This window comes from Psychrobacter sp. CX16 (assembly GCF_057396245.1).
The window spans coordinates 57,672-173,014 of the sequence record NZ_JBXYJF010000002.1 but is presented as its reverse complement, the minus strand read 5'-3'; the positions used below and the strand labels follow the sequence as shown (position 1 = coordinate 173,014).

General features: G+C 42.7%; 98 protein-coding genes, 3 tRNA genes and 1 other RNA gene (2 of these 102 cut by a window edge). 61 read left to right on the top strand and 41 right to left on the bottom strand.

Annotation, left to right across the window (positions count from 1 at the left end; genetic code table 11):
• The 3 genes from AC2SLM_RS01535 to AC2SLM_RS01525 form a co-directional block, all read left to right on the top strand.
• Nucleotides 1-305: the 3' portion of a DUF1285 domain-containing protein gene (locus AC2SLM_RS01535; protein WP_486551550.1), read on the top strand. 304 nt of this gene lie to the left of the window's left edge; only the last 305 of its 609 coding nucleotides appear in the window; its start codon lies beyond the left edge, outside the window; it ends in the stop codon at nucleotides 303-305.
• Nucleotides 306-534: 229 nt separating this feature from the next.
• Complete coding sequence (gene murI / locus AC2SLM_RS01530) at nucleotides 535-1,557, top strand: glutamate racemase (protein WP_486551548.1); 1,023 nt, start codon at nucleotides 535-537, stop codon at nucleotides 1,555-1,557.
• A 203-nt stretch (nucleotides 1,558-1,760) separates the two neighbouring features.
• Nucleotides 1,761-2,060 (top strand): hypothetical protein, encoded by a 300-nt coding sequence (locus AC2SLM_RS01525; RefSeq protein ID WP_486541561.1) that lies wholly within the window; start codon nucleotides 1,761-1,763, stop codon nucleotides 2,058-2,060.
• A 242-nt stretch (nucleotides 2,061-2,302) separates the two neighbouring features.
• Here the strand turns inward: AC2SLM_RS01525 and AC2SLM_RS01520 are convergent, their stop codons facing one another.
• From AC2SLM_RS01520 to msrA, 4 genes are all read right to left on the bottom strand, one after another.
• Entirely contained in the window at nucleotides 2,303-3,715 is a 1,413-nt protein-coding gene (locus AC2SLM_RS01520; RefSeq protein ID WP_486551546.1) for a lytic murein transglycosylase, read from the bottom strand.
• Between the two features lie 240 nt (nucleotides 3,716-3,955).
• On the bottom strand, nucleotides 3,956-4,909 hold the full coding sequence (locus tag AC2SLM_RS01515) for a D-hexose-6-phosphate mutarotase (protein ID WP_486551545.1): 954 nt from the start codon (nucleotides 4,907-4,909) through the stop codon (nucleotides 3,956-3,958).
• Nucleotides 4,910-4,960: 51 nt separating this feature from the next.
• Nucleotides 4,961-5,653, bottom strand: a complete 693-nt coding sequence (locus AC2SLM_RS01510) for a class I SAM-dependent methyltransferase (protein WP_486551543.1) — start codon at nucleotides 5,651-5,653, stop codon at nucleotides 4,961-4,963.
• 165 nt (nucleotides 5,654-5,818) lie between these two features.
• Nucleotides 5,819-6,343: a peptide-methionine (S)-S-oxide reductase MsrA gene (gene msrA, locus AC2SLM_RS01505; RefSeq protein ID WP_486551541.1), complete on the bottom strand. Its 525-nt coding sequence runs from the start codon at nucleotides 6,341-6,343 to the stop codon at nucleotides 5,819-5,821.
• A 145-nt stretch (nucleotides 6,344-6,488) separates the two neighbouring features.
• Between msrA and cmoA the strand changes: the two genes are divergently transcribed.
• Together cmoA and AC2SLM_RS01495 are read left to right on the top strand one after the other, a co-directional pair.
• On the top strand, nucleotides 6,489-7,280 hold the full coding sequence (gene cmoA, locus AC2SLM_RS01500; RefSeq protein WP_486551540.1) for a carboxy-S-adenosyl-L-methionine synthase CmoA: 792 nt from the start codon (nucleotides 6,489-6,491) through the stop codon (nucleotides 7,278-7,280).
• Nucleotides 7,277-7,843: a bifunctional adenosylcobinamide kinase/adenosylcobinamide-phosphate guanylyltransferase gene (locus AC2SLM_RS01495; RefSeq protein ID WP_486551538.1), complete on the top strand. Its 567-nt coding sequence runs from the start codon at nucleotides 7,277-7,279 to the stop codon at nucleotides 7,841-7,843. The genes cmoA and AC2SLM_RS01495 overlap by 4 nt, the downstream gene beginning before the upstream one ends.
• Before the next feature lie 85 nt (nucleotides 7,844-7,928).
• Here AC2SLM_RS01495 and AC2SLM_RS01490 read toward each other — a convergent pair whose 3' ends face one another.
• Nucleotides 7,929-8,159 carry a hypothetical protein gene (locus AC2SLM_RS01490; protein WP_486551537.1) on the bottom strand — a complete coding sequence of 77 codons (231 nt, stop codon included), beginning with the start codon at nucleotides 8,157-8,159 and terminating at the stop codon, nucleotides 7,929-7,931.
• 106 nt (nucleotides 8,160-8,265) lie between these two features.
• Here AC2SLM_RS01490 and AC2SLM_RS01485 point away from each other — a divergent pair, with 106 nt between their 5' ends.
• On the top strand, nucleotides 8,266-8,826 hold the full coding sequence (locus tag AC2SLM_RS01485) for a hypothetical protein (RefSeq protein ID WP_486541577.1): 561 nt from the start codon (nucleotides 8,266-8,268) through the stop codon (nucleotides 8,824-8,826).
• A gap of 141 nt (nucleotides 8,827-8,967) precedes the next feature.
• Nucleotides 8,968-10,029, top strand: a complete 1,062-nt coding sequence (gene cmoB / locus AC2SLM_RS01480; protein WP_486551536.1) for a tRNA 5-methoxyuridine(34)/uridine 5-oxyacetic acid(34) synthase CmoB — start codon at nucleotides 8,968-8,970, stop codon at nucleotides 10,027-10,029.
• Nucleotides 10,030-10,086: 57 nt separating this feature from the next.
• On the opposite strand, the gene AC2SLM_RS01475 is transcribed toward cmoB, so the two are convergent.
• Nucleotides 10,087-10,317 carry a DUF2788 domain-containing protein gene (locus tag AC2SLM_RS01475; RefSeq protein ID WP_486541581.1) on the bottom strand — a complete coding sequence of 77 codons (231 nt, stop codon included), beginning with the start codon at nucleotides 10,315-10,317 and terminating at the stop codon, nucleotides 10,087-10,089.
• A gap of 359 nt (nucleotides 10,318-10,676) precedes the next feature.
• Here AC2SLM_RS01475 and argS point away from each other — a divergent pair, with 359 nt between their 5' ends.
• From argS to AC2SLM_RS01460, 3 genes are all read left to right on the top strand, one after another.
• Complete coding sequence (gene argS / locus AC2SLM_RS01470; protein ID WP_486551535.1) at nucleotides 10,677-12,506, top strand: arginine--tRNA ligase; 1,830 nt, start codon at nucleotides 10,677-10,679, stop codon at nucleotides 12,504-12,506.
• A 153-nt stretch (nucleotides 12,507-12,659) separates the two neighbouring features.
• Nucleotides 12,660-13,517: an SPOR domain-containing protein gene (locus AC2SLM_RS01465; protein WP_486551533.1), complete on the top strand. Its 858-nt coding sequence runs from the start codon at nucleotides 12,660-12,662 to the stop codon at nucleotides 13,515-13,517.
• 84 nt (nucleotides 13,518-13,601) lie between these two features.
• Nucleotides 13,602-14,360 (top strand): IclR family transcriptional regulator, encoded by a 759-nt coding sequence (locus tag AC2SLM_RS01460; protein ID WP_486541587.1) that lies wholly within the window; start codon nucleotides 13,602-13,604, stop codon nucleotides 14,358-14,360.
• Nucleotides 14,361-14,443: 83 nt separating this feature from the next.
• Here AC2SLM_RS01460 and mmsB read toward each other — a convergent pair whose 3' ends face one another.
• The 13 genes from mmsB to rdgB all read right to left on the bottom strand — a co-directional run bounded on the left by mmsB (nucleotide 14,444) and on the right by rdgB (nucleotide 32,662).
• Entirely contained in the window at nucleotides 14,444-15,388 is a 945-nt protein-coding gene (gene mmsB, locus AC2SLM_RS01455; protein ID WP_486551532.1) for a 3-hydroxyisobutyrate dehydrogenase, read from the bottom strand.
• Between the two features lie 71 nt (nucleotides 15,389-15,459).
• A complete protein-coding gene (locus tag AC2SLM_RS01450; RefSeq protein WP_486551530.1) occupies nucleotides 15,460-16,683 on the bottom strand; it encodes an enoyl-CoA hydratase/isomerase family protein in 1,224 nt (407 codons plus the stop codon).
• 126 nt (nucleotides 16,684-16,809) lie between these two features.
• Nucleotides 16,810-17,592 carry an enoyl-CoA hydratase gene (locus AC2SLM_RS01445; RefSeq protein ID WP_486541593.1) on the bottom strand — a complete coding sequence of 261 codons (783 nt, stop codon included), beginning with the start codon at nucleotides 17,590-17,592 and terminating at the stop codon, nucleotides 16,810-16,812.
• Nucleotides 17,593-17,794: 202 nt separating this feature from the next.
• A complete protein-coding gene (locus AC2SLM_RS01440) occupies nucleotides 17,795-18,961 on the bottom strand; it encodes an acyl-CoA dehydrogenase family protein (RefSeq protein ID WP_486551528.1) in 1,167 nt (388 codons plus the stop codon).
• A gap of 199 nt (nucleotides 18,962-19,160) precedes the next feature.
• Nucleotides 19,161-20,648 (bottom strand): CoA-acylating methylmalonate-semialdehyde dehydrogenase, encoded by a 1,488-nt coding sequence (locus AC2SLM_RS01435; protein ID WP_486551527.1) that lies wholly within the window; start codon nucleotides 20,646-20,648, stop codon nucleotides 19,161-19,163.
• A 165-nt stretch (nucleotides 20,649-20,813) separates the two neighbouring features.
• Entirely contained in the window at nucleotides 20,814-22,202 is a 1,389-nt protein-coding gene (locus AC2SLM_RS01430) for a GntP family permease (protein ID WP_486551526.1), read from the bottom strand.
• A gap of 97 nt (nucleotides 22,203-22,299) precedes the next feature.
• Nucleotides 22,300-24,330 (bottom strand): propionate--CoA ligase, encoded by a 2,031-nt coding sequence (locus AC2SLM_RS01425; protein ID WP_486551525.1) that lies wholly within the window; start codon nucleotides 24,328-24,330, stop codon nucleotides 22,300-22,302.
• Nucleotides 24,331-24,755: 425 nt separating this feature from the next.
• Complete coding sequence (locus AC2SLM_RS01420; RefSeq protein ID WP_486541601.1) at nucleotides 24,756-25,970, bottom strand: MFS transporter; 1,215 nt, start codon at nucleotides 25,968-25,970, stop codon at nucleotides 24,756-24,758.
• Nucleotides 25,971-26,278: 308 nt separating this feature from the next.
• Nucleotides 26,279-27,208 (bottom strand): SDR family NAD(P)-dependent oxidoreductase, encoded by a 930-nt coding sequence (locus tag AC2SLM_RS01415; RefSeq protein ID WP_486551565.1) that lies wholly within the window; start codon nucleotides 27,206-27,208, stop codon nucleotides 26,279-26,281.
• Between the two features lie 487 nt (nucleotides 27,209-27,695).
• Entirely contained in the window at nucleotides 27,696-28,973 is a 1,278-nt protein-coding gene (gene clpX / locus AC2SLM_RS01410; protein ID WP_486551523.1) for an ATP-dependent protease ATP-binding subunit ClpX, read from the bottom strand.
• Between the two features lie 134 nt (nucleotides 28,974-29,107).
• Nucleotides 29,108-29,734 (bottom strand): ATP-dependent Clp endopeptidase proteolytic subunit ClpP, encoded by a 627-nt coding sequence (gene clpP, locus AC2SLM_RS01405; RefSeq protein WP_486541644.1) that lies wholly within the window; start codon nucleotides 29,732-29,734, stop codon nucleotides 29,108-29,110.
• 526 nt (nucleotides 29,735-30,260) lie between these two features.
• Nucleotides 30,261-31,598 (bottom strand): trigger factor, encoded by a 1,338-nt coding sequence (gene tig / locus AC2SLM_RS01400; RefSeq protein ID WP_486541605.1) that lies wholly within the window; start codon nucleotides 31,596-31,598, stop codon nucleotides 30,261-30,263.
• Nucleotides 31,599-32,002: 404 nt separating this feature from the next.
• On the bottom strand, nucleotides 32,003-32,662 hold the full coding sequence (gene rdgB / locus AC2SLM_RS01395; protein ID WP_486551522.1) for an RdgB/HAM1 family non-canonical purine NTP pyrophosphatase: 660 nt from the start codon (nucleotides 32,660-32,662) through the stop codon (nucleotides 32,003-32,005).
• A 646-nt stretch (nucleotides 32,663-33,308) separates the two neighbouring features.
• On the opposite strand from rdgB, the gene AC2SLM_RS01390 reads away from it, so the two are divergent.
• The 6 genes from AC2SLM_RS01390 (at nucleotide 33,309) to AC2SLM_RS01365 (ending at nucleotide 37,399) form a co-directional block, all read left to right on the top strand.
• Nucleotides 33,309-33,938, top strand: coding sequence for a superoxide dismutase (locus AC2SLM_RS01390; RefSeq protein ID WP_486541609.1), 630 nt, complete (start codon nucleotides 33,309-33,311; stop codon nucleotides 33,936-33,938).
• 324 nt (nucleotides 33,939-34,262) lie between these two features.
• Nucleotides 34,263-34,514: a hypothetical protein gene (locus AC2SLM_RS01385; protein ID WP_486551520.1), complete on the top strand. Its 252-nt coding sequence runs from the start codon at nucleotides 34,263-34,265 to the stop codon at nucleotides 34,512-34,514.
• Between the two features lie 39 nt (nucleotides 34,515-34,553).
• Nucleotides 34,554-35,042 (top strand): superoxide dismutase, Ni, encoded by a 489-nt coding sequence (gene sodN, locus AC2SLM_RS01380; protein ID WP_486551518.1) that lies wholly within the window; start codon nucleotides 34,554-34,556, stop codon nucleotides 35,040-35,042.
• Nucleotides 35,043-35,121: 79 nt separating this feature from the next.
• Nucleotides 35,122-35,541, top strand: a complete 420-nt coding sequence (locus tag AC2SLM_RS01375; RefSeq protein ID WP_486551516.1) for a S26 family signal peptidase — start codon at nucleotides 35,122-35,124, stop codon at nucleotides 35,539-35,541.
• A 323-nt stretch (nucleotides 35,542-35,864) separates the two neighbouring features.
• Entirely contained in the window at nucleotides 35,865-37,034 is a 1,170-nt protein-coding gene (locus AC2SLM_RS01370) for a Na/Pi symporter (protein WP_486551515.1), read from the top strand.
• Between the two features lie 83 nt (nucleotides 37,035-37,117).
• Nucleotides 37,118-37,399, top strand: coding sequence for a hypothetical protein (locus AC2SLM_RS01365; RefSeq protein ID WP_486551513.1), 282 nt, complete (start codon nucleotides 37,118-37,120; stop codon nucleotides 37,397-37,399).
• 122 nt (nucleotides 37,400-37,521) lie between these two features.
• On the opposite strand, the gene AC2SLM_RS01360 is transcribed toward AC2SLM_RS01365, so the two are convergent.
• Entirely contained in the window at nucleotides 37,522-38,370 is an 849-nt protein-coding gene (locus AC2SLM_RS01360; protein ID WP_486551511.1) for a DUF72 domain-containing protein, read from the bottom strand.
• Between the two features lie 314 nt (nucleotides 38,371-38,684).
• On the opposite strand from AC2SLM_RS01360, the gene hemA reads away from it, so the two are divergent.
• The gene (gene hemA, locus AC2SLM_RS01355) at nucleotides 38,685-40,025 is read left to right on the top strand and encodes a glutamyl-tRNA reductase (RefSeq protein WP_486541622.1); all 1,341 of its coding nucleotides are present in this window, start codon (nucleotides 38,685-38,687) and stop codon (nucleotides 40,023-40,025) included.
• A gap of 96 nt (nucleotides 40,026-40,121) precedes the next feature.
• On the opposite strand, the gene AC2SLM_RS01350 is transcribed toward hemA, so the two are convergent.
• Nucleotides 40,122-40,742 carry a rhomboid family intramembrane serine protease gene (locus AC2SLM_RS01350; RefSeq protein ID WP_486551510.1) on the bottom strand — a complete coding sequence of 207 codons (621 nt, stop codon included), beginning with the start codon at nucleotides 40,740-40,742 and terminating at the stop codon, nucleotides 40,122-40,124.
• A 480-nt stretch (nucleotides 40,743-41,222) separates the two neighbouring features.
• Here AC2SLM_RS01350 and AC2SLM_RS01345 point away from each other — a divergent pair, with 480 nt between their 5' ends.
• Nucleotides 41,223-43,034, top strand: coding sequence for an OmpA family protein (locus AC2SLM_RS01345; RefSeq protein WP_486551508.1), 1,812 nt, complete (start codon nucleotides 41,223-41,225; stop codon nucleotides 43,032-43,034).
• Between the two features lie 189 nt (nucleotides 43,035-43,223).
• On the opposite strand, the gene nagZ is transcribed toward AC2SLM_RS01345, so the two are convergent.
• Nucleotides 43,224-44,294, bottom strand: coding sequence for a beta-N-acetylhexosaminidase (gene nagZ / locus AC2SLM_RS01340; protein WP_486541628.1), 1,071 nt, complete (start codon nucleotides 44,292-44,294; stop codon nucleotides 43,224-43,226).
• Nucleotides 44,295-44,618: 324 nt separating this feature from the next.
• Here nagZ and AC2SLM_RS01335 point away from each other — a divergent pair, with 324 nt between their 5' ends.
• Nucleotides 44,619-46,826, top strand: a complete 2,208-nt coding sequence (locus AC2SLM_RS01335; RefSeq protein WP_486551506.1) for a carboxy terminal-processing peptidase — start codon at nucleotides 44,619-44,621, stop codon at nucleotides 46,824-46,826.
• 1,822 nt (nucleotides 46,827-48,648) lie between these two features.
• Here AC2SLM_RS01335 and ygfZ read toward each other — a convergent pair.
• Nucleotides 48,649-49,389 carry a CAF17-like 4Fe-4S cluster assembly/insertion protein YgfZ gene (gene ygfZ / locus AC2SLM_RS01330; RefSeq protein ID WP_486551504.1) on the bottom strand — a complete coding sequence of 247 codons (741 nt, stop codon included), beginning with the start codon at nucleotides 49,387-49,389 and terminating at the stop codon, nucleotides 48,649-48,651.
• Between the two features lie 456 nt (nucleotides 49,390-49,845).
• On the opposite strand from ygfZ, the gene AC2SLM_RS01325 reads away from it, so the two are divergent.
• Nucleotides 49,846-50,199 carry a zinc ribbon domain-containing protein YjdM gene (locus AC2SLM_RS01325; protein WP_486541634.1) on the top strand — a complete coding sequence of 118 codons (354 nt, stop codon included), beginning with the start codon at nucleotides 49,846-49,848 and terminating at the stop codon, nucleotides 50,197-50,199.
• A gap of 219 nt (nucleotides 50,200-50,418) precedes the next feature.
• Here the strand turns inward: AC2SLM_RS01325 and AC2SLM_RS01320 are convergent, their stop codons facing one another.
• The gene (locus AC2SLM_RS01320; protein WP_486543887.1) at nucleotides 50,419-51,303 is read right to left on the bottom strand and encodes a DegV family protein; all 885 of its coding nucleotides are present in this window, start codon (nucleotides 51,301-51,303) and stop codon (nucleotides 50,419-50,421) included.
• A gap of 434 nt (nucleotides 51,304-51,737) precedes the next feature.
• Here AC2SLM_RS01320 and ppk2 point away from each other — a divergent pair, with 434 nt between their 5' ends.
• Nucleotides 51,738-52,850: a polyphosphate kinase 2 gene (gene ppk2 / locus AC2SLM_RS01315; protein ID WP_486543886.1), complete on the top strand. Its 1,113-nt coding sequence runs from the start codon at nucleotides 51,738-51,740 to the stop codon at nucleotides 52,848-52,850.
• Between the two features lie 119 nt (nucleotides 52,851-52,969).
• Here the strand turns inward: ppk2 and AC2SLM_RS01310 are convergent, their stop codons facing one another.
• Nucleotides 52,970-54,721, bottom strand: a complete 1,752-nt coding sequence (locus AC2SLM_RS01310) for an amino acid ABC transporter ATP-binding/permease protein (protein ID WP_486551503.1) — start codon at nucleotides 54,719-54,721, stop codon at nucleotides 52,970-52,972.
• A complete protein-coding gene (cydD, locus tag AC2SLM_RS01305; protein WP_486551502.1) occupies nucleotides 54,718-56,595 on the bottom strand; it encodes a thiol reductant ABC exporter subunit CydD in 1,878 nt (625 codons plus the stop codon). The genes AC2SLM_RS01310 and cydD overlap by 4 nt, the downstream gene beginning before the upstream one ends.
• 667 nt (nucleotides 56,596-57,262) lie before the next feature.
• On the opposite strand from cydD, the gene AC2SLM_RS01300 reads away from it, so the two are divergent.
• The 16 genes from AC2SLM_RS01300 (at nucleotide 57,263) to nemA (ending at nucleotide 75,195) form a co-directional block, all read left to right on the top strand.
• Nucleotides 57,263-58,861, top strand: a complete 1,599-nt coding sequence (locus tag AC2SLM_RS01300) for a cytochrome ubiquinol oxidase subunit I (protein ID WP_486551501.1) — start codon at nucleotides 57,263-57,265, stop codon at nucleotides 58,859-58,861.
• Entirely contained in the window at nucleotides 58,854-59,990 is a 1,137-nt protein-coding gene (cydB, locus tag AC2SLM_RS01295) for a cytochrome d ubiquinol oxidase subunit II (RefSeq protein WP_486551563.1), read from the top strand. Before AC2SLM_RS01300 ends, cydB begins: the two co-directional genes overlap by 8 nt.
• Before the next feature lie 27 nt (nucleotides 59,991-60,017).
• A complete protein-coding gene (gene cydX, locus AC2SLM_RS01290) occupies nucleotides 60,018-60,173 on the top strand; it encodes a cytochrome bd-I oxidase subunit CydX (RefSeq protein WP_486543717.1) in 156 nt (51 codons plus the stop codon).
• 176 nt (nucleotides 60,174-60,349) lie between these two features.
• Nucleotides 60,350-61,651, top strand: coding sequence for a glutamate-1-semialdehyde 2,1-aminomutase (gene hemL, locus AC2SLM_RS01285; protein ID WP_486551500.1), 1,302 nt, complete (start codon nucleotides 60,350-60,352; stop codon nucleotides 61,649-61,651).
• 513 nt (nucleotides 61,652-62,164) lie between these two features.
• Nucleotides 62,165-63,685 carry an exopolyphosphatase gene (gene ppx, locus AC2SLM_RS01280; protein ID WP_486551498.1) on the top strand — a complete coding sequence of 507 codons (1,521 nt, stop codon included), beginning with the start codon at nucleotides 62,165-62,167 and terminating at the stop codon, nucleotides 63,683-63,685.
• A gap of 68 nt (nucleotides 63,686-63,753) precedes the next feature.
• Entirely contained in the window at nucleotides 63,754-64,563 is an 810-nt protein-coding gene (locus AC2SLM_RS01275) for an acetyl-CoA carboxylase carboxyltransferase subunit alpha (protein WP_486551496.1), read from the top strand.
• Nucleotides 64,564-64,757: 194 nt separating this feature from the next.
• Complete coding sequence (locus tag AC2SLM_RS01270) at nucleotides 64,758-67,079, top strand: FdhF/YdeP family oxidoreductase (RefSeq protein WP_486551495.1); 2,322 nt, start codon at nucleotides 64,758-64,760, stop codon at nucleotides 67,077-67,079.
• Nucleotides 67,080-67,083: 4 nt separating this feature from the next.
• Nucleotides 67,084-68,070 carry a formate dehydrogenase accessory sulfurtransferase FdhD gene (gene fdhD / locus AC2SLM_RS01265; protein ID WP_486551494.1) on the top strand — a complete coding sequence of 329 codons (987 nt, stop codon included), beginning with the start codon at nucleotides 67,084-67,086 and terminating at the stop codon, nucleotides 68,068-68,070.
• A gap of 170 nt (nucleotides 68,071-68,240) precedes the next feature.
• A complete protein-coding gene (gene tilS / locus AC2SLM_RS01260; protein WP_486551493.1) occupies nucleotides 68,241-69,842 on the top strand; it encodes a tRNA lysidine(34) synthetase TilS in 1,602 nt (533 codons plus the stop codon).
• A 140-nt stretch (nucleotides 69,843-69,982) separates the two neighbouring features.
• Nucleotides 69,983-70,831 (top strand): pyrroline-5-carboxylate reductase, encoded by an 849-nt coding sequence (gene proC / locus AC2SLM_RS01255; RefSeq protein ID WP_486551491.1) that lies wholly within the window; start codon nucleotides 69,983-69,985, stop codon nucleotides 70,829-70,831.
• 216 nt (nucleotides 70,832-71,047) lie between these two features.
• Complete coding sequence (locus tag AC2SLM_RS01250; RefSeq protein ID WP_486543725.1) at nucleotides 71,048-71,569, top strand: YggT family protein; 522 nt, start codon at nucleotides 71,048-71,050, stop codon at nucleotides 71,567-71,569.
• Nucleotides 71,570-71,811: 242 nt separating this feature from the next.
• Nucleotides 71,812-71,901, top strand: a tRNA-Ser gene (locus AC2SLM_RS01245).
• A gap of 162 nt (nucleotides 71,902-72,063) precedes the next feature.
• Nucleotides 72,064-72,140 (top strand) — tRNA-Arg (locus tag AC2SLM_RS01240).
• A gap of 296 nt (nucleotides 72,141-72,436) precedes the next feature.
• Nucleotides 72,437-73,102, top strand: a complete 666-nt coding sequence (locus AC2SLM_RS01235) for an RDD family protein (protein ID WP_486543726.1) — start codon at nucleotides 72,437-72,439, stop codon at nucleotides 73,100-73,102.
• Nucleotides 73,103-73,339: 237 nt separating this feature from the next.
• On the top strand, nucleotides 73,340-73,831 hold the full coding sequence (locus AC2SLM_RS01230) for a hemerythrin domain-containing protein (protein ID WP_486551490.1): 492 nt from the start codon (nucleotides 73,340-73,342) through the stop codon (nucleotides 73,829-73,831).
• Between the two features lie 263 nt (nucleotides 73,832-74,094).
• Nucleotides 74,095-75,195, top strand: a complete 1,101-nt coding sequence (gene nemA / locus AC2SLM_RS01225; protein WP_486551489.1) for an N-ethylmaleimide reductase — start codon at nucleotides 74,095-74,097, stop codon at nucleotides 75,193-75,195.
• A 126-nt stretch (nucleotides 75,196-75,321) separates the two neighbouring features.
• Here nemA and AC2SLM_RS01220 read toward each other — a convergent pair whose 3' ends face one another.
• The 5 genes from AC2SLM_RS01220 to AC2SLM_RS01200 all read right to left on the bottom strand — a co-directional run bounded on the left by AC2SLM_RS01220 (nucleotide 75,322) and on the right by AC2SLM_RS01200 (nucleotide 81,313).
• Entirely contained in the window at nucleotides 75,322-76,056 is a 735-nt protein-coding gene (locus tag AC2SLM_RS01220; RefSeq protein ID WP_486551487.1) for a pantothenate kinase, read from the bottom strand.
• A 202-nt stretch (nucleotides 76,057-76,258) separates the two neighbouring features.
• The gene (rsfS, locus tag AC2SLM_RS01215; protein WP_486551562.1) at nucleotides 76,259-76,633 is read right to left on the bottom strand and encodes a ribosome silencing factor; all 375 of its coding nucleotides are present in this window, start codon (nucleotides 76,631-76,633) and stop codon (nucleotides 76,259-76,261) included.
• 225 nt (nucleotides 76,634-76,858) lie between these two features.
• On the bottom strand, nucleotides 76,859-77,710 hold the full coding sequence (nadD, locus tag AC2SLM_RS01210; protein ID WP_486551486.1) for a nicotinate (nicotinamide) nucleotide adenylyltransferase: 852 nt from the start codon (nucleotides 77,708-77,710) through the stop codon (nucleotides 76,859-76,861).
• 91 nt (nucleotides 77,711-77,801) lie between these two features.
• Nucleotides 77,802-79,949, bottom strand: coding sequence for a phosphate acetyltransferase (gene pta, locus AC2SLM_RS01205; RefSeq protein ID WP_486551484.1), 2,148 nt, complete (start codon nucleotides 79,947-79,949; stop codon nucleotides 77,802-77,804).
• 161 nt (nucleotides 79,950-80,110) lie between these two features.
• Nucleotides 80,111-81,313 carry an acetate/propionate family kinase gene (locus AC2SLM_RS01200; protein WP_486551483.1) on the bottom strand — a complete coding sequence of 401 codons (1,203 nt, stop codon included), beginning with the start codon at nucleotides 81,311-81,313 and terminating at the stop codon, nucleotides 80,111-80,113.
• Nucleotides 81,314-81,649: 336 nt separating this feature from the next.
• On the opposite strand from AC2SLM_RS01200, the gene lptM reads away from it, so the two are divergent.
• The 4 genes from lptM (at nucleotide 81,650) to AC2SLM_RS01180 (ending at nucleotide 85,614) form a co-directional block, all read left to right on the top strand.
• Nucleotides 81,650-81,922, top strand: coding sequence for an LPS translocon maturation chaperone LptM (gene lptM, locus AC2SLM_RS01195; RefSeq protein ID WP_486551481.1), 273 nt, complete (start codon nucleotides 81,650-81,652; stop codon nucleotides 81,920-81,922).
• A gap of 51 nt (nucleotides 81,923-81,973) precedes the next feature.
• The gene (gene lysA, locus AC2SLM_RS01190) at nucleotides 81,974-83,314 is read left to right on the top strand and encodes a diaminopimelate decarboxylase (RefSeq protein WP_486543745.1); all 1,341 of its coding nucleotides are present in this window, start codon (nucleotides 81,974-81,976) and stop codon (nucleotides 83,312-83,314) included.
• Between the two features lie 380 nt (nucleotides 83,315-83,694).
• Entirely contained in the window at nucleotides 83,695-84,585 is an 891-nt protein-coding gene (dapF, locus tag AC2SLM_RS01185; RefSeq protein ID WP_486543734.1) for a diaminopimelate epimerase, read from the top strand.
• Nucleotides 84,586-84,597: 12 nt separating this feature from the next.
• Nucleotides 84,598-85,614 carry a tyrosine recombinase XerC gene (locus AC2SLM_RS01180; protein WP_486551480.1) on the top strand — a complete coding sequence of 339 codons (1,017 nt, stop codon included), beginning with the start codon at nucleotides 84,598-84,600 and terminating at the stop codon, nucleotides 85,612-85,614.
• 82 nt (nucleotides 85,615-85,696) lie between these two features.
• On the opposite strand, the gene AC2SLM_RS01175 is transcribed toward AC2SLM_RS01180, so the two are convergent.
• Nucleotides 85,697-86,602, bottom strand: a complete 906-nt coding sequence (locus AC2SLM_RS01175) for a nitrilase-related carbon-nitrogen hydrolase (protein ID WP_486551478.1) — start codon at nucleotides 86,600-86,602, stop codon at nucleotides 85,697-85,699.
• A 469-nt stretch (nucleotides 86,603-87,071) separates the two neighbouring features.
• On the opposite strand from AC2SLM_RS01175, the gene AC2SLM_RS01170 reads away from it, so the two are divergent.
• Both AC2SLM_RS01170 and hpf read left to right on the top strand, forming a co-directional pair.
• Nucleotides 87,072-88,811: an RNA polymerase factor sigma-54 gene (locus AC2SLM_RS01170; protein WP_486551477.1), complete on the top strand. Its 1,740-nt coding sequence runs from the start codon at nucleotides 87,072-87,074 to the stop codon at nucleotides 88,809-88,811.
• Nucleotides 88,812-89,233: 422 nt separating this feature from the next.
• Entirely contained in the window at nucleotides 89,234-89,632 is a 399-nt protein-coding gene (gene hpf, locus AC2SLM_RS01165) for a ribosome hibernation-promoting factor, HPF/YfiA family (RefSeq protein ID WP_486551475.1), read from the top strand.
• 134 nt (nucleotides 89,633-89,766) lie between these two features.
• Here the strand turns inward: hpf and thiS are convergent, their stop codons facing one another.
• The 4 genes from thiS to AC2SLM_RS01145 form a co-directional block, all read right to left on the bottom strand.
• The gene (gene thiS, locus AC2SLM_RS01160; protein ID WP_486551473.1) at nucleotides 89,767-89,967 is read right to left on the bottom strand and encodes a sulfur carrier protein ThiS; all 201 of its coding nucleotides are present in this window, start codon (nucleotides 89,965-89,967) and stop codon (nucleotides 89,767-89,769) included.
• A gap of 46 nt (nucleotides 89,968-90,013) precedes the next feature.
• Nucleotides 90,014-90,376: a DUF423 domain-containing protein gene (locus AC2SLM_RS01155; protein WP_486543739.1), complete on the bottom strand. Its 363-nt coding sequence runs from the start codon at nucleotides 90,374-90,376 to the stop codon at nucleotides 90,014-90,016.
• A 38-nt stretch (nucleotides 90,377-90,414) separates the two neighbouring features.
• A complete protein-coding gene (gene rpoH, locus AC2SLM_RS01150; protein WP_486543747.1) occupies nucleotides 90,415-91,281 on the bottom strand; it encodes an RNA polymerase sigma factor RpoH in 867 nt (288 codons plus the stop codon).
• 266 nt (nucleotides 91,282-91,547) lie between these two features.
• On the bottom strand, nucleotides 91,548-91,925 hold the full coding sequence (locus tag AC2SLM_RS01145) for a sulfurtransferase TusA family protein (protein WP_486551471.1): 378 nt from the start codon (nucleotides 91,923-91,925) through the stop codon (nucleotides 91,548-91,550).
• A 369-nt stretch (nucleotides 91,926-92,294) separates the two neighbouring features.
• On the opposite strand from AC2SLM_RS01145, the gene AC2SLM_RS01140 reads away from it, so the two are divergent.
• Complete coding sequence (locus tag AC2SLM_RS01140) at nucleotides 92,295-94,076, top strand: M48 family metalloprotease (protein ID WP_486551470.1); 1,782 nt, start codon at nucleotides 92,295-92,297, stop codon at nucleotides 94,074-94,076.
• 78 nt (nucleotides 94,077-94,154) lie between these two features.
• On the opposite strand, the gene AC2SLM_RS01135 is transcribed toward AC2SLM_RS01140, so the two are convergent.
• Nucleotides 94,155-94,604, bottom strand: coding sequence for a GatB/YqeY domain-containing protein (locus AC2SLM_RS01135; protein ID WP_486551469.1), 450 nt, complete (start codon nucleotides 94,602-94,604; stop codon nucleotides 94,155-94,157).
• Between the two features lie 280 nt (nucleotides 94,605-94,884).
• Nucleotides 94,885-95,100 (bottom strand): 30S ribosomal protein S21, encoded by a 216-nt coding sequence (gene rpsU, locus AC2SLM_RS01130; protein WP_007394316.1) that lies wholly within the window; start codon nucleotides 95,098-95,100, stop codon nucleotides 94,885-94,887.
• Nucleotides 95,101-95,759: 659 nt separating this feature from the next.
• On the opposite strand from rpsU, the gene AC2SLM_RS01125 reads away from it, so the two are divergent.
• The 4 genes from AC2SLM_RS01125 (at nucleotide 95,760) to crcB (ending at nucleotide 98,620) form a co-directional block, all read left to right on the top strand.
• On the top strand, nucleotides 95,760-96,161 hold the full coding sequence (locus tag AC2SLM_RS01125) for a hypothetical protein (protein ID WP_486551467.1): 402 nt from the start codon (nucleotides 95,760-95,762) through the stop codon (nucleotides 96,159-96,161).
• Nucleotides 96,162-96,353: 192 nt separating this feature from the next.
• Nucleotides 96,354-96,935 carry a c-type cytochrome gene (locus AC2SLM_RS01120; protein WP_486551465.1) on the top strand — a complete coding sequence of 194 codons (582 nt, stop codon included), beginning with the start codon at nucleotides 96,354-96,356 and terminating at the stop codon, nucleotides 96,933-96,935.
• Nucleotides 96,936-97,121: 186 nt separating this feature from the next.
• Nucleotides 97,122-98,162 carry a tRNA (adenosine(37)-N6)-threonylcarbamoyltransferase complex transferase subunit TsaD gene (gene tsaD, locus AC2SLM_RS01115; RefSeq protein WP_486551463.1) on the top strand — a complete coding sequence of 347 codons (1,041 nt, stop codon included), beginning with the start codon at nucleotides 97,122-97,124 and terminating at the stop codon, nucleotides 98,160-98,162.
• Nucleotides 98,163-98,245: 83 nt separating this feature from the next.
• On the top strand, nucleotides 98,246-98,620 hold the full coding sequence (crcB, locus tag AC2SLM_RS01110; protein WP_486541663.1) for a fluoride efflux transporter CrcB: 375 nt from the start codon (nucleotides 98,246-98,248) through the stop codon (nucleotides 98,618-98,620).
• A 75-nt stretch (nucleotides 98,621-98,695) separates the two neighbouring features.
• Here crcB and AC2SLM_RS01105 read toward each other — a convergent pair whose 3' ends face one another.
• Nucleotides 98,696-99,634, bottom strand: a complete 939-nt coding sequence (locus AC2SLM_RS01105; protein ID WP_486541665.1) for a LysR family transcriptional regulator — start codon at nucleotides 99,632-99,634, stop codon at nucleotides 98,696-98,698.
• Between the two features lie 571 nt (nucleotides 99,635-100,205).
• Between AC2SLM_RS01105 and AC2SLM_RS01100 the strand changes: the two genes are divergently transcribed.
• Nucleotides 100,206-101,579, top strand: a complete 1,374-nt coding sequence (locus tag AC2SLM_RS01100) for a dicarboxylate/amino acid:cation symporter (protein WP_486551462.1) — start codon at nucleotides 100,206-100,208, stop codon at nucleotides 101,577-101,579.
• Between the two features lie 125 nt (nucleotides 101,580-101,704).
• Here the strand turns inward: AC2SLM_RS01100 and AC2SLM_RS01095 are convergent, their stop codons facing one another.
• Nucleotides 101,705-102,460: a TSUP family transporter gene (locus tag AC2SLM_RS01095; RefSeq protein WP_486551460.1), complete on the bottom strand. Its 756-nt coding sequence runs from the start codon at nucleotides 102,458-102,460 to the stop codon at nucleotides 101,705-101,707.
• A 405-nt stretch (nucleotides 102,461-102,865) separates the two neighbouring features.
• On the opposite strand from AC2SLM_RS01095, the gene nhaA reads away from it, so the two are divergent.
• From nhaA to pdxJ, 11 genes are all read left to right on the top strand, one after another.
• Nucleotides 102,866-104,065 carry a Na+/H+ antiporter NhaA gene (gene nhaA / locus AC2SLM_RS01090; RefSeq protein ID WP_486551458.1) on the top strand — a complete coding sequence of 400 codons (1,200 nt, stop codon included), beginning with the start codon at nucleotides 102,866-102,868 and terminating at the stop codon, nucleotides 104,063-104,065.
• A gap of 57 nt (nucleotides 104,066-104,122) precedes the next feature.
• A complete protein-coding gene (locus AC2SLM_RS01085; RefSeq protein ID WP_486551456.1) occupies nucleotides 104,123-104,689 on the top strand; it encodes a DUF2799 domain-containing protein in 567 nt (188 codons plus the stop codon).
• A 372-nt stretch (nucleotides 104,690-105,061) separates the two neighbouring features.
• Nucleotides 105,062-105,460 (top strand): MliC family protein, encoded by a 399-nt coding sequence (locus tag AC2SLM_RS01080; RefSeq protein WP_486551454.1) that lies wholly within the window; start codon nucleotides 105,062-105,064, stop codon nucleotides 105,458-105,460.
• Nucleotides 105,461-105,622: 162 nt separating this feature from the next.
• Nucleotides 105,623-105,996: RNase P RNA component class A (rnpB, locus tag AC2SLM_RS01075), an RNA gene on the top strand.
• A gap of 137 nt (nucleotides 105,997-106,133) precedes the next feature.
• A tRNA-Met gene (locus tag AC2SLM_RS01070) sits at nucleotides 106,134-106,210 on the top strand.
• A 290-nt stretch (nucleotides 106,211-106,500) separates the two neighbouring features.
• Complete coding sequence (gene lepA, locus AC2SLM_RS01065; RefSeq protein ID WP_486541677.1) at nucleotides 106,501-108,303, top strand: translation elongation factor 4; 1,803 nt, start codon at nucleotides 106,501-106,503, stop codon at nucleotides 108,301-108,303.
• A gap of 156 nt (nucleotides 108,304-108,459) precedes the next feature.
• Nucleotides 108,460-109,584: a signal peptidase I gene (gene lepB / locus AC2SLM_RS01060; protein WP_486541679.1), complete on the top strand. Its 1,125-nt coding sequence runs from the start codon at nucleotides 108,460-108,462 to the stop codon at nucleotides 109,582-109,584.
• Nucleotides 109,585-109,797: 213 nt separating this feature from the next.
• Nucleotides 109,798-110,619 (top strand): ribonuclease III, encoded by an 822-nt coding sequence (gene rnc, locus AC2SLM_RS01055; RefSeq protein ID WP_486541681.1) that lies wholly within the window; start codon nucleotides 109,798-109,800, stop codon nucleotides 110,617-110,619.
• 136 nt (nucleotides 110,620-110,755) lie between these two features.
• On the top strand, nucleotides 110,756-111,796 hold the full coding sequence (gene era / locus AC2SLM_RS01050; protein ID WP_486551453.1) for a GTPase Era: 1,041 nt from the start codon (nucleotides 110,756-110,758) through the stop codon (nucleotides 111,794-111,796).
• A 105-nt stretch (nucleotides 111,797-111,901) separates the two neighbouring features.
• Nucleotides 111,902-112,657, top strand: coding sequence for a DNA repair protein RecO (gene recO, locus AC2SLM_RS01045; protein WP_486551451.1), 756 nt, complete (start codon nucleotides 111,902-111,904; stop codon nucleotides 112,655-112,657).
• Nucleotides 112,658-112,789: 132 nt separating this feature from the next.
• On the top strand, nucleotides 112,790-113,539 hold the full coding sequence (gene pdxJ / locus AC2SLM_RS01040; protein WP_486541687.1) for a pyridoxine 5'-phosphate synthase: 750 nt from the start codon (nucleotides 112,790-112,792) through the stop codon (nucleotides 113,537-113,539).
• 16 nt (nucleotides 113,540-113,555) lie between these two features.
• Here the strand turns inward: pdxJ and AC2SLM_RS01035 are convergent, their stop codons facing one another.
• Complete coding sequence (locus tag AC2SLM_RS01035) at nucleotides 113,556-114,128, bottom strand: pilus assembly FimT family protein (protein WP_486551449.1); 573 nt, start codon at nucleotides 114,126-114,128, stop codon at nucleotides 113,556-113,558.
• Between the two features lie 535 nt (nucleotides 114,129-114,663).
• Between AC2SLM_RS01035 and AC2SLM_RS01030 the strand changes: the two genes are divergently transcribed.
• Nucleotides 114,664-115,343: the 5' portion of an OmpA family protein gene (locus tag AC2SLM_RS01030; RefSeq protein WP_486551447.1), read on the top strand. It continues 487 nt past the right edge of the window; only the first 680 of its 1,167 coding nucleotides appear in the window; it begins with the start codon at nucleotides 114,664-114,666; its stop codon lies beyond the right edge, outside the window.

Here is a 115,343-nt window from a genome sequence, read left to right as displayed (position 1 = left end):
TTGAGGATGTGCCGTTTTTTATCACTGAGGTGAATGTTGTCGAAAAAGACACTGGTCCTGTGCTTGAGTTTTTGACCAGTACGGGCGATGTGGTCGATTTAGATGATGAGCATCCCTTACAGATGGGCGTTTATAATGGTGAGGAGCGACCTTATATCGAAGTGCGCTTTGGTATGAAAGGGCTTATCTCACGTAATGTATTAATGCATTTGATTAATTTAGGGCAATTAACCGAGAAGGATGGACAGACCTTATTGACCTTAAACAGTGGCGGTAAAGCATATGCGTTATCGGTGGCTAACTAATTAGGATTAAATAGTTAAGTGAGCGTTTAGAAGAAGCTTTAGCTATCGGTGAATCCCCAACAGTCGTTTAACTGTCGAGTGTTTATCGTATCGTTTTTAAGCGTCTGGGTTTAAAATAGTCTGACAACAGCATCACAGCTGCTAAATTAAAAGACGATGATGTTCAAAATTGATCAGCTTTGAGAGGACACTCTATATAAGGCTCATCTTCAAAAGGTAATAGATCTGTATGACCGCTATGCCAATACCTGACTCCATGTTATCGACTGACGCTCAGTTAGATGATTTCACCGATTTAGACTTTCCTACACAATTAGATGCCGCTGCACCCATTGGCTTATTTGACTCTGGGGTTGGCGGCTTATCTGTGTATCAGCATCTAAAACAGGTACTTCCAAATGAGCGCTTTGTGTATTATGCGGATACGCTTAATGTACCTTACGGGCCGCGCTCGAGTGAAGAGATCAAACAGTTAAGCTTAGCTGCCGTCGATTGGTTAGCGGCGGCCGGTTGTAAATTAATCGTCATTGCTTGCAATAGTGCCTCTGCTCATGCGCTGAAGGTGGCTCGTGAACAGTATCCTCATCTGCCTATCGTAGGGCTAGTCCCCGCGTTAAAACCGGCAGTGCTTAATAGTCAAAACAAAAAAGTAGCCGTACTTGCGACCAAAGCGACGTTAGATGGTACGCTTTTAAATCAAGTCATTGATGATTATGCCTATCCTGCCGGTGTTGAGGTTGTTAAATGGTTTGACCCAGATTTGGTGCCTTGGGTCGAGGCGGGCATGCCACTTGAAAGTAAGACAGCCATTCAGCTAAAGAAGCAGTTGCAAGCCTTTGCCAAACAGCAAGTCGATTATTTGGTGCTTGGTTGCACACATTACCCATTTTTTCGCCAATTTATTAGCGATGAGATAGCCGCTCAGGGTTTAGATATTCAAGTACTTGATTCGGGGGCTGCGATTGCCTCTCGGGTGAAAGAGGTATTAAGAGCAGAGAATAAGCTGGCGAATGGATTGGCCCAAATTGACGCTCATATTGAAATCAACAACTCAAGCATCAATATCAACGTAATTAAGTCAATATTGTCTTCAGAGACACAGTTGTCTAAAGTAGCCGATTCAGATATTACTGATACGCCGCAACTTGGCATAGAGAATCTTATTGGCACAGAGCCACTGACCTTTTATGTGACTGACCCTGAAGCAAATTTGGACGAGGTGGCTTCTTTGGTACACCGCCTATTGACCTAATCAGCTGTTTTTAGGTTATTCTTAACAAATGGCAGGCTAAGTTAACTATATTTTAATATAAAGCATACGTATTATGGTTGTACTGGCCTCAGGGTTACAGTAAAATTCATTGAAAATTTGCAGGACAGTAGGCTCGCTGTGTATTATGGAAAGTGAGTTAACTTTTTTGATTTTAGCGACCGACATGGTCTAAGGATAGAGATATGAGCAGCCCAGAAAGTGAAAGACTAAAAAAAGAATTAGATGAGCTTGAACAAAAAATGCATAGCGCAGAATCTCAGCACACGCTAGATGAGCATGTGGCAGATATGAAGCGCCGTGGTATTGACCCTAGTGAAACCTATCAAAAATGGGACGATGACGAAGAAGAGGAGGACTGGGGCAATGAAGCATGGAAGAAAAATGGTGAGTGGAAAAAGAAAACCCCTTGCGATTTAGATGAGAAAGCACGTGAAAGTTGGGACGGCGATAGCGGCAAACCGAATCCACCACCGTTCGTATAAGCTCTGTATTCAAAAGACAAATAGGTTCTTAACGAGCTAGATTCTATTGGGTAAATAAAAAAGACCACGCATATTGCGTGGTCTTTTTTGTATTCATGACTGTTACTAGGAATGTACTAGCAACAGTATAATTAGTGAACTACTGAATGGTTACCGCTTTAGCCTCGCTAAGCCTCTACATTTGTAGTACTTGCGCTCGGTTGCCGTGTCACCCTTTTAGACTTCTCTGACTATATTTGAATCTATTTGCCTGTATCGGTACGAATTAGGCGAATGGTACCGTCAGCATTAACAACGCGGCGATAACCTTCTTGCTTATCAATGAGCTGAGAAATGCTGTCATTGGTGGCGCTTGGCTGTCTTTGCGGCTGAGCATACGTTGGCTGATAGCTGCCACGATTTGGCTGGCTACTCTGACCTTGGCTACCCATGATGAGATGATAGAACTTCTGACCTGCACGTCCATCGGCTGGATAAACGCCTTTACTGGTTTGATACTGTCTGATAGCGGTACGGGTATTGTCACCGATAATGCCGTCAACTTCGCCAATGTCGTAGCCTGCATCAAGTAGCGCTTGCTGAATTTCTCGAGATTGACGGCGGCTAATACCGGGGTCATCGGTTGGCCAAGCAGTGATAAAGTCTGTACGACTGCTGTCTTCTTTCTCAATCAAATCTGATAAATGAGCAATGGCCAGTGCATAATTCTCAGACGCATTATAAGAATAGAAAGTATCGAAGTTTTTACCCACTAAAAAAGCAGGGCCATCCAAACCTGCGGGTAATAACAAGCCCGCACTGCTTAAATCGTAAGGAAGCGGGCGACCATCGGCTAAAGTAAAGCCCTTATCACGCCAGTAGCTTAATGATTTTTTATTCTTGCGATCACTTGAACCCCAAAATCCTGCTGGAATCTTAACTTCATAACCCCAAGGCTCACCACTGCGGTAGCCGCGTTTTTTCAGGAAGTTTGCCGTTGACGCTAGTGCATCTGGTTTGCTGTTTACCAAATCACGGCGACCGTCCCCATCAAAATCAACCGCTAAGTCTAAGAAGGTACCCGGCATAAACTGAGTTTGACCAAACGCACCTGCCCATGAGCCTTTCATGTCACTTGGCGCAATATCACCACGTTGAACAATTTTTAATGCATTGGCATATTCACCACGGAAGTAAGATTGGCGACGGTCAAAGCAAGATAGGGTAGCAAGCGACTGAAATAAGTCTTTTTTACCCAAAGTTTGCCCGAAATTTGACTCAACACCCCACACACCTAGAACATGCTCCGCTTTAACACCATACTGGGATTCAATACGGCGCAAGGTATCTGCCATTTCATGCTTAGCTCGGATACCATCTTCAACACGCTCTTTATCAACGAGTGATGATAGGTAATCCCAGACATCTTTTTGGAACTCTGGCTGATAGTTTAACGATTGAATCACGCTAGGATCAGGCTCGCTAGGGCGATAGTTGTTAAAGGTATAGCTGTCTACACCGCGAAAGGTGCTAGAGTTCTTTAGTGTACTTAAGCACTGCTGAAATTCAGAGTTTGATAAATAGGGTGCAGGCGGCTTGGCGGCATGTGCTGAGGTGGCAGCAATGGATAGCCCAAGAGAGGTGGTGATTGCAGCGGTAATCTTGGTGTAATACATAAAGGTGTTCCTTACTAAGAGGGGCGGTGCGAAATACATGTGATAAATAGACACAAAATATAGGTTAGCTTAGGGTAACTAAATTCATCTTTAAATTAAAGGTGTTAAGGTTTTTAGTTACGATAAGATGACGTGAGAACAAGGTAGGGGTGAGGTCATTGTATCGGTTTTATATGATTAACCTATTAAAAAAGCCCCGATAATGGAGCTTTTAATAATGAGACAATTGATTACTTTGAATTAGACCTTGCTCTGCTTAGATAATCTGAGAGTCAATCTATGTGTTAGTTTGGGCACCAACTCAACCACATCCAAATGGGCATTGGCTGTCTCAATACACAACATACGCTGATAGTCGTCATTGGCAAATTGTGAGACTTGTTTTGATTTCTCAATCCAAGGATTCCACACCACCGTACTATTGCTACCGTCAGCGTGAAGATAATAGGTTTGCGTTGGCGTGTTTAAAATAATATCTGGAGCACCATGATAAATACGGTCAACTTCGCCTCCAAAAGTGATATCACCCTGTTGGGTCTTAGTTTGCCAACCCTCGGTTAGCGTATCACTGTAATGGATACCATCAAAGCCTCTAACCGTGGTTTGAGTGATGTCATCAGTTGGCAGATAGGTGTGTAAAGCCTGAGAGATCGTAACGGGGTGGTCACTATTATTCTGGGTAAGTAGCGTGATGCCAAAGCCATGAGCATCAAAGTTAAAAGCCGCTGTTAAGTCCAGATTTGGCTCGATATCAGGCGACCTTTTTAGTATTAATAGCAACTCAGCGTTGCCATTGTTATCGATATTGAAACTGTCAAAATCAAAATTCTGAGTACGCGCATAACCATGCTGCGTTAAATCAAATGGGCTGCTCTCAAAGCTTTGTTTGACCGCTTCAGGGTTGGCAGTAAATTGTCCAAATACTGGCCAACAAATGGGCACACCGCCGCGCACTGAGTCTTGCTGATTATATTCTGCAAGCTGACTGAGCCACAACCAATTATCAGTATGATAGTGTGGCGCTAGGTTTTCAAAGTCTTTATTTTCTGCATTATCTACCGTATTAGAGAAGTAAATCAGCTGCGCACCTTGTAGTAGTACGACTGCTTGATAGCGGTCACTGTCTATATGTAGCGCATCGAGCGCACCGATTTTGATAGGGTTAAGTGCAGTATATTGCGAATCAGTTGGCATAGTTATTACGTCTGTAATCGATAAATGGGAATCGGTGGTATAGACAGTCTATCAAGTCTTATTGGTCAATAGCCACGCCTGATTAATCAGAGTGTCCGCCGGACTATAATTGGCTTGAGTCAAAAACGCTACCTGATAGTCGGCTTTATAATAGTCATGCATGCGCTCATCACTGATTACAAACGGTGGTCCAGATTGGGCACGGCTTTGTAGCGTCTGTTCATCTAACGCATCGCTGTTTAACGTAAAGTTAAGCACCAACTGCGGCGCAGTATTTGTCAGCCTAATCACCTGTTGTACGTAACGGCTACGTAATGAGTTATCACCCTTATCAGGTAGGGCGACTAAGGCCGCACGATCATAAACCGCAGCAATGTCACCGATATCCTTTTGGCTTAATTCAAAAATATCACCCGCCCAAATTTGAATTGTTTGTCCGGCATATTCACCTTTATAGAGAGTTAGGTGGATATTGCGTGGATGCTCAGTAATTGTAGCTTCAATACTATTTTCATCAAAAAACTGCTGTACCGCAGACTCAATGAGTTCAACACCGACGACTTCATAACCTTGCTCGGCGAGCCATAACATATCGATACTTTTACCGCATAACGGGACAAAGACATGGCTGGCAGGCGTGATGTTTAAGGTTTTGAAATAGGAGACTAATAAGGTATTAGGCTGAGCTTGATTAAAACCTGGTTGCGGCTTTTGCCATTTTTGTTGCCAAAATTCATGATTCATAATGACTCGTTAGCTATCAAAAGAGGGTAGGTGAGATATTATTGTACAAAAAAAGCCAGAGCTATTTTTAATAACTCCAGCTTTTATTCTCTAGCTGATACTAACCATTAGCGACGGTTAAATTTTCATTGGTCATTAAACTAGTTAGTCAAGAAATCAGCTGACTTATTTTGTCATATATTCTTTGAACTCTTTACGCAGTTTGCCTAATTTTGGTGGGATGACTGCTTGGCAATAGCCTTGAGTTGGGTTTTTATTGAAGTAATCTTGATGGTGCTCTTCGGCAGCATAGAATTCATGCACAGGATGTACTTCGGTCACGATTTGTAGCCCCATATCGCTTAGTTTGCCAATCACTCGATCGATGGTTGGCTTTTGCGCCTCTTCATCGGTATAAAACACCACAGAGCGGTATTGGCTACCGATGTCATTGCCTTGACGGTCTAGACTTGTGGGATCGTGTGTGGCAAAGAAGATATCTAAAATAACTTCTAATGGCACAATAGAGTCATCAAAATCCACACGGACCACTTCGATATGACCGGTTTTGCCAGTACAGACATCTTCGTAGTTGGCTGAGGCTTCATCACCGCCCATATAGCCTGAGGTGACGTTTTGTACGCCTTTTACTGATTGGAATACTGATTCGGTGCACCAAAAGCAACCGCCGCCGAGTACTAATGTTTGCATAATTTATCCTTAAAATAAAACGTCAATTAATTGTGTTGTTGTGACTAAATTTTAGCAGGGCATTGCAGTGATATAAGTAACAAACAGTAATGATATAATACAATGTGTTCAACATTAACAACCCTAAATGAATAAGAGAATATCGATGTCAAATACTGGGAATCACCAATCGTCTGTCATTTACGACAACGTCTTCACCACACCCCTAGACAAAGCCGCTCGCTTCTCCTTTGATGAGCAAGTGGTCGCGTGCTTCCCAGATATGATTCGCCGCAGTGTACCAGGCTATGGGCAGATGTTGGCGATGCTACCGATATTTGCTAAGCGGCATTGTCAGTTTGGTCAGACCGACGATGAAGGTAAGCGCATTAGCCGTGTGTATGATTTGGGCTGTTCCCTAGGTGGTGCCACTATGGCATTGTTAAATGAAGCGGGCGGATTTACCGTAGATCAGCTACAAATCAAAGCGGTCGATATTTCACCAGCGATGACCGAAAAAGCGACGCGTGTGTTGGCGGAAAATTATCCAGACCATGACATCGAAGTCATCACTGCAGATATTCGTGGCTTTCAGCTTGAGCCGTGCGATATGGTGATTTTAAATTTAACCTTACAGTTTTTACCGCCAGAAGACCGCACCCAAGTACTGCAAACCATTTATAACGCCTTAAATGATGGTGGTATTTTGGTATTGACCGAAAAGACGCATACTGGCGACGAGCAAGATGATGCATGGCTAGTCGAGCGTTATTATGATTTTAAACGCGCCAATGGTTACAGTGAGCTTGAGATTAGCGGCAAACGCAACGCCTTAGAAAACGTGCTGATTACTGATAGCTTAGATGCCCATCACAAACGCCTAGCAGAAGTGGGCTTCCGCCGTAGCTTGACGTGGTTCCAATTCTTAAACTTTGCGTCTATGATTGCGTTTAAATGATTCACTACATAACTGGCGGTGAGCGCTCAGGTAAAAGCAGCTATGCGGAGCGCTTGGCCGAACAGCTTAGTGATACGCCTTATTATCTGGCGACCTCTCGGGTGCTTGATGATAATTTTGCTGAGCGTGTTCAGCGCCATGTTAAGGATAGGGCAGAGTCGAGCAGTCAGTGGACAACCATTGAAGCGGATTTGAATTTAGCAGAAGCGTTAAAAAGCTGCTTTAATGAGCATAAATCTGATTCAAACCAACATAACCAACCGCTTGTCATTGTTATCGACTGTGTTACCTTATGGCTAACCAATTACGTTATGGATTACGACTATGATATTGATCAGTGTTTGGGTTTAGCCAAACAAGAAGTTGATTCTCTAGTGACTTTTGCCAATCAGCATAACGCCACACTGTTTATTATCTCCAACGAAATTGGTATGAGCTTACATGCTGAATCAGTAGAGGGACGACAATTTGTGTCGTTGCAAGGTTGGGTTAATCAATATCTGGCGCAAGTAGCGGATAAAGCGACTTTGGTGGTGTCAGGATTGCCGGTTAGTTTGAAGTAAACTAAGCTATTAATAGATAACAGATGAGCCAAATCGATACGCTAAAAGTTCAGGCTTCAGCCAATTCAGCTCATCTTTATATCTCTTAATCTATTTCACTAACAGTCAGTTTTTGTTGCTGTTTATCGTACTGATACCGAAGAGGCTTAGAGTTATATCCAGTTGCTTCAGACTCATCTATCTTATTCGCTGATTGTTCAAGATGAATAAACTCCTCATCTATGAGTAAAATCTCAAGACCTTCTTCAGGCTCAAACAAAATCTTACCTTGCCAGTTTGCTATCCCAGTTCGCCCATCATCTTGTTTAAAAGCCAATAAATCTTCGATAAAGCTAGTAACGATAGCATCAGGTGCTGGCTTAATGATGGTAATAGTTTGCTAAGCAGTCTCCATTAATCGATTTAATGACTAGGAATAAGTGATGATACCATTTTCACTCGAACAAAAAATTCATCAAGTTATCACCGAAAAGTTGAGCCTAAAAGACTTTGAGCAATGGCTATATCAAGAAGACGATTTGGAGTCTGCAAATCCAGGTTTATATTTTGAGCTGATTTCTTTTGATTATAGTCGTGAGTCTAGTCTTAAAGCATTTCAGCTTAACTTTGCAAAGTATATTGGTTTTCATAAATTTGAAGCAGATTTAATAAAAGAACACTTATATTCGATTATTAATAGAGAAGGTGATTATATTCACTCTATTCGAATGTTATATGAGTTTTATTTTATAGGATATGAGTTTTTACAAAAGTTAGGCTTGAGTTACGGGCTCTGGGTTATGCATGCTCAAACCTCTGATTCAAATGGTAATGTTAAAGATATTGTTGACAGTCATTATCCCGATATTATTTACGATACTAAAAATGCATTAAATTGGTTAGAGTCTGAAAAAATTGTCTTTAAAGCAGAAAAATGTGACTTGGGCGGTTTTGAATATGATGATTTACGTAGTGAAGAAGAAAAGCAACAAGGGTCGTGCTGATTTATTAATTTAAGTGTTTTGACTCATTTTTATATTTAAAACTTCTCAAAGTTCACCCTAAGCGCATTACCCTTTATAATAGCGACCTTCATTATCAAGCCGAATACTAAACATAACGCCAAAACATACAACGAACCGTCTATGACAAATAACATCATCGAAACCGCCGAACGTGAACTGTATTTGGCATTGATTCAGCGTGCTCAATACAGACCTATTGCCACCGAATGGCTGGCTAACCTGCCACATTGGCTAAGCGATATCAAAGACAAACGACGCTATGCTCATGCCCCTGCTTATCTAGCTGCTGTCGAAAAGCTACCAAAACTCGATGTCAAAAATGTTGATTTAAACAGCGATGTATTAACCATAGACACTCAATTGACCGAGGCACAAAACAAGCAGATTACTGCCTTGATGAAACAATTGATGCCGTGGCGTAAGGGTCCGTTTCAAATTGGGTCCGGTGATAATAAGGTGTTTATAGACACCGAATGGCATAGTGACTGGAAATGGCAGCGTATTGCACCTCATATCGGTACGCTTGAGGGTCGTTATGTACTTGATGTGGGTGGGGGCTCAGGCTATCACGGATGGCGTATGGCAGGCGCCGGTGCAAAGCAGGTGGTTATTATTGACCCGTCTTGCTTGTTTTATCATCAGTTTATGGCAATTCGTCATTTTGTGGGCGGCTTTGATGCGGATACCGATGATGATAAGACAGGGGTAGGCTATCGCACTCACTATATTCCGGTAGGGTTAGAGGCGTTGCCGTCAAGCTCAGATCAGGGCAATCAGTTATTTGATACCGTATTTTGTATGGGGGTGTTGTATCACCGTCAGTCGCCGTTTGAGCATTTGTATCAACTGAGAAATCAGCTGATTAAAGGCGGGCAATTGGTATTAGAAACCTTGGTCGTCGAGGGTGATAAAAATACGGTGCTTGTGCCGCACGACAGATACGCCAAAATGAATAATGTTTATTTTCTACCGTCAGTGGCGGCATTGACCGGCTGGCTAGAAAAGGTCGGCTTTAGTGAGGTGAAATGTGTGGATATTGATATCACCTCGACTGAGGAGCAGCGGGCGACAGATTGGATGACGTATCAATCTCTGAAAGACTTTTTAGATCCGAATGACTCAACTAGGACAATTGAAGGCTACCCTGCGCCGATGCGAGCGACCTTAATAGCGACCAAATAGCCACTCTTTAGTGGCTATTTGCAGCGGGTTTAATAGCTGATCATGAGAATGAGCTAATTATAGAACCCATTTTTCAAACACAACTTCTAATAGTAGTTTTAATAAAAATCCGACAAAGCCTGCGCCTAAAGCTAAGAAAATCCAAAAGGTGCCGGCACGACCTGCGTCAGATTTTTTGGAGATATCCCACATAATAAAGAATAAAGTGGCGATAAAGATAGGCAATAAAACGTATAAGCCCCAGTTGGTAATCGTTTCAGCAGCAATAGCAAATACAGTAGCAATCATAATTTTGTCCAAGCGTTAGTATAAAAGTATTATTAGAATAAAAAGTATTAAATAAAAAGGTGCTAAATAAATATAGAGATGACCCATTATAAAGGACTCACTACCCACAATACTATGAACCATCCCAAACGCTAACAAAACAACAATATCAAAGTTGATGGAAAAAAAGGGCTAACCTTGATATATTAAAGGGTTGCTACAAAGATAATCGTGTTTGTTTTTTATTATAAATAGGCCACCGATTATTGCACCTTATATTTGGTTTTGTACCACCCAATTCATTTAGCGCCACCTTAATAATAAATATCTCGTTGACCCTTTAAACCTCATATTCACTTAACTTCAGAGTTTAATAAATTATGTCGCAAGCTCAAATTGACACTATCTTCGCACTATTAGACACCGCAGCTAATACACTGATTCAGTCGGGCGGTTTACCAAATGACTGGCAAAATAACAGTCAAATTACACGAAGTAAAAGCCCTGAGCATGGTGATTATGCCAGTAATATCGCATTAACCGCTGCAAAAGCGGCTAGGACCAATCCTCGTGCTTTGGCAGAACAGTTAATTGCCGCACTACCAGAGAATGCAGACATTGCTAAACTAGAAGTGGCAGGCCCTGGTTTTATTAATATCTTTTTAAACAGTGATGCCAAGTTTGCGGTACTCGATGCCATTTTTGATAAAAATGAGCGTTATGGCTTAACCGATGAGTTTTCGGATAAGAAGATACAAGTTGAGTTTGTATCAGCGAACCCAACCTCAAGCTTGCATGTGGGTCATGGCCGCGGCGCTGCCTTCGGTATGAGCGTGGCTAACCTGCTCGAAGCGGTGGGTTATAACGTGACACGTGAATATTATGTCAATGATGCCGGCCGTCAGATGGATATCTTGGCGACCAGTACTTATCTGCGTTATTTAGAGCTTAATGGTGAGCAGATTCACTTCCCAATCGGCGGTTATCAAGGTGATTATGTGACTGAGATTGCTGAGACGATTAAAACTCAGCAAGGTGATGCATACGTACACAGCTATGTTGATATCAGCGCTAATGCTCCAGAAGATGAAGTATCAGAGATTAATGAGGCCGGCGAAAAAGAAGTGGTTTCTGGTGATAAAAATGCGCATATTGATGTGGTTATTGCCAACAGTAAGCAAGCGCTGGGTGACAGCTACGAGATATTCTTGAATGCCGCGTTAACTGAAATCTTGGGCGATATCAAAGACGATTTAAATGATTTTGGTGTTCGTTTTGAGCGCTGGTTTAGTGAAAAGTCAATCGCTGATGAGATTGAACCGGTACTCGCTGAGCTTGATGCCAAAGGCTATTTATATGAAAAAGACGGTAACACGTGGTTTAAATCAACAGAGTTTGGTGATGAAAAAGACCGCGTGGTACGCCGTGCTAACGGCTTAACCACTTATTTTGCTTCAGACATTGCCTATCACAAAAACAAATTTGAGCGCGGCTTTGATACCGTGATTAATGTTTGGGGTGCCGACCACCACGGCTATATCGCCCGTGTTCGTGCTGCGCTAACTGCTCTAGGCATCGATGAAAAACGTTTAGAAGTTATCTTGGTGCAGTTCGTGGCATTATGGCGCGGGGATGAGAAAATCCAAATGTCATCACGTTCAGGTAAATTTGTGACCTTACGTGAACTGCGTGAAGAAGTGGGCAATGATGCAGCACGTTTTTATTATGTGGCGCGTAAGCCTGAAGTGCATATAGACTTTGATTTAGAGCTTGCCAAATCGCAAAGCAAAGACAATGCAGTGTATTATATTCAGTATGCGCACGCACGTGTGTGTAGTGTGCTTGAGAAAATTACCGAAAAAGGCTTTAGTGTTGATGACACTATCGGTGCCGCCAATCAAGAGCTGTTATCTGGGGAAGCTGAGAGCGAGCTAATTAAGCTATTGGCTGCGTATCCTGCTACGCTAAAACGTGCAGCAACTGGTTATGACCCGCATATTTTGACCAACTATCTAAAAGACTTGGCCGCATTATTTCATGGTTGGTATAACGACAATCGAATTTTACCCGTGAGTATCATTGCTGATGAAACCCCAACTGAGGAAGAGTTGGCATTAATGCAAGCCCGTCTGCGCTTATCAAAAGCAGTACGCCAAGTTATCGCTAACGGCTTGAGCTTATTGGGTCTATCAGCACCAACCAGCATGTAGGTTAAGTTGAGCAGATGTGGATTGAAGTCTGCTTGCAATGACCAAATTTAGAGTGATAAATAATTAATATATTTGCTCATGTTAGTGACTTAATGGTTGACTGATAATTTGCCAACGAGCATGGCTTGACTGATTCATAAATGGAGACACGTTATGTTAGCAAGAAAACCGAAAGGCGCAGTAGAGAAGCGCGGCAGCGGAGTATCAAGCTTGCTGTGGATGCTCGTTGGCGCTATTTTGACAGTCATGGTTGGAGTTTCCATGTATCTGTGGAATCCATTTGATCTTGGTACAGAGACTAAGGTAGAGGAGCGTACAATTGAACCTATTGATCAGCCAGCACCGCAAACCGATGACTATGAGTTCTATGACTTATTGCCTGAGCAAGAGATAACCAGTATTCCAGATGAGGCCATTGTGCGAGACGATGAGCTATATGGCGAGGATTACGAGCTTGAGCCAGATGTGGTCGTCACCGATCAGAATTCAGCAAGGAATAACCGCACAAATAACTCAGATGCTGGTAACTATGGTATCTCTGAAGACACTGTCTCGAATCCTATGGGTTCAGACAATCAGAATGTCGCAGATGACGAGATAGAAATGGTAATTGTTGAGGAAGAGGGCACTTATGACGAGCCGTCAACGAACAACAATAGCAATAATAATCAGAATAACTCAGGTCAAAATACAGGTGCCAGCCAAAACAATGGCCGTGCCAATACGGTGAATAATAGCGCGAATGCTACGGCAGCACGCGCTAATGCGCCTAAGCTAAGCTATATCTTGCAAATCAATAGCTTTAGTAATGCACAAGAAGCGGACAAACGCCGCGCTCAAGTATTAATGGCAGGTGTTGATGCGCATGTTGTAAAAAACAAGATGGCTAATGGTCAAGTGTTCTATCAAGTTGTCTCTTCTACCATGACCAACCGTCAGGGTGTTATCTCGGCACAGCAAAAGCTGCAAAATAACGGCATTGACTCTCTAATCGTTGAGCAGCGCCGCTAATTTAGCCGTGCCATATCCAAACTGTATTTGTTAAATTGCTGATAACCTGCTGTATTTGCCTTCATTTATAAGGGTCTGTTTGCTATGCCAAAAGTCTCCTCTATTACTCGAGTGCTGCAAATTATTGAGGCGGTATCGTATGCAGCAAAGCCGGTTACCCCTTTAGAGTTGTCACAAGAATTAGATATCCCTAAGCCGACCATTCATCGATTATTACAGCAATTGGTGGATGAAGGCTTTGTCAGTATTGATATTAGCGGCGGTATTATTGCTGGTCGCCGAGTAAGAAACCTAAGCGTTGAGCTGTGGCAGCAGCGTCAGTTTTATAGCGAACGTCATGTGATACTGCAGCGCTTAGTGCGTGATGTGAAAGAGACTTGCGGGATCAGTGTGCCACACAATATGGACATGATTTATACCAATCGTGCTAAGACTGATTTACCGCTGCAAATCTATTTGCCTGTTGGTGCCAAATCACCCATGTGGTGTACGGCAACGGGTAAGCTGTATTTAAGTCAACTATCTTGTGAGCGCCGCAGTAAAATGCTGCAGAACTTAAGCTTGGATAAATTTACCAAAAATACCATTACTGATATTGATCAGCTCAATATTGAGTTAGATGCTATTGCCGAGACAGGTATTGGTATCGATAACGAAGAGTTTATTTCAGAGATGGTGGCGGTGTCTGTGCCAATTTTGGATAAGCAAGACCGTTATTTGGCATCGCTATATATGCATGCGCCAACGGTTCGAATATCGCTTGATGAACTGATTGCCACGGTGCCACGTTTGCGAGAGGCCGCAGCCGATATTCAAACTTTGGTGTATGAATTGCAAAGCTAATCGAAAATTTTGGTGGTTATGATAAATAAAAAGCCCAAGTCAGTGACTTGGGCTTTTCTGTAAATGCTTAGTTGATAATAGGTCTAAATATCTTTTAATACACTGTCGTCAAAGTAGCCCATGATGCTTGAGAAGTCTTTTTCTTTATACTGCTCAATATGGCCGTCATATAAATGTGCTGCTTGGCTACCCATAGGCACTTCTACGCCCGTTTCCTCAGCTGTTTGCAGCGCTAGATGTAAGTCCTTATGCATATGCTGACTCATAAAGCCGCCCGTATAGCCGCGACTCGAGGGCACGCTGTCAGAGACACCAGGGTAAGGGTTGTATACCTCAAGCGTCCAGTTACGGCCTGAGCTTTGTAGCATAATCTCTGATAACACGCCGGCATCTAGGCCGTTTTTGACACCTAAGTTGATGGCTTCAGCAGTACCACTCATTAAGATGCCCAGTAGCATGTTGTTGCAAATCTTAGCGACCTGTCCTGCGCCATGATCCCCTGCATGAAAAATGTTTTTACCCATAGCCTGTAAGATAGGTTTTGCACGATCAAATGCAGCATCTTCACCCCCTACAATGAAGGTTAGCGTTCCTGCTTCTGCACCAGCAGTACCGCCAGATACTGGGGCGTCAATAAACTCAATACCTTGATTCTGGGCAATCGCCGCAACTACTCTGGCATCTGCTGCTGCAATGGTTGAGCTGTCAATGACTAGCGTGCCTTCTGGCAGTTCTGATAGTAAGCCATCTGAGCTTAATTCGGTCGCTTCTGCATCACCTAAATAAACGCTTTTAACATGCTTACCGGCAGGTAACATAGTAATCACGATCTTGGCATTTTTAGCGGCATCTTTGGGAGAAGTAGATGTTGAGGCACCAGCTTCAGCCAATTGCTGCTGTGCGGCATCGGATAAGTCGAACACGGTGACATCGTAGCCACTTTTGACTAGGTTCTTAGCCATCGGTCCGCCCATGTTGCCAAGTCCAATAAAAGCGATACGGGTGGTGTCTTTGTTATTGTCTGTCATATCATCACTCCTTGATGAAAAGATAAAGAGTCAGGGGGTAAAAAATTAATTCAGGCGTAATCAGCCTTCAGTCAGTTTAGGGTCTGTTGAACAGCTAGGGCATTACGACCTAACCAGTCTTCAAAAATATGCTCGCCGGCAGGGTAGGGGTTTCTAAAGTGGCTAGCAATATAGTCATCACCCGCCTTATCTAAGCAGTTCTCTAAAGAGCGAGACCAGTTTGGATTTTTGTCTTTATCAATCAATAAAGCGCGAACACCTTCTTTGAAATCTGGATTATTTGCGCAGTGTACAGCAACATTGGCTTCTAGATATAGAATCTGCTCAAGCGATAAGTCTTTAACACGGTGATACAGCTCATAAGTTAGAGCAGCAGTTACCGGACAACCGGCACGGTAAGTAGTCAAGGCACGCTGCGCCCATTTATCTTGCGCAAAATCTGGGTCAAGTTTGGCAATAGCGTCATCGTCCTGTAGCAGGGCATCGATTTCTTTCAGGCCGCCGCTGACCATAAGCGCCTCAATGGTTTGCCAGTATTCAGCCAGTTTGCTAGGGGTTAGGTCGGCAGGTGTGTTTTGCGATAACGTGGCTACACAACGACTGGTTAGATGACTGGCTTCACTGGTGAGGCCATGCTTATTTGAGTCTGTGTTCCAATCCATTTTGCTCAAAGCATCGATGACTTGTGGGTAGCTGTCACTAGTTAGAGCATACTCGGCAAGGCTGGCAAACTGGGCGTCACTGCCATTACACAGGGCACCGGTTAAGCCTAAAAACAGTCCCGTTTTAGCAGGCATACGCTGCAAGAACCAGCTACCTGAGGCATCTGGGAATAAACCAATGCTAATTTCCGGCATGGCAAATTTGGTGGTCTCAGTCACAATACGATGGCTACAAGCGGCCATTAGGCCCATACCGCCGCCCATAATAATGCCATTGCCCCATAAGATAATCGGCTTGGTGTAAAAGTGCATTTGGCGGTATAACGCGTATTCACTACCAAAAAATTGAGTCGCATAAGGGTTTGGCATCGGCGGATTATCGAGCATACTGTCGTATAGTTTACGAATATCACCGCCGGCACAAAATGCTTTATCACCCGAACCACGTAGCATCACAGCGATAACTTTGTCATCATCTTGCCACTGCTTGAGCTGCTCACTCATTAGCTGACACATATCAACACTCAACGCATTAAGTGATTTGGGTGAATTTAATGTCATCTCACCGATCATATGACCTGAGTCGGTAGCGTGTGAGGCAAATAACACCGGTTTGTCATCTGGTTGCTGCATATTAAAATCCTTTTTTGATATTACTTCTAACAATTTCTTTGTCATCTTCCCTGACATAGCGAGCGTGGTTAGTTAAACATATTGAGCGTTACTGATTAAATACATTGCATTGGAGCCTTTTACAACTTATTTGTTGGTCCACGTCGGTTTACGCTTTTCTAAAAACGCATTTACTCCTTCGGTTTGATCTGCGGTATCAAACAGTTTAACGAACGCTTCACGCTCATTGATTAAGTTGTAAGCAGGCGGTGTGTGTCTTGCTGCTTGCACCAGTTGTTTGGACAAGGTCACCGAAACAGGCGATTGGTTGGCGACTTTTTGTGCAAGCTTTAATGCTGTATTTAAGCCTTCACCTTTTTCGACCACTTCTTCGACTAGGCCAATGCGTAGTGCAGTGTCTGCATCGACACGTTCACCACATAAAATCATACGCTTAGCCCAGCCTTCACCGACTAGCCAAGGTAGATTTTGAGTACCGCCGGCACAAGGTAGCAAGCCAACAGCCGCTTCAGGCAGCGCCATAACCGCATGTGATTCGGCAATACGAATGTCGCAGGCCAGAGCAGCTTCTAGGCCACCGCCCATGGCGTAACCGTTGATGGCTGCGATGCTCACACCCCGATAGTTTGATAGTGCTTCAAAGGCTTCGCCAAACGCAATTGCCATGGAGATGGCATTGCCTTTGTCACCGTCAGCAAAGGTATTGAGGTCAGCACCGGCTGAAAAGAATTTCTCACCATCGCCATGAATGACTAATGCATAGACTGAATCGTTGTTATTTAAGTCAGTCACCAGCTTTTTTAAAGACGCTAAGCTATCAGCCGTCCAGGTATGGGCTGGTGGATTATTTAAGGTAATAGTGGCCACGTGGCCATCAATTTTAAGATCTAGGTTGGTGTAATTACTCATAATATCCCTATTTTTTATATTAATATTTTATGTTTTTACTAAGCGACTGGGGCCATTTTTTATACTTCTGGCTTTATCTTTCAGACAGTGATAATAAATAATATCCAGTCGTCATACAGCTCAGTTTACGCATATTTCGTTATGACTATGTCAGCCCATAATGCGCTAGACAGTTTATTGATCTAACTAATTATTGAGCTAACTAACGTAAGCTATCTAACGCGTCATCACTCATCATTTTGCGTGATACGATGACACGCATAATCTCGTTAGTGCCTTCTAAAATTTGATGCACACGTAAATCACGTACATGACGCTCAAGTGGGTATTCGTTTAGATAACCATAACCGCCATGCAATTGCAGCGCCTCATTAGCAACTGCAAAGCTAAGATCAGTGGATAGGCGCTTTGCCATAGCACAGTAAGTGGTGGCATCTGAATGCTTTTTATCCACTTTACTGGCGGCTAGATATAGCATCTGACGGGCAGCGATAGTTTGGGTCAGCATATCAGCGAGTTTAAACTGCACCGACTGTAATTCGCTAATTGCACTACCAAACTGCTTGCGCTCTTGCACATAGTTTAGTGCTGTCTCTAGTGCGGCTTGAGCGGTACCGACGGCACAAATACCGATATTAATACGGCCGCCATCAAGCCCTTTCATGGCAAATTTAAACCCTTCGCCTTCATTACCCAGTAGATTTTTGGCAGGGACTTTAACGTCCTTGAAATGGATAGTGCGGGTTGGCTGTGCTTTCCAGCCCATTTTGTGCTCATTTTTGCCGTAACTGATGCCATCACTGTGCGCGTCGACTACAAAAGCAGACACACCTTTAGGGCCGGCATCGCCAGTGCGCGCCATAACTACTAATATATCGGTTGAGCCTGCCCCTGAGATAAAGGTTTTTTCACCACTGAGTAGATAATAATCGTCGCTGTCTTGTTTGACTGACTTAGTGGTCAAAGAACCTGCGTCAGAGCCGGCGTTGGGTTCTGTGAGGCAGTAGCTTCCTAGCAGCTCACCACTGACCAGTCGAGGAACGATGTCAGCACGGACATCATCTTTGGCATATTCACCAATCATCCAAGTGACCATATTATGGATACTGATATAGGCAGCAACAGCGGTGTCACCCCAAGCCAGTTCTTCAAATACTATCGCTGAATCAAGACGGGGTAGGCCAAGGCCGTCGTAATCTGGGTTGGTATATAACCCTAAAAAGCCAAGTTCGCCTGTTTTTTTGATCACATCAACAGGGAAGTGGCTGTTTCTATCCCAGTCGGCAGCGTTGGGTTTCAATTCCTTTTGGGCGAATTGGCGTGCCATTCTTTGGTACGCCAATTGGTCGTCGGTCAATGCAAAGTCCATGATGCATCCTGTTTAACAATTTATAAGGTGGTGCGTATGTAGTATAACAAGCAAAATCTGTTGTGGTAGATAATATATTAATGGTCTCAAATGATAATGAGGGGTAACTCGGTTAGCGATTGAGAGACTTATGGATATAAGTTTTACCCTCTCAATCGCTATCCTAGCGTCTATTTACTGTTTCTTGTTTATGCTAAAACTACATAGAGATGGTGGTATTTACCTTACCTTTACTCGCTTCATCATCAAACCAGCGCGCGGTGACCGTCTTGGTCTGAGTATAGAACTGTACGGCTTGCTTACCATAAGGACCTAAGTCGCCAAGCTTACTAGCACGTGAGCCTGAGAATGAGAACATTGGTAGTGGTACAGGAATCGGTAAGTTGATACCTACTTGACCCACGTCAATGTCTTGCTGGAATTTATGAGCGGCAGCACCAGATTGAGTAAAGATAGCGGTACCATTACCGTTTGGATTAGCGTTAATGATTTCAATTGCTTCATCTAGCGACTCGGCGCGCATGATACACAGTACAGGACCAAAGATTTCTTGGCTATAAATCTGCATATCGGTTGTCACATTATCAAAGATAGTTGGACCAACAAAGTTGCCGTTCTCGAAACCATCAACACGAATGCCGCGACCGTCTAATAACAGCTTAGCACCTTCATCCACACCGCTTTGAATCAAACGCTCAACACGCTCTTTGGCTTGTGGGCTAATCAGCGGACCTAAGTCTTTGTCGTTTTTGCCGGCAGATACGACTAAGCTTTCGGCTTTTGCTTTAATCTCATCGATCCAGTTTTTAGCATCACCAACCAATACCACAACCGACAGTGCCATACAGCGCTGACCAGCGGCACCAAAGGCAGCACCAGCTAATTGGTTTAGGGTTTGTTCTTTGTTGGCGTCAGGTAATATTACTGCATGGTTTTTCGCGCCCATCATACACTGAACACGTTTGCCGGCTTTGCTGGCACGGTCATACACATGATGGCCAACATTGGTTGAACCAACGAATGATACCGCTTTAATATCCGGATGATCACAAATAGCGTCTACGGTTGGTTTGCCGCCATGCACCACGTTTAAGACGCCTTTTGGCACGCCAGCTTCAATAGCCAGCTCGACCAGACGCATGGTTACCATTGGATCTTGCTCTGAAGGCTTAAGTACAAAGGTGTTACCGGTAGCAATAGCCATCGGGAACATCCATAGTGGAATCATCGCAGGGAAGTTAAATGGTGTGATACCGGCACAAACCCCAAGTGGTTGCCAAATACTATATGTATCAACGCCACGAGCGACATTTTCAACAAACTCGCCCATTTGCAGGTTTGCGATACCAGCCGCATGCTCGACCACCTCCAAACCGCGGAACACGTCACCACGGGCATCAGCGATGGTTTTGCCTTGTTCTGAGGTTAATAATTCAGCAAGCTCATCCATGTGCTCACGGATTAGGGCTTGATAGGTCAAAAATATACGTGCGCGTGTGGTAATCGGTGTTTTGCGCCAAGTTTTAAACGCTTCTTTCGCAGCCGCAACTGCCTCGTTGATTTCATCATTAGTGGTTTGTGGTACTTTGGCAATGACGTCTTGAGTTGCCGGATCGGTTAAGTCAATCCATTCTTGAGTATTAGAGTCGACGAATTGTCCGTTGATGAGTTGTTTAACTTGATGCATAAGATGTCCTTATCTTTGGTTATTGAAAAGGTTAGCGGTCTTCCTAATTAGGTGCCAACCTTGTGATAATTATAAAATTAATAATGATATAAATCGTATCATTTTACAAGGATTATTTTGTCAGATATATCATTACCTTATAGGCGGTGTAGATATGGAGCATGATTAGAATGAGCCAAATAGTGTGCCTAATAGCAGAATCACTATTAAAGTAAAAATAGGAACAATGACAGCAGTCACAAAAATATCTTTATAAGATTCTTTGTGAGTCAGACCACAGATTGTCAACATGGTGATGATTGCACCATTATGAGGTAGTGAGTCGAGACCGCCTGATGCTAGAGAGGCAATACGGTGCATCAGCTCTGGATTAACATTGTACTGTTGAGCCAATTGCATGTAGCTGTCGCCCATCACCTCTAAAGCGATGCCTAAGCCGCCAGAAGCAGACCCAGTAATACCAGCAAGGACGTTAACGATAATGGCTTCTGAGATAAGTGGATTACTCGGGGCTATACCCATTAAATAATGCTGAATAATAGCGAATCCGGCTAGGCTGGCAATGACTGAGCCGTAACCTACCTCAGAGGCGGTGTTGAAAATAGGCAGTAGTGAGCCAGTGGCGCCTTTATTTAAACTATCAGCCAAGCTTTTGATACGGGTTATGTTTAGGATAATCACAAACAAACAAGCGATGGCTAGAGACAGAATAATTGCCCACAAGCCAATCACTGAGCTTAACGAGGCCTCACCAAACAAAGTATCTGCCAGATAGCTGTTGTTCCATAACGGAATAATCATTTTGGAGAAAAAATAGTTACCGGCAACCACGATGATGATGGGCAGTAATGCCAACCAAAAGCTGGGGACATTGCTGTTCAAACTCAATTCTTTTTCATTAAGGGTATGATTGCCATAACCTTCGTTATGAGCATTAGCCATACTGACTTGACGATTCATCCACCACAGGCCACCGCCAAGCATCATGACTGACGCAATGAGTCCAAGGCCAGGTGCAGCAAAAGCATCGGTCTGGAAATAGGGCATTGGAATAGCGTTATGAATAGCAGGAGATCCGGGAAGCGCTGTCATGGTCAGGGTTAAAGCACCAATACTAATTGCCCCTGGTATCAGCCGTTTGGGAATATTAACCTCTTTAAACAAAGCAGCGGCAATCGGATAAATGGCAAAGGTCACCACAAATGCTGAGACACCGCCATATGTCAAAATGGCGCAGGCCAATACCACGGCTAGTAAAGCGTGTTTGTCGCCGAGCTTTTTGACGATATTGTGTGCAATACTGTAGGCATAGCCTGAGTCTTCCATCAGCTTCCCAAAAATAGCGCCTAGTATAAATAAGGGGAAGTATTTGACTGCAAAGCCGCCCATACCTTCCATAAAGACTTGGGTATAAAACCCCATGGCTTGACTGCCTTGACCACTTAGCACAACTGCCAAGACCGACAATACCGGTGCCAATACTAAAACGCTAACGCCTCTATAAGCGAAATACATTAGCAAAGCTAAGGATAATAAAATCGCAAAAATACTCATATTTAGCTCCTTCTAAATATTATTGTGAGTCTACGATGTTGAGCACATAAAAAACGTCATCCATGGCGCTTTTTATGTATCGTAATGGGTAATCCTATTAATAATTGTCTAATGCCGCCTTAACTGCATGAATCGCAGTGGGATCATCCAAGGTCGACATATCACCGGTGGCTTGACCTTCCGCTAGAGCGCGTATAGCACGGCGTAGGATTTTGCCAGAGCGGGTTTTGGGTAGGGCATATGGGAAATAAACCGCAGCAGGGCGGGCCAGAGACCCTAAAGACTTGGCAACGATACCAAATATCTGTTGTTCTACTCTAAACCTATTTTCGGTATCCTCAATTATCGACGGGTCACGCAAGATACAAAAGGCAATGGGTAATTCGCCTTTTAAGTCATCCTTGATACCAACAACCCCAACTTCTGCCACTTCAGGATGCTCGCTAATCGCCGCTTCAATCTCCTGCGTACCTAAGCGGTGTCCTGCAACATTGATCACGTCGTCGGTACGACCTAGGATATAAAAATAGCCTTCTTCATCCGTCGTTGCATAGTCGGAACTGGAGTATTGATTGCCATCAAATAAGCTGTAATAACTTTTGATAAAGCGCTCATCATTACCCCAAACGGTGGTTAAGCAGCCCGGAGGTAGCGGTGCTGAAATCGCTAACAAGCCTTTTTCACCAGGCGAGCAAGGCTCTCCCGTTTCTTCATTAAGCACTTTGGCATCATAGCCAAACATAGGGTAACCGGGTGACCCTGCTTTATGATCTTTATGATCAAACTTAGGAACATGGCTTAAGATAGGCCAGCCTGTCTCTGTTTGCCAATAGTGATCTATAATTGGCACCCCAAGATGATTTGAGAGCCATTCACCCGTCGGTTCATCCAATGGCTCACCGGCTAAAAAGAAGGACTTCACGCTGCTGGTGTTATAACGGGTTAGCCACGATTCATCTTGTTTTTTGAGCATTCGGATGCCTGTTGGCGCAGTAAACAGAATATTAACCTTATTGGCCTCGACAATGCGCCACCAAATCCCTGGGTTTGGATAATGGGGCAGACCTTCGTACATAATACTGGTCATGCCAGCGAGCAGCGGGGCGTAAATGGTATAAGAGTGTCCGACCGCCCAGCCAATATCAGAAATGGCCCAGAATGTCTCTCCTGCCTTGCCATCATAAATGTAGTCAATCGATGTGGTTAAGGCGACGGCATGTCCTCCCGTATCACGCTGTACGCCTTTGGGTGTGCCAGTGGTACCTGAGGTATAGAGTAAGTAGCAAGGTTCGTTTGACTCAAGCCAGACTGGTTCAACGACGGCTTTTGCGTCACAACTAATGCGGCGCTCTGTAGCATAGTCGACATCGATGGGTTGCGGGGTGTATGGCATGATGCCACGATTCACCACCAATACTTTTTCTGGTTTATGCGCCGCTTGTTCAACTCCTTGATTGACTAAGTTCTTATAATTAATCACTTTGCCACCGCGCAGACCGGCATCGACTGTGACCACTAATTTTGCTTGTGCATCATCCATACGCACCGCAAGGTTATGCGCTGCAAAGCCGCCAAATACCACAGAATGAATCGCGCCGATACGGGTACAGGCTAACATGGCGTACGCCGCCTCTAGAATCATCGGCATATAAATAATAACACGGTCGCCTTTACCAACGCCTAAGCGTTGTAGCACATCTGCGAAATAATTGACTTCTTTATATAAGCGGTTATAGGTGAGGCGACGCTTAGCATAGTCGGTGTAAAACTCAACATGATTGTCCAGCTCTTTAAAGGCTTCGGCAACACCAGGGTGATTGTCTAGTAGGTCTTGATTAATCTCAGAGGATACCCAAACAAAAGCATCCTGCTCGGCGCGTTCTTCTAAATGGCGATCGACACAGTTATAGCAGACATTGGTCTCACCACCGACAAACCATTTGGCAAAAGGCAAGTTGCTGTTATCAACAATTTGCTCAGGTGCTTTATGCCAATAGATGCGTTCGGCTTGTTTGCCCCAAAATGCTTCTGGGTCATTAATTGACGTGGAATACAGCTGAGAGAATGATTCGGTAGAATTAGGCTGATAATGGGTTTGGGTTTGGGTTGTGGTTTTGGCAGTAGTCATGGCGCTATCCTTAGCTATCTATGTTATGACTGTTTGATTGGGATTTTTAATTTAGAAAGTTTTAAATAGGCACTCAGGTTTCGTAAAACGTACCTCAATGCATCCTTATGGCATCATTCGCATTCCTTGCTAATGATGTTGTTTTAAATGGGTATATTCGATACAAAATATCTCATTTTAATTAAAATTTAATTTAACAAAGATATCTATGCTCGGTCAATACAAATTATAATTTTAATTGAGATAATTCAAAGTAATGGTTCAAAAGACGCAAATTCAATTCATTAGTGAGCTTACAGACTATAGTCGTAGGCAAACTAAAGAGCGACAGCGATAACCTCACTAAGCCGACAAAATAGAACCATAGCCATAGTGCTGCTTTAAGTATAAATTAAATCAAAGGAATGCGTTTGATGTGCTACTGGTTACGAATTAAGGGGCGTTTTAATCATGCCAAATCGTGCAATTAATAGAGCCATGAGCTGCATAAACAGTAGTGCCCAAACTGTATAAGTCCACTCGCCATGGGCATAAGCCAGTCCACATACCCATGCCCCAACCGTACCGCCAGCATAGTAAAACATATAATATAAACCTGAGGCCAGAGACCGCCCTTCATGCACATTGGTGGCAATATAGCCGATCGTGGCAGACTGAGTAATAAATACCCCTGAGGACATGACGCTGATACCGATAATAATCAACCATAAAGGGGCAGATAAGGTCATCAATACGCCCAACATCGACATAATAACGGCCACAACAATGGTTCGTGCTGCCCCAAAGCGTTGAAGTAACTTAGTTGATAACGGTGTGATAATGACTCCAAGTAAATACACGGTAAAAATATTAGCCAGTTGTCCCGTATCTAAATGGTAAGGCGTAGCGGCAAGGTGCAGGTTAATAAAGGTAAAGCAGCCGACCAGTGAGAAAAGCACACAAAAACCAAGTAAACCTGCCGAGAGCACATAGCGATTGGTCAGGTGACCAGCTAGCGTTGTCAGTGCGGTACGAAACTTGGGACTGGGGATAAATTTTTTGGAGGCGGGAAGGGTCTTGGCTACCCACAGTGCTCCGGCAAAGGTTAACGCCGCCATAATATAGTAAGCGATTCGCCAACCGACCCACTCATGCAGATGTCCTAAAATAAAACGCCCTGAAAAGCCGCCAAGCACGGTACCTGACACATAATATGCCATAAGCTCAGCAATCGCTCCGCCTTTGAACTCCTCTCCAAGATAGGCAATGGTCACCACCGTAATACCGGGAACAGATAGCCCTTGCAAAAAGCGCCAAAAGGTCAAGACCTCCACGCTACTGCTATGCGCAATTAAGGCGGTAGGTACCGCTAAAAATAGTAATGCCGCCACGATAATGGGCTTGCGCCCCATGGCATCAGACAACATGCCTAAAAAAGGAGACATGATAGCCACTGCCATGACAGTCGCCCCAACCGCCATACCGACTTGTACTTCACTGGCCCCAAAGTCGACCATTAATACCGGTAAGATGGATTGGATAGAGTACACCTGTAAAAAGGCGAATACCGCAATTAGCATTACCGTGGCTTTGAGTACCCAAGTTGGTGGCGGTGTCTGAGAAGAGGTTGCCGTTTCGGTTTTAGAGGTGGGTGTTTGCATAAAGTGACCAATGATATCCAAAGCAAAAACACAATCGGCTGGCATGAGCGCAGTCGATTTGATAACTGTTAACTATCGGTTTAAAAAGAACAGAACTGACGCAGAATTAGAAGCTACAGCAACTGGGGATATTTATTTACACTGTCTAATGATGGTGCCAGACATTCAATAAAAAATACCTAATTGCCTTCAAGCCTTTAAAGTCCTCTATTAAAACCCACTATTTTATAAGGCTTAACTTAAATCGGCTAGCCTATTAATGTCTCTTTTGCGCCAATAAAATGCGTTCGGTTCGTTTATTTAGCTGATTAACCCAGCTTACGCATCAGTGGATGTCTTTTTAGTTTGGAGATGGTCTTTGTTGCACGGTTCATCACTTGCCCATAATTTGAGGGGAAAGCGCGCTGCACCAAATCAAATAATTTTGCATCATCACCAATCAGACAGCGAGGTTGATTATTGGCGACGGCCATCAATATTATTTTTGCGGCCATATCAGGGTCAAACTTCAATAATCTATTGATTTTCTCTAAACCTTTCTCCCCTGTGGTCATTCCAAGAGAACTCACACTGTCATGCTCTCTGGCATTATTAGCAATATTGGTTTTAATACCGCCAGGGTGTACAGATGTCAAAGAGACGCCACACTTTTGAATATCCAGCTCTTGACGTAAGCTTTCATTAAATCCGCGAATGGCAAATTTGCTAGCGTTATACGCAGACTGAGCGGGTAGGGCGACAATACCAAACAAACTGGATATATTGATAATATGACCATGAGCTTGTTGATGAGTTTGCCGTTTAGAGTGAGCTTGTGGCTGGTTATTGGCGTCACTAACACTTTGTTTAATTAACGGTAAAAAGGCTTTGGTACCATACACCATGCCCCAGAAGTTTACACTCATGACCCATTCGATGTCCTCTATCGACTCGCCCTCGACAGTCGACGCTAAGGCTACTCCAGCATTATTAAAGATAAAGTTGACTTTGCCATGGTCTTTGAACACTTGATCTGCCCAAGCAAATACAGCCTCTTTATTTGCCACATCCAGCTGGGTTGCTGTTACCGTCACCTCATAGTCAGACAATAACTGCTCGGTTTCAGCTAGGTTATCAGAATTAATATCAGCGAGTGCTAAGTCGCACCCTGTCGCCGCTAAATTTAAAGCTAGCGCACGACCAATACCAGACCCTGCACCGGTAATGGCTGCTACATGTCCTTGATAAAAGCGGTTCATTAGCGTTTGATCGACATAAGGGGCCATGAAGGGCAGGATAGGAGAGAGTCGGTTGATAAGGGTTTTTGGGGACGTAAGCTTTGTAGTCATAATTGGACCCATTAATTAAAATAATACCTTTTCTATAATATAAACTATCCTTGTTAGGCTTAATAAACCGAGTCTCTTTATTAGGCTTTTTAAACCTAATATATGTCGCGTTTAGACTTGTCTTCCTCGATAGGTAAATTTCTAGATTTGGTATAAAGTAAGAATAATAATAAAGTTGATAAAATATTTAAGAGCTATTAGGCTGGTTAAGAAGTGTAAAGCGCTAGACATACTGACTATAATAGACCAGTTGCGAGACACCCACAATAAAAAACGCCTCTCTCATTGAGAAAGGCGTTCGTAAACTATTAAGTCCAATCGGCTAAATCAACCCGATAAAATGGAATAGAGCGGCGATGTCATTCGTACATTAGCCCCTTAGCTTGAAAACATAATACTAGGCGATTTTAGGTGTGACACCGTCATTGATAACCGTCTCATCAACCACTACAGATTTTGCATTTTCCATAGAAGGCAGTTCATACATAGTGTCTAATAACGCGTTCTCAACGATCGAACGTAAGCCACGGGCACCGGTCTTGCGCTCCATCGCTTTATGAGCGATCGCCTTTAAACCATCCTCGGTAAAGGTCAGTTCAGCATCTTCCATCTCAAACAGATACTGATACTGCTTAACAATGGCGTTTTTAGGCTCAGTCAAGATTTGCATTAACGCATCTTCATCCAGCTCTTCTAAAGTCGCAATCACAGGCAGTCGACCGATCAGCTCTGGTATCAGACCAAACTTAATCAAATCTTCTGGTTCAACTTGCTTAAACAGCTCAGACAACTGACGGCCATCGTCTTTCGCTTTCACTTCAGCGTTGAAGCCAATCCCTGTTTTTTCAGTACGTTGCTGAATCACTTTATCAAGACCTGAGAACGCACCGCCAACAATAATCAGAATATTACTGGTATCGACTTGAATCAGTTCTTGGTTTGGATGCTTACGACCACCGTGTGGCGGAATGGCGGCAACCGTACCTTCAATCAGTTTGAGTAGCGCTTGCTGTACGCCTTCACCCGATACGTCACGGGTGATTGACATATTCTCGCCTTTTTTACTGATTTTATCGATCTCATCGACATAGATGATACCTTGCTCAGCTTTCTCAACATCATAATCAGCCGCTTGTAGTAGCTTTTGTACGATGTTTTCAACGTCTTCACCCACATAACCGGCTTCGGTTAAGGTAGTTGCATCTGCCATGGCAAAAGGAACATCAAGCATACGGGCTAGCGTTTGAGCCAATAAGGTTTTGCCTGAACCTGTTGGACCAATCAACAAGATATTACTTTTTGATAGCTCAACCATAGCATCATCAGCGCCCAGCTTGGCTTGCTTAGCATCTTCTGCTAATTGAGCCGCTACTTTTAGACGTTTGTAATGGTTATATACCGCAACGGATAGCGCTTTTTTAGCGGTATCTTGACCGATGACATAACCATCTAAATGCTCACGAATCTCTTTTGGTGTTGGTAGCTTTTTGGATAACCAAGAGCTGGTTTGTTCACCGTCTCCCTCAGCACTGTCAATATCGCCATCTTCAATTAGGTCTGTGCATAGCGCCACACATTCATTACAGATATTTGCGTCATCGGCTGCAATAAGCTGTGCCACTTCATCTTTCTTTTTACCACAAAACGAACACTGTGGTGTTTTATCTTTAGCCATGCTTGGCGCTCCTTAATAATTACTCTAAAGCTATCTATATAAATTGCTCAATATGGTATCAGCAATGCCAGTAATCAGTCATTAATCGACTAATTACCGGCATCACAGCCTTCAAACATAATAGGTTTAAAGGTTTACTTTTCGTCTTCTGGACGACGCTCTAATACTTCATCAACCAAGCCGTATTCTTTGGCTTCTTGCGCGTCTAACCAGTAGTCACGCTCAACGTCTTTTTCGATTTTCTCTAATGGCTGACCGGTACGCTCCGCTAAGATACGGTTTAGACGGTCACGGATTTTTAATATTTCACGAGCATTAATCTCAATATCCGTCGCCTGACCTTGTGCACCGCCTGAAGGCTGGTGAATCATCACACGTGAGTTAGCAAGCGCATAACGTTTGCCTTTTTCACCGGCTGCCAATAGGAATGAGCCCATGCTATACGCACCGCCCATACAAATGGTTGATACGTCAGGTTTGATAAAATTCATGGTATCAAACATGGCAAGACCGGCGCTCACTGAACCGCCTGGCGAATTGATGTATAAGTGGATGTCTTTTTCTGGGTTTTCTGCTTCTAAGAACAGCATCTGTGCCACGATTAGATTGGCCATGTTGTCTTCAACTTGACCGGTCAAGAAGATAACACGCTCGCGAAGTAGGCGCGAGTAGATGTCAAAAGAGCGCTCGCCACGGGCCGATTGCTCGACAACCATAGGTACTAGTGCAGCTTGCGGTACGCTAACAGTCGCGTCACGCATATCTCTCAATACGGCATCATGGGCATCAACCAGCTTATCGAAATGAGGGTTGTTGATGATACGCTCGATATCTTGCTGGGTGTTTTGGTGATTCATAAATAATCCCTATGTTTGGTCAGTTTTACAATGTTTTAAATCGTTGTTTTTGATGTTAATGAAATTTTGGTGTTATTGAAATAAAGGCAACTAAGCTTATTTGCCGAACCCTCAATGTCTGCCTGCTTTAAGTCAATACTTAACTATCAAACGAGAAAAGGGTAGGCGGCTTACGCATACCTATATCATTGGTTTATATTTTGGGGTGTCTGGCAATAAATCAAGCGCTTAGCGCATATATCTTGCGTGATGACCCATAATTAACACATAGTTTAGCAATTTCTATAGGTCTATAGGCAAATTTCAACCTAAATAAAATCAGCAGAGACAAAAATGCCCCAACTTATCGAAGTTAGGGCACTTTTATTAAGCGTTATCCATTAGCTATTAACAGCTAAAGATTAGATGATTCATTTTATTGAAAAATGAATTACATCATACCTTGTTGTTGTGATGCTAGAAGTTCTTGATAGCTAACTTCTTTGTCAGTTACTTTGCTTTGATCAATTAGGAAGTCAACCACTTGATCTTCTAGTACGACAGATTCGATGTTAGCGCGTTGCTGTGCATCGTTGGTGTAGTATTCGATAACTTCTTGAGGATCTTCGTAGTTTTCAGCAGTTTCTTTAATGAAAGTATCCACACGTTCTTGATCTACTTTCATATCATTTTCTTCGATGATACGAGACACTAAGATGCCAAGGCGTGCAGCACGGATTGCTTGCTCTTCAAATAGCTCACGTGGCAACATATCTTTATCGATGCTGTTAGCGTTGCCGCCGAACTGCTGCGCAAAGCGCTGCATCATTAGATTACGCTGACGATCCACTTCTTGTTCAATCATAGCGCTTGGTACGTCAAATTCGTTTTTCTCAAGTAGCGCGTCAAAGGCTGCTTGCTTAACTTGGTTGCGTGCTGCGTTTTTGATTTCACGCGTCATGTTCTTACGAACGTCTGCTTTAAGCTGCTCTACGCCGCCTTCTTTTACGCCGAATAACTCAAGGAACTCTTCGTTGATTTCTGGAAGCTTAGATTCTTCAACTTTTTTCACGTTGATTTTGAACTGTGCTGCTTTACCGGCTAGGTTTTCAGCTTGATAATCTTCTGGGAAAGTGACGTCGATGGTTTTTTCATCGCCAGCGCTCATACCTTTGATGCCATCTTCAAATCCTGGAATCATTTGGCCGCTGCCTAGTACAAGTTTAAAGTCTTCAGCTGAGCCGCCTTCAAATTTCTCGCCGTCGATAGAGCCTTCAAAGTCAAAGGTTACTTGATCGCCCTCATCTGCTGCGCCTTCTTTATCAGCAAATTCTTGACGCTGTTTGCGAAGGTTTTCGATCATAGTATCAACGTCTTCATCATTGATAGTGGCGTTATGACGCTCAACTTCGATGTCGCTGATGCCTTCCACTTTGATTTCTGGGAAGATTTCAACAGTCGCTTGATATACTAAGAATTCATCTTCAAGCTTAACGTCATCGATGTTTGGCATGCCAACAGCACGGACGTCTTCTGCTTTGATAGCCTCAAACACAGTGTCACGGATTACGTCGTTAATTACTTCTTGCTGAATACCAGCGCCATACTGGGCACGGATATGTGAAACAGGCACTTTACCTTTACGGAAACCATCAATTTTGGCAGTTTTTGCCACATTGCGGATACGGCCTTCCACTTTGTTTTGAATCTGTTCAACAGGAACTTTAACAGTCAGTTGAGTTTGATTGTCGTTGACTTTGTTGGTCGTGACTTGTAGATCTTTTGCCATGGTTATTAACCCTGTATATTAATCGTTTGATTGTAATGATAAGCAATGTCCACTTTACAACGAAAATAGACTTCGACTATAAAGTAGCGGATTGCCAAGAATATAACGCTAAACTGGTTTTAATAAATATCACGCATATTATAAAGCACAGTGGCTGCCGTGCACTCTCATTTTATCGCTTAGTTATAGCGTCAATACCGCCATTAGTAAGTTAAAACAAGGATATCCAAAGATATCGGATGCCACAGACGTCTGGCTAAATAACAGCAAAATACGCACAACTTGCTCGATAGCAAAGGTGAGTTTGGCACTGCTATAAAATTATAAAAGTAGAACAGTATAGTCTATCAGCCAGTTAATGTAAAAATAAAGTAAAAATTGCGCACCTACATGGCCACAATTGGCTAAAAATCTGCTAACTGCGCCAGTAATTGCTTCATCGCACGGCCGCGGTGACTGATTTGGTTTTTGGTAGCAGGGTCAAGCTCGGCCGCACTTTTATTATAATCTGGCACATAAAACAGGGGGTCGTAACCAAAGCCGTGCTCCCCTTGAGGTGCCTTTAGTATCTCACCTTGCCACAAGCCTTGCGCAATAATGGGCAGCGGGTCATCAGCATGACGTACCAACGCTAGGACACACACAAAGTAGCCTTTAATAAGCTGGTCAGGATTTTGCTGGCGAATAGGTTGTAAGTTGTCAATTAACTTAGCATTATTCTTGGCATCATTGCCATGAACACCTGCATAACGGGCAGAGTGAATACCAGGGGCGTTACCTAACGCAGGCACACATAGACCAGAGTCATCTGCTATCGCAGGCAGTCCGCTAATACGACTGGCATGACGTGCTTTGATAATGGCATTTTCTACAAAGCTAAGACCATCTTCAATCGCATCTTCTATATTAAACTCACCTTGAGGGATAATATCGATATTAAGATTGGCCTCGTTAAACAGGCGCTTAAATTCAGCCAGCTTGCCTTTATTGTTACTGGCCAGTACCCATCGTACAGTTTGTTGTGGAGTAGGGTTGGTGTTGGGTTTATTTAATGATGAGGTCATAAAGCTATCCTATAGTATCAAAAGATATTCAAATATTGGCGAGGAGCTGTATAGGTTGTATAGAAAGGGGCCACAATTAATTCAAGCTACTGTAAGCCACTTCGAGCTATTTTGAACCACTTAGTTGTCTGGCCGTTATCTAGTCATAGATAACAAACTATGATTCTATTATTGCCATATTTAAATGAAATCCCAGTTAATGATTGATTTTATTTATCATAGTGATTAATAAATTAACGCAGTGATATAACATTCGGTAACTGAGTTTGCCGCATTGCTTTGCTATAGTATATAACAAGACTTAGTAATCAAACTTTTAACAGACACTCATGTAACTACTTAGTACAGTTAAGTGGAATAAATGATGTTTAACAAGTGTTTGAGGATAAGGATGTGGGCCTAATTGATTTATGCCAATAAAGGATTAAGTCTGCATATGTAGCAATTTAATTATCAGATATTGGCTTGTCTGTTTGAAACAGATGGCTAAGCGAATAGTTTGATAATTAACGAGTTGTACGATTTTAGGATTTTAATAACAACAAGCCACTTTAGCCTTAGTTGTTTACGACGAGTATGTCGCCTGTTCGAATATTGGCCTACTCTGAATAGTCAGTAAGGTTAAACCAGCCAAGGATAAAATAATATGTCAAATATCACATTACCAGAACTACCTTATGCAAAAGACGCACTTGAGCCACATATCAGTGCAGAAACTTTAGAATTCCACCATGATAAGCATCACGCTGCCTACGTTAACAAGCTTAATGATTTGCTTCCTGGTTCAGGTCTAGAAGGCAAAGAATTAGATGAAATCATCAAAGCAACGGCTAAAGATGACAGCAAACAAGGTATGTTTAACCAAGCTGCTCAAGTTTGGAACCATACTTTCTACTGGAACTGCATGACTCCAAACAATGGTGGCGGTGAACCTACTGGTGATCTTAAAGCTAAAATTGAAGAAGATTTTGGTTCTTACGACAAGTTCCGTGAAGAGTTTAAAAATGCAGCAACGTCTCAGTTTGGTTCAGGCTGGGCATGGTTAGTTGCTGATTCAGTGGGTGGTAAACTGTCAATCATGAAAACGGCGAACGCTGATACGCCACTGGCTCATGACAAAACAGCAGTATTAACCTGTGATGTTTGGGAACATGCATACTACATCGATTATCGTAACCGTCGTCCAGATTACGTGGATACCTTCCTTGATAAATTAGTAAACTGGGACTATGCCAATGCTAAATATAAAGGTCAAGACGCAGGTGTTGAAGAGTAATTTACAATAAAGCTTATTGTTTAAAAGACTTATTTTGTGAAATATCAGTCTTTTAATTATTAAAAAAGGATGCTTCGGCATCCTTTTTTGTTTTCTATCATTCATACAATAGTCGAATGCCATATACCCCATCTACCAGCCTATAACTCAATATTTAAATAATAATGATTTTCATTTACATTTTATAAGAATCAGGTTATGGTATTTTATGTTCCAATTAAAACTATCTTAATGACCTATGAGATACCGAAATGACTTAGCGTCATTTATGCGGTATAACCACCTAAGACTCACTATTTCAACCATTAGTATGGAATAAACCTTATGAAAGAATCAGCTGGTAGTAAAGTTTTAAATAAACCCAATGTACTCAATTCGTTTCCTACAGCAGTGATGGCTTTGTTTACTATCGTCTTCACGACGAATAGTGCAATGGCACATCCTGGCCATGATCATACTGCGAATGAATCTATGCTGATGCATGTACTTTTTTACGGCTCCATTGTTATTGCTTTAGCCGCCTGTATTTGGGTAGCCTATCGTCAGTTTACTAAGCAAAAAGACAAATGGAAATAGAACTCAAATCAACGTTTAACTATTTATAAGGAAGTTAATATGTTACATACGCTATTACAAAAAATGGATAAAGTGCGTGCTTTTCCAACCCTATCAGCACATTGTGATATTCCTTGCGGTATTTATGACACGACTCCGGCTCAAATCTTCGCGTTAAGTGTTTTACGATACTGTCATCAGATTGAGAGTCTCAGTGACAGCCGTGAAGATATGGCTAAATTTATTCGTTTAGTTGAAGATAAAGAAAAACATGCTGAATCAGTTAAGCATGAGATACGTATTATTTGGGGCGATTATTTTAAGGGTGAGCTACTTGAGAAATATCCAAATATTCATAAATTAACGCATGATATTATGCTAGCGGGCTCTGCTGCCAAACAGCACATCAGTGTTGAGAAAGCCGAGAAATTAGTTGAATTAGTTAATGAATTTGCTGAAACCTTTTGGGATTCAAAAGGGGTGGAGACGTATCGAGCGATTTGTCCTTATGAGCCTAAAGTCGAAACGGTTTATCCTAAATTAGGCTAAACGTGTTGTTTCTTTAGCGCAAGCTAAAAACTTATGAAGCTTAAGGTTATGAAGCTAAAAACTTATGAAGCTGAGAGTTATGAAAGTAACTGGAAATAGTATGCACCCGACTCTTGAGTCGGGTGCATTTGTATTGATATGGCACTCAAAATATCTTTATGAACAGCCGCACTTGATTGGCAAGGTGCCATATTTTGGTCAGCTTATATTGAATACTATGACTCTTAGGGCAGGCCATATTGTGGCTGTCAATCATCCAAAATATGGTCAGATAATTAAAAGAATAGTTCAGATTCAAGTGAAAGCAGAGCCGCCTATCGGGTCTAAGAGTCTTAATAAAAATCAACTAAGAGTTAGCCCCTATTATAGTCACTCTGTACGACTAAAACTAAGGGGTGATAACTGGGATGAAAGTGTCGGTATGGAAGCTTTGGGTTGGGTAGAAATTAAAGATGTCATTGGGAAAGTAATTTGTAAGGTAAGTCCAAAGAGCCATTGATTAAAAATCAATGACTCTTTTTTTAGATTTCATTTTAACTATCATTCAGTAATTAGCTCGATAATCGATTCTATAACACATAGTGTATAAGTCCCATATAAATGTCTACTATTGATAACTACTCTCAAGTTCTTTAAAATTATATTGTCTAAATTTAGTTAAACTATGTGATGTTTTATTTAGTTTTTATAAAAAATGTAACTATGGTGTAACAACCCTAATTTATAATCCGATTTTTAGTTTTGTTAAAATTATCTATTGACGTTATATGGTTTCAGGCTAGCCAGAGTAACTCGATAAATATTATTCATTAGGGAGTTTTTATGTCTGAAGCTATAAGCTCAATACCTAAACAGGGCGGCAATATGGCAGCTCGGTGGGTATTAGTTGCTGCATTAGTATATACGTTGATTTGTGCCGTAGGCATGATTGGTTCTGGCTTTAAAGGCGCGACGGCTGGCGAAGCAAAAGAGTTGTTTGCTTTTGCAACGAACCCATTTATGGGTCTGATAATCGGTATTGTTGCCACTGCTTTGATTCAATCATCTTCAACCGTCACCTCCATTATCGTTGGATTGGTTGCAGGTGGATTGCCTGTTGAACTGGCAGTTCCAATGGTGATGGGCGCTAATGTTGGTACATCAATTACCAATACGATTGTTTCGATGGGGCACATTACAAATAAGGAAGAGTTCAAAAGAGCTTTTGCCGCTGCTACGATACATGATTATTTCAACTTACTCTCCGTGGTCATCTTCTTACCGCTTGAGATTATGTTTGGCTTCTTAGAAAAAATAGGCACTTATTTTTCAACATTTATCGTGGGTTCAGCAGCGACAGACGGTGATGCTGTTTCCGTAGGATCATTTAACTTTATTAAAGCCGCTACTGCCCCTGTTGTTAATCTATTTAAACACCTGACAGGTGTACTCGATCAACCGTTAGCAGGTATAGCGTTAGCCCTTTTGGGTATTACACTAATATTTGTATCGATTACCTATATCGGTAAGTTATTAAAACAATTAATGGTAGGTAAAGCCAAAGATATTATGCATACCACAGTGGGCCGTGGTCCGATTAGTGGTATAGCTTCCGGCACAATCATTACTATTTTAGTTCAGTCTTCATCTACCACAACCTCATTAATGGTCCCTCTGGCAGGCTCAGGAACGTTTAGTTTAAAGCAAATTTATCCCTTTACTTTGGGCGCTAATATTGGCACGTGCATTACCGCACTCATTGCGTCATTTGCGGTTGAGGGTAATATGCAAGCAGCGGTAACCATCGCATTGATTCACTTAACCTATAATGTGATAGGCGTCGTGGTTATTTATGGTATCCCTTTCTTGCGTGATATACCTTTGAAATTAGCTGGCTGGTTGGCAAACCTTGCCTCAGAAAAGAAAGTGTATGCGTTAGCTTATATACTTGGGGTGTTCTTCGTAATTCCTCTTTTATGTGTTGGTGTTTCATATTCAGTAGGGTCAATGTAACAGAGGTAATATAGCCGATATAACTGTCGTTGATATCATGTCACACTGCACATTTATAATTTAAAGTTAATAGGATGGAAAAAATGATGGACGCAAGGGATAAAAGTACAACAGAACAAATAAGCACCTTAGATTCTATCGCAGAAAATGTCGCTATCAAATCTTCTGAGGAAATTAATCAGCTCATTAAAGAGACGGAAGAGACGCTATCAGCATTGATGAAGGAGCTTAAACGTCGTCAACAAGATAACATGCATAAAGAGATTGATCATCTTGAAGAATATATGGAAGAGGCGGACACCAGTTTTAAGAACTTAAGAAAGTTTATTGCGATGGCACTTGCTGAAATTCGTGGTGGAAAATAGTTAAAGTATTTTCCTTAAATGAGCATAGACGTATTGAAATTATGTGATTTTATCTATTATCGTATATGTATTATTAAAATAAAAAATCGCTGCGTTGTCAGCGATTTTTTTGTGTTCTTAATTTATAAAACCTTAAAATTGAGCGCCATTAAAGCCTCTCTTAGCATTGCAATGTTGTAATAGGCATGGGCATTGGTAGAGTTTTGGAAAAAGATATAAAGCTCATCAAAGTGTTGGCGTTGATTAGCGATTGCTTGCGCCCAAGCCTGCATCTCCTCTACTGAATAACGGTAATCATGGCGCTCACTGGCTGACATTGAATCCCAGCAGTTCAAATTATTACCATGCATACGCAAGTAGCCAGTGCGTTTAGCACCTTGTTGGACTGTAGAACACTGAGAGGTTTGGGTAAATAACAATCGTGATTGTGGTAATCCACTGACTTTGGGATAGTCGACACTACACCAAATAAGCCCATGCTTTTGGAAGCTGTGCTCTACTTGCGGGATATGCCAACTGGCATGGCGAAACTCTATCGCTAGGGGATAATCACTGAACCAATCGGTTAATTTAGCCAAATACAGACGATTTGAAACCGTTCTGTCAAATCCATGCGGAAACTGAATCAATAAAGGCGCCAGACAATCGGCCTCAATAATAGACTGCAAAGCTTCTATAAAGGCTGAGGCATGTTGCGCAGTTGCCGTTTGAGTATGGCTAAAATCTTGATGCAACTTTACCGCAAATTTCACTTGACCGTCAGACTTTCTAAGCATCCCCTCAAACGCTTTGTGACCTAGTGGCGCATAAAAGGTACTATTAATTTCAACGGCGCCATAATGTTTGGCGTATTCTGCTAAAAAATCTGTCTTTTTTGTACCCATGGGATACAGTGTACCGAGCATATCGGTATCGCTATATCCACCGGTACCCAAATAAACGGTAGGCGTTTGAGAAAGTGTCTTTGTCATAGGTTACCGCGTCAGAGTTATAGGCCAAAAAAGAAGATAGGTTAATATAATAATAAGCGGCCTTTAGCGTGTATTTATTAGCTCAATCACACTATTATATCGGATTGAACACAGTATCCGTGATTGCATATGCATTCGATGATATAATTCACGGTTTAATACATTAATTGTACTGGGGCGTTTTCTTATTCGTCCTTGATAATTGATGTGCACGCCTTATTACCTATTAATATAATCCATCTCGTGGACAATCATTGTCAGATTGTGCTCCTTTATTGAAACGGTTTAACGTCTATTAAATTGGTAGAGTTTACATGAACCTTGTTGTCATCGGTGTTAACCATAAAACAGCCCCCGTTGCTTTGCGCGAACGGTTGGCTTTTGTGGGCGACGACATTCAGGCCGCGCAAGCCCAATTACAGAAGATAACCGCCGGTAGTGTGATTATCTCTACCTGTAACCGTACCGAAATTTATGCGCTTGCACCCAATACCTATACCGCGAATGATCCGGCATATGTTACACAATCGGCGCAGCTAAAGACCGTATCGGCTACTGCACTTGCTGAGCAACTTATCAATTGGCTGGCTGAGTTTAAAGGCCTGCCTGCCAATGAAATACGTCCTTATTTATATGACTTTATTGATGGGCAAGCGCTAACCCATTGGCTGCGTGTAGCGGCCGGTCTGGACTCCATGATTTTGGGTGAGCCACAAATCTTCGGTCAAATTAAGCGCACCGTTAGCCAGGCCAAAGAAACTGGCTACTTGACCAATCATTTAAATTGGGTAGTAGAACAGATATTCGCAGCAGCCAAACGTGTGCGTAATGAGACGGATGTAGGTACACAGGCCATCTCTTTAGGATTTGCTGCGGCAAAATTAGTTACTCAGATATTTGATAAACCAGAAGATACGACCTTATTGGTGATTGCTGCTGGCGAGATGAATCGTCTGGTCACTCAGCATATTGCCGCGCTGGGCGTGCGCCGTATTCTGATTTGTAATCGTACCCCTGAGCGTGCTCAATTATTGGCAGAAGAGCTGCAGCGGCCGGGTTTGACTATCGAGGTGCATCCGCTTACTGTGCTAGACACGTTATTGTATCAAGCCGATATTGTGAGTAGCTGTAGTGGGAGTATGGATATGCTAATCGATAAATCCATGACCCGTAGCGCACTCAAAAAACGCCGTTATAAACCAATGCTAATGGTTGACTTAGCAGTACCAAGAGACATTGATTCAAAAGTTGGTAAGCTTGATGATGTGTATCTGTACTCTATTGATGACTTACAGCATGTGATTGCCGGTAACTTAGAGAAGCGTCGTCAAGCTGCTGTTGAAGCGGAGTTATTGGTCAGCCATTTGGTGGTTGAGATTGAGCGTCGCTATCAAGTACGTAAAGTCGGTCAAGACATTCATGATTATCGTCAGTTAGCAGAGCAAAAAGCGGAAAAAGTACTACAAGAAGCCTTGCATCAATTGAGAAATACAGACGCACCGGCAGAAGATGTGTTGACTGAATTAACCCGACGCTTAACTCAGACGCTATCTCACGCACCCTCATTGTTAATGCGCCGTGCTGCGCGCGATGGCGACGCAGAAGCACTGGATATGGTGATTTCTGGTCTAAAAGAAGCGTACCGCGCTAAATAAATCGTACACATTAAAAAGCCCGTCATTCAATTAAATGACGGGCTTTTTAATGTGTGATGTTTTAAATTATCAAAACGTCGCAAGTATCAGTGTGTTTTAGAAGCGCGGATGTAATAACGCATTTAAGAAATGAGGAATCACATTGGGCTCAAGTAATATAGTTGCTAACACGCCGAACGCGCCGCCCCATAAATGCGCAAGATGGTTCACTGATGAGCCGCCTTTATTATTGGCATACACACTATAGGCCACATAGGCAATGGCGAAGACAATCGCAGGGATAGGAACGACGGCAAATAAATACAGCATACTCCAAGGCGCCATCAAGATATAGGCGAACAAGATAGCAGAGACCCCACCTGAAGCACCTAGGCTACGGTAGCGGGGGTTATCTTTATGCTGTAAGTAGCTCGGAATCATCGCTGCAATAATCGCAATCAAATAAACGGCAATAAATCCAAAGCCGCCTAAGTATTGATTAAAGAATCGTTCGACCACACGCCCGAAAAAGTACAAGGTAAACATGTTAAATAATAGGTGTGAGCCATCGGCATGGATAAAGCCATGAGTAATGAAGCGATACCATTGTCCCTTATTAACCGCAGGCGGATAGAAAATCAGTCGACCCATCAAAGCGGTATTTTGCCATGCTAAAAAGCTAATAATGACCGTAATGGCAATAATTAGCGTCGTATGGTTACTCAATAAACTGTTCACGGTTATTCCTTAGTGCATTTATATGGGTATAAAGCAGTTCTTAATACTGTTTGTTATCGTATCTCAGGTGTATTATATAGAGTAACAACTGCGTCGACAGCCTTAAATGGTGGTGTTGTCTATATTTATCATGGTTTCAATTTATAGTTTTAGCATGAATTATTATCAGTTTGTCACCAATTCACATGTCTGTAACACGGTTTAACTGATAATTTACCTTAATATAACGGAGTTGTTTTCAAGATAGGGTAGTGTAGTACACAACTGCGGTAAAGAGGTAACTCTCTCGTATGATTTGGACGCTTTATATATTAATTATCGTGCAATTGTGTATTAATTAACGTGTAATAAGGATAAATTCAACAGTTTGTTGTGTTTAACTAATTATAAAAAGCACGGGTTATACATCGTTTATAAAAGCAAAGCGTAGGATGAGGGAAATAACTTATCGTATATTTTTAATTATTTAGGAGGATTGTTATGGATATTATTGGTCATTTAACGCGTACAGTAACGCCTGCGGTACTAGGCGACAACCGTACCCCAGAAAACGAAAACTTATTACAGCAGTTCTATGCTCTTTTTGTGAGCAGCTTAGCTGATCAAGAATCATATGGTCGTATTGGCGATCAAGAAGTTCGCGGTGATGATAGTGGTTTCTTTGATCGTTTTTGGCATGATGAGCGTAAAAGAAATAGCTTAACGCGTGAACTTTCAACAGCAAACCACGTTGATAAAACAGAAGCTCAAGCTTTAATGTCAACTGCATCACCATTAGCATTTAACGAGATTAAAAGCTTAGCGGGTACTACGCCAGTGCCTCAGTTCTTGCGTGATAACCTATCTTCTTATCGTGATCATATCCCTGCATGGGCTGCGATGAGTGGACTAGTACCAGCAGGTTTATTAGCGGCAAACAATGCTAAGAAAGAAGCACCTGCTGCTGCAACTACGACGACTACTGAAGCGCCGAAAGCAACGACAGCTGCTACCACTGCTGCTCCAGTTGCCGCTGCCGCTGCTACCTCTGAAACCGAGCCAAAACCAGGTCATCGTATCTCTGATACAACAAGTACTGAACCCCTTCATCGTAAAGAAGAAGAGGGCGGTAGCTTCTTAAAAGCATTATTACCAATTATTGGTTTAATTATTTTAGCAGCGCTAGCTTGGGCATTATTGAAAGGTTGTCAGGACAATCCAGAGCCTGTAGCAACGCCACCTCAGCAAGTAGAGCAATCTGCTGAAAATGCAGTCGTTGCTGATAATGTAGAGGTAGAGCCTGCCGTATTATCTTTATCGAGTGGTGAAGGTAATCAATTATATTCTTGCCGTATAAATGCAGGTAATGACGCTTTAAACGATACAATCATGTCTTCAATGAATGAAGTGTTTGCAGGCGAAGCGGATAAATGTCGAGCTGATATTGATGATAACTTCGCGACTGATATGCCAGCCGCAGAGTACTTAGGCGCAATTTTACCGCTTATTAAGAATACGCCTAATGCGAACGTTATTATTAAAGGTGAGGACATTATAGTTAACTCACCAGATGATGCGCAACTACAGCAGTTGGTTTCAGACTTGAAAGCAGCAGCGCCTGGTCTTAATGTTATGGCTGAAGGTCCACTTGATTTGCAAGGTGAAATTGATCGCAGTATCACCGAAGCGAATGCTGGACTTGATGCATTAGGAGACAACCCAGATCCTCGTGACGTTGCACGCGCATTAAGTCGTCAAGTGGTTAATTTCGAATTTGATGATTCTGCTATCCCAGACGTTAATAAACCTGTTCTAGACCGCGCTGTAGAAATTATGAAGAAAACGCCTGATATGGAATTATTGATCATTGGTCATACTGATGCAATAGGCACGAATGAGTATAATATTCCATTATCTCAGCGTCGAGCTCAGTCTATTAAAGACTACATGGTTTCTCAAGGTGCTGATGCTGATCGTTTAAAAATTAAAGGTATGGGTGAGTCTGATCCAATCGCGACTAATGAAACGGACCAAGGTCGTTTCCGTAACCGTCGCATCGAATATGTCGTATATGATGAGTCGATGGGTCAAGCCGATGAAAACGGTATTGTGGTAGCACCAGATTCAGAAATTCGTGAAACTGAAGTGAAAAATAAGGGTACTTCATCTCCTGAAGCTTCTGCTCCTGCGGCCACTCATGACGATGGGTTAGAGTTAGATCCTGACTTAAACCCATTAGATGATAATAATGATGATTTAATGCCAGATGGCGATGATCATTTATTGGTTCCTGAGTCTGATACTGCACAATAAATATCACCATTCCACAAACTTAGAGTAGTTTAAATAAAAATACCGTCCAAATTGGGCGGTATTTTTTTGAGAAAATTAGGGACTGTATATAACCCCTTAATATCAATATTTGGCGAGGGAGGCTAACGCTGTCCTTTTCAGTTTACCTAAGTCTTTAATGTTTGAATCGGCGTGTTTATACGGACGCTATTATTTTAAATAATTGGTCGGATCTTTATCTAAATTAGCGGTTATAGACTCCTTAAAAAAAGCCTCACTAATATTGTGCTTAGCTTGCGCCCAGTAATCAAACTGAGCACAGGTAGCCTCCAAACTTCCTTGCCACTGTGGAATGATACTACGCATGGTATGTAAACGCTGTTGATTGGGCTGTGGCAATTGCTCCGCCATCTCAATGGCTTGGATGGCGGCAGTGCGGTCATTACAAATCAGTGCCATATCACAACCTGCACTAAGCGCAGCAGTGACTCTCGCTGTGATATCCCCTGCAATATGAGCCGCTTTCATAGACAAATCATCTGAAAATAAAACACCTTCAAAGCCTAACTGCTTACGGGCGATGTCCTGTAGCCATGTTTTTGAAAATCCAGCAGGTTTATCATCTATTTGCTTAAAGATAACGTGTGCCGGCATCAAAGCATCCAGCCAAGGTAGGCATTGAATAAAAGGCTGTAAGTCAATTTGTTTGATTTCGTCTAAACTGCGTTCATCAATCGCATCAGCCACATGGGAGTCTGGAGCTATTGAGCCGTGACCTGGGAAGTGTTTGCCTGTAGTTGCCATACCGGCAGTTTTCATACCGCGCATAAATTGAGTAGATAGCGCCACGATTGCTTCGGTACGCGCATGGAAACTGCGGTCGCCAATAACTTTACTGACGCCGTTGATATCAAGTACCGGTGCGAAGCTAATATCAATCCCCACAGCTATAACCTCAGCTGCCATTAAATAGCCGCAATCATAGGCCAACGATAACGCCTTGATGGGATAGGTATTGAATAAATCACCTAATTTGCCCATGGCAGGAAGCGGGGTAAAGCCTTGACGCAAACGAGCAACGCGGCCGCCTTCTTGATCGGCACCAATGATAATATCTGGCTTTATTTGGTGAATCTCATCACACAGCGCACGGACTTGCTCAGGCGTCTCTACATTACGAGCAAACAGAATAAGCCCGCCCACCTCTGCTCGACTTAATACTAAGCGGTCCGCCTCAGTGAGCTTGGTACCTGCTACATCAATCATTAATGCCCCGTACATACGCCACCCCATCTTTTAAAGTGTTTTAAGCTAAAAGTTAATCCGTTATTATTACAGTAAATGAGCCCAATACCAACCTTATCGTGAGCATCACTATGATGCTATTAAGCATCTTGTTATTAGTGGTTGTTAGAGCAGGGAAGACGCTTGAGGTTGGTAAGTATAATTACTTGCCTGATATTAACCATGAATGCTGTGATAAATAGGCTCTAAGATATGCAAAGGTAAGAATGCATATACAGTTTTAGACAGTCAGCAGTGGTTTGTTATGCTAATATCGAGGCACCATACCTATAATGTAAAAAGAATAAGCGAGAACATTTTATGAGATTTCAACCAACACAGCTGGTGCTCGGTGCTGCCGCAATTGGTGTCGCAGGGATAGTCTTTTCACACAGTTACTCTGAAGCGGTTGCCGCAGATCATAAAAACTTCAAGGTAACACCAGAACAACAGTTAACGACTCGCCAAGTCGCTGCTTTGCTTGATAGAGCCCATTATTCTAATCAGCGTCTTGATGAAGAGATGGGTCGTAAGATCTTAGCGATGTATTTTGATCGTTTAGATGCCAATCACACGTTATTTCTGCAATCAGATATCGATGAGATGACTCGCAAATATGGGTCAAAATTTGCCTCATTATTAAAACGTGGCGACTTAAGTGCAGTGCAAGATATTTTTAATCGTTATACGCAGCGCTCAAATGAGTATTATGATTTTGCTGATAAGTTCTTGTCAAAAGAGATTGATCTGCACCGTAATGATTCGGTGGTGTTAGACCGTGAAGAAGCACCAAGATTTAAGAATGCCGCAGAACAAAAAGCCTATTGGGAACGTCAGTTAACGCTACAGGTTATCAATCTAACCTTGGGTCAAGAAGAAGATAGAGCACGTGATAATCTGTATCGTGAAAACCCTGAGCTCACCAAGGGCAATGATTTAATTTTAAATGAAGACAGAAGCCCTGCTGAAATTCTATTAAATCGTCTGCATCGTCAGCAAGAGCAGTTAGATCGTATTAAGAGTGACGAGGTCATGGAGTCAGTACTTAATAGTGCGACGCTGACCTATGATCCGCATAGTAATTATTATGCGCCGGTACAAGCGGTAGAGATGCAGGTTCAGTCTAACTTGCAGCTAGAGGGTATTGGCGTATCGATTCGTCCCTATCGCAAGAATCCAGATTATACTCAAATCGTAACACTGGTTGATGGTGGTCCTGCGGCGAAGTCGGGTCAGATTCAGCCGAATGATTTGATTATCGCGGTTGCTAAAGACGGCGAGAAGCTACAAGACGTGGTGGGCTGGTCGACACGTGAAGTGGTGTCTTTAATACGTGGTGAGCGCGGCACTGATGTGATTGTCAAAGTAAAACAGCCCAATAGCCCTGACGCAGCAGCACGTACTATCGTGATTACCCGTGATATAATCGAGCAAGAAGATGCGGGTGTCACTCATCGTGTGATTACGGTCAAACCGGAAGGTAGCGATGAAGAAAAACGTATTGGTGTGTTAGAGATTCCAAGCTTCTATCTAAACTACCGTGCGCGCCGTAGTGGTCAAAACTACCGTAGCGTGAGTATCGATACGCAAAATGAGCTGAAAAAGCTGAACAAAGAAAATATCGATGGTCTCGTGGTTGATTTACGTAATAATCCAGGTGGCTCATTAGATGAAGTCGCTAAAATGTTGGGACTGTTTATTAAAGAAGGGCCTTTAGTTCAGATTCGTGATAACCGAGGTAATGTTCAGGTTTATCAAGATGAAGACGGCGGCAAACAGCTGTATTCAGGCGATATGGTGGTGATTACCAACTTAGCATCAGCATCAGCATCAGAGATTTTCGCGGCAGCGATTCAAGACTATGGCCGCGGCTTAGTGGTGGGTAGCACCACAACCGGTAAAGGTTCAGCACAAGTTCAGTTAGATAGCTTGGCATTAGGCTCAGCAACATTGACCCAGCGTAAATTCTACCGAGTGACCGGTGGTAGTACCCAGAATAAAGGTGTTGTTCCTGATGTAGAGCTGGTAAATATCTATGATGGAGCCGAGTTTAGTGAGCGCGACCAGAAATATGCGATGGCTTGGGATACCATTCAGACCTCGCCTTATAAACCTGAAGGCAGATTCAGCAGCGATACGCTAGCGACGCTTAACCAGCAATCCAAAATCCGCCAGACGACGAATCCTCAGTTTGTCTATTTAGACACATTGAATAAAATCCGTGATATGGAAGATGATAAGAAAGCGGTCGTGCTTAATATTGACAAGCGCCGTGCGCATCAGAAGCAAGTAGAGCAAAAAACGCTGCAAGCAGAAAATGCCCGTCGTCAAGCTGAAAGTAAGAAGCCTTATCGAAGCTGGACTGAGTATCAAGCAGCGACTGAGGCCTTATTTGAAGAGCGCAGTCGTATGAAGACAGATGAACGTCCTAAGTTGCCAGAGAGTGAAGTGTTTGTCACCGAAGCAGCCAAGATTATGCTCGAGGCTAATAAGCTTAAAAGGTTCCAAGAATTACGTGACGCACGATAAGTAAGTTTGGGTTAATCCACCTTAAGCCTATCTCTTAAGCTTAGATAGTCCAGTCCCAAATGGCGTAACCCCTCAAGTTTTATTAAACTTGAGGGGTTTTTTTAGCTTATTTTTAGTTAACTATTATTTTAAGTGTTAAAAAATCACTTTATTTACCAAAATCTGAAAGATTATTTATGTAACTGTGTGTGGTTTTTTTGCCTATATTTCTGGATTATTTTTGACCAAGAATTTGTCTAATTCTATATAGAGTAAGGCTTTAAGAGGTTTTAATTCATTGATATCATTATATTTTATTTTTGAACTTTCTTAAAAATCACGCTTTTGTAAGCATATGCTTACACCACTAGACGCTATAGCGACTTACATAGTCTTACCTAATTTGCGATTATAGCTTTACGGCATCAAGGATGATGACTCAAAGGATTGAGTGCTTAACATATCAGCTTAGGTTGATAAAGAAAGTTTCCGTATTAGGGATGAATAGCTATGTATAGGTTGGATGTATTTCTAATTTTAAACCATAGCGCTTATGAGTCAACTATCTAGCTTGATAGGAGACCATAAGTAAAGTAGGGACACATGACCAGACATCAAAGACGATGTTTAGGGCGCAACACCAGAGCAGGATGCTCGCTATTATTCGCTCATCTAGGATGGAAGTGGGAATAATAAATAGTTAGGATAACAAACAATTAAAGCCGCATAGCGAAAGTTATGCGGCTTTGTTGTATCTGGAGAATTTGAAGAGGCTAGATAAACGTTCAAATCAATAGTTTTCAAAATGGATTTTGGCTGATTATTTATTTAGCTAATATTTTATTTAAATAAAAATTTAGCAGTGTTCTATCGCCAAATATAAGGTAGCTCATTACCTAGCCCTTATAGTCAAAGGTTTAAGCTAGCATAAGTTGTTAAAAACGCAATAAAAGTTTGGCCGAAATAACTCAAATGTAAGCATATGCTTACACGACTAGACGCTATAGCGACTTACATAGTCTGATGTAATTTGAGACTATAGCTCTACGGCATCAAGGATGATGACTCAAGGATTGAGTGCTTAACGTATCAGCTTAGGTTGATAAGAGAAGCTTCCGTATTATGGATAGGCCGCTATTGCTAGATTTTAATGAAAATTGGAATCGTCACGATAGCATCTATGAACAGAGTGTCTAGATTGATACTGTGTCATGGGTTAAGCAAGGATGCATGACTGTGATAACGCTGCTAGGATGGACAGGATTATCACAGTAACGGTATGAATAGAGCAGGATGCTCGCTGTTATTGGCTATACTAGGATGGTGTAGAAAACAACAGAGCTTTGGATGGCTTATGATAAAAGCTGCATAGCGAAAGTTATGCGGCTTTGTTGTGTTTGGTAGATAATAAATCTTACGATAGAAGCGACTGTTGACTTATAGGTGAAATAGGCCAATCAAGTTTGATAATCATCAGCTTAAAGTATTGGCTAGTAAGATAACCTCTACAATCAGGCCGGTAGTGCCATCTGTGCGCTTATTGGCTTTAATATGACCCTGATGCGAGCCAATCACTGCATGGCTGAAGTGTTTAGGTAATCACGAAAGGTGCTTAATTTGATAAATGGTTGGAAGATAAGCTCGGTAGGGTACTGACTATAAAATGATCTTTTGTATAAACTAAGCGTACGATATTCGGTATCCGTTATTGATATGGATAGAAAATTAACATTGAAATTAGTAATTAAAAAAAGCGACATCTTGAAAAAGATGTCGCTTTTTGCTTTATTTCAATGAGCGATGCTCTAAAAGCAGTCCGTTATTAACAGTAACAATAAACGGGTTATTCAGCGTTACGTGCCACGTCGGCCTGAAGGGCAGGCGGTAAGTCTATTACCTGTAAATCTGATTCTTCTATTTTTTCCGGACGGGCCACAACTAATGCTTCAAATCCGCCTTCGGTAGCAAGGGCATTGACCACCTGAATTTTATCCAAACTCTCACCAGCTTCTGGCACATCGCCTTCGCCTTTCACGCGGTGCAAGAACGCCTTCGGTGATGCTTTGAAGTAGATGCGCGCAATCACTTCTTGGCCTAAGTAGCAGCCTTTATTATAGTGTACGCCGTCACGTTGATGTAAACGCAGCTCTTGTGGTTGGAATTGACCTCGTGTAGCCTCTGTAATCCAGTAGTTACCGGTCGCAATACTGCGCGCCATCCACTGCTCTGGATCATTTTTATCAGCATCGAGACTAAAGCTTGGTTTTTGGGTCTCATCGCCCTTATCTAATACGCAAGGATAGATATCGACAGGTTCTGAAAGGGTCACTTTATAAAAGGCGCCATATTTTTTGAAGTGGGCTTGAAACGCTTCTTCGCAATCAGCACTAATCACGATATCAAATTGATTTTCCTCTAGTTTTTTTACCCAAAGACCGAAATCAATACGGCCTTTGATATTGGCAATGGCAGTCGGACGATAATCTGCATCTAATAGTTTAATATTAACAGTAACTTGGCCTTGCAAGAATTTGGCGGCATCTTCGCCTTGTAACGTCATTTGTTTGAATGAAACCGTTGTCATAGTGTATACCTTTTATTATCGAACAAAGATGGTTTGAGTGATTCTGTAATAGGTTATAGGAGTACTAGTATTCGCTATTTGCACAGCTTTTGAAAGGCAGCTTATTTTATTTAAATTTTAATGGCTAAACATAGAGTAAAGCAGGTAACCGGATTGATAAAGTGTCCTCTTGTTTATAGTGGATTGATTAGGGTGGTGCGCGCATATTTCAATGATGAGCGATTGACTGGATGTCTCTTAATTGAAAGTGCGGCTAATAAACTGGCTAGGTAAAGCAAAGTTGGGCGTGGTAGGGTACAATATAGGGGCATAAATGACTTACGTTTTCTATTTAATTGATGAGTATTCGGACGTGGTTTTACAGCGGTAATTGTTTCTTTGAGTCTAGATAGCCGGTAACAATAACGCGGCTCAGAGACAACCGTATAAAATGATGTCCCTACCAATGAGGATAAAATGAGCTTACCTAATTGCCCAAGTTGTGATTCTGATTTGACCTATGAAGACGGCGCTTTATTGGTGTGCCCAATGTGTGCCCATGAGTGGACCGCTGAAGAAGCCGACAATGCAGCATCAGAAGAATCAGAAGCTGTGATTCGTGATGCGGTTGGTAACGAGCTGCAAGATGGCGATGCAGTGACTGTGATTAAAGACTTGAAAGTAAAAGGGTCATCAACTCCGATTAAAGTGGGTACCAAAGTAAAAAGCATTCGCTTATTGCATGACGCGCCAGATGATCACGACATTGATTGTAAAGTCGATGGTTTTGGCCAAATGAAATTAAAATCATCGGTTGTGAAAAAAGCATAATTATTATTCCAGCGCTTTAGCTACTAATAAAAAGCCCTCGTATTTTAGATACGAGGCCTTTTTTAGTTAATAATGTATAGCAAATGATTTATAGTTGCCATCAGGTAAATGAGGTACAAGGCAACTGAGTGCAAGCACTACTGTAGTAGGCTTAGCGAGGTTAACACAGTAACGCTTTTATATGGCTGTGACTATAGATGAAGTATGACGCGCTGAATATCACATAGTCGGACACAGGTTAGCAGCGTAAGGTATATCGCCTTCAAATACACATAAACCCAGTCCACTTGGGCCATGGTTTGCCAGTGAAATTGACGATACGGGCAATACCGCAATTTTTTCAATCCCTGTTTTTTGCTTTAACATCTGCAAAAAGCGGGCGTCCAAATCAGGACGACCAGCACTTAACATATACGCAAACGAGTCTTTACGCTTTACCGTATCACTCAATTGCTCAATTACGTAATAAAAGGCCTTGTCAAGTTTGCGAATCTTGATAATCGGCAGTACTTCACCTTCATCAGATACTTTAAGTACCGGCTTAATACTAAAGAAAGTCGCAAAGAATCCTGCTGGAGCAGATACTTTTTTGTTCTTAATCAAATAAGATAAATCATCTGCCACAAATAGCATTTTGTGACTGCCACGAATCGTATCCAAACGTGCAGCGATATCTGGCATAGTATGACCTTGCTGCATTAACCGGTCAGCCTCTAGCGCTAACAAGGCCTCGCATGCATTTAAATCTTTGGTGTCATAAACGTAGACATCCATGCGGTCTTTAAAGGTCTGTGCAACGCGGCTGATAATGTTATAGCTTTCACTAACATGTGAGGAGAGCGTGGTGATAAATACCTCTTTAACACCCTGCTCATGCAATTTACTAAGCTGCATCGCGACTTCTTCTGCAGGGGCAGGCGAGGTGTGCACAGGCGAGTGGCTGACCTCGTTCATTAAGCGCTGTAGACGGGTACTATTGATGTTTCTGCCATCAGTAAATTCGACATTATTAACGTGAATACGTAAGCGAATAAGCTCGACATTATGTTTGATATCCATATCATCAAGCCCAGAGGAGGATGTACTTAAAACCTTGCGACTCATACTTGGGCACCTAGTATCTTTATGGCGGTATGCTTTTAAAACAAAGCATACTCTAATTTTTGAGCATTTTACAAATGCATTATTCACTCGATTATAGAGGGATAATTAGGCTTAGGATAGTCAAAACCGCAGTTAATTGTAGGGACAACAGTCATTTAGCACAGAATAAGAGTTTGTTTATACTTATTGGAAGGTGAAAGTGATAACTAATACCTGTTTTTAGATGCTCAACAATCAACATAAAGTCAATAAGAATATAGGAATAACACACAGATTATAGGAATACACATAACTTTTTTAAGGTGTTATTTAGTATTGATGAAAAACAATTAATGGGTCACGAATTGCCGCAGATAACTGACCTGATTATTGCTATACTTAATTTAAAGACAGCTATTTTAGTATAGTATTTTACTTAATAATGGGAGCGGAGTATGTCAAAGAAATCCAAAAAGCCTGAGCAAGTTTCGGACGAGTATGTCACTAGTGAAAAAGACATCGAGAAATACGAAACCAAAAAGAAAAAACAAGGCAGCCGTATCAAAACCAAAGAGGTAATTGATCAAGTTATCCTCAAGGATTTGGTAGAAGGTAATATTGAAGGCATCTCTGAAGACCTACAAGCACTGATTCATGATGCCGCTCCTGATGATTTGGTTAAGCTAAAAGATTTGTTTGCCAAACATGCACTGGCCAATCAAGTGAAAACGGGCAGCAAAAGAGACGATGAGCTGTCTGATAACTGGCGCGAGGGTGGCTATCCTTACAAAAATCGCTTGTCGCGCAAAACTTATGAAAAGCAAAAGTATCACTTGCAAGTAGAGCTGTTAAAGCTACAGCGCTGGGTACGTGATACCGATCAAAAAGTTGTTATCCTCTTTGAAGGTCGTGATGCGGCTGGTAAAGGGGGTTCAATTAAGCGCTTTATGGAGCACTTAAACCCACGTAGTGCGCGCGTTGTAGCACTAGAAAAGCCAACAGAGCGTGAAATGGGTCAGTGGTACTTCCAGCGTTATATTCAGCACTTACCTTCAGTCGGTGAGATGGTGTTATTTGACCGCTCTTGGTATAACCGTGCTGGCGTTGAGAGGGTAATGGGTTTTTGTACTGATGAGCAATACCAGACCTTTATGAAGCAAACGCCAGAGTTTGAAAAGCACCTGATTGACTCAGGTATTCATCTTATTAAGTTCTGGTTCTCAGTGAGCCGTGATGAGCAGCGTCGCCGTTTTAAGCAGCGTGAAGCGCATCCATTAAAGCAGTGGAAGCTGTCACCAATTGATATGGCATCACTGGATAAATGGGATGATTACACCCTAGCTAAAGAAGCGATGTTCTACAATACAGATACTGCTGAGTCGCCTTGGATTGTGATTAAATCTGACTGTAAAAAACGTGCGCGTCTAAATGCTATGCGCTATGTGTTAAACAAACTTCCCTACGATGGCAAAGACAAGAAACAAGTGGGTAATGTCGATCCATTAATCGTGGGCCGTGCTGGTGCGCTTTATGAGCTTGGAGAAAAAGAAGACCTTGCGGTTGAATAAACGCTAGTTGTCTTAGTCTACTGCTTAAACAGTCTATGATTTATATAAAAAGAAGCCTCCTAATATATTAGGAGGCTTCTTTTATGGAATCGAACAAAGGTATTATTGTTAGCGCTAGGTTAAGTTAAATGCAAAGTTTGGTGTGGCCCCATATCCCATTCATGATGGCTAACGATAATTAAAATATCATTTTGTTGGTGAGTGCGGACACTTTGCCAGACTTGCTCTCGTGTCTGAACATCAAGACCGGCAAAGGGCTCATCTAATAGTAAGACCCGATGCGACTTTAAAAGTAGCCTTGCTAGTGCAATGCGCCGTGCCTGACCACCTGAAATCGCAGTACCATATTCACCTAAAGGCGTATACAGTCCTTGCGGCTGTGCAACCAGCCAATTGCCCAAACCCACTTTATCTAACACCTCAATTAATTCTGAGTCACTGGCATCTGGCTTACCCAAGCGTAGATTAGCCGCCAAACTTTGATCGAAGATATCCAACTGCTGCCCCAAATAGCCCAATTGATCTTGCCAATCATAATCAAACCAAGATTGACCGTTTAATAACACCTCACCTGAGAGCGGGGCCAATTCACCTGATAGCATGAGTAACAGTGTCGATTTACCGCAGCCGGAAGGCCCTTTAATCAAGAGTGGTGTGCCAGAAGTGATATCAGCGTTGACATCTTGTGCGCCAACAAGCGCTGTCGGGATTTTGGCGGTGACTTGATTGAGCTGAGCATGAAGTGCGCCCTTAGGCAGAGGTAAATCATGATGTTGACGTTGACTATGAGTAGAGGCTTGGGTGGTATCAACATTTTGGTTAAGTAGCGCATTCAATCGCTCTTTTGCGGCGATGCTATTGCCAAGCGCCAGATAATGCTGCCCTAATGGTACGATAATCTCTTGAATACCTAACAATCCTAAAGTTACGGCCAAAATGAGAGGCACATTAATCTCAGCTGTGAACGAGCCCTGCGTCATATTGAGAATGGCAAATAACACGACCAACACAACAGCATAAAACAGCCACTGAATAACAAGTATATAAATAGAGCGCTGCTTTTGCGCTTGCCATTCAAGCTGTTGCAAGTGGTCGTCTTGTTTTACATAGCCTTGTGTCTGAGGATGCCACTGTCCCCATAATAATAGCTGCGTAATAATCGCTAGCGGAGAGAGTAGCTGCTGCCGGCGTGATTCAGCAACTTGGGACAAGACTTTGGCATGGCGAATACCGCGAAGCGTCGATAATAGAGGTAGTGTTAGACTTGCCGCTAATAAGCTGTAAATAATTAGCTTGGTAGCAGGGTTAACCGGCAACGCCCAACCAATAAATAGTGCTAACAGCAGTACAGACAAGCTGCCAATAAGCCAAGGCGACACCACACGTAAGATAAACTCATCGAGCTTATCAATGTCACTCACCAAACGGTGCATATATTGTGAGGTCTGCAGCGTATTACGTTGCTGAGTTAACGGCAAAGCGGCTAAGCGTTTAAAGAATCGTAAACGCAGCGCTTTTAATAAGTTGAATACCGCATGGTGGGACACCATCAGCTCGCCATAGCGCCCCGCAGTACGTGCCATGGCGAGCATACGAATAATGCCAGCCGGTAGCATATAGTTAAAGCTGTGCGAGCCCACGGCAATGAGTCCGGCTAAGGCAGCACCCGTGATAAACCAGCCCGATATCATCAGCAGCGCAATCATCGAGATAGCGGTCACCAGTCCAAGTAGCCAAGAGATGAGCCATAAATCAAATGAGGGTTTAAACATATCGCGTAAGCGGAAAGTCGGCGACTCTGGGGCAGCAGATCTAGAAGGCTCAACTACTGAGGATTTAGCTAATGGTTTATGAACCTTTGGATCCGTCATCGTTGCTCTCCTTGTACAGCGGCTTTTGGTAGAGACAGCTTAACCACCTTATCTAACCAATTTAGCTGCTCGTGAGCATGCGTTACCCAAATGACGGTCTTACCGCGGCTGACCTCTTCTAATAACTGGTGAATATGCTGCGCTGTATCGGGGTCTAGATGCTCGGTTGGCTCATCAAGCAGCCATAAGCTATCGTCTCGTAGTAATAATTGCGCAATGCCTAAGCGCTGCTGTTGCCCGCCTGATAAGCCCTTGCCACGCTCGCCAAGTTTGGTATTTAATCCCTCAGGTAACTGCTCAATCAGCGACCACAGCGATACTTGCTGTAATACGGCAATTAACTGCTCATCACTGGCATTTGGGCTGGCAAGACGTAAGTTTTCAGCGATGGTGAGCGGCATTAGCGCTACTTGCTGCGCAAGATAACCCATATGTTGACGTAATTGCGATTTGCTGATATCGAGTAGGTTAATATTACCAGTTGTTGAGTTGTTCTGGTTAGAGGGTGATGAAGCTTGGATCGTCTTTGAAGTGACTAGGTTTATCTGACCTTGATAGTCGACAAAGCGCATAATGGCTTGTAGCAAGCTTGATTTTCCACTGCCACTGTTGCCGATTAAAGCCACACGCTCGCCTGCGTTTATCTCAAAACTGATAGGCGCTAATCGAATACGCGTTAAGCTTGGCTGCGCAGGCTGATCTATAGCAGCCGGCATGTCTTCTGTATTCACCTGTATGTGTGTGGTCTCAGTACTGTCTATATTGATTACAGGCGCATCAATACGAACCTCTGAGAACTGCAAGCCAAAGGCGTGTGATAAATCTATATTGGATGTTGATTGGGGAGCTTGTTGCTCGGTGCTCAGCTGAGCGGCTTGAACAATGGGCAGCAAACTTTGTACCGCGCCTTCTGCTTGGGCTTTGGCATGGTAATCTGCGCCCAATTGACGTAGCGGCGCATAAAACTCTGGTGCTAATAATAGGATAAATAGTGCGCCGAAATACGGAACTGGCACGTGGCCTTTATCCCACGGCAAATTACCCATCAGGCCAAAACCAAGATACACCGCTACCAGAGCAATACTCAACGCGGCTAAAAGCTCTAACACTGCGCCATTCAAAAAGGCGATTTTTAATACATCCATAGTGCGGCGGCGATAATCCTCGCTACTATTGGCAAGATCACGCTCTGCAATGTGTGTCGCTTGCAAACGTTTAAGTGTCGGCATACCGCGTATCCAATCTAAGAAGCGTCCACTTAATTGCGACAACGCTTCAAATTGTGCGGCACTTTTACGTGCGGTTAGATGACCGATTAAAATCATAAAAATAGGCACCAATGGTGCAGTCATAAACATCAGCGCTGCGGCAAACTTACTTTGCCAAGCCACGGCAATCAGCAGAATAATCGGAGTGCTCACCGTAACTTTTTTTTGTACGCTAAAGCGGCTAATAAACCCATCTAGTGCATCGGTCTGATCAATAATCTGACTTGATAAACTACCGTCATTGCCAAAATAACGTAAGTTTGGCCCCAGTGTGGCCATTGTCGTCAGTAAAGACTCTCGTAATTCACCGCGAACCTTTAAACTGGCTTTTGTACCCAGTAATTCACGCCCTGTGTTAAGCACTGGACGCAGCACAAAGCAGAAAACAAGTCCCCAATACCAATTTAAAGATACCCCTGTAGATAATGGTTGCTGCTGAAAATAATTATTCAGCCAAGTGCTAAACAGACTGGCAAGTAGCCATGCTTGCCAAACAAACATCAGACAACTAATAATCGTCAATAACCAAGCCATGTTCAGTGCTCGACGTACCTTATTAATTAGCTGTTTTAAAAAGTCTTTTTCAGCATGAGAAAGTGTTGCCATAGGGTTATCTGTCTTAGGTAAGGGAAGCGAAAGTTACGAGATACAAAAGGTAAAGGAGGGGAGTAAAAATTAGGTATAAGCTTATGTAAACATTCTAAGCCTTACAGCAATGAAAAGCCAATAGCTGACAACCTCCTTATCAAAGTGGAAACACAAGCGTATGATTTAATAGTATGGCCTAGTTTGATATCACCGATAAATTAGACTAGCTATGATGGCTAAAACAATCACGTTAAGATATTATAGGGTTAATTAAACCCATAGTTATATTATGGTTTTATTAATATTCTCGCAGTCAACTATTTCTTCGAATAATATTAATTATTAGATTTTATCAATTAATAAGCTATACCTGAGTATATTATATATAATAGTATACAAATAATTTATGACTGTCTCATCTGCTAAAAAGTGGATAAGTCACAGATAAAGTCGTTTATATTTATAGGATAATTTATTTGCTGGCATCTTATGGGTTCACAAGATGTTAAAAATTATGGGTAATGTAGGATTAATCGCTCAACTGATTTAATAGTACGTAAAAGCGGATGAATAGGGATATGAGTCATAAATGTTGCCATCATTGATGACGGCTTGCTTGTTACTGCCTTGTACTATGTCAATCAAGTAATGATGTGGCTTAATCCTTCTTTTTAGGAGGTTTGGTATGATTACTGAACATCTCGTTGATATATCCCGTTTGCAATTTGCGGTGACGGCACTGTACCACTTTTTATTTGTGCCTCTGACATTAGGTATGGTCTGGATTCTGGTTATTATGGAATCAGTCTATGTCACCACAGGTAAGCAAATCTGGAAAGACATGACGAAGTACTGGGGCAAGCTCTTCGGTATTAACTTTGCTTTAGGGGTGACCACTGGGATTACGATGGAATTCCAGTTCGGTACCAACTGGGCATACTATTCACATTACGTGGGCGACATCTTTGGTGCACCGCTCGCTATTGAAGGCCTTATGGCATTCTTCTTAGAATCAACTATGGTTGGCCTTTTCTTTTTTGGTTGGGATAGATTATCACGCACTCAACATCTGATAGTCACCATGTTGATGGCACTGGGTACTAACCTTTCAGCGTTATGGATTTTGATTGCCAACGGCTGGATGCAAAGTCCGGTTGGGGCAGAGTTTAGTTACCAGACCATGCGTATGGAGATGGTAAGCTTCTCTGAAATCCTATTCAACCCAGATGCTCAAAACAAATTCGTGCATACGGTCTCTGCCGGTTATGTGACCGCTTCTGTATTTGTGCTGTCTATTTCTGCGCTTTATCTATTACGTAAGCGCGATGTTGATTTTGCCAAGCGTAGTTTCCAAGTGGCCTCAGCCTTTGGTATCGCCTCTATCTTAAGTGTGATTATATTGGGCGACGAATCTGGGTACTCAATCGGTGCGGCTCAGCAAACCAAGATGGCAACCATTGAAGCCATGTGGCATACCGAGCCTGCACCAGCAGCCTTTAACCTAATTGCAGATATCAATGAGGAAGAAGAGAAAAACGATTGGCAAATTCAAATTCCTTATGCCATGGGTATTATTGGTACCCGCTCGTTTGATAAAGAAATTCCTGGTATTCACGACATTAAAGAAGTCAACCGCGAGCGTATTCAGCACGGTATCGTCGCAGTTGGCTTGCTCGAACAGCTGCGTGAAAATCCGAATGATGACACGCTAAAAGCTCAGTTTGAAGCAGTAAAAGACGACTTGGGCTTTGGTTTATTAGTTAAAAAATATACTGAAGATGTCTCTCAAGCCACGCCTGAAATGATTCAAAAAGCAGTGGATGACACCATTCCATCAGTCAGACCTATGTTCTGGTCATTCCGCGGTATGGTGGGTCTTGGTTTCTTAATGTTGGCACTGTTTGTAGCAAGTATGTGGTATACCGTCAAGGGTACCTTCGCTGAGAAAAAATGGCTATTAAAATGGGCGGTGGTTATGCTACCTGCACCTTGGATTGCCATTGAGCTTGGTTGGTTCGTTGCTGAATATGGTCGCCAACCTTGGACTATTTATGGCGTGTTACCGACCCATTTATCAGTGACTAACTTTAGCGTAGCCAACGTATATGGCTCATTAGCAGGCTTTGTTGGTTTCTACACTATTTTACTGATTATTGAAGTTTATTTGATGGTCAAATACGTGAAGTTAGGCCCTGCAAGCTTAGGCACAGGGCGCTACGACGGCGAGACACCACGTGATGTCACACCGGTTGGCAGCAAGAAGGAGGTGGACCATGTTGTTTGATTATGAAACGCTAAAAATGATTTGGTGGTTACTGGTCGGCGTCTTATTGATTGGCTTTGCCATCATGGATGGTCATGATATGGGCGTGTGTACGCTGCTGCCTTTTGTGGGTAAAGATGACGACGAGCGCCGTGTGATTGTCAATACGATTGGTCCACACTGGGAAGGTAACCAAACTTGGTTTATCACTGCCGGCGGTGCGCTATTTGCAGCATGGCCAATGGTTTATGCGCTAGCCTTTAGTGGCTTTTATTGGGCAATGATGGCGGTGCTTTGGGCGTTGTTTTTCCGCCCAGTGGGCTTTAAATACCGTAACCTAATTAAAGATCAAAGATGGCGTAACGCTTGGGACTGGGGCCTGTTTGTTGGCTCATTTATCCCTGCCGTGGTCTTTGGCGTGGCGTTTGGTAACTTATTCTTAGGCGTGCCATTTAGCTTTGATAACACCATGCGCTCAACCTATACCGGTAGCTTCTTTGAGTTATTAAATCCATTCTCTATATTATGCGGATTGGTGAGTGCGACTATGCTTATCATGCAGGGCGGTACTTACCTTGCTCACCGTACTGAAGGTTTGATTCAATCACGTACGGTAAGATACACCATGATGGCAGCATTAGCGATGGTGGTATTATTCGTCGGTGCAGGCTTCTGGATTCAGTCAATCGATGGCTATGCTATCGTTTCTCAGATTGACCCTGCTGCACAGCCAAACCCATTAACCAAAGAAGTGGTGGTACAGCCAGGCGCTTGGATGGCGAACTTTGAAACCTATCCTTGGGCATGGGCATTCCCAATCTTGGGTGTGGTAATGCCATTATTAACCATGGCGCTGTTAAAAATCGGCAAAACATTAACGGCGTTTGTTACTTCTAGTATTGCGGTGCTGGGCGTAATTATGACAGCGGGTATTTCACTATTTCCGTTTATTATGCCATCGTCATCACATCCTGATGCCAGCTTGACCATTTGGGACAGTGTTTCGAGTCACTTAACGCTCATGATTATGTTGTACGTGGTGGTACTACTTCTGCCTATCATCGTTTTCTATACCAGCTGGGCTTATAGCGTCATGCGCGGTAAAGTAACGGTCGCTTATATCCGTGAAAACGATCACACAGCGTATTAAACGCACGACTAATTTTAGGAGAACACTATGTGGTATTTTGCATGGATATTGGGATTGGGCTTCGCCGTATTACTGGCGATTGTCAATGCGATTTGGCTTGAGTATGGGCAAGATCGTATCGATGCCTTCCATCCAAAACCTAAAGAAACCAAAGATCCAAATTTAGAGAAAACGCCTAAATAGGATTTAGCATTCCAATAGGTCTTATAAAAATAAGGCTACAAAGTGGGCTCATCAGAGCCCGCTTTTTTTTGTTAAGATAGTCATCATAAGTGCTATCCCCATTTTTTAGAGTCGTAACCTTTATAATCAAAAAAGATAACAAGGTTTTTATTCATCTGTGAAATAGAGTCATTATTATGAGTACTAAAAACGAACAACTATTCTTACAAGCCAAAAAACACATTCCAGGTGGCGTAAACTCGCCAGTACGTGCCTTTGCCGGTGTCGGTGGTACGCCTATCTTTATGCACAAAGCAGCCGGCAGCAAGATTTATGATACTGAAGACAATGAGTACATTGATTATGTGGGTTCGTGGGGCCCAATGATTTTGGGTCATGCGCATCCAAAGGTCATTGATGCGGTGAAAGCGGCTGCTGATGACGGCTTAAGCTTTGGTACGCCAACCACGTTTGAAACCTCGGTTGCTGACACCATCTGCGATATCGTACCAAGCGTTGAGATGATTCGTATGACCAGCTCTGGTACGGAAGCGACCATGAGCGCAATTCGCCTAGCACGTGGTTATACCGGCCGTGACAAGATTGTTAAGTTTGAAGGCTGCTACCATGGCCACTCAGACAGCTTATTGGTAAAAGCTGGTTCTGGTATGCTAGATATCGGTGAGCCCACGTCACAAGGCGTGCCAGCCGACTTTGCTAAGCATACCATTACGCTGCCTTATAATGATCCACAAGCAATCAAAGACTGCTTTGAGAAGTGGGGCGATGAGATTGCTTGTGTGATTGTTGAGCCAATCGCTGGTAACATGAATATGGTTGTACCAACTCAAGAATTCCATGACACCCTGCGTGAGCAGTGTACCCAAGGTGGTGCGGTGCTAATCTTTGATGAAGTGATGACAGGATTCCGTGTGGGTCTTGGCGGCGCGCAAGCTCATTTTGGGATTAAGCCAGATTTGACCTGTTTTGGTAAAATTATTGGTGCAGGTTTACCAGTAGGCGCCTTTGGTGGTAAACGTGAAATTATGGAGTGCATCGCTCCGATGGGCGGCGTGTATCAGGCCGGTACCTTGTCAGGTAATCCAATCGCCATGCGTGCTGGTATTGCCATGTTTGAAGACTTAACCGTTGATGGTTTCTACGACCAAGTCGCTGATAAAGTCACTTATTTAGTCGATGGCATTCAAGCCGCTGCAGAGAAGCACGATATTGAGCTGCGTTCAACGAAGCTTGGCGGTATGTTCGGTCTGTTCTTTGTGAAAGGTGCAGACGTGCAACTACCTCAAAACTTTGATGAAGTCACCGCTTGTGACATGGATAAATTTAATACTTTTTTCCATGGCATGTTAGAGCGCGGTATTTATCTGGCACCATCGGCTTATGAAGTTGGCTTTATGTCATCTAAGCACTCAGCAGAAGATTTAGATGCGACTATTAAAGCAGCAGCTGACGTATTTGCTGAAATGGCTGCTGCCTAGCGTTGTGTCAATAATTTACAAATAAGAGACATACGTTAAAAATGCATGATTCAGGACTTGGCTTCATACAATACTTAAACTATATTGAGCCAATTATTGATGAATGACAGTAAGCAATATCATCTAGGTTAATACGAGGTCTTTCTTATCCTAATTGGGTTTACCTAATTAGGATAAGTAGGGCCTTTTTACATTTAAATCGCTTATTCTAAACGCTGGTTAATCATAACAAAGGTTATACCAAGTGCAGCAAGCCAACATAACGATATATAAGCTCACTTGCGCCTGTTTGGCATAAGTGATTTAATGCTAATAAGCTTTTCAACTGTGTTTAGTCAGGCTATCTTTGTTAAAATAGGCGACAGATTTTTTATGGATACGCATTTGTTGAATTGTCTATACATGTCTTATTAACCTCTGAGTCATTAAAGACAGAAATGTGTATTATGGAACCCATTATATAGCCGGCATTGATGCCAGCTACTCTATTAATTTAAGGTAATAAACGCGCATATGCCTAATAACTTCCTAGCGAATAATGAGCTTATGGCAGCCATTGATATTGGCTCTAACAGTTTTCACCTTGCGATTGCCCGTCTTGACCATGGTGAGGTTCGTAAAATCGCGTCTATGTCTGAGAAAGTGCAGTTAGCAGCAGGCTTAGATAGCAATAAGATTCTTAGCGAAGAAGCACAGCAGCGAGGTCTAGATTGCCTATCACGCTTTGTGGGCAGACTTGATTCAGTATCAGCAGACAGATTACGTATTGTGGCAACCAACGCATTGCGTCAAGCAAAGAATGCCGACGAATTTATTAGACGCGCCAATGAAATCTTGCCTAAGCCGATTGAAATTATCGCTGGCCGCGAAGAAGCACGTTTGATTTATCTGGGTGTATCACATACCAATGCCTCTAGCGATAAGCGCTTAGTTATTGATATCGGTGGTGGCTCAACCGAGTTCATTATTGGTCAAGAGTTTGATCCTCTGCTTACTGAAAGTTTGCAAATGGGCTGTGTGGCGTTCACTCAGCGCTTCTTTGATTCAGGTGATATTGATGAGGATTCGTTTAATGATGCCATCGCTGCTGCCCGTAAAGAAGTGCTCGGTATTAGTGGTACCTATCAAAAGACAGGGTGGAGTAGTGTGGTCGGCTCTAGCGGGACGATCAAAGCGGTACGTAATGTGTTGGTCTCGAAAGGCTGGGCCGATGAGCAAGAGCGTATTACCTATCAAGGCGTTAAAAAGCTACAAAAAGAATTGATAGATATCGGACGCGTTGAAGATATTGAGTTAGAAGGCGTGAAAGAGCACCGTAAAGCAGTGTTCCCTGCTGGAGTTGCTGTGCTACGTGCGTCGATGAAGGTTCTGGGGATTGAAACCATCGCCTATTCGGATGGTGCGCTACGTGAAGGGGTAATGTACGATATGCTTGGGCGCTTTGCCAGTGAAGATGTGCGTGACCGCAGTGTACAAGCGCTTATCGTACGTTATTCAGTGGACAAAAAGCAGGCAGAGAGAGTCGTTAAAAGCAGTCAGCAATTGTTTGAGCAAGCACAAGAGGCGCTAGGACTAAGCAGTGAGGACAATGATTTACTGCGACGCACCGCCTATTTGCATGAGATAGGTCTTGCTATTAGTCATAGCAGCTATCATCATCACAGCGCTTATTTACTCGAATATTCAGATATTCCAGGGTTTTCGCAAGTCGATCAATTGCGTATGGCGCAGCTGGCGCGCACTCATCGCCGTAAGCTTAAAACCGAGTACCTAGAGCAAGCAAAGTCTATTGGTGGTGATTCGCTGGTGTATTTGAGTTTGCTATTGCGCTTAGCGGTACTGGTGCATCGTAGTCGCAATGAACACGATAAAAGCGTGCTAAAACTGGTCATTAACGACCCTAGCGATTGGCAGATTAATGTCGCTTCTGACAGCGAAGAGTATCCACTATTGGTCTCTGATTTAAATGACGATGTGGATCAATTCAAAAAGTGGGGCGTAAAGTTAAGCATTGTCTGTGAAGCGAGCGCTTAACACCTACCGCTACCGGATTTAATGATTACGATTATTAATATAAGAACGATAAAAACTAAGGACGTATCATGAGTGCAGTTTGGGACAGTGTTAGCTTAGCAAGACATGCCAAGCGCCCTTTATTTATGGATTATGTAGGGCAGCTATTTACTGATTTTGATGAGCTACATGGTGACCGTGCGTTTGCTGATGACAGAGCGGTCATCGGTGGTTTGGCACGCTTTAACGGTGAACCGGTACTGATTATTGGTCAACACCGTGGCCGTAGCACGCGTGAGCGTATCGCACATAACTTCGGCATGGCGTATCCAGAGGGCTATCGTAAGGCGATTCGTTTGGTCAAATTAGCTGAGCGTTTTAAATTACCGGTGATGACCTTTGTGGATACGCAAGGCGCCTATCCTGGCGTTGGTGCAGAGGAGCGCGGGCAAGCACAGGCGATCGCAGAGAGTATCGCCACCTTTAGTAGCCTCAAAACCCCCATCATTGTGACCATTATCGGTGAAGGCGGTTCAGGTGGTGCGCTTGCCATCGGGGTGGGTGATAAGGTAAATATGCTGCAAAACAGTATTTATTCGGTCATCTCACCAGAGGGCTGTGCTTCTATTTTATGGAAAACAGCGGAAAAAGCACCTGAAGCATCTGATGCGTTAAAGCTTAATGCTGATAACCTATATCAGCTTGGTCTGATTGATGCCATTGTTGATGAAGGCGTTGGTGCTCATATTGACTCAAAACTGGTCATGACTAATTTGCAGCAATTGCTGACTGAGCAGCTAAATGAGCTGAAACAGATAGATACCGAGCAATTGGTTGAGCAGCGTTATGCACGGTTAAGAAGCTTTGATTCGACAGTCAGCCTCAGTCATCCCGCTTAGCTGATCCTCTTATTTAATTTTAAAGACATGCCCTAGCGCATGTCTTTTTTGTGAGCATTGGTTTTTGTTTTTCATATTGTATGCAATTTGCTAAACAATGTACCGCATTCCCATATTTGACTTATACTGGTTATATTACTGTTTTTTAAAACTCTATATTTTTAAAATCCCATACGTTCATTTACGAGGTCGTTATGCGTAAAATACCTGTTTACAATCATCCCGCCGCTGGCTGGTCAGCTTTGCTTGACTCTAGCCGTGTTCTGATGGATTACAAAGCCTTCTTACGTGGTAGTGTCAGTGTGCTTGGGAGTAATCAGCCCAAAGGTGGTTTTGATTGTCCAGGCTGTGCATGGCCGGATCACAAGACGCATAAGACCATTGATGTGTGTGAGACAGGGATTAAGGTATTGGCCAGTGAGACCATGACCAAACGTGCCGACGCCTCGTTTTTTGCCAAGAATCCAGTTAAAGAGTTACAAAAATGGTCGGGCTATGAGCTTGAGCAAGCAGGGCGTTTAACGCAGCCGATGCGTTATGATGGCAAACAAGATCGCTACGTGCCAATAGCTTGGAGCGATGCATTTGTGCGTATTGCTGAGCAGTTAAAAAGCTTGGCATCGCCTGATGAGGCACTGTTTTATACTTCAGGCCGAGTGACCAACGAGCCGGCTTTTATGTATCAATTGTTCGTACGCTGTTTTGGTACCAATAATTTACCGGATTGCTCAAACATGTGTCATGAACCAACCTCTGTGATGTTATCAAAGCAAATCGGTGTTGGTAAAGCTACCGTGGTGCTCGAGGATTTTGAGCAAGCAAAACTGATTTTAATGTTCGGTCAAAACCCAGCGACTAACCATCCACGTATGCTTGAGATGTTAGCGCATGCGCATAGTGAGGGTTGCCGTATTATTTCTATTAACCCCATGCGTGAGCAGGGTTTACAAAAATTCAGAAACCCTCAAAAAATCACACATATGGTGGCCGGTTCAAGCGACGATATGGTTGACGAGGTTATTCAAATTCAAATTGGCGGTGATGCGGCGTTACTCACTGGCCTAGCCAAATGGCTGATTGAGAATGACAAGATTAATAAGCCATTTATTAACGAGCATACTTCAGGCTTTGATAATCTAAAAACATGGATTGAAACACAAACGTGGGATGATATCGAGCAAGGCTGTGGTATCAAACAAGCAGACATTGTTGAGCTTGCAAAACTCGTTGCTGATAGTCCAGCAACCATTTGTACGTGGGGTATGGGGATTACTCAGCACGTTCAAGGCGATGATAACGTAGCCATGGTAACCAACTTATTATTGTTAATGGGCATGATAGGAGTAGATGGTGCAGGCGCGTCGCCAGTGCGTGGGCACTCAAACGTGCAGGGCGATCGCACCATGGGTATCCATGAACGTCCAGCCAAATCTTTGCTTGATAGCTTAGAGCAAGTTTTTAATCGTCCGATGCCGCAAGAGAATGGCTATGATGTGGTGCAGGGCGCTCAGGCCCTGATTGAAGGTAAAATCAAAGCCTTTATGGGTATGGGTGGTAACTATTCGGTAGCCGCTCCTGATAGCAAGGCTATTCAACAAGCGCTTACCAATAATCAGCTCAATGTCTTTGTGGCGACCAAGCTTAATGAAACCATGTTATACCCAGGTGTGGATAATATTATCCTACCTTGCCTAAGCCGTACTGAGAAATTTATTACCGCCAAAGGCAATCAGTTCGCCACTATTGAAGATTCTATGTGTCAGATTGTACCTACAAAAGGTACCTTGTCACCCATTAGCGATCAGCTCAAATCAGAAGCACAAATCGTAGCCGGTATGGCAATCCATTTGTTTGGTTCAGACACCGATATTGATTGGCAAGCGATGAGTGAGGATTACGACCTGGTGCGTGACTATATTGCCAAGGCCATTGATGGTTTTGAGGACTTCAATACACGTATTCGTGAACATGAGCGTGGTTTCCATTTATATCATCCGGCGCGTCATCGTGAATGGAATACGCAAACGGGTAAAGCACAGTTTGAGGTCCCTCATTATCCGATTACTTATGTGGCTAAAGAGATGCAGCAAACCACAGCAGCGCATCATAATGATGGGGCAGATATAAATGACACCAGCAGTAAACGGCAAGGTGGTAAACAGCAGGCGATTTGGCAATTTACCTCAGTGCGTAGTCATGATCAGTTTAATACCACTATCTTTGGTCATGAAGACCGCTACCGTCAGACTAAGCGCCGTGATGTGTTGTTTATGCACCCAGATGAGATGAGCCGTATGGGCTGGAAGGAAGGCGATAAAATTACTGTGACGCGCAATGACAGTCACGGCAAACCGCGCCGTCTAGGGCCGTTGGTATTAGCTCAAATGGACATTGCTGCTAATGCAGTCGCTGCGTATTATCCTGAGTGTAATGACTTAATGGACTTAGACAGCCACGCGCCTGACTCCCATATTCCTTCTTACAAGTCCGTCACTGTGATGCTAGAGCGGTGTTAACTTAATGATAGCTGCTATTAAAGAAGAGCCTGTTTGTGATGAGCCGATGAGTGTTGATGCTTTAAAACAGCAGCAGACACCGTTGGCACGCACGCATGTGACTCAGCGTGACTATTATCGGCAAGATGGCTTGGCTTTAAATGATATTAATCACAATCAAAGTCCATTTGATGCGGCTTGTTTGTCAGAAACATTGGCGGTAGAAGCGGCCGTTGCTATTGTGATTAATGGCATTCATTATGCGGTATTAATGGCTAGCCCCAGTGAGCTTGAGTACCTTGCATTAGGGTTCTTGTTTAGTGAAGGGTTGATTCAACACAGCCGAGACTTGCTTGATTGGGAGATTACTCACATAACGAGTGCTTTGGATTTGCAGAAATTTAGTGGTGGCAGCGTGGAAGAGTCATCGACGCTTGAAACGCTTGAGAGGCTGCAACAGCAATTGCAGGATTATGATGCCTATGTGGTAGAGCTGACTTTAAATCAGCGCAGCCATCAACGGATTCAGGCACAGCGTCGACAGTTAGCCGGCCGCACTGGCTGCGGCATGTGTGGTATGACAGGGCTGAGTCAAGCATTGCCCGATTTAAGCGACTATAAAAATCCGATAACTAACAGGCCGTCTCTTGGGCAGCTATTGAGCATACGTCATCAAATAGATGCGGCTCAAGTTACTCATCAATTGACCGGTGCAGTGCATGCGGCGGCTACGTCGTATCAAGGTCAACTGTATCTGTTCGAGGATGTGGGTCGCCACAATGCGTTAGATAAACTAATCGGCTGGCAATTACGCCATCAGGCTGATATTGATTGTGTGGTTATGACCTCAAGGCTGTCTATTGAACTGGTGCAAAAGGCAGTACGCTGTAAGCTGCCTTGGCTGGTGGGGATGTCGGCTCCGACCAGTACTGCGGTACGTGTGGCACAGCGTTATGGGTTGGGACTCGCAGGATTCTTAAGAGACAACAGAGTGACTTATTATTCTAATTAGCTGTCTGTTAGAAACACCGTTTTTCTAGAATAATTTTGTTGGTCATGGCTAACATTTATCCTTATCCAATGCTGCTTGTGCTTTTCTCTTATTGATCTCACGATAATCTATAAGCGCACTCCTTTTTCCCTCTTTATTTTAGTCCCTTATTTATTAACGATACTCTTTATATGACCGCTACAGATGCTTTATTCCAAGCTTTGCTTAACAGTTTTCAACAGTATGCCGATCATTTAAACGGCAAGCGGATATGGCTAGCATGTAGTGGTGGACGTGATTCGCTCAGCTTAGCATTGGTTTGCCGTCAGTTGTTCGATACTGGTCAACTGCCTTTTTTGCCGCAGCTGCTTCATGTAAATCATGGCATGCAGGAGGCTAATAGTGCTTGGGCGCAGCAAGTTGAGCATTGGTCGCGACAAGCAAAGATGCCATATACAGTTTTGTCCCTGCAGTTGACTGAAAAAACAGAGCAGGCAGCACGGCAAGCACGTTATGCAGCTATGATGGATGTTATGAATGACGATGACGTATTGCTATTAGGTCATCATCAAGATGATCAGGTAGAGACCGTGCTGATGCGCTTATTTAACGGGGCAGGGGTGACAGGGCTTAGCGGTATGCAGGCATGGCGTTATAAATCTGCGACAACGAGTATGGCCAATAATAATATAGGTCATCGGTCTTGCACTACCAAAGGCGTTTATTTGTGGCGACCTTGGTTAACCGTCAGCCGCACACAGATTACAGGTTATGCTCATTTGCAGCAGTTAGACTATATCGATGACCCGACCAATGTGGGTCATGATTTAGAGCAAGCTAGTAGCATAGATGATATAAATGATGAGGCACTCAATGACAGAGCATGGCTGCGTAGCGTGTTAATGCCACGGATTTTGCAGCGTTATCCTCAGGCGAATGCGTCAATCTCTCGTAGTAGTCAATTGCTTCAAGATGCCAGCGGCATTGTTAGTAAGCAGGTACAGACAGATTTACAAGCGGTTTGTCTTACTGAAGATGATTGTCAGGGAGTGCTAGACATTGAGCGATTACACTATTTATCTAGTGCTCAGCAGTCGGCATTAATGCATGCTTGGCTGTCGCCAACCCAGACAGAGCTGCCACCATCGAAGCGTCTGGTTGATGACGTGTTAGTGTTGAGTGCGCGTAATAATACAGATCATCAAACCAGTTTGTATTGGGACAGTGGCGCATTTCAATATGAAATTCGTCGTTACCAACATAAGCTATATCGCCTACGTAGCCCGTATATTGATTGGCTGCAAGTCCCACCTGATACCCAACATATCGACCTTAATAAAAATAATATTGAAAATACCCCCAACGATATTGGTTTAAAGTCAGCTAATAGACACTTAGATATTCATTGGAGGCTGCAGGGTATTCAGCCATTAGCAGCTGCTGTATTTGAGGCTTTTAATACAGTAAGCCCTATAAATCAGCTGTCACCATCAACTATTCAAAAAGTGACACTAAAGTTTGAGCCATTGCCCCGCAATTTAAAGGTATCGCTGGCAGGACGGTCAGGGCGTAAATCCGGTAAGAAGCTACTTCAGGCTTTAAATCAGCCTAGCTTTATGCGTCAATCCGTCGCATTATGCTCGCTTAATTTAGTTGCAAATGATGGCACTACTTCTATAGTAGACATGCCTTTATTTATTGTTACTGCTGATGCGATTACCCTTTTAGAGAGTCCTTTGGTAAATCCATTAAAGGATATAACTACCAATCATCTACTGAGCGTCACTCGATAAATGCGCTGATTGCAGCAACATAACCGGCAAAGTGTTGTGATACACTAACCCTCATGACCACAAAAGGCTGACTATTCAGCAGCCTAGTCTCACTTAAAATAATAAACGACTGTATTCGTATTCATTAAAAGGAGTGGAAGATGTCACAACTTAAAGGTAAAAAAATTAGCTTTATTGGCGGCGGCAACATGGCTCAGGCACTGATTAGTGGTCTAATCGGCCGTGGTATTAAGCCAAATGATATTACGGTTGCTGATCCATCAGCAGATATTCGCGATAACTTAAAAAGCCAGAGTATTAACACCGTAGACCCGACTGGCAATACAGAAACGGACAATTCACAGATAGCGGTTCAGACCGCTGATGTGGTGGTATTAGCAGTGAAACCACAAGTAATGAGTAAAGTTGTGGCAGATTTTGCTGATGTGCTTGATAACCAGTTGGTTATCTCTGTTGCTGCCGGTTTATCAACCGATAGCTTAAGCAAAATGTTAGGCGGTTATCAAAACATCGTCCGTGCTATGCCAAACACCCCAGCGATGATTCAAAAAGGCGCAACTGGTCTTTATGCCACTGACGCCATTAACGAGACTGACAAACAGCTTGCCGGTGCTGTGATGGCAGCGTCTGGTCTTATTAGTTGGGTAGATAGTGAGGAGCAGTTACACGCAGTGACCGCCGTTTCAGGATCAGCGCCTGCGTACTTCTTCTATATGATTGAGTCAATGATTAGTGCTGGTGTTGAGCTTGGTTTGGATGAAAAGCAAGCCGCTGCATTAGCGATGCAAACCGCACTGGGCGCGGCACAAATGGCCATTGCCAGTGATGAAACACCAGCTGAGCTTCGCCGTAATGTGACCTCACCAAATGGTACGACTCAAGCGGCTGTAGAATCACTGCAAAAAGATGACTTGGGTCAAATTATGAAAAAAGCGATGCAAGCATGCTACGACCGCAGTGAAGAGATTAGCAAAGAGCTCGGTCAGTAAAGTAACATCCCACATCAAACTGTTTATTTTAACAATAACCTTTTGACATCAGCTAAGCAGATAACGCCCGTTGTCTGCTTAGTGTACAATACGCCTGTATGTTTATCAGTCGATGAGATATTTGTTGATAAATCGCCCCTAAAAGTCACATGAGTAAGAGTATGTTGAATGACTAGTTCTTTAATCCCCTTATTTAATATGATAATAAGCTTTGCTATGTTGCTTATTTTCATTCGTTTTATGTTGCAGTTCGCAGGCTTTGAGCGCAACAACCCATTAGTTGAGCCTGCCTATAGAGTTACCAGCATTGTTGATGTGTTTGGGCGTATATTCCCTACTGTAGGGGATGGACGAGTAAGCTTAGCGGCAATCGTACTTTTATTTTTGTTAAAGCTGATTGATATTTCAGGAAATGCGGCATTATTAGGCTATGGCTATTCGCCTATTAAACTGTTTTTTACTGGAACCTTAGATTTGATTTTAAGCTTCTTGAGGGTGGCGCGTTATTTAATTATCGGCTCTATTATTATTAGCTGGATTGTGATGTTTACCCAAAAGATGCATCCGATGATGGCGATTATTGTCCAAATGGCCGAACCAATCTTAGCACCATTTCGCCGTATTACCCCAAATCTAGGTATGCTTGATTTGTCACCGATGATTGCTATCTTTGGTCTATTATTGATTGAAATCTTTGTGAATATTATCGCGCGTAACTTATTGCCGATGCTGGGTTAATCGATTTATTAGCCAGTTATTTATAATAATTTGCACCAGGCTATTGAATAGCAGGTTTTTGTAGAAAACGAGTATTGCTAAAGTTGAAGAATAGAGCCTAAATAAGCAGTGATTTGTACTAATTTCAATAAACTACGAAATCTGGCTTGCAAACTCATTTTAGTTTGATATAATACTCGCCCACAACATGAGGTAACTAGCTCCTAGAGTTAACTACCAAAAGTTGTGATTTTAGCAGTTACGGTGAAGTGGGTGAGTGGCTGAAACCGCACCCCTGCTAAGGGTGTATACGTTAACGCGTATCGAGGGTTCGAATCCCTCCTTCACCGCCATTTTGATTGATTAATCTCGAAGTCATTTTTAATCAGATAACTTCGTAAATAATTAAAAAAAATATTGACTACTAAAATTATATGACTATAATAGTCATCCTGTTAACGGCAACCAACATTGCTCCTTAACAGAATAAGTTAGACATTATCATCAGATAATATGCGCCTTTAGCTCAGCTGGATAGAGCACTTGGCTACGAACTAAGGGGTCGGGAGTTCGAATCTCTCAAGGCGCACCATCTAACCTATATCAAATTAATCGCCCATGAATGGCGGTTTTTTTTATGCCTGTGTGTTTTGTAAATACGTGCGGCACCTCTTATACTCTCCTTACCCTCCTGCTCGCAATCTACTCTATATTTAGTTTATCTTCTCTCGTAGTTCGCTATTCAAATATTGTTTTTATTATCTGTCTATTTTGCTTCTTCAATGATAGACAAGCTTATAACGGGTATTGTCTGTCAGTTCGGCTAAAATACGCTACAATACATCATCTTTATCATGTGTTTGCCAATATCAGGTTGTCTGTATCGTCATGTCTAAAAACAAGCTATCGCGTCGTCCCAAAGCCACTGCCAATAATACCAATCAATCATCACTGCGCCCGACTGGTATCGAAGGGGTTAGTATCTCTGGTGAGCCGGAAATTGCTAGAGCCAGTACTCGTGTTATCGCGATTGTCTATGACGGTATGCTGATTTTAGCGTTGCTGTTTTTGGTGGGTACGGTATTGACCGTACTCGGTACTATGATGACGATGGAGACGGGCGTGACCTCAGATGAGGCACAAACTCTGCCTCAGTGGTATCAAAACTTAGTATTAACGCCGGCCTTTATTTTAACTTTGATTGGTTTTTATGGTTTGTTTTGGCGCCGGGCTGGACAGACGCTAGGCATGCAGACATGGCGCTTAAAAACAGTTGATAGCAATGGCCAGTTATTAACCTGGTCAAAGACAATGCAGCGTATTTTGGCCGCCTGTGTAGTGCCGCTGCTCTGTGGTCTAATTGGCTACTTATTTCATGGCTCACGTAGCGCGATGTTGGCCAGTGCCTTTTTTGGTTTGATTTTTAATTACGTATTTTGCCTATTTAATAGCCGTGGCCTTGCAGTACATGACATGCTATCAAATACGGTCACTTTAAAAATGCCGAAGATTCATCATCAAAGCCTACTTAAATCGCTTCGCAAGAAAAAGTAGATTGAGCTAAATCTATAGCTTAAATCTCAATCACTTAACATGCTTCTCTAATCTATCGGTATAGAAAGTCGCCAACGCAAGCCATTCCCAAATAAGAATGGCTTGCGTTATTCACATGCCCACACAAAATATATGGGAAGCATGACAGTATTGGACCTTCTGTGGCCTTATAATAATCTAATAACACCGTATTGATTTAATTGAGAGTTAATTTGAGAGTTATTAGAGGAGAGAGTCATGAGTAAACAAAACGAAAATAAACAAGATAATGTGAATCTAGATGCAGATATTTTCACCGCATTAATCACCCAACACGATAAGCAGCGTGACCTATGTGATAAGCTTGAGAGCGAAAAAGATCATAAAAAATGCCAATCTATCTATGAAGAATTAAAGCTTGAGCTACAAGCACATGCTGCTGCGGAAGAACGTCATTTGTACATCCCAGTGATGCAGTATGACGACGGCCTTGATTTGTCGCGTCATGCGATTACTGAGCATCACGAAATGGATGAGTTAATGGGCACTATGGATGATGGCCGAATCAGTGAAGAGACGTGGGATACGACTTGTGAAGATTTAATTGAGAAGGTGCGTCATCACTTACAAGAAGAAGAAAATAAGTTCTTTAAAGAAGCACGCCGTATTTTAGATGATGATTTGCAGCAGCGATTGGGTGCCTTGTATCAAGTAGAGCATGATGAGTTTCTTAAGAACCATGAAGCCTAATAAGTTAGGCAATAGAAAATACAGTAAAGTATAAAATAGCGATTTAAATCTCATGTAAATTTAGCTCGCTATTTTTTTTATGATTAGCTATCAATAAAAAACCCACTGCTGTGGGTTTTTTATTGTCTGTTTATAATAAATTGTAACGACCGGTCTAATTGCACTTTGATTTTTAGAAAACTTCTTCATAATAGGGCCTGTCTAAATTCTAAATTTTGGATTTATAGCTTTTTATAGTTCCCGCAAATACAGAGGAATCAATCATGGCACACGAAAAATTATTCGAATCGATTACTGTTGGTGCAAATACCTTGAAAAATAGAATCTTTTTGGCACCGTTAACCCGTCTACGTGCTGTAGAGCCTGGCGATGTGCCAACTGCTTTAGCTGCTGAATACTACTCACAGCGTGTTGGTGCTGGTCTAATTATTGCTGAAGCGACTCAGGTGTCATTGCAAGCAAAAGGCTATGCTGGCGCACCTGGCGTGCACACACAAGACCAAATAACAGCGTGGAAAGTAGTCACTGATGCGGTACATGCCAAAGGTGGTAAAATTGTGCTACAGCTGTGGCATACTGGTCTGGTCTCGCATGACAGTGTTCAGCCAGAGGGCAAAGCACCTATTTCAGCGTCTGATGTTGAGGTGGGTGTCCGCACCACGTTACGTGATAGCAATCACAATCCGATTCGTGTTGAGGCGACCAAGCCACGTCCTGCCACTGAAGAAGAAATCAAGCAAGTCATTGCTGACTTCGCTCAGGCCACAAAAAATGCCAAAGAAGCAGGCTTTGATGGTGTAGAAATCCATGGCGCGCATGGTTATTTATTACATCAATTCTGGGCAGAACACACCAACAAGCGTACCGATAACTATGGTGGCAGCCGTGAAAACCGTGCGCGTTTGATGCTAGAGGTGATTGATGCTTGTGTTTCAGCATGGGACAAGGATCACGTCGGTATCCGTATTTCGCCACTTGGTACGTTCAATAATGTCGAAGCTGGTTACAATGAAGACGAAGCCGTTTGGTTGGTTGAGCAAATCAACAAGCATGGCCTGATGTACTTACATTTATCTGAGCCAGATTGGGCAGGTGGCACTCCTTACTCAGATGACTTTAGAGCCAAATTGCGTCAAGCCTTTACCAATACGATCATCGCTGCTGGTGGTTATACTGCAGATAAAGCAGAGCGAAACATCAGCGAAGGTTATATCGATGCCGTGGCCTTTGGTCGTGACTATATTGCCAACCCAGATTTGGCTGAGCGTATTCAAAAAGGTGCTAAGTTTAACGAGCAACGCCCTGAAAGCTTCTATGGCGGCGGTGCAGAGGGATATACCGATTATCCTTTTATGAGTGAATAAGGCTCAGTCGCTAGTAAAAATAATGACTGTCGAATTATTCTCATCCATTAAATCAAAAAAACGCCATGCTAATTAGCATGGCGTTTTTAGTTCAAACAGTATTTATTAAATAGACGGCATTAGTGGTTAGCTAGAAGGCTGCTGCTCGAAATAGCGCATCAAGCCATTTAATAATAAGTTCTCGCTAATATGAATTGGCTGAACGATATGCTGCGCTAGGATAGAGGCATCGCCACCAGTTAAGATAAACTCGTAGTTGGGATTGCAGCGAGCGATTTCATTAATAGCGCCCACAATGGATAATAAAATACCACGGTGTACTGCATCTGCGGTGGTGGTACCTTGAGTAATGCTATCAAAAGTACCTGCAACGATGCTAATTTGCTTAGTACCAGAGAATAACGCCTCACGTTGCAAATAAATACTGGGGAAAATATAGCCACCAATATGATGCGCATGATCGGTTAAGTCGATGGTCAATGCAGTACCGCAGCCGACGATACATTGATGCTTTTTGCTGTCGACTGCGCCTAATATTTGTAGCCAGCGGTCAACGCCTAATTGATTGGCATCATAGTCACTGGTGAGTAGGGGGTGCTGAGCATCAACATGCACAAACTCAAAAGGCACGCATAAAGTTGCTAATGACTCTGCCACTTGAGCATTGACCTGCTGCCCAAGTACTGAGGAGACGCCGATAAACTCAGGCGCAAGGTTGGCAAAGCGATCGGTCAAGCCAATGAGTAGCTCGGCAGGGGCCTGTAAATGCTGCTTGGCATCACAGGTAATGATTTGACCTATGTCATCGGTCAGCCAGTATTTAAGGCGGGTGTTGCCTAAATCGAGCCATAGCTTTGCCATGTATCCGCTCCCAATTGATAAGTTAAATAAATAGGCATACTGCTACTGTACCCAAAATTATGTAGTAGCGATTTTAAATTCTCCCACAACATTTTAAAGTTGCTGAACTGTAAAATGAAGTAGTCTTTCATATGACATAAAAAAGAAGACGCCTATCTGGCGTCTTCTTTTTTGGAGCGTATTTAACAGAAGCTAATCCATCTTAGCGTTCGCTTAAATCACGAGCAACCAACTTTTTAAGCTCTTCAGGTGATGACCATAGGCCTTCTAGGTCATAGAACTCACGGGCCTGACGGGTCATGATATGAACAATCACGCCGCCTAAGTCAACCAAAGTCCAATCGCTGTCTTTTTCGCCTTCACGGCCAAGTGGCATAAAGCCTTCTTTTTTAGCCGTCGCGCCTAATTGATCAGCAAGCGCATTAACATGACGCTTTGAGGTACCTTCTGCGATAACCATATATTCCATAACGTCTGTCAATTCAGAAACATCCATTACGGTAATGTTTTTGGCTTTTACTTCAGTTAGTGCTTTTTGAACCATTTCAAGACAAAACTGTAGTCGCTCGTCGCTCATTGGTGCTTTTTGTGTCATTTCTATCGTCATAATTTTCCTATAGGAAGTTGTCTTTTTGTTGTGGGCTAAGCCCGTTCATCAAAAAGGGTGTTCAAGTATTTGGGTGCGTGCCGATTTGGATAATCAGCGCCGTCATAAATTTGGCATACGACTTATTGGTTAGTGATTTAGGGGCAATATAGAGGGTTGTAGCAATGAAGTTGCGAGTCTCTGACAGTCATTAACTCAATTGGCGTCGTATAAATTATTTTTCATGATATACGAATAAACAGGGTGTGGCAAAGTAGATTTTACGATATCTGTCTGAGCCTGCGTCAATGCATCACGAATACCGCTGCTAGATATGGGTTTGACACTGTGCGCATCTATATAGATGCAGCCGTGGGTGGCATATTTCAAGTCTGTACTTGAAGACACCACAGCCGATTTTAATTTTTCAGGTAATAAGTCAGCAATCGCTTGTTTTGATTGTAATTGGTCACGAGGTATCACCCACAGGTGAGCATAATCTATTAATTTATCCGCATCACGCCATTTTGATAGGCTGGCAATATTATCTGCACCAACGATAAAGACCAGACTATCTGTGGGAGTAATTTGACGTAAATATTGCAGCGTATCAATGGTATAGGTAGGCGGTGTTTGCCAAATCTCATACTCAGATACCTTAAATGCTGAGCGGTGTTGTGGCTCAAGCTTTCTTATCAGCTGACTAATGGCAAGCTTTAGCATGTTTAATCGGTGCTGCGGTTCTGTACTTTTTGTCTTTAGAGGGGAGCGCGGCGTGGGCATAAAATACGCCTGCACATTAGTAACAGATGTCTCCGTTGCTAGTTGATAATAAACGTGGGTAAGCATAGCAATATGGCTGTTATGAATGGGGTCGAATGAGCCGCCCAGATACACCTGTATGGACGAAATGATATCAATGTTATTAACTGTGGTATCCGTTTGCACAAGTTTTTCATCTAGTGCATTTGATTGCACAGGCGGTGACAGATTTGAATTATTGACGTTCATTAATACAATTTCCAAGAATAATTGATTGATAACCGCTTTTAGAGCTTTAAACTTCAAATAAAATGGCCAACAGTAACTGCTGGCCATTTTATCCTTTATTGATTCAAGCAGGATATACCAGCTTTAAATACTGCTATTAATAAACCCGTTAGACATCAGGGCTGCTTGCTTGAATAGCAGTCAGAGCAATGGTGTATACGATATCGTCAACCAATGCACCGCGTGATAAATCGTTCACAGGTTTGTTCAAGCCTTGTAGCATTGGGCCAACACTCACTACATTTGCACTACGCTGTACGGCTTTATAGGTAGTGTTACCCGTATTTAGATCAGGGAAGATAAAGACGTTTGCTTGACCCGCGACAGGTGAGTCTGGTGCTTTTTGCTTACCCACACTTAACACAGATGCTGCGTCATATTGTAATGGACCATCAACCATTAAATTAGGCGCACGTTCACGCACAATACGTGTCGCTTCTTTCACTTTTTCAACATCGGCACCTGTACCTGATGCGCCTGTTGAGTAACTAATCATGGCCACTTTTGGCTCAATACCGAACGCTTTGGCCGAGGCGGCTGATTGAATCGCAATCTCTGCAAGCTGTTGCGCGTCTGGGTCCGGATTAATCGCACAGTCACCGTAGACCACCACTTGTTCAGGCAATAGCATAAAGAAGATAGACGAGACTAAAGAATATTGCGGTGCGGTTTTAATCAACTGGAAGGCTGGGCGAACCGTGTTTGCTGTGGTATGAATCGCACCTGATACCAAACCATCAACTTCATCTAAGTGCAACATGGTTGTACCAAGTACCACAGTATCTTGGAGCTGAGCGGCCGCTTGGTCTGTAGTGGCTTTCCCTTTACGTCTTTCGACAAAAGCTTCGATATATTTATCTAGTTTGATTTTGGCAGGATCTATGATCTCGATATCCTCTGGCAGTTCAACCCCACGGTTCTTAGCTACCAGTGCTATCTCTTCCGCGTTACCAAGCAGCACACATTGGGCGATGCCGCGGCTCTGACAAATCGCAGCAGCTTCAATTGTCCGTGGCTCTTCACCTTCTGGTAATACCACACGTCTTTTATCTTGTTGAGCTTTTTTGACCACTTGATGGCGGAAAGCGGATGGCGATAGACGCGGAGTGTAATCACGTTCAAAATAGGATTTCAACCAATCTAAATCAAGATGAGCCGCTACAAAACGAGTGACTGTTTCTGCACGTTCCAAATCGTCTTTGGGTATCTCATTGCTGATGGTGGATAAGTTTGTAACCGTTTCCAGACTGTTGGTATCCACACTCATAACCGGCAAGCCTGTCTTTAAAGCAGGTTTACACAGTTCAATTACAGTGTCATTAGGCACAATGCCTCCGGTTAATATGATACCGGCCATTGGGATGCCATTGATACTCGCCAGCGCTGTGGCTAATAATAAATCATCCCGATCGCCTGGCGTAACCACCAAAGTGCCACGAGTGAAGATTTCGCCTACCCTTGAGATGGTACGAGCAGTTAAGCTGGTTTTTAGTATTCGGCGCTGTTTAGCTTCTCCTTCATTTAGCCAAGTGGCATTTAATTCTTGTGCAATATCCCATGTACGAGGAACGGACAAGCTGTTACTAAAAGGCACCACCCCAATTAGGTGATAGTTTTCAGTAGCAAAACTAGGTGAGTGCGATTGCATGGCCTTAATGAAATTTTCATCCAACTCAAGAGTAGCTTCACCAGGTGCAACAGGTTGGGTTTCAAAGGTATTTGGCACGTTCTTAGCACGCATTAAGATACTGCCTAGAGTACGCTCACCAGTTAACCCACCGAAGATACGGGCATGGACATCTAATTTATCAGCCAACTGTTTGGGGTTATCCAGATCCGCCATACTGACAAAAATAACCTTGGCATCTAAGGCGGTCGCCAATGCAAAGTTAACTTGAGAAGCATAGCTGACTTCTTCAGTAGGGACCAACCCTTCGCAGATGACGACGTCATAATCGCCATTTAATTTATCGTATTTTTTGACCACTTCTTCCATCAAGTCATCGACATTACCCGCGTTCATCATGCGCTCTACACGCTCGCGTGGGATAGACTTTGGAGGATCGAGATCAAATGCTAAACGCACTAGATCGCTCGAACTGTCTAAAGTGTGCTGTGAATCATGCGAATCATCTTGCAAAAAAGGTTTAATGAATCCTGCCTTCATGCCCAAATAATCTAGTGCTTTAATCAGACCCAGACCTGCAGAAGTTAAACCAATACCCCGGCCAGTAGGAACTAGCAAAATAGTTTGCATAAACGAATCCTTATTAGTTCATTATATTATTTTAAGTTTTTGCAGTAGTTATTATAGAAGCCCATTGTTAGGGAGACTCATGTTATAGAAGCGCCTGCTATACAAGCGCATGTTATAGATGTTTACTTGTAAAAGACGCTAACTATTATAGAGGGTTATTTTTACAGACCTAGTACTTCCCTAGTTTCTTCAGCAATCTGGAATTCTTCATCAGTTGGGATAACCCATAGCTCATATTTGCTTGATGCGTTATGGAAGCTGTCTTCAGCACCGCCATATAAATTGGTATTCTTTTCTTGATCCACGCCCAAATCAAAGTGGCGCATGACCTCAAGAATACGCGAACGAATCGTGGCTGAGTTTTCACCAATACCGCCTGAGAAGATGATACCGGTAAGCTCAGGTAGCGCACATGATAAGGACGCTAGGTATTTGCCGGCGCGGTAGCAGAACATCTCAACCGCCAGTTTGGCATCAGCTTGATGTGGATGCTTGTCATCATTGGCAATAGATTCAACAGTGCGCATGTCATTAGAGACACCAGAAACACCGAGTAAACCACTTTCTTTGTTTAAAATTGTATCGATTTGCTCTAGGCTTAAGCCCAATGTGCGTTTTAAATGAATATGTAAGCTTGGGTCAACATCGCCAGAGCGGGTGCCCATCATCAGACCTTCAAGGGGAGTAAGTCCCATGCTGGTGTCTAGGCTTTTGCCATCATAAACAGCCGTTGCTGAGCTGCCGTTACCCAAATGAGCAATCAGCCAGCCGTGTGGGCCTTTGGCTTTGGTTAATGAGCTGGCGCGGTTTGATAAATAAGCATGCGAGGTACCGTGGAAGCCATAGCGGCGGATGAAGTCTTTTTCATACATCTCTTTTGGAATGGCATAACGGAATGCTTTTGGTGGCATAGTTTGGTGAAATGCGGTATCAAAGACCACGACTTGTGGTAGCTCTGGATGAATCGCTTGAACCGCTTCAATACCGGTGGCGTTAGCAGGGTTGTGCAGAGGTGCTAAGGCTTTTAGACGTCTAACTTCGGCGATAACATGCGGAGTTACTTTTTCTGCAGAACTAAATTCACGGCCGCCATGTACCACGCGGTGGCCTACTGCGATAGGCGATTGGTCGCCTAATAGGTCCATGATTTTGACCAAAGCGGCTTTATGGTTGGCGCCTGGGATACTGACTTCGTTTTTTTCACCGGCTAGGTTTTTGTGAACAATGCGTGCGTTATCTAACCCTAAATTTTCTGCAAGCCCTGTGATACGTTGCTGATTGTCTTCACTGATTAGGGCGTATTTGATAGAAGAAGAACCACAATTAACGACTAAAGTGGGTTTTGTGATAATCGAATTGCTCATTATGTATCCTTACAAAGAAAAGTGATAAATAGAAACAACATATAAAATATTAATCATAATGTTGCACAAGACATCTCAGCGGATGTTTAATAAGATTATTTTATTATGGGTTGTGCTTATTTAGTATAGCCCAGATTAATTTGAAAAACAGGGGTTAGACTCAAAAATACACTTGAAGATTAACTGCTTATTTCCCTAAATTATTCAAATTATTCATCAAAAATACGCACCAAACCATAAATGCCTTTAGGCAAACTTTAAGAAGTTTGTTAACATAACTGACACTTATATCTGTAGATAGATGGTCGCTATTTTTCAACACACAGGAAGCCTTGCATGCCAAACCTTCTCTATCGTTATTTATCAAAGCCTCAGGGCGGCACTCTTTTGACAGCTAAACACAGAAATCGTCCATTAATCACCGTATTAAGCGTCATTTTCGCAGGCGTGATGCTGATAGGCTGCGGACAAAAAGGTGCGTTGTATATGCCAGATGAGGCGCCGAGCAATACAGATTTTATTCTACATAAAGCCAACAAAGCTGATTCAGAGTCGTCAAAAGCACCCATCAAAGGTCCTGACATCTCTGAAGACCCACAAGACTATTAATCCCTATCTTCTTTATTCATATTTATTACTCTACTTGGATACCCCCAAATGATGAGCAACACACAAACCCCCTCTTCTGACATACAACACACTGATACCGGCCTGCGCATTGAGCCAGAAGCTTTTGTACAAAAGCTACCGTCTTTAAATTATCAGCAAGGCACACTGGCTATTGAATCGACTCCAGTAGCTACGTTGGTTGAGCACTATGGCACGCCTTTATATGTGTACTCAAAAAAGGCGATCTTAGATGCTTATAATGCCTATAGTGACAGCTTTGCCGATATTGAGCATCAAGTGTGTTTTGCGGTTAAAGCCAATTCAAACCTAGCTGTATTAGACGTATTAGCGAAAGCGGGTGCAGGCTTTGATTTGGTATCAGCAGGGGAGCTGGCTCGCGTGATGGCGGTGGGCGCAGACCCTAAAAAGGTCGTGTTCTCTGGTGTGGGTAAAAGCGTCTCCGATATCAAAGCCGGCCTAGAGGCGGGTATTGGCTGCTTTAATGTTGAGTCGATGAGCGAGCTTGATACAATTAACCGCATTGCTTTGGATATGAATGTTAAAGCGCCAATCTCTATCCGTGTAAATCCAGATGTTGATGCAAAAACCCATCCTTATATCTCAACGGGTCTTAAAGACAATAAGTTTGGTATTAGCCATGATATCGCCATCGAAGCGTATCAATACGCTAATAGTTTAGAGGGATTGAACATTGTCGGTATTGATTGTCATATTGGCTCACAATTAACCGAGATTGATCCTTTTGTTGACGCTTTAGACAAAGTGGTTGAACTGATTGAGTCATTAAAATCAGTCGCTATTGAGCTAGAACACGTCGATTTAGGCGGTGGTCTAGGTGTATTATATATCGATGAGGAAGTAGCGAAGGTTAGTGAGTTTGCTGCTGCGTTATTGCCAAAATTACAGCAATTGGGCTTAAAGGTATTCTTTGAGCCAGGCCGTAGTATTGTTGCTAATGCCGGTGTATTATTGACCTCAGTTGAGGTATTAAAACCTACCGAGCACAAAAACTTTGCCATTGTTGATGCGGCGATGAATGACTTGATTCGTCCGGCATTATATCAAGCAGAAATGGCAGTTATTCCAGCACAGTGTGCAGCAGATAGTGATAATGAAGCGAGCTGGGATATTGTGGGTGCGATTTGTGAAACCGGTGACTTCTTAGCCAAAAAACGTCTGCTATCATTAGCGGTCGGCGATGTGTTAGCGATAACCGGTGCCGGTGCGTATGGTTTTGTGATGGCGAGCAACTATAACTCGCGCCCGCGTCCTGCAGAAGTCATGGTATCCGGTGAGATACATCAACTCGTTCGTCAACGTGAAACTATTGAGCAGTTATTTGAAACAGAATCACTTTGGCAAGGTAACTAGAAAGGTGGCTTTGATAAGTGACTGAATTTCAAATGATTTGGCTTTAAATGATTCAGATTTTAACGATTAAATTTTTGAATAAGTATTACTGATTAGACCCTAATGTCTATTAAAAAATTTAAAGCCAATTATCAGTCAAAGCTGTATTGATTAATGAATAAAGAACCTGCAGTTATAGTGCAGGTTTTTTTATTGTCTAAATTACTGTCAAGCACGCTGCGCTGTTTGTGATTTAAAGGGATGTTCACAACAGTGATGCGGTTAGTCGCGTATCCTAAACGCTACCAAACCTAACTTGTTTTTTTGCAGTGATTAGGCATTATCATTGTCATAATGTGCGTGGTAAGATAGGACACAAATAAAATTTAAGGAAGAGCACGATGCTTATAGAATTTACAAAAATGCATGGTCTAGGCAATGACTTTATGGTTATTGACTTGGTCACGCAGCGTTTAGAATTAACCCCAGAGCTGATATCACTACTGGCTGACCGCAACTTAGGCGTCGGCTTTGACCAATTATTAGTGGTCGAACCACCGATGCGCCCTGATGTGGACTTTAGGTATCGTATTTTTAACTCTGATGGTAGTGAAGTTGAACAGTGCGGTAATGGTGCTCGCTGCTTTGCGCGCTTTGTGCAAGCCCGCAAGCTGTCATTTAAACAGCGTATTCGCGTAGAGACCAAGTCAGGAATTCTGACTTTATCTACTGATAATTATGGCTGGGTAGAAGTAGACATGGGTAAGCCACGTTTCGAGCCTACCGAGATTCCATTTACGCCAAAAGCGATTACCAAAATTCAAAATGCCTATCATCTAGACGTAGAAGGTACACCGGTTCAGTTGTATGTGGCCAATATGGGTAACCCGCATGCAGTGATTAAGGTCGATGATATCTTGACCGCTGATGTTGAGAAACTGGGTAAAGCCATTGAATCACATCCGGCTTTTCCAGAGCGTGTCAATGTTGGCTTTATGCAGGTGATGAATCAGCGTCATATCCGCTTGCGTGTTTATGAGCGCGGCGTTGGTGAAACGCAAGCATGTGGTACCGGTGCGTGTGCCGCTGTGGCCACTGGTATTCGTGAAGGCTGGCTTGATGAAGGTGAAGAAATTAGAGCGCAGCTTTATGGCGGTAGCTTATTAATTCGTTGGTCGCCAGGTTATTCTGTGATGATGACTGGCCCAACAGCCTTTGTTTATGAAGGCGTCTTTAGTCCAGATGGTATCATGGCGCAAGCCGGTTTTAAGCATGACGCTCAATCTCAATAACTGTTCATAGCCATGTCTACAGCCAAAGTAGTGGTCAATGAAGAGGTCAATGACGTTGACGAGCAACAGGCCATCTCGCCTGAGTTAGAAGCACTGCTTGCGCCTGTTGAGCAGTGGCTTGGTGAGCTTACGGTTCGTCAGTTATCTGAGCATACGATTGATGCTTATTATGCAGGGCTATATCAGCTTGCCTGTTTTTTGGAAAAATCGAAGCTGACATGGACCCGCTGTGACAAACGCCAGTTATCTAAATATATTGGTAAACGCCTTGACGTTGATGCGCTTGCGATATCGAGTGTACAGCAGGAGCTGTCTGCAATTCGTCACTTTTATGGCTGGATGATTGAACAAGGCCATGCGCGCATTAACCCGACTACTGGCTATCAATTAAAGCGTGCACCCAGACCGCTGCCCAGTATTGCCGATGGCGATTTGATTGCTCAGCTTCTTGAGCAGCCGATGCCAGAGGGAGCAGAACAGGCACGGCTTTGGATACGTGACAAAGCTATGTTTGAGCTGCTTTATAGCAGTGGACTACGGGTTGGAGAATTGGTTGGGCTAAATGTAGCAGATTTGCGTATTGATACCAGCGGTGAGCGTGGTGAAGTACGGGTTACGGGTAAGGGTAATAAAACGCGCTTGGTGCCTGTAGGGCGCGAAGCGTTAAAGGCCATTACCACTTATATGCCGCATCGCTATTTGTGGGAGGAGCAGGGCGATACGGCGTTGTTTATTAGCGAGAAGCTAGGCACACGGCTGACCACAAGAGCGGTACAACAACGCTTAAAGGTGGCGGCCAAACGTGCCGGTATTGCACAAAATATGTACCCGCATTTATTACGTCACTGTTTTGCTTCTCACATGCTATCTGGCAGTGGTGATTTGCGTGCAGTACAAGAGATGCTTGGGCACAGCGATATCAGCACTACCCAGATTTACACTCATGTTGACTTTGCCAAACTGACCCAAGTCTATGATAAGGCACATCCTAGAGCGGTACACGCAAGAATCAAAAAAGACAGCAAGTAACTTACTTACTGTCTTTTTTTATTTTGTAGGTATAAAAATAAACCAAACTCTACTCTTTAAATTAGTTTGATTTAATACTACCCTAAGCCAATCTATGGCAATGGTTAGTTGGCATATCGCTGCGCCATGTGTTTTGTTGTTTTTGATCAAAAGGCGTGGTGATAAGTTTAAATCCGTTGCCTTCTTCAAGAGTGCTTACACCGGTATCTATCACAAGCTCGCCATTGGCGTTGCTTATGCTGCTATGCCCCCACGTCTCACGCTGCCCATCTGGCAATTGATGTGTGCCGCCCTGTGCTGAGCCGACTACCAGACATTGAGAGTCTAATCCGCGTGCTTTTAGCAGTAGCTCCCAATGCGCTTTACCGGTCTGATAGGTAAATGCAGAAGGTGCAGTCAAGATATCAGCGCCTGCTTGACGTAGACGCTGAGCTAGAGTCGGGAAGCGCAGGTCAAAGCAAACCATCATCCCAATGTTAAGCAGACCCTGTTTTGCATTCGGCGTGTCAGTGTAAGAATTAGCGCCTATCAAGTTGCCCATATCACACTGAGCGACAACTGTGGTATCACCGGGCTCAAACGTCTGTGATTCGTCATAGCTGCCAGTGTCATCAGCAACATCTGCTCTAAACAAATGAATCTTGTCATAACGAGCCACACGCTTGCCATCAGGTGCAAATAATTGACTCACTTGTCTGACACGACCTGCTGGAACAGGCGCCCCATCAGGGCGATACGGACAAGGTATGGTACCAGAAACGATAAACATCTGATGTTTATAGGCAAGATTAGCGTACCAGTCTGATATCTCATCAAACCGCTGACTGAGCTCACGTTGTCCGCCCATACGGCATGCATTCTCCGGCAATACAAGCAAATGTACGCCTGCGGCTTTTGCAGCATTAGTAGACTGCTGAATCACCGCTAAGTTCGCATCAATATCAAACTGACTGTTTAACTGCACATTTCCAATAAGAGGTTGTGTCATAATCATTTTACCCAGTGATAGTAGGTTATTTACAAAGTGATGCTTTTTTATGATTTTATTTATAGTCAGAGAAATCTGGAAGGGTTCCAACGAAACCGAGCGTAATTACTACAAATGTAGGCTTAGCGAGGTTAACACAGTAACTGTTTAGTCGTTCGCTGACTATAGATAGCCCTAGTGTATCAATTATCTATGGCGGTATCTAATACTCATCGTTACCAAATAGGCCGATTAAAAAATACGCTTAAACAGTCTGTTTATCAAAATATATTTACTAAATGACTGTGTTAGCGTATTTTTTATAGGCGGTCATGGCAAACTTTGTCAGCACTTATCGGTAGGCTTTGTGCCATGATATTCGCTAAGAATATTGGTTTGACTGACATTTTTCAGCTCAACTCTTAATCGCCATTTTTACTTTACACTTAGCATTTGCAAGCTCTCAACCAACTGGAACAAAAGTATATTTATGATGAGTCCTTCATTTAATTTAGGCGTCAATCTTTCTAATTCGCAAAAGCTAACGCCGCAAATGCAGCAAGCCATTAAGCTGTTGCAACTCTCCAGCCTTGAGCTTGAGCAAGAGGTTCAGATGAAGCTTGATAGCAATCCTCTGCTTGAGCGTGTAGAGGAGGAAGATGAGGTGAGTGCTGAGGATTTTAATAGTATTGAAGAGCTGACACGGATTGAGCGAGACCAAGACAGCGATGAAGATCCTTATGATCCTTATAATGAAAACGATAGTTATGGGGATAGCTTTGCAGAAAATAGCGATGATACGGCCGATTTATTCGGCAGCAGTGATGATACCCATTATGACTCTAATGACAGTAGCTCCTATGACGAGTTCAGCAGCGATTCGTTTTCACAAAAATCTAGTTCAGAGGCGACGGTTAGCATTAATGAACAATCTGTTAATGAGCTGACCGACAGTAGCGAGCGTATGACCGATAATATGCTAGGGGAGTTGAGTATAGATACCGAATGGGAGGATGTGTATACCCATACCTCTTCCAGCTTGGCCGCGCCTGATACCCAAGGTATGACAGATTATCAAGGTGCTACCTCGGTAAGCTTGCAAGACCATATTCGTTGGCAGTTAAACTTTAGCCATCTCTCAGAGACAGATATTCTCATTGCCGATTATCTGATTGATGCGATGGATGAATCAGGGTTTATTCAGATTGATCTTGATGAATTAAAGGACAGCTTTGATGAAACCGCAAGCTTTTATCAGTGGGAGCAAAAAATAGAGCGTGAGCAAATTACGCATATCCTAAAGATTATCCAGAATTGTGAGCCACTTGGTGTTGGCGCGCGTAATCTTGCAGAGAGCTTACAAATTCAGCTAAGTAGTCTTGATAAAAACACCCCATATCGCGAGCAGGCGCTGCGTCTGCTTGATGAGCATGAGCTATTGGTCAATAACAATATTAAAGAGCTGGTACAGCGTACGGGTGTTGAAAACAGCGAGATAGGGCAGTGCCTAGAGCTTATTAGGACTCTGAATCCTGCACCGGGTTTGGCATTTAGTACGGCGCAGCCAGAGTATGGCAGCAAGCCTGAAATCTATGACATACCGGATGTGATAGTACAAATGACACACCAAGAGGGCAGTGTCGACCCTGTCTGGCGAGTGGAATTAAATCCAGAAACCTTGCCTAAGCTTAGAATCAACAAACAATATGCCAGTCTAGTGAAGCGAGGGGACGACAGTCCCGATAATGTTTATTTGCGTGATAATTTAATAGATGCGCGCCTGTTTATCAGAAGTATTGAGGAGCGCAATCAAAACTTATTGAAAGTGGCAACCTGTATCGTGCAGTTGCAGCAGCAATTTCTGTTAGACGGTCCAACCGCCATGAAACCAATGATTTTAAAAGATGTGGCAGATACGGTCGGACTGCATGAATCAACCGTGTCGCGCCTGACTACCAGCAAAAGTATGTTAACCCCGCAAGGGCTATTTTCGTTAAAGCACTTCTTCTCATCTCATGTTTCAAGCGACAAGGGCGATATCTCATCAACCGCCATTAGCGCCATGATTCAAGCGTTGATTAACAAAGAAGATCCTAAGAAGCCGTTATCTGATAGTGCGATTAAGCAGTATTTAGAGGCTCAAGGTATCGATATTGCACGGCGTACCGTCGCCAAATACCGAGAAGCATTAAATATCGCTTCGTCCACACAGCGTAAGGTGAAGTTTTAAGCCTTCTGTTTTAGAAGTCATTCTCTAATTTTAATGATAAGACACGCTCTATTTATAGAGGGTTAGGGAGGTTTCTGTATTGTATTCTCTGGGTTAAAAATAATAAAAAATTTCAGATTATAAATGGTTTTATTACGTTTGGCTGACATATTTATATTTAGTTACAATTTAAGCGCTTGCGCATTGTCTTATTTCGTGTCAAATTAAAGATGTCCCAATAAATGCTTAACTCACAAATGGTTAAATCAGACATTGTTAGCAGGGATGCCTAATAGGGATATTAGGGTTCAAACTTAAATCATACCGAGATTTCGTTTAGGAAAATACTAAGGAAAATAAAGGTATGTTCACTGGCTTAGTATAACTGACAAGTCACTTTGAGTAAGCCCAGCTTCTCAAACTTAAAGAAGGATGTATGTATTATGAACATTTCAATCAATGGCCATCACATTACTGTTACCGACGCGATGAAAGACATGGTTATGGACAAGCTCTCTAAAGTTGAGCGCCATTTTGACCAAATTCAAAGCATTAAAGTAATTCTATCGTTAGACAACCATCATTCTGATATCAGTCATAGCGGTAAAAATAACCATAAAGCAGAAGCGATTTTGCGAGTGGCTGGTCAAGAAATGTTTGTACAGTCTTATGATGATGATATGTACAAAGCCATCCACGAAATGGCAGATAAATTAGACCGCCAAGTGCGCAAATATAAAACCCGTATGGAACGTAAAACACGTTCAGCAAAACGCAGAGAGCGCTTTACGCCTCGTGTTCCTGAAGCCGATATTGCAGAAGGCTCAGTACTCGCTTATTAATTAATACCTCTATCATTAACGAATCTTTTCCTCCAAGATAAAAAAGATAAGAAAAGGCCTCTGTCATTAAGATAGAGGCCTTTTTTTATTCAGTAGTTTTTTTACTTGAGATTGAGATTTAGTTAAGGATTTATTTAACCGCCGCCAACTGCTTGAACCACCTCAATAACCATATCCTCAACAACCTCAGTGGAAGGTAGCTCAGATTTAGGAACCAATTCACCGTTAATTTCTACCGCATAACGACCTTGGCTTAACGCCAATTCATCAAGTACAGCCTTAACAGAGGTTTGCGCAGTAGAGAGAGTATTCCCATTAACAGTGATGGTTTTCATGAGATTTAATGCCTTATCCTTCAAATATTAAAAAAAGTGATACAAATTACGAGGTGTGCTTAAACGCAGTCACTGCCAACCAAACCCAGCCGATAATCATTAATGTGCCGCCAATAGGAGTAATAGCACCAAACCAGCGTGGGGCACCTAACGTCATGGCAAATAAACTACCAGCGAATATAATTACGCCAATCTGTAGCAGCCAAGCAGTGGTTTGAGTGGTATAACCCAAACGCACCAATATACCGACTATTAATAAGCCTAATGCGTGATAGAAGAAATATTGTGTGCCAGTATGCCACCATGCCATTTGCTCTGGTGAAGCTATTGATTTGATACCGTGAGCACCGAAGGCACCAAGTGCGACAGCTAACGCTAAGTTAATAGCAGCAATACCAATCCAGTTCATACACTCACCATCAGTAATTATCAGTCTGTATTATTCGATTAATAGGACTCTTCATTTGGCATAATGACGCTATCAATCGTCATTGCCTCACGAATTTTGTCCATGGCATTTTTCTCAATCTGACGTACACGCTCAGCAGAGATGTTATAAACCGCTGCTAACTCATGTAAGGTTGATTTTTGCTCAGATAGCCAGCGCTGCTCGACAATATCGCGCGAGCGATCATCTAACGTATCCATTGCATCCATTAATGCACTGGTGTTATTTTCTTCCCAGTCGGCATCTTCAACCATTTCAGCCGGATCAACACCGTCCTCTAAAAACAGCTGCGGTGCATAATGGCCATCATCATCGTCGCTAGATTGGGCTTCAAATGACGCATCATAAGAGGTCAGGCGGGATTCCATCTCTAAGACCTGCTTACGGGTCACATTTAGGTCAGCCGCAATGGCATCGGCTTCCTCTAAGGTAAGCTGATTGTTGGTCTTTTTAAGACTGCGCAAATTGAAGAATAGTTTACGATGCGCCTTGGTTGTCGCAACTTTGACAATACGCCAGTTACGAATCACAAACTCATGAATCTCCGCTTTAATCCAGTGTACCGCAAAAGACACCAAACGTACGCCTTTATTCGGATCAAAGCGCTTCACCGCTTTCATAAGACCTAAATTACCCTCTTGGATTAAGTCCGCTTGTGGCAGACCATATCCTGAATAACTACGCGCAATATGAATCACAAACCGTAGGTGTGACATAACCAGCATACGAGCCGCTTCGACATCACCATCATCATAATAACGATGTGCAAGCTCTTGCTCTTGCTCTGTGGTTAAAATCGGAATCTGATGCACTGAGTTGATATATGCACCCAAGTTAACGCCCGGTGCCGATAAATTAACCGGCATTGTAGGCACCAAATCACGGGTACGTGTATTTGGATGCTCACTCACCCAAGGGGTCACTTCTTGAACAGGTTCATCAATATCAGGCGTCAGTTCATCCAGCTCGTCATTATCCAGAAGCGTTTCTGCCTCAACATCGATTGGCTCTACTTCAGGTGTTTCAACTGCTGTCTTCTTTACAGACTCTTTTTTAGTTTTTTTAGGAGTAGCCATATTTTGACCTTGCAAGTAATAACTTTATTGGGGTCTATTGTAAAGGATACTAACGACTAGTTGCCATGTGTTTTAGTAATGATGAGGTGAAAGATTGTATCGAGTTTTTCCAAACGTTCGGACACAGGCGATTTAGAACGGGTGTTCAAGATCATATTTAGACCAGCTTGTTTACAAAATGCATCCAAGTCGTGCTGCGAGTTTGGGTCAGTGGCCAACACATAAACACTATTGCCAAGCTCAACAGAGCGCAGCGCAACTTTCGTTTTAAGCAGCGGCATAGGGCACGCCAGTCCGCGGCCATCCACCAAGGCTGTGATTTGTGAGTTTTCTAAGCCAGACTTAAGTGTTTGTTGCTCAGTATCACTAAGCGTCTCTAGCTGAGTTTTTAATAGCGTTTCTTGCTCTTTATCTGCTAAATTAATATCAATCATAATCTCAAAGTGTCTCTTAATGAAAAGGCTAATTTTCAGCGTTATTTATCTATTATTTATTGGTTATGACATCATTCAACTGGTGGTGGTTTAATCAGGCTGCAACCTATACACAATGCGCTTAATGCTAATTATAAAAAATTACACCGGTGACATGATGGCATAATATTGTCTGGTTATGATGGTATCATCAAAGTGCGTAGATAACATCTAAGCGCACGTATCAAAATGATGACATACAGTACTAAGCGTAATGGTAAGCGTTACAACTAACGTCATATTTAGCCTGCATATAACTACCAAATGCAATGTCAATTCTCGTCCAAAGCTAGTTAGAAAACCCGTTAAGATAAACACAAGGAAGACATATTGAGTTCTCTATCACCGCGTCCTAATTCTACTAACGCATTTAAGCCTTCTAAGGTATCTTACCAGAATCGTCTTTCATTAACCTCTGTGTCTAGGGTTTTGGGAGGTAGTGTGCTGCTTGCCTTGTCCATTATAGGGTATGCTGAGGGCGGATTTGCACAAGGTAGTGCGTGGCAAAATTATGCATCGAATTATTCGTCTAATGCTTCATCTGGCTATTCATTTAATGATGCATCCAACTCGTTTGGTAATACATCTGTTGGCCCTTGGGCGACAGGCAGTAGTTCAGTATTCAGCTCGAAGTCTGCAGAGCTTAAGCTGCCAGATTTAGGCAGCGGTGGCGGCCGGTTTTTGGAAGCCAATCAACACAAAATACTGGGCGAGTGGGCGCTGCAGCAATTAAGCCGAAGTGCGCCTATGTTGGGTGATCCGTGGATGCAAGAGCAGTTAGAGACTCTCGTGTGGCGTATTAATGCACAAGCCAGAACGCAAGCACCGTTAGCCCTCGTGGTACTAAATAACCCAACCATTAACGCTTTTGCCATACCCGGCGGGGTGATGGGTATGCACACGGGCACAATTATCGAATCCAACAGCATGGATGAGCTGGCCAGTGTGGTGGCGCATGAAGTGGCGCATTTAAGTCAGCGCCATTATGAACACCGTGACGATGCCAATAAAAAAGCCTTGATGATGCAAATTGGCGGTATGCTTGCCGCGATTGCAGCCTCTGCCGCTGGCGGTGGTGATGCCGCTACTGCAGTCATGATGGGCAGTCAGACAGCTGCACTAAACAGCCAAATGGCGTTTAGCCGCAGTAATGAGCGAGAGGCAGATCGCATTGGTATGCAGCTGATGGCCAAATCCGGTTATGACCCGCGAGCGATGCCGAAATTTTTTGCGACTTTAAATCAAAAAACGCAGCTCAATAGAGGTAAAGATGTTTATCTGCCTAGCTTTATCATGACTCACCCCTTAAGCTCAGAGCGCTTGAGTGAAGCACAGAGCCGTGCCAACAGCTATGACAATATTAGTCTACATAAGAAAAGCGACCCGTTAACTTTTGATTTATTAAAGTGGCGGGCAAAGGTACTAACCAAGCAGAGCAATCAAGGTGAGCTAATGGCTGCAGCACCGCATAATACAGGTGCTTCCATGGCGCTCGCTTATTGGTACGGATCGCAAGGTCGATACAGTGATGCCAAAAAAACGCTGAATAAGCTAAAGCAGTTACCAGCGCCCATAGAGCAATCTGACAAAGTCGCTTTTGATATTTTACTGGCCATTACTGAGGCTGAGATAGCCGGTATGCGTGGTAAATGGGATATCACCGAACAAGTGCTCCAGCCCTACTACAACCTATATCCAGAGCGTCGTGATGTGAAGCTATTATTATCAGATGCTTGGCTTCAAAATGGCAAATACGATCAGGTTATTAAGGTATTAAAGCCGGTGATTAATAGTCGACCTTATGATGTTGAAGCCTTGTTTCGGATGCAGCGTGCTTATGAATTAATGGCGCTTAACCCGAATACTCAGGGCAATACCCAGCAAAAACGGCTGATGCGCGATATTGCTACCATTAATGCGCTGCGCTACCGCGGACGAGGTGAGTTATGGCGTGGCAAATATGAAGATGCTTTGGTCTCAGTACAGCAAGCCAAAACATTGATTGATGATATGAAGCCAAGTGAGGTAGGCAGCTTTAACAAAGCCCCCTTACTAGCAACCGTAAAACATGAGATTGTAGAAATAAAAGCAGCCAAAGACTTCCGTCCTTAGCTGCTTGAGTTTAATGGATTTGGGTTGCTGATATTCAACCTATAGCTATTCAATAAGTGAAGTCGCAAATGGATAATGTTAGCCCATTAATGCTTTTTTAACCAATTGTGACATCACGGCAGGGTCGGCGCGTCCTGCTGTTTTTGCTTTTAATGCGCCCATCACTTTACCCATATCTTGCATTGAGCTGGCACTTTGCGCACTGATTTCATCGTTAATCAAGGCCGCTAATTCTTCTTCGCTCATTTGCTGCGGCATAAAGTCATTAATGATATCAATCTCAAACTGCTCTTTTTGAGCCAAATCATCACGGCCGTTGTCTTGGAACACATTAAGTGATTCTTGGCGCTGTTTTAGCTGTTTTTGCAAAATCTCCAATACGCCGGCATCGTCTAGCTCAATTTGGCGGTCAATTTCAATTTGCTTAATCACAGATTGAATGTTACGAAGCACTTTGACTTTATCAAGCTCACGCGCCTTCATAGAGGTTTTGACTTGCTCAGTAATGGTATTTTTTAATGCGCTCATGAGAGTATCCTGTATTTATACTAGAAGCTAATCTGCTTCTAATGTTTTTATTATGATGGAGAGGAGGCCGTTAAAACCATCATTAGTTTAAATGATTAACCTCGATAATGACTAAAAGTTTAACATAAAAAAACCACCTATATTATGCCGAGGTCATCACAAAGCTGTGATAATAACGACAAAATAAGGTGGTCTTTTAATCAATATATCAAGCGCTTAAGCCGGCAAGCAGCGATATCACACTTAACTAAAATCAGCTCTAAAACAAATTAAGTATTGATTAGTACATACGAGTTGTGCGGATAGACTCGCGTTGTAATTTCTTTTTATAGCGTTTTACTGCGGCTGCCTTTTTACGCTTGCGCTCTTGCGTAGGCTTTTCATAGAACTCGCGTTTACGTACATCAGACAAAACACCAGCTTTTTCGCAGGCACGCTTGAAGCGACGGATAGCGATATCAACAGGTTCGTTTTCTTTAACCTTAACTGAAGGCATGCAGACTCCTTAAATAAGTAGTGGAAATTAGAGACTAAGGACATTAGTAATGCTGTGTGGTTTATATTAGCCGCAGTGTCTCATCAGGGTGCGGCATCAGCTATTACTAGGATAAAATTAATAATCCTAATAGGGTATATTAGATTTAAGAGCGAAATTATACTAAAAAATAACAGCGCTGTCAATATAAAGCAGGGCTTATGGTGTGAGCGATATAAAGTAAGATTACTTAGTTCTCTTTAATTGGGGTAAATAAATTATTGGTAAATATGTCTATCTATATTAAGTATAAAGATAAGGCTTAACATCAGATTGTCCATGTGAATAATAGCCATAAAATAGATAGGCATAAATCACAAAAGAGGTTTGAAGAACAGGTTTAAAGCGTCTATAATGATTTAAAACATTCATATTAAATGAATCAATTAGGTGGCTTTTGATTGTCGTTCAATTCATGCTTAGCATAGGTGCTTGGTTTATTTTTGTGTTAAACGCTCAAAATCAGTCGTAGGTGATAGTGGGCGGGCAGTGGTTGTGATATTATTATTGATAGATTTGGTCGACCTTAATCGCTTATCGATGTCGGCTAATATCGATAGTTAACTGATATAGACGCTATTGTAAGCACTATATCTCTGTTCCCTTTTTAGGAGTTCGACATGTCATTAATCGCTCAACAAAATAAACAAAAATCAGTTGGCTTTCGTCTGGCAACGTTTGCCACTGTCATGTTAGGTGCCGCAGTAACGTTAACGGCGTGTGGCGGCGGTGAGCACGAAGAAGTAAAAGCGGTGGATAAAGTAGAAGAAGCGGCTGAAATGGCGCGTGCTAATGCACCAGAAGCAGAAGTGCTAGAATTTGAAGAGACAGAAGCGCCTACTGATACTGAGGCAACAGACGCTGACGCTACCGAAGGCGACGCAGCAGAGGGTGAAGATGCTACTGAAATGGATGCTGCAGATGATATGGCTACCGCAGATACTGCTGAAGCCGCTGCAACAGACACAGCGGCAACAACTGATGCCGAACAGCCAGCTGACGAAGAGGCCTCTGCTCAATAAATCCTATAATATCGTTTATTAATAGGGTAGTGCAGTAAAGCGAACGCTTTAGAAGGAGCATGAGAAGCTGTCAGTCAAAAATGAGCTGTTACGAGATATTAATAAGTAGCAGCTTGATTGGTTCTAAAATTTAAAAAGAAGTTTTATCTCCGACTTAATATGTCATTAATTTTAGCAAAGGCGAGGTTTCTCATGCTAACTACTCATAATCAACACGACGCTCAATCTTCTAAAGCGGCTAATACCGCTCATTCTCTCGTAAAAAGCAGTCTGTTTCTAGCAGGAGCACTGGCTATAGGTTTAGTAACAGGTTGTAGCAGTAATAACGAGACAAATACTGACGCACAAGCGGAACCAGAAGCCAGCGCTGAAGTTGCACCTACTGCCTCAGAAGCAGAGACGTCTGATGCAGTGACTACTGCTGATAATATTCAAGAACCAGTCGCTGAAGAGCCGGTAGCAGAAGAAGCAGAGCCAGAAGCAGAAGTTCCTGAAACGGACGCAGCAGCAGCGAACGACTCAGCCCCTCTAGCGGCTGATGCGGGAGAAAAGCTGTATGAAACGAAGTGCAAGCAGTGCCACGAACCAGGACTGTTAGGTGCACCTAAATTTGGTGATCAAGCGGCATGGGCTGATCGTATCGCTAAAGGAAGAGACACGCTTCATAAGCACTCTGCCGAAGGCTTCAACAGTATGCCACCTCAGGCCGATGACAATACAAGCGTGGCAGAAGTGTATGCTGCGGTTGACTATATGATTGAGCATTCAAGCTAACGCAGTCGCATTTATAGCCGATTAATAGTTTTTCATAATTGGCGATAAAGGATAGACAAAACGTATTCTTGATAATTTGGTAAACTACCGCCATTGTATAGCGACAGTGGCGGTTTTTTGCGTCAATAAACAAACAGGATTGATGGCAGAAGCAGAGTTTGATGCCAATCAATGAAGAGGTGCCCTTTGAAAGTATTAGGTTTAGAAACATCTTGTGATGAGACAGGTCTGGCTATATTTGATAGCGAGCGCTTAGGCGATGGTAATAATGGTCTGGTTGGCCAAGTATTGTATTCGCAAATCGAACTACACGCGACTTATGGTGGCGTGGTGCCTGAGCTTGCCAGTCGTGACCATATTCGTAAATTGGTACCACTACTCGATGAGCTACTTGAGCAATGCGGTGTGAGCAAGAATGAGCTAGACGCGATTGCCTTTACAAAAGGACCAGGGCTGATTGGTGCTTTAATGACTGGTGCATTGTTTGGACGCAGCTTGGCTTATGGGCTAGATATCCCCGCCATTGGTATCCACCATATGGAAGGACATTTGTTATCGCCACTATTGGGGCCGAATCCACCAGAATTTCCTTTTGTGTCTTTATTAGTCTCAGGCGGGCACACCCTATTGGTTGCTGCCCATGGTGTCGGCGAGTACGAAATCTTAGGTGAGAGTATCGATGATGCCGCTGGTGAATGTTTTGATAAAGCGGCTAAAATGCTAGGACTGCCTTATCCAGGTGGCCCTAATGTTGCCAAGCTTGCCGAATCCGGTAGTCAGTCTGCCTATGAGTTACCACGTCCTATGCTGCACAGAGGTCTGGATTTCTCATTTAGCGGTATGAAAACAGCGGTACACAATCTGATTAAGGATACCGAAGGCTCAGACTCTGATGAGCATATCCGTGCGGATATCGCTGCCAGTTTCCAACATGCGGTTGTGGATACGCTGGTTAAAAAATGCGTAAAAGCATTAAAGCAAACAGGTATGAAGCAATTGGTCATCGCAGGCGGCGTAAGTGCTAATTTACATTTGCGTGACAGCTTAGAGAAAGAGTTGGCTAAAATTGATGCGACTGTACATTATGCGCCACTTGAACTGTGTACCGATAATGGCGCTATGATTGCCTACGCTGGATATCAGCGTCTGCAGGCCGGTCAGTCTGATGGTTTGGCAGTAAGCTGCGTGCCAAGATGGAATATCTCCGAGTTGCCCGCTTTAAACTAGCGCTCAAAAGGTAGCATACTTTGTTTTTAAATGAGTGTGAATCAAAAACGAGATAGACAAAAAACCATTAGCAAGGAGGTTTCATGCAGTGGATAGCAGTTGGATTGGGTGCAGCTATTGGTGCTTGCTTGCGGGCTTGGCTTGCACGGTTCAATCCTTTGCATACTTGGATTCCGCTAGGTACGCTTGGTGCCAACGTGCTTGGCGGCTTATTAATTGGTATTGCAATGATGTTGTTTATGCGTTTGGGTGGCAGTTGGCATCCGAACATAAAGCTATTTGTAGTGACTGGCTTTTTAGGTGGCCTGACTACTTTTAGCACCTTTAGTAGTGAAGTGTTTAGTCTACTAAACAGTGGCAAAATCGTCTCAGGCTTTGCGTTGATTGGGATGCATCTTATTTTGACCCTAGCTGCCACCGCTGCCGGTTACTATCTTGCGCGCATGGCCTTGTCGTAATTTAATGTTGCCATAAGCAATGCTATAAAGGGCAGATAGACTCTTAACTGTCCTATATTTTCATACCGCTAATGGTTAGGGCTTAACCAATTCTTCTAATAGCTTTGCAAAACCTTGCATATAAGCCACTTCTTCACTACTTTGACGTGTCGCCGCAAACAGTTGGCAATATACCCCATCCTTTTTCTGCCCATTTTCTTGGCCAGACTGCTTATCATCAGGTTCATTAGCCAGTAACGGCCGAGTAACCACCCAACCTTTCTTCTCATATTCGGCAGCCACCCAGTCAGGTAGAGCAGCAACGCCTCGTTCGCTGGCGACCAACTGAATCAACATGGCGGTCAATTCTGTAGTGCGAATTTTGGCAAAGCTGACATCCGCCGGTGCCATAAACTTGGCAATTACATCCAACCGTTTGGTTTCAACAGGGTACGCAATTAAAGTTTGATCAATCAAATCAGTTGGTACAATGCTTTCTTTATTGGCCAATGGATGAGTCGGAGATAACACCAAACGACTCTCATAATTAAACAACGGCTGATAGCGGATACCCGGCAGATTGATATTACTGGTGGTGATCAATAAGTCGATATCACCTTCTATTAATAGATGATGCGGCTCTGGCTCAAAACCTGTCGCAAAGTCGAGCTCTACATCTGACCATTCACGGCGGAACTGGTTCAAAATCGGCATCAGCCAATCAAAGCAGCTGTGGCACTCTGAGGCCAAACGCAAGCGTCCTGCTTGTCCATGCGCCAGACGCTTTAAATTATTCTTAGTACGAGTGACCCGTGGCAGGATATCGTCGGCCAGTTTAAGTACGACGCTGCCGGCCGGTGTGAAGGTCAGCGGGCGAGTACGGCGATTGACAAGGCGCACGCCATAATAGCTCTCTAACTCTTTTAATTGATGAGAGACAGCAGAGGCGGTAACGTGAAGTTCATCAGCGGCAGCGGCAAGTGAGCCATGAGCGCGTAGGGCGGTGAGCGTTTGGAGATGTCGAAGCTCGAGCATAATTTAGAATCATTTGATTAATTAACAATAGTGATATTCTACCCTATTACTCCGCTATGATTCACCTGTTTGAGTAACTAATTCCTCAAAAAATAAACGGATTTATAACGCAGTAAAATTCTAGTTTAGAGCAAGCCGTGACCTATTTCGAGTGTTTAATATTGTATAGCTTTTAATCTCTGGCTTAATAAAGGCTATACTGATAAAAATTACTTGCGGTCAAGGCAACTTTTACTTTATATTGACGGCATACGAATGGGTCACATTAATTTACACAGGTGTAAGGATTGCTTCAGGTATGGCCTTATAAGAATGAGGTGCCAAAATCAGTTTATTCAACGCCAAATACCTATTTAAATTAATATGACTCATGACGCACAAGGAGTGTGATAGCGCATTGATTTAGAATAATTGATGCAAAAAAGTCAGAGGGAGATGGCAGCAATGTTAGTCCAAATTAAGTGTCGAAATATCGACAGCAGACTGAGATTGTTCATGAATTTATTAAACAAGATATCTTAATGCTATATGACAAGGGTCAGGCGAGGTATCTTGTATTGAGGATAATGTTATGTGGAAAAATATGGGTCTAACCGGCAAGATTTTAATTGCCATGTTCTTTGGTATCGTCATAGGGCTGTTTTTTAACTATACCGGTTTGAATGCGGAAGGCGGATTTGTTAATACTTATTTGACCAACGGCTTATTTAGTATTATCGGGAAGTTATTTGTTAACTCACTAAAAATGCTGGTTGTACCACTGGTACTGATTTCATTGATTTGTGGTGTGTGTGGTATTGGTGATATTCGTCTGCTTGGCCGAATCGGTACTAAAACCTTCTTTATGTATATGCTGACTACGGCTTTGGCTATCGCAACAGCGATTGGTCTGGGCTCGGTATTTGGCATTGGTAAAGGCATGAATCTTACGCCTGAAAAAGCTTTTGAGGCTAAAGATGCGCCACCACTGATAGACGTGTTCTCAAATATTGTTCCGTCAAACCCAATCAGTGCCATGGCAAATGGCGATATGTTATCCATCATTTTCTTTGCCATCTTAATTGGTATTAGTATCTTGATGGTGGGTAAGCCTGCCAAAGGTTTGGTGCAAAGCTTAGAGCTGATTAATGAAGTTATCTTAAAGATGGTAACCATCATTATGAATCTAGCACCGTATGGTGTATTTGCGCTATTGGTTACTGCCATGTCAGAGCTGGGTCTGGATTTAATCTGGAAGTTAATGGGATATGTAGCCGTATTAGTTGGTTCATTGGCGTTCCACTTTTTTATCACGATGATGATTGTGTTAAAAGTGTTCTCAGGACTATCCATACAAACGTTCTTGGCAAAAATGCGCGAAGTTCAAATTTTCGCTTTTAGTACCTCAAGTTCTAATGCAACAATTCCCATTACATTACGCACAGTAACCAAACGTATGGGTGTGAATAACTCTGTAGCCTCTTTCACTGTACCGTTTGGCGCTACCATCAACATGGATGGTACGGCGATTATGCAAGGGACAGCGACTATTTTCATCGCAAACTTGTATGGGGTTGACTTAAGTATTGTTGACTACTTAACAGTTATCTTAATGTCAGTATTGGCCTCGGTCGGTACAGCGGGCGTTCCTGGTGTCGGTCTTATTATGCTATCGATGGTATTCGCTCAAGTGGGCTTGCCCATTGAAGGTATTGGCTTAATCCTTGGTGTGGACCGTCTGCTTGATATGTTACGTACCGCGGTTAACGTGGGCGGTGATGCAGCAGTCACGGCAATCGTTGCGAAGTCTGAAGGTAAAATGGATTTAGCTGTTTATGATGATCCTGACGCAGGCGCTAAAGATGTATTTGATGGTCATATCGATGAGGATAATGAACGTGAATTTAGTGGTATCTTGAATGATGGGGTTCTGGGTAGCGAATATGATGAATTAAATAAACGCTAAAATCACATTAGAAAATACAAGATAATATAAGTCAATTGAGTAACAAAGAAAAAGAGTCATGGAAATAGTCCATGACTCTTTTTTGGTTGCAGACAAAGTGGTTTAAAATGGTTTTGATTATTTAATTAGCCAAACACATATTTTGCGACCATACCTAGACAAACGAGCACAATAACAGGACGGATAATCTTACTACCGCCTTTGACCACCATATGTGACCCTCCATAAGCACCAATGGTTTGCCCAACCATCATGGCTAATCCAACCTTCCATAATACATTGCCACCAATAATAAAGAATATTAAAGAAGCAATATTGGTCGATAAGTTTAAGACTTTGGCCGTACCTGTGGCTGCGATAATTTGGCGTCCGCGTAGCGCAATATTCCCTAAGGCAAAGAACATGCCCGTTCCTGGGCCGACATAGCCATCATAAAAACCGATGAGTGGGGTTACGAGTCGTTGCCACATAGATTCTGATATTCTCGGTTCGGCTTCTACTTCACCCAAACTTGGCGCAAATAGTGTGTATATACCAATGGCTGCAATTAAAAAGGGAATCAGCTTTTCTAGCATATCAGGTGGTGATAATTGAACAGCGATAGTACCTATCACAGCGCCAATAAAGGCGCCAGCAATGGCTAACTTGATTTGACGTGGGTCGACTACGCCTTTTTTAATCATCGTAATAGAGGCGGCAAAAGCGCCAGACGCAGCTTGAAGTTTGTTGGTGCCAAGGGTTAAAACGGGAGGAATATTTGCAAGTAACATAGCTGGGATAGTTAGTAGACCACCACCACCTGCGATAGCGTCAATAAAGCCAGCAATAGTGGCCACTGCTGTCAGCATCAAAATGATGTCAAGTGATAAGGAGACGTCCATAGTCACACCCTAGAATTCGTTAAATATGGTTGATTAAATTATTTGTTAAATTTGGCGCATTTATATCAATGACACAAAACCGATGAATTATAGCACGCTGCAAATGACGAGATAGCGATGATAGAGCTGCTCATTTAGATTGTTTTCTGATTAAACATAAAGCGATTAAGTCGTGAGCTATAGAAATTTAAGCTGAATATTGACTATATATAAGAATGCTAGAAATGAGGGTAGTAAAAGGAGTAGACAGCACTAATTGATAATAGTTGGCACAATTAGGTAACCAAATTTTATCTCGATTAGTACCTCTTTTCTGCTACCATAAATACAAAATATTGACACTTATAAATGACTTAAATAGCTTTATGGGTCGTAAATCACCCACTAGAAAGACAGAGAGGACACATGCTTGTACAAAAATTAAAGAGGTTTTTTGCTTTTGAGGCAGCGGGAGGTATTGTACTTGCCTTCGCCGCTATTGCCGCCATGATAGTGGCAAACTCGCCGCTGCATGATTGGTATACCTCCTTTATCCATGCACCAGTGGTTGTACAGGTAGGGGAGTTGGTCATCAGTAAAGATGCGCATCACTGGATTAATGATGGGCTAATGGCAGTGTTTTTCTTCTTAGTAGGGCTTGAGCTCAAGCGGGAGGTATTGATCGGTGAGCTCTCCAATATCAAGCAGATTATCTTACCGGCAGCCGCAGCAGTGGGCGGTATGATAGTGCCGGCTTTGGTTTATTCCGCCTTTAACCACTCTAATCCGGCGCATTTAGCCGGTTGGGCGATTCCAGCGGCTACAGATATTGCGTTTGCCATTGGTATCTTAAGTCTACTGGGTAGCCGAGTACCCAATTCGCTAAAAATATTCTTGGTGTCTATCGCTATCTTTGATGATATCGGTGCCATCTTGATTATCGCTTTATTCTATACTAGTGATTTATCGTTGACCGCATTAATGGTTGCCGGACTGTGTTTACCCTTTTTATATATTCTAAATCGCCGCAACGTCACCTCGATTACACCGTATATTTTCTTTGGTATTATTATGTGGATTGCGGTCTTAAAGTCAGGGGTGCATGCGACTTTAGCTGGCGTGATACTGGCGTTGTTCATTCCTATGGTCGATGCCGATGACCCAGAGCATTCGCCGCTAGAAGACCTTGAGCATGATTTGCATGGTACGGTTGCCTTTGCGATTTTACCGCTGTTTGCTTTTGCCAATGCGGGCATCTCTCTGAAAGGTGCAGGGTTCGATCAGCTATTTCACTCAGTGCCTTTTGGTATCGCGGCCGGTTTATTCATCGGTAAGCAGGTCGGTATTATGCTGATGTGCTGGATGATTATTAAATTTGGTTTGGCGCAATTGCCGAATGGTACCAACTTTAAGCAAATTTATGGCGTGTCGTTACTATGTGGTGTCGGTTTCACAATGAGTTTATTCATTAGTGGTCTGGCATTTGGCGGTGTTACCGAAGGCTTTGATCCGCGTTTGGGTATTATCCTAGGCTCGATTATCTCAGGTATTACTGGTTATTTATTGCTTAAAACCACACTAAAAGATGATACAGACAGTACCGCTTTAGATTTAACCAAAGTATAAACGGATTTAAGTAAACGCCCAAATTTGGGCGTTTATATTATCAAGGAGAAAAAGAGGATGATGCGATTATTGGCAGTAGCAGCTATCAGCGCAGCCGTATTAACAGGGTGTGCTACTTTATCAAAAGAAGAATGCATGACCGGTAATTGGCAGGCAATTGGTTTTGCCGATGGCGCAGCAGGGCATAGCTCAGATTATCTTAATCAACATAATAAAGCCTGTGCAAAGGCCGGCGTGGCGCCTAATTATCAAATGTGGGAAAGAGGCCGACAGGAAGGGTTAAAGCAGTACTGCACCAAATCTAATGCCTATCAGCTTGGCAGACGCGGCACACAAATAAGCGCAGTATGTCCTGCATCAATCACTCCAGAGCTTGAGCGGATTAACGCTGATGGGCGCAAATATTATGGACTGAACAAGCAGCTGGCTATCGAAGAAAAACGCCTTGAGGAGTATCAAGAAGAGTACCGTAAATTGCGTGAAGGCGATAATTTAGACTTTAAGAATGAGCGAGAAGCGCGAACCTATTTATTGCAGCTGCCAAAGAAAGCGCAGGCTATCGATACGCGTATTGATAATATTAAGCAAGCACTGACTTATCTAGAAGAGCATTACGGATATTAAAAATTGCCAGTAAATAAATAAGATAGCTAATAGACTAGATACTTTAAATTGATGAAATTATTTCTGTATAGTGTTTAGTTAAGCTAATACTATTTACTACAATTAAATTTCGTTTACATAACTTAATCAAAATTATGAATAAAGTACCAAAAGTGACGATAATCGATAACAGACAAATATTCAATTCTATCTATAATTGATGATAATAAATGACTTGTTGATAATAATACGACACATTGGTTGAAGATTGACTAGAGTACGGCTGACAGATTTAGATAATTAGATAAACTGAGTATAACAATAAGCCTCTAGTGAATCAGATTTTAGAGTCAAATCCTTCTCTTTAAACCTATAAACTCATGGAGCTTATTTATGAAAAAATTACTTGCTTTACTACCTGTTAGTGTTGCATTAGCCGCTTGTGCAACTGGTCAAACCTACACCAACTCTACTCCTACTGCAGAACAACAGGTCAACAAAGCTTATGATCGCATGGCGCCAGAGCGCTTTGTATGTGAAGATAATGCTACTGTGATGCCAAAGTATTCACTAGATGGTCAACAAGCTATGGTGACCGCAAGCTTACCTAAAGCAAACTGGAACAACCAAACTTTGGTTATGAATATCGCTCCTTCTGGCTCAGGTGCGCGTTATGTTAATTCGGATAACCCTAACGTTACTTATGAATGGCATACCAAAGCAGATAGCGGTCTTATGGGCCTTACATGGGCTGACGGTAATGAATATATCGTCAATTGTGAACGTCAATAAGCCAATAAGTAAAATTATCTAAATTTTATTGTTAGGTTCTTATAATGATCTCCAACAGCCATTGTTCATTGAACAATGGCTGTTTTAGTGTTCAGGTAACAGTGGTTTAATAAAAGCCAAGTTTTTCTATCTTATTTTTTATGGTCTGTTATAATACATCGCTTGGTAAACCAGACGATCGCCGTTTTGTATTATACAGAAGGGAGGAAAGTCCGGGCTACATAAGGCAGCGTGCCAGCTAACGGCTGGGCGGGGTAACCCGACGACAAGTGCAGCAGAGAGAAGACCGCCTCAATAAAAGCTTTAGAGCTTAGCTCTTAAGTAAAGAGGTAAGGGTGAAAGGGTGCGGTAAGAGCGCACCGCATGGCTGGTAACAGCTCATGGCAAGGTAAACTCCACGCGTAGCAAGACCAAATAGGTGTCCATTACTTGTCGCCTGCAGGGGACACGGGTAGGTTGCTCGAGCGTACTGGCAACGGTACGCCTAGATGAATGATCGTTCTCGACAGAACCCGGCTTATCGGTTTACCAATACTATTTTGTACGGTCTTTTAGTAAGATAAAAACAACGCAAAATTGGCTGTTTATTATCTGCTTTAGTCATTAATTTAAATTAAATGCGATTTAGGGGTTGACGGCTTAAGTAATTTTAAGCATAATACCGCCCTCAAATGGCGATGTAGCTCAGCTGGTTAGAGCGCACGACTCATAATCGTGAGGTCAAGAGTTCAAGTCTCTTCATCGCCACCATATTCGACACTCAGTGTCTAAATTAGCCGATTACTTTACTGAGTAGTTGGCTTTTTTTATGCCTATTCAAAATACTTAAGCTTTTCTCTATTCTCGGCAGTTTATCTACTCCTTTTATCAAGACGGACGACTTTTATCAAGACGGCCGACAGTTAGAGCGGCCTTTCATCACTGCCAATTCGCATTTTATTTATACCACTTACAAGATAGCTTAAAGCTGTTAGAATAGCGGGTACTAATATACTTTATTTATCCATTTCTGAACTTAACAACGTAGGTAGCCGCAAGACGTGACCGCATTAGCAAATATTCGAAATTTCTCAATCATTGCCCATATTGACCATGGTAAGTCTACCTTGGCTGATCGCTTTATTCAGACTTGTGGTGCGCTACAAGATCGTGAAATGCAGGCGCAAGTTCTAGACTCAATGGATATCGAGCGTGAGCGCGGTATCACCATTAAAGCACAGTCCGTGACTCTGTATTATGATCATCCCAATGGTGAGCGCTATCAGTTAAACTTTATTGATACGCCAGGTCACGTTGATTTCTCTTATGAAGTATCACGCTCATTAGCCGCTTGTGAAGGTGCGCTTTTGGTCGTTGACGCGGCGCAAGGCGTGGAAGCACAGTCTGTTGCCAACTGCTATACCGCAGTTGATTTAGGTCTGGAAGTTCTGCCTGTACTAAATAAAATTGACTTGCCGCAGGTTGAGCCTGAACGTGTGATTCAAGAAATTGAAGACATTATTGGTATTGAAGCTGATGATGCACCGCGCGTTTCTGCTAAATCGGGTCTGGGTGTCGATGAGCTACTTGAAGCCTTGGTAGAGCGTATTCCTGCACCCACAGGTGACCGTGAAGCCCCATTACAAGCTTTGATTATTGACTCTTGGTTCGATAACTATTTAGGCGTGGTGTCTTTGGTACGTGTGCGTCAAGGCACGCTGACCAAGGGTGATAAGATTTTAATCAAATCAACCATGGACTCACACTTAGTGTCATCAACCGGTGTGTTTACACCGAAACCGCTTGAAACTGGCAAATTAGAAGCCGGTGAAGTGGGCTTTGTGATTGCCGGTATTAAAGATATTCATGGTGCGCCAGTGGGCGATACTATTACCCATGCCAAAACACCAGATGTAGATTTAATTCCAGGGTTTAAACAAATTACCCCTCAGGTCTATGCTGGTTTGTTCCCTGTTGACTCCAGTGACTTTGAAAAATTCCGTGAAGCGCTACAGAAGCTACAAATTAACGATTCTGCCTTATTTTTCGAGCCAGATACGTCAGATGCGCTAGGTTTCGGTTTCCGCTGTGGCTTCTTAGGTATGCTGCACATGGAGATTATCCAAGAGCGCCTAGAACGTGAATATAATCTTGACTTAATTACTACCGCACCGTCGGTTATTTATGAGATTAAGAAGAAAAACGGTGAGGTATTATTAATTGATAACCCATCTAGACTACCAGATCCAGGCTTCGTTGAAGAGTTCCGTGAGCCGATTGCCCGCTGTCACATTTTAGTGCCTCAGGACTATTTAGGTAACGTGATGACCTTATGTATGGAGCGCCGCGGTGTTCAGGTCGATATGCGCTTTATGGGTAAGCAAGTTCAGTTGATTTTTGATATTCCACTGGGCGAAGTGGTTATGGATTTCTTTGATAGATTGAAGTCTGTGTCACGTGGCTTTGCCTCTCTTGATTACGAATTTGACCGTTATGAAGTAGACAAACTGGTTAAAGTCGATGTTCTGATTAACGGCGATAAAGTCGATGCGCTTGCTATGATTTGCCATCAAGAACAAGCCCGTTATCGTGGTAATCAGCTGGTTGAGAAGATGAAAGAGCTGATTCCTCGTCAGATGTTTGATGTTGCGATTCAGGCGGCTATTGGAAGTCAAGTTATTGCCAGAAGTACAGTTAAAGCCATGCGTAAAGATGTTCTTGCCAAGTGTTATGGCGGTGACGTGTCTCGTAAGAAGAAACTGCTTTCTAAACAGAAAGAGGGTAAGAAGCGCATGAAGCAAGTGGGTAGTGTTGAGATTCCACAAGAAGCCTTCCTTGCCGTGTTACAAGTTGATAATCAATAACTCAAAGCAGTTATAATATGATAATGACCGCTATGCTGATTTGATTAAACAATATTGAACCGTAAAGGGCAAAAGTATCAAGCGACCAAATAAGCAAAGGGCTGGACAAAGTGAGTATGCGCATCGTGCAAATAGTTAAGAGGTTAGGGCTGTAATATGGACTTTGATTTTAATGTAATTTTAGTGCCGGTAACCTTAATTCTTGGGTTGATTTGGCTGCTTGATAAGTTATGGTTTAAACAGCATAAAAGCGGTAGCACGGCTACTAGTAAAGAGGTCAATGCTGCTCAAAAAAACCTAGCCACAAAAAAACAAGCTTATATTGATGCGCTTGCACAGTATGGTCATCAGCAAGATATTGCAAACACAGACTTAGATGCTGTTGTCGTAGATGATGCGCCTATGCCAGTTAAGCAGGCGGAGCGAGAATATCGTGAGGCCAAGCGACAAGCAAATATTGCTACCTCGACCCAGTTATCGAAGCCATCAAATGAGAACTTTTTAATTCGTTGGGCACACGATTACTTCCCTGTATTAGCCGTGGTATTGATTGTGCGCTCTTTTATCATTGAGCCGTTTAATATTCCATCGTCCTCTATGGTGCCAGCGCTATATACCGGCGATTTCGTGGCAGTTAATAAATACGCTTATGGTATTCGTTTGCCACTAACTTATAATAAGGTTATCGAAACCGGTGATCCTGAGCATGGCGATGTGGTGGTTTTCCGTTATCCTGAAAACCCTAAGGTTTACTACATTAAACGTGTGATTGGTTTGCCAGGCGATACGGTAAGCTTTAATAATGGTCAGTTATCTGTTAATGGTACAGAGGTACCGACCAAAGCTGTTAACTTTAGTGCGGACGAGTCATTAACAGAGCGTTTATATACGCCTGTTAAAGGCAGTGACCCGAGTCGTGAGTGGGATCTATCGCCACAAGACGCGATTCGTGTGGCACAAGAGGAGGAGAGTGGAGCAAGCTATTATCAAGAACAGCTTGGCGAGCATACTTATCTACGCCGTTACTTAGCTCCGAGCCTACAGCAAGGCGGATATTCAGAGTTTTTAGAGCAGCCGATGACCCATGAAGGCGGCTGGGAAGTCACCGTTCCTGAAGACAGCTACTTTGTGATGGGTGATAACTCAGACCGTAGTGAAGATGGACGCTATTGGGGCTTTGTTCCAGATGAGAACCTAGCCGGTAAAGCGGTTTATGTATGGATGCATAAAAAGCCTGGCTTTAATTTACCAACCTTTAGTTATAATCGCTCTATTGATTAATGGCGATCTAAAAACTCAGCGATGAAATGGAGTACAATAGCGGTAACACAAACTGTTTTATCGTTTATTGACTAATTGCCCTGTACTGTTGAATGAAATGGTAGTAGGGCAAATTATCCTAAATACATCCAATATAACTCAACTTCATTCACTAAATACGTTGTATTTATCCTCCCATGGATTAGATAACTGCGACTAACGTGCCCAATACCTATGCCAAAAACCTTTGAGAAAAAAAGTGGTGACAGTAATAAAATTATTGAGATGGCTGAAATAGCGAGTAAATCAAAGCAGCCGCCTAAGCAGCGTTATACTAATTTTGAACAAGGCTTGCCAGTATTACAAAAGCAGCTAGGCTATAAGTTTGAAGACATCAGCCTAGTTAAACTGGCATTAACTCATCGCTCATTTGATGGCAAAATCAACTACGAGCGCTTGGAGTTTTTAGGCGATGCCTTATTAGGTATGATTATTGGTGAGGCCTTATATTACCAATATCCTAAGCAGGATGAAGGTCGCTTAACGCGTATGCGTGCCACACTGGTACGTCAAGAATCGTTAGTACTCGTGGCACAAAAACTAAATCTATCATCGCATCTGATTTTGGGTGTGGGTGAGCGCAAAGGCGGCGGACGTGAACGCGCCTCTATTTTGGCGGATACCGTAGAGTCTTTGATTGGTGCTATTTATCTAGATAGCCAGAATATTGACATCGTCAAAGCATGCGTCCTTGATTGGTTTGCAGAGCTGATTGATAACGTTAACGATCAGCGTGTACTAAAAGATGCGAAAAGCCGACTGCAAGAGTGGCTACAAGGCTATAAGTTTGAATTGCCTAATTACGATTTGTTAGAAACCCAAGGCAATGCGCCAAACCAGATATTCGTTGTGCGCTGTGAAGTAGATGTGCCGCATAGCAAGGCAATTATTGAATCTGGTGAAAGCCGCCGTATCGCTGAACAAAAGACTGCTGAGAAAATGATTAATCAGCTAAACAAACTGGTCAACGACCGCATTATTAAAGTAAAAGCCTAATATGGGTGTAAATGTAGCATAAGTTTTTACGCTTGATACTTATACTAACCAACATTGAATACATTTTAAATTTTAAACAGACTATTCAAAGCACGTCATAGTGCTTTTGTAATTACGAAATCGGATAATATTATATATGACAAACGCACCAAAAGATAACACTGACTTAAACGCTGAAAACGAAGTAAGTCAGGACCTAAGCGAACCAACAGACAATGTGGTTGATAGCTTTTTTAATAACAATGTTGCAGGCGGCTCTGACGACTATCGTTCAGGCTATGTCGCTATTGTTGGTCGTCCAAACGTAGGCAAATCAACCTTGATGAACCACATGTTAGGGCAAAAGCTGTCGATTACTTCACGTAAGCCGCAAACGACCCGTCACCGTATCCACGGTATTTTATCAAATGAAGACATGCAGGCGGTGTTTGTTGACACACCTGGTATTCATAGCAATGAGGTGCGTTTGATTAATGAGCGCATGAACAAAGCAGCTATTTCAGCTTTAGTGGATGTTGATCTGGTACTGTTTGTGGTTGATGGCGAGCAGTGGCGTGAAGATGATTTATTAACGCTAGAAAAAATTGGCGAAACCAACACGCCCGTTGTGTTGGTTATTAACAAAGCCGATACTATCAAAGACAAAGGCTCAATTCTGCCCTTGATTGAAACATATAACGAGAATTTTGAATTCGCTGATATTGTGCCAGTTTCTGCATTGAAGAATCAGAACCTAGATCGCTTGAAAGAAGTAATTTACTCGCATTTACCACAAGGCGCGCCGATTTTTGATACCGAACAAATCACGGATCGCAGTGAGCGTTTCTTGGCTAGTGAAATTATTCGCGAAAAAATCATGCGTCAGTCAGGCGATGAAGTACCATATGATTTAACGGTACAGATTGATGAATTTAAAGATGAGCCTGCGCATATTGATCCTAAAACAGGCCGTAAGCGTAAAGCGGTTACCTTTATTGATGCGACTATCTTCGTTGAGCGTAATGGTCAAAAAGCCATTGTTATTGGTGATAAAGGCTCACGTATTAAACAGGTCGGTATTGCCGCGCGTGAAGATATGGAAGCCTTATTTGAGCGCAAAATCATGCTTAACCTATGGGTGAAAGTGAAGCAGGGTTGGTCGGATGATGCGCGTGCACTCAGCAGCCTAGGCTACTAGAATTAATAAAAGAACAGGGATGTTAAATAGTTATGGCCAATTTTGATATGGCGAGTTTACCGTTATCTCCTACTCTAGTTTTTAGACTATAGTGGGTGAGCGCCCATGCGTAACGAGCCATTAAATGCTTATAGCCTGCATCAAAGACCTTATCAAGATAAGCGGACAATCTATTATTTATTGACCAAAGAGCATGGCGTACTGCATGGGATTGGTAAAAAAGGTATCCCGCAGTTCGTGCCACTTACGCTATTCGCCACAGGTAAAAAGTCTCTTAAAAACTTTCAAAGCGTTAATATTGCAGAAGCGGTACCCAGTCTGATTGGCCAACAACAATACGCTGCCTTGTATGTGAATGAAATTACGCTGAAATTGCTGCCAGTAGAAGACAGTGTACCGACTATCTATAAGCAGTATAGTGAAACGATGCAGCAGCTACAGCAGCCGCTCAGTCGTGATGCACTGAAATTAGTGCTGCGCGTCTATGAGTATGTGTTATTTACCGAACTAGGATTTGCGATTGATTTAGAGCAAGACAATCAACAAGTTAAGATTGAAGCTGATCAATGGTATCGCTTTGGTGCAGATAATGGTTGGACGCTGATATTGCCTTCTCATTCAGAGTTCTTTGAAGTAAGTAATACCGACACTAGCTCTGAGTCAGCTACGCCGCCACTTTCAAATAACGCTATGCAAGCACCCACGTTGCTGGGCAAGTCGATTATTACAATGCGCTCAGGCATTAATTTGCAAACACTCAATGATTGGTCGCTTGTGCATAAGCAACTGATTGACCATCTATTTGACTATCAGCCGCTTCAAAGCCGTATTTTATGGCAACAATTTTATCGCTATCAGTAGCTGATATTTTGTTATTTAAAAATAGGTTTGTACGAGATAAGCGATGCTAGATGCTAATCTGTGGACTCACACTTCCTGTAACTCCCAATATTGATTATTCAACTATAATTATAACTTTATAGGATAGCTTGTATGACAACTCAAACTCTTCCTTTGCTAGGCGTAAATATTGATCACGTGGCAACTCTGCGTCAGGCACGTGGTGTGAATTATCCTGATCCGGTAGAAGCTGCTTTGGTTTGTGAGCAAGCTGGTGCTGATGGCATTACTCTACATTTGCGTGAAGACAGACGCCATATACAGGATAATGACGTTTACCTCATGAAGCCCAAACTTAAAACACGTATGAACTTAGAGATGGCGATGACATCAGAGATGCTCGATATTGCACGTGATGTGAAGCCTGAATGGGTATGTTTGGTACCTGAAAAGCGTGAAGAGCTAACCACAGAAGGTGGTCTAAATGTCGCTGTTCAAGTCGAGGCGCTTACGACATACATTCAAAAGCTGCATGAAGTTGGTATTAAAGTATCGTTGTTTATTGACCCAGAGCCTGCACAAATAGAGGCAGCTATCGCTGCTAAGGCCGACGCTGTCGAGTTGCATACCGGTCAGTATGCGCAAGCGACATTAATAGAGAATAACTCATCAGATATCGATAGAGAGTTTCATAGAATCAAATCAGCGGTTGCTTATGCGCACGATTTAAATGAGGGTTTAATCGTTAACGCAGGTCATGGATTAACGCGAGATAATGTGACGGCTATTGCCAATATTGAGGGTATCTATGAGCTAAATATTGGTCACGCGCTAATCGCTGACAGTGTGTTTATGGGTCTAGAAGGTGCAGTCAAAGCAATGCGGCAAGCGATGCATCAATAAGCTCATTGCCTGAGAGTTAAGGACAGCCAGTTGCCACAAGCGCAGGAGATTTGTAGCGATAATTGCCATGCTGATTAATAGAAATCTGATACATATTTGTGTTTAAGCCGTTATTAGGACAGTATTTGATATGCCCAAAGTGTCCACGTGGCAACCCCGTATCTGCATAAAACTTAATATAGTCACGCCGCCCTGCTCTTAAATAGATCTGCCCATAATTTAAATCTAGTGACTGCTTACTTAAAATAGTATCTATGGCACTATCGAATTTATTATTTAAATTATGATCGGTGAAGGTTAATAGATACTCAGAGTTATTTTTTTGGCAGAGGTTATTATTACTGGCAGGGCAGAGTATAACGTTTTGATGACGTATTAAGCTTTCTGCCTTAGCCTGCCTAAAACCGTTAATAATATGACGTTGCACCTCGTCTGCCTCATAAGCTCGAAGAGTAGAGATGAACGATGGAATGGCGATAGCACTTAAAATCGCCAAAATAGCGATGGTCAATATTAATTCTAGGAAGGTAAAACCTCTTTGCAGTGACCGTATTGGCAGATAACGAATAGGTCTGGCACTGTTTGTCATACAAAGGCCTTAAAAGAATCAGCGGAAGAGTAACAGGAAGGCGTCTGCTGATTATAGACAGCCGTGATTGACTCTATTGAGTCATGGTAAATAGGTGAATATTTAATATACTCAGTTAAGCATGATGGTATTGATTAAAAGTTAATTATAACTTAATGTCAAATTTTGTTACATTTAGTGAAAAATGTCTGTCAAAAGATAGAAGTATTTTGTCACATGTATTAGAATTGCCATTAATAACTGATGAAACACATAACTATTTTTAGACTATTATCTTAATTAACTTAATTTATTGTCCTTTCCACTACCAATCTATCTGTCACATATTTAGATTGTGGCTACTAAGTATATCTATAGTACCTTTGTGTATGTAAAGAGACAGAGTCAAAAAAATATGTTGTAAAATATTTAATTTGTATATAAGCTATTATGCGATAGTGTAAATTAGTGTCCAACTCTATTTTAGTGAGTAGGGTGTCTACAAATTAGAGATACAAGTGTTTTTTGCACACAAACAGTCCCTTGGAGGAAGTTTATGAAACTTAACAAAATTACTTTAGCTATACTTGCTGCGGCAACTGCTGTACCAATGATGGCATCTGCTGGTGTAACAGTGAGCCCATTACTATTAGGTTACCATTACACTGAAGCTGACGATGATGACTATGCAAAGGAAGTTGGCTTCTATCAAGAAGATGATCTATATACTGGTGCTGCACTAGGTATCGAACTAACCCCATCAACTCAGTTTCAAATTGAGTACGGTGTTACTGACTCTGATGCTTTAAATCGCAATGATGACAAAATTGGTGATGCTGAGCGTGAAATGATCACTGGTAACTTCCTAATTGGTTTCGATCAATTCTCAGGCTACCGTGATTCTGCATTCCGTCCATACGCTTTAATCGGTGCTGGTCAGCAGAAACTTGAAATTAAAGATTCAAGTGGTAACAAGGCTGAAACTAAAGATACTATCGGTAACCTAGGTCTTGGTGCTATGTACCGCATCAATGACGCTTTAAGCCTACGTGGTGAAGCGCGTGCTATCCATAACTTTGACCATGATTTATGGGACTATATGGGTCTAGCTGGTCTAGAAGTTGTTCTAGGCGGTCACTTAGCTCCTGCAGTTGTTGCACCACCACAAGCTGAACCACAACCAGTAGTTGAGCCAACTCCAGTTATTATTATTGAAGCTGACCAAGATTCAGACAA

Bases quoted from the DNA above. Each gene is read 5' to 3' on its own strand.
- murI (WP_486551548.1), top strand. From the start codon at position 535: ATGACCGCTATGCCAATACCTGACTCCATGTTATCGACTGACGCTCAG.
- AC2SLM_RS01525 (WP_486541561.1), top strand. From the start codon at position 1,761: ATGAGCAGCCCAGAAAGTGAAAGACTAAAAAAAGAATTAGATGAGCTT.
- AC2SLM_RS01520 (WP_486551546.1), bottom strand. From the start codon at position 3,715: ATGTATTACACCAAGATTACCGCTGCAATCACCACCTCTCTTGGGCTA.
- AC2SLM_RS01515 (WP_486551545.1), bottom strand. From the start codon at position 4,909: ATGCCAACTGATTCGCAATATACTGCACTTAACCCTATCAAAATCGGT.
- AC2SLM_RS01510 (WP_486551543.1), bottom strand. From the start codon at position 5,653: ATGAATCATGAATTTTGGCAACAAAAATGGCAAAAGCCGCAACCAGGT.
- msrA (WP_486551541.1), bottom strand. From the start codon at position 6,343: ATGCAAACATTAGTACTCGGCGGCGGTTGCTTTTGGTGCACCGAATCA.
- cmoA (WP_486551540.1), top strand. From the start codon at position 6,489: ATGTCAAATACTGGGAATCACCAATCGTCTGTCATTTACGACAACGTC.
- AC2SLM_RS01495 (WP_486551538.1), top strand. From the start codon at position 7,277: ATGATTCACTACATAACTGGCGGTGAGCGCTCAGGTAAAAGCAGCTAT.
- AC2SLM_RS01485 (WP_486541577.1), top strand. From the start codon at position 8,266: ATGATACCATTTTCACTCGAACAAAAAATTCATCAAGTTATCACCGAA.
- cmoB (WP_486551536.1), top strand. From the start codon at position 8,968: ATGACAAATAACATCATCGAAACCGCCGAACGTGAACTGTATTTGGCA.
- AC2SLM_RS01475 (WP_486541581.1), bottom strand. From the start codon at position 10,317: ATGATTGCTACTGTATTTGCTATTGCTGCTGAAACGATTACCAACTGG.
- argS (WP_486551535.1), top strand. From the start codon at position 10,677: ATGTCGCAAGCTCAAATTGACACTATCTTCGCACTATTAGACACCGCA.
- AC2SLM_RS01465 (WP_486551533.1), top strand. From the start codon at position 12,660: ATGTTAGCAAGAAAACCGAAAGGCGCAGTAGAGAAGCGCGGCAGCGGA.
- AC2SLM_RS01460 (WP_486541587.1), top strand. From the start codon at position 13,602: ATGCCAAAAGTCTCCTCTATTACTCGAGTGCTGCAAATTATTGAGGCG.
- mmsB (WP_486551532.1), bottom strand. From the start codon at position 15,388: ATGACAGACAATAACAAAGACACCACCCGTATCGCTTTTATTGGACTT.
- AC2SLM_RS01450 (WP_486551530.1), bottom strand. From the start codon at position 16,683: ATGCAGCAACCAGATGACAAACCGGTGTTATTTGCCTCACACGCTACC.
- AC2SLM_RS01445 (WP_486541593.1), bottom strand. From the start codon at position 17,592: ATGAGTAATTACACCAACCTAGATCTTAAAATTGATGGCCACGTGGCC.
- AC2SLM_RS01440 (WP_486551528.1), bottom strand. From the start codon at position 18,961: ATGGACTTTGCATTGACCGACGACCAATTGGCGTACCAAAGAATGGCA.
- AC2SLM_RS01435 (WP_486551527.1), bottom strand. From the start codon at position 20,648: ATGCATCAAGTTAAACAACTCATCAACGGACAATTCGTCGACTCTAAT.
- AC2SLM_RS01430 (WP_486551526.1), bottom strand. From the start codon at position 22,202: ATGAGTATTTTTGCGATTTTATTATCCTTAGCTTTGCTAATGTATTTC.
- AC2SLM_RS01425 (WP_486551525.1), bottom strand. From the start codon at position 24,330: ATGACTACTGCCAAAACCACAACCCAAACCCAAACCCATTATCAGCCT.
- AC2SLM_RS01420 (WP_486541601.1), bottom strand. From the start codon at position 25,970: ATGCAAACACCCACCTCTAAAACCGAAACGGCAACCTCTTCTCAGACA.
- AC2SLM_RS01415 (WP_486551565.1), bottom strand. From the start codon at position 27,208: ATGAACCGCTTTTATCAAGGACATGTAGCAGCCATTACCGGTGCAGGG.
- clpX (WP_486551523.1), bottom strand. From the start codon at position 28,973: ATGGCTAAAGATAAAACACCACAGTGTTCGTTTTGTGGTAAAAAGAAA.
- clpP (WP_486541644.1), bottom strand. From the start codon at position 29,734: ATGCGTGACGCGACTGTTAGCGTACCGCAAGCTGCACTAGTACCTATG.
- tig (WP_486541605.1), bottom strand. From the start codon at position 31,598: ATGGCAAAAGATCTACAAGTCACGACCAACAAAGTCAACGACAATCAA.
- rdgB (WP_486551522.1), bottom strand. From the start codon at position 32,662: ATGACCTCATCATTAAATAAACCCAACACCAACCCTACTCCACAACAA.
- AC2SLM_RS01390 (WP_486541609.1), top strand. From the start codon at position 33,309: ATGTCAAATATCACATTACCAGAACTACCTTATGCAAAAGACGCACTT.
- AC2SLM_RS01385 (WP_486551520.1), top strand. From the start codon at position 34,263: ATGAAAGAATCAGCTGGTAGTAAAGTTTTAAATAAACCCAATGTACTC.
- sodN (WP_486551518.1), top strand. From the start codon at position 34,554: ATGTTACATACGCTATTACAAAAAATGGATAAAGTGCGTGCTTTTCCA.
- AC2SLM_RS01375 (WP_486551516.1), top strand. From the start codon at position 35,122: ATGAAAGTAACTGGAAATAGTATGCACCCGACTCTTGAGTCGGGTGCA.
- AC2SLM_RS01370 (WP_486551515.1), top strand. From the start codon at position 35,865: ATGTCTGAAGCTATAAGCTCAATACCTAAACAGGGCGGCAATATGGCA.
- AC2SLM_RS01365 (WP_486551513.1), top strand. From the start codon at position 37,118: ATGATGGACGCAAGGGATAAAAGTACAACAGAACAAATAAGCACCTTA.
- AC2SLM_RS01360 (WP_486551511.1), bottom strand. From the start codon at position 38,370: ATGACAAAGACACTTTCTCAAACGCCTACCGTTTATTTGGGTACCGGT.
- hemA (WP_486541622.1), top strand. From the start codon at position 38,685: ATGAACCTTGTTGTCATCGGTGTTAACCATAAAACAGCCCCCGTTGCT.
- AC2SLM_RS01345 (WP_486551508.1), top strand. From the start codon at position 41,223: ATGGATATTATTGGTCATTTAACGCGTACAGTAACGCCTGCGGTACTA.
- nagZ (WP_486541628.1), bottom strand. From the start codon at position 44,294: ATGTACGGGGCATTAATGATTGATGTAGCAGGTACCAAGCTCACTGAG.
- AC2SLM_RS01335 (WP_486551506.1), top strand. From the start codon at position 44,619: ATGAGATTTCAACCAACACAGCTGGTGCTCGGTGCTGCCGCAATTGGT.
- ygfZ (WP_486551504.1), bottom strand. From the start codon at position 49,389: ATGACAACGGTTTCATTCAAACAAATGACGTTACAAGGCGAAGATGCC.
- AC2SLM_RS01325 (WP_486541634.1), top strand. From the start codon at position 49,846: ATGAGCTTACCTAATTGCCCAAGTTGTGATTCTGATTTGACCTATGAA.
- AC2SLM_RS01320 (WP_486543887.1), bottom strand. From the start codon at position 51,303: ATGAGTCGCAAGGTTTTAAGTACATCCTCCTCTGGGCTTGATGATATG.
- ppk2 (WP_486543886.1), top strand. From the start codon at position 51,738: ATGTCAAAGAAATCCAAAAAGCCTGAGCAAGTTTCGGACGAGTATGTC.
- AC2SLM_RS01310 (WP_486551503.1), bottom strand. From the start codon at position 54,721: ATGACGGATCCAAAGGTTCATAAACCATTAGCTAAATCCTCAGTAGTT.
- cydD (WP_486551502.1), bottom strand. From the start codon at position 56,595: ATGGCAACACTTTCTCATGCTGAAAAAGACTTTTTAAAACAGCTAATT.
- AC2SLM_RS01300 (WP_486551501.1), top strand. From the start codon at position 57,263: ATGATTACTGAACATCTCGTTGATATATCCCGTTTGCAATTTGCGGTG.
- cydX (WP_486543717.1), top strand. From the start codon at position 60,018: ATGTGGTATTTTGCATGGATATTGGGATTGGGCTTCGCCGTATTACTG.
- hemL (WP_486551500.1), top strand. From the start codon at position 60,350: ATGAGTACTAAAAACGAACAACTATTCTTACAAGCCAAAAAACACATT.
- ppx (WP_486551498.1), top strand. From the start codon at position 62,165: ATGCCTAATAACTTCCTAGCGAATAATGAGCTTATGGCAGCCATTGAT.
- AC2SLM_RS01275 (WP_486551496.1), top strand. From the start codon at position 63,754: ATGAGTGCAGTTTGGGACAGTGTTAGCTTAGCAAGACATGCCAAGCGC.
- AC2SLM_RS01270 (WP_486551495.1), top strand. From the start codon at position 64,758: ATGCGTAAAATACCTGTTTACAATCATCCCGCCGCTGGCTGGTCAGCT.
- fdhD (WP_486551494.1), top strand. From the start codon at position 67,084: ATGATAGCTGCTATTAAAGAAGAGCCTGTTTGTGATGAGCCGATGAGT.
- tilS (WP_486551493.1), top strand. From the start codon at position 68,241: ATGACCGCTACAGATGCTTTATTCCAAGCTTTGCTTAACAGTTTTCAA.
- proC (WP_486551491.1), top strand. From the start codon at position 69,983: ATGTCACAACTTAAAGGTAAAAAAATTAGCTTTATTGGCGGCGGCAAC.
- AC2SLM_RS01250 (WP_486543725.1), top strand. From the start codon at position 71,048: ATGTTGCTTATTTTCATTCGTTTTATGTTGCAGTTCGCAGGCTTTGAG.
- AC2SLM_RS01235 (WP_486543726.1), top strand. From the start codon at position 72,437: ATGTCTAAAAACAAGCTATCGCGTCGTCCCAAAGCCACTGCCAATAAT.
- AC2SLM_RS01230 (WP_486551490.1), top strand. From the start codon at position 73,340: ATGAGTAAACAAAACGAAAATAAACAAGATAATGTGAATCTAGATGCA.
- nemA (WP_486551489.1), top strand. From the start codon at position 74,095: ATGGCACACGAAAAATTATTCGAATCGATTACTGTTGGTGCAAATACC.
- AC2SLM_RS01220 (WP_486551487.1), bottom strand. From the start codon at position 76,056: ATGGCAAAGCTATGGCTCGATTTAGGCAACACCCGCCTTAAATACTGG.
- rsfS (WP_486551562.1), bottom strand. From the start codon at position 76,633: ATGAGCGACGAGCGACTACAGTTTTGTCTTGAAATGGTTCAAAAAGCA.
- pta (WP_486551484.1), bottom strand. From the start codon at position 79,949: ATGCAAACTATTTTGCTAGTTCCTACTGGCCGGGGTATTGGTTTAACT.
- AC2SLM_RS01200 (WP_486551483.1), bottom strand. From the start codon at position 81,313: ATGAGCAATTCGATTATCACAAAACCCACTTTAGTCGTTAATTGTGGT.
- lptM (WP_486551481.1), top strand. From the start codon at position 81,650: ATGCCAAACCTTCTCTATCGTTATTTATCAAAGCCTCAGGGCGGCACT.
- lysA (WP_486543745.1), top strand. From the start codon at position 81,974: ATGAGCAACACACAAACCCCCTCTTCTGACATACAACACACTGATACC.
- dapF (WP_486543734.1), top strand. From the start codon at position 83,695: ATGCTTATAGAATTTACAAAAATGCATGGTCTAGGCAATGACTTTATG.
- AC2SLM_RS01180 (WP_486551480.1), top strand. From the start codon at position 84,598: ATGTCTACAGCCAAAGTAGTGGTCAATGAAGAGGTCAATGACGTTGAC.
- AC2SLM_RS01175 (WP_486551478.1), bottom strand. From the start codon at position 86,602: ATGACACAACCTCTTATTGGAAATGTGCAGTTAAACAGTCAGTTTGAT.
- AC2SLM_RS01170 (WP_486551477.1), top strand. From the start codon at position 87,072: ATGATGAGTCCTTCATTTAATTTAGGCGTCAATCTTTCTAATTCGCAA.
- hpf (WP_486551475.1), top strand. From the start codon at position 89,234: ATGAACATTTCAATCAATGGCCATCACATTACTGTTACCGACGCGATG.
- thiS (WP_486551473.1), bottom strand. From the start codon at position 89,967: ATGAAAACCATCACTGTTAATGGGAATACTCTCTCTACTGCGCAAACC.
- AC2SLM_RS01155 (WP_486543739.1), bottom strand. From the start codon at position 90,376: ATGAACTGGATTGGTATTGCTGCTATTAACTTAGCGTTAGCTGTCGCA.
- rpoH (WP_486543747.1), bottom strand. From the start codon at position 91,281: ATGCCGGTTAATTTATCGGCACCGGGCGTTAACTTGGGTGCATATATC.
- AC2SLM_RS01145 (WP_486551471.1), bottom strand. From the start codon at position 91,925: ATGATTGATATTAATTTAGCAGATAAAGAGCAAGAAACGCTATTAAAA.
- AC2SLM_RS01135 (WP_486551469.1), bottom strand. From the start codon at position 94,604: ATGAGCGCATTAAAAAATACCATTACTGAGCAAGTCAAAACCTCTATG.
- rpsU (WP_007394316.1), bottom strand. From the start codon at position 95,100: ATGCCTTCAGTTAAGGTTAAAGAAAACGAACCTGTTGATATCGCTATC.
- AC2SLM_RS01125 (WP_486551467.1), top strand. From the start codon at position 95,760: ATGTCATTAATCGCTCAACAAAATAAACAAAAATCAGTTGGCTTTCGT.
- AC2SLM_RS01120 (WP_486551465.1), top strand. From the start codon at position 96,354: ATGCTAACTACTCATAATCAACACGACGCTCAATCTTCTAAAGCGGCT.
- crcB (WP_486541663.1), top strand. From the start codon at position 98,246: ATGCAGTGGATAGCAGTTGGATTGGGTGCAGCTATTGGTGCTTGCTTG.
- AC2SLM_RS01105 (WP_486541665.1), bottom strand. From the start codon at position 99,634: ATGCTCGAGCTTCGACATCTCCAAACGCTCACCGCCCTACGCGCTCAT.
- AC2SLM_RS01100 (WP_486551462.1), top strand. From the start codon at position 100,206: ATGTGGAAAAATATGGGTCTAACCGGCAAGATTTTAATTGCCATGTTC.
- AC2SLM_RS01095 (WP_486551460.1), bottom strand. From the start codon at position 102,460: ATGGACGTCTCCTTATCACTTGACATCATTTTGATGCTGACAGCAGTG.
- nhaA (WP_486551458.1), top strand. From the start codon at position 102,866: ATGCTTGTACAAAAATTAAAGAGGTTTTTTGCTTTTGAGGCAGCGGGA.
- AC2SLM_RS01085 (WP_486551456.1), top strand. From the start codon at position 104,123: ATGATGCGATTATTGGCAGTAGCAGCTATCAGCGCAGCCGTATTAACA.
- AC2SLM_RS01080 (WP_486551454.1), top strand. From the start codon at position 105,062: ATGAAAAAATTACTTGCTTTACTACCTGTTAGTGTTGCATTAGCCGCT.
- lepB (WP_486541679.1), top strand. From the start codon at position 108,460: ATGGACTTTGATTTTAATGTAATTTTAGTGCCGGTAACCTTAATTCTT.
- rnc (WP_486541681.1), top strand. From the start codon at position 109,798: ATGCCAAAAACCTTTGAGAAAAAAAGTGGTGACAGTAATAAAATTATT.
- era (WP_486551453.1), top strand. From the start codon at position 110,756: ATGACAAACGCACCAAAAGATAACACTGACTTAAACGCTGAAAACGAA.
- recO (WP_486551451.1), top strand. From the start codon at position 111,902: ATGCGTAACGAGCCATTAAATGCTTATAGCCTGCATCAAAGACCTTAT.
- pdxJ (WP_486541687.1), top strand. From the start codon at position 112,790: ATGACAACTCAAACTCTTCCTTTGCTAGGCGTAAATATTGATCACGTG.
- AC2SLM_RS01035 (WP_486551449.1), bottom strand. From the start codon at position 114,128: ATGACAAACAGTGCCAGACCTATTCGTTATCTGCCAATACGGTCACTG.